This window comes from Pseudomonas sp. HAR-UPW-AIA-41, assembly GCF_002304225.1.
GTDB lineage: Bacteria > Pseudomonadota > Gammaproteobacteria > Pseudomonadales > Pseudomonadaceae > Aquipseudomonas.
Map to the genome: position 1 here is coordinate 1 of NZ_NSLB01000001.1, position 115,343 is coordinate 115,343.

Consider the following 115,343-nt stretch of genomic DNA (forward strand, 5'->3'; position numbering starts at 1 on the left):
CGGCCGGTGCGGCATTGGCGGGTGTGGTGTGGATCAGCGGGGCCGGCGCGCTGCCGGCCACCCGCAGGCGGATAATAGGGTCGCCGGTGCCGACTTCGGCATCCAGCTGCACCAGCACGGCCTCCACGGTGCCGGCGAGCGGCGCGGGGATTTCCATGCTGGCCTTGTCCGACTCCAGGGTGATCAGCGACTGGTCGACGGCAATCACGTCGCCCGGCTTGACCAGCACTTCGATGACCTTGACCTTGCTGCTGGTGCCGATGTCCGGCACCTGAATGTCCTGCACGCTTTCGGTGGCGCTGGTCGCAGCGGGCGCCTGTGCAGCGGCAACCGGCTCGGGCTCGGCTGCTGCCGGCGGTGTGGCCGCCACGGGTGCTGGCGCTGCGGCGGCAGCGCCTTCGCTTTCCAGTTCCAGCAGCTCATCACCGGTCTTCAGGCGATCGCCCAGCTTGACCTTCAGGCTCTTGATCACCCCGGCCTTGGGCGCGGGAATTTCCATGCTGGCCTTGTCCGACTCCAGCGTCAGCAGGCTCTGATCGGCTTCGATACGGTCGCCGACCTTGACCAGCAGTTCGATCACTTCACCCTCGCCACCGCCGATGTCGGGCACGCGAATCAATTCACTCATCGCCTGTCTCCTCAGCAATCCAGCGGGTTGGTTTTGTTTGCATCAAGGCCGAATTTGACGATGGCCTCGGCCACCACCTTGGCGTCGATGTCGCCACGGTCGGCCAGCGCCTCCAGGGCAGTCAGCGCCACCCAGTAGCGGTCCACCTCGAAGAAGTGGCGCAGTTTCTGCCGCGAGTCGCTGCGGCCGAAACCGTCGGTGCCGAGCACCTTGTATTCCTTCACCGGTACCCATTGGCGGATCTGCTCGGCAAACAGCTTCATGTAGTCGGTGCTGGCCACCACAGGGCCCTTGCGGCCGGACAGGCATTGCTCGACATAGCTCTGCTGCGGCTTCTGTCCCGGGTGCAGGCGGTTCCAGCGCTCGACGGCCAGGCCGTCGCGGCGCAGCTCGTTGAAGCTCGGTACGCTCCACACGTCGGCACCGATGCCGAATTCGTCACGCAGAATCTTCGCCGCTTCGCGCACTTCGCGCAGGATGGTGCCGCTGCCCAGCAGCTGTACGTGATGCGCCGCGTCGCGCTTGTCTTCCTCCAGCAGGTACATGCCGCGGATGATGCCGTCTTCCACGCCGTCGGGCATGGCCGGCTGGACGTACGCCTCGTTCATCACGGTGATGTAGTAGAAGACGTTCTGCTGCTCCTCGATCATCGCCTTGATGCCGTGGCGGATGATCACGGCCAGCTCGTAGGCATAGCTCGGATCGTAGGTGCGGCAGTTGGGGATGGTGCTGGCGAGGATATGGCTGTGGCCGTCCTCGTGCTGCAGGCCTTCGCCGTTGAGCGTGGTGCGTCCGGCGGTGCCGCCGATGAGGAAGCCACGCGCGCGGCTGTCGCCGGCCGCCCACGCCAGGTCGCCGATGCGCTGGAAGCCGAACATCGAGTAGAAGATGTAGAACGGCAGCATCGGCTGGTTGTGGGTGGAGTACGAGGTGCCGGCGGCGATCCAGCTGGACATGGCGCCGGCCTCGTTGATGCCTTCCTCGAGAATCTGGCCCTTCTTGTCCTCGCGGTAGAACATCACCTGATCTTTATCCACCGGTTCGTACAGCTGGCCGACCGACGAGTAGATGCCGAGCTGGCGGAACATGCCCTCCATGCCGAAGGTGCGCGCCTCGTCCGGAACGATGGGTACGATGCGTGCGCCCAGGTCCTTGTCCTTGACCAGCTGGGCGAGGATGCGCACGAAAGCCATGGTTGTGGAAATGTCACGGTCGCCGCTGCCGTCGAGGATGGCCTTGAGGGTTTCCAGCGGCGGCGTGGGAATGCTGAAGCTCTGCGCACGGCGCTGCGGCACATAGCCGCCGAGCTTGGCGCGGCGCTCCTGCAGATAGCGCGCCTCGGCGCTGCCTTCCTCGGGGCGGACGAAGGGCAGGTTTTCCAGGTCTTCGTCGCGGACCGGGATGTCAAAGCGGTCGCGGAATTTCTTCAGGCTGTCGACATCCACCTTCTTGGTGTTGTGCGCGGTGTTCTTCGCCTCGCCGGCACCGGTGCCGTAGCCCTTGATGGTCTTGGCCAGCACCACGGTCGGCTGGCCCTTGTGGTTCACCGCCTGGTGGTAGGCCGCGTACATCTTGTAGGGGTCGTGGCCGCCGCGGTTGAGGTTCCAGATTTCCTGGTCGGAGAGGTCCTTGACCATCTCCTTCAGCTCGGGGCTGTTGAAGAAGTGTTCACGGACGAAGGCGCCGTCTTTGGCCTTGTAGTTCTGGTAGTCGCCGTCGACCACCTCGTCCATGCGGCGTTGCAGGATGCCGTCCTTGTCCTTGGCCAGGAGCGGGTCCCAGAAGCGCCCCCAGATGACCTTGTTGACGTTCCACTCGGCGCCGCGGAACACGCCTTCGAGTTCCTGAATGATCTTGCCGTTGCCGCGCACCGGACCGTCCAGACGCTGCAGGTTGCAGTTGATCACGAAGATCAGGTTATCCAGTTTTTCGCGGCCGGCCAGGGAGATGGCTCCGAGGGATTCCGGCTCGTCGCACTCGCCGTCGCCCATGAAACACCAGACCTTCTGCTTGCCGGCTGGGATAAAACCGCGGCTTTCCAGGTACTTCATGAAGCGCGCCTGGTAGATCGCCTGAATCGGGCCCAGACCCATGGACACGGTGGGGAACTGCCAGAAGTCCGGCATCAGCCAGGGGTGGGGGTAGGAGGACAGGCCGTTGCCGTCCACTTCCTGGCGGAAGTTGTTCATCTGTTCTTCGCTGATGCGGCCTTCCATAAAGGCGCGGGCATAGATGCCGGGCGAGGCATGGCCCTGGAAGAAGATCAGGTCGCCACCGTGTTCTTCGGTCGGTGCCTGGAAAAAGTAGTTGAAGCCGATGTCGTAGAGCGTGGCGCTGGAGGCGAAGCTGGAAATGTGGCCGCCCAGATCCGGGTCTTTCAGGTTGGTGCGCATCACCATGGCCAGGGCATTCCAGCGTACCAGCGAGCGGATCCGCCGCTCCATGAACAGGTCGCCGGGCATGCGTGCCTCATGGCCGACCGGGATGGTGTTGCGATAGGGCGTGGTGATCGCATAGGGCAACTGCGTACCGCTGCGGCTGGCCAGCTCGCCCATGCGGGTCAGCAGGTAGTGGGCACGGTCTTCGCCCTCTTGGTCGAGGACGGACTCGAGGGCGTCCAGCCATTCCTGGGTTTCGACGGGATCGAGGTCTTGCATGGCTTGCTCCAGGCCGGAAAGGCTTCCAGAATCGGTTGCCAGGGGCCGCCCGCACCTTGTGGGCAGGGCGGCATGAAAAGAGTGCTTGCCGGGGTGGGTCGGCAGCTCTGTAGTTTTACTACATTTAGAGCGTTGAAACAGCCTTTCGGTCACAGTCTTTAGTAGAAAAACTACAAAAGGGCCGTCTTGCGACCGCCCTGTCGCCATCAGGATAGACCATGAGCCTGCCTTCCCTGGCCTCGCTGCCAGCTGCACTGTCCCCCCTGGCCGAACGGCCCTGAACGATATCGAACACGCCCTGAGCGAGCTGGGCGAAAGCCTTGCCGGCTGGCCCGAGCTGCGGCGTGATCAACTGACGCGGGTGCTGGCGCAGAGTGATTTCGCGGTCGAGCAGATCAAGCGCGATCCGGCCATGTTCGCGGCGCTGCTGGCCAGTGGCGAGCTGGAGCGCGCGCTGGCGCCGGGCGAGTTGCGCACTCAACTGGCCGCTCTGGTCGCCGAGTGTGCGGATGAGGACGCACTGAGCAAGTGCCTGCGGCGTTACCGCAACCGCCAGCAACTGCGCATCATCTGGCGTGACTTCACCCGCCAGACCGATCTGTGGGGCACCTGCCGTGACCTCTCCGATCTGGCCGACGCCAGCATCGATCTGGCGCTGGGCTGGCTGTATCCGCGTCTGTGCGAACAGTTCGGAACGCCGACCGGGCGCCGCAGCGGCCTGCCACAGCAGTTGGTGGTGCTGGGCATGGGCAAGCTGGGGGCCTTCGAGCTTAACCTGTCCTCGGATATCGATCTGATCTTTGCCTATCCCGAGGGTGGCGAAACCGAGGGGGTCAAGCGCTCGCTGGACAATCAGGAGTTCTTCACCCGTCTGGGGCAGAAGCTGATCAAGGCGCTGGACGCCATCACCGTCGACGGCTTCGTGTTCCGTACCGATATGCGCCTGCGCCCTTATGGCGCGGGTGGCCCGCTGGTGTACAGCTTCAATGCGATGGAGCAGTACTACCAGGATCAGGGGCGCGACTGGGAGCGCTACGCCATGATCAAGGCCCGTGTGGTCGCGGGCGACCAGCAGGCCGGCAAGCAGTTGCAGGAAATGCTGCGGCCTTTCGTCTACCGGCGTTACCTCGATTTCTCCGCCATCGAGGCTATGCGCTCGATGAAGCAGCTGATTCAGCAGGAAGTGCGGCGCAAGGGCATGAGCGAAAACATCAAGCTCGGTTCCGGCGGCATCCGCGAGGTGGAGTTCATTGCTCAGGTGTTCCAGCTGATCCACGGCGGCCGTGACCTGGCGCTGCAGGAACGCTCACTGATGCGCGTGCTCGGCACCCTGCGCGATCAGGGCTACATGCCGGCCAAGGCGGTCGATGAGCTGGTCGAGAGCTATCACTTCCTGCGCTACACCGAGCACGCCCTGCAGGGCATCGATGACCGCCAGACCCAGATGTTGCCGGACGGCGAGCAGGACCGTCTGCGCGTGGCGGCCATCATGGGTTTTGCCGACTGGGAGGCGTTCTATCATGCCCTCGGCGAGCGCCGGCGGCGGGTCGAGTACCACTTCCGTCAGGTGATTGCCGACCCGGACGAGGAGGAGGGCGCTGATGCGGTCTGTATCGGCGGGGAGTGGCTGCCGCTCTGGGAAGAGGCGCTGGAACCCGAGGCAGCACACCGGCAACTGAGCGAGGCCGGCTTTGCCGATGCCGAGGTGGCGCTGCGGCGCATTCTCGATCTCAAGCACGGGCCGCAGGTGCGGGCCATGCAGCGCATGGGGCGCGAGCGTCTGGATGCCTTTATGCCGCGCTTTCTGGCTCAGGCGGTGGAACACGACGATCCGGACCGGGTGCTGGAACGGGTGTTGCCGCTGGTCGAGAAGGTGGTGCGTCGCTCCGCCTACCTGGTGCTGCTGACGGAGAATCCCAGCGCCCTGCAGCGTCTGCTCGAGCTGTGTGCCGCCAGTCCTTGGATCGCCGAGCAGATTGCCCGCTTCCCCTTGCTGCTGGATGAGCTGCTCAATGAGGGGCGGCTGTTCAAGCCGCCGCTGGCGCCGGAGCTGGCGGCCGAGCTGCGCGAGCGGCTGACGCGCATCCCCGAGGACGATCTGGAGCAGCAGATGGAGGCCCTGCGCCACTTCAAGCTGGCCCACCGTCTGCGCGTGGCGGCCTCTGAAATTGCCGGCACTCTGCCGCTGATGAAGGTGTCCGACTATCTCACCTGGCTGGCCGAGGCCATTCTGGAGCAGGTGCTGGCGCTGGCCTGGCGCCAGACCGTGGCCAAGTACGGCACGCCGCGCCGTGCCGATGGCAGTCTGTGCGATCCGGACTTCATCATCGTCGGCTACGGCAAGGTCGGCGGGATCGAGCTGGGCCACGGTTCCGATCTTGATCTGGTGTTTATCCATGACGGTGACTCCCAGGCCGACACCGACGGCGCCAAGCCCATCGACGGCGCGCAGTTCTTCGCCCGTCTGGGCCAGCGCATCATTCACCTGCTGACCACCCAGACCACTTCCGGGCAGCTCTACGAAGTGGATATGCGCTTGAGGCCTTCGGGGGCTTCGGGGCTGCTGGTCAGTTCGCTGGGCGCCTTCGAGCGCTACCAGCAGAACGAGGCCTGGACCTGGGAGCATCAGGCGCTGGTGCGTGCCCGCGTGCTGGTCGGTTGCCCGCGTGTGGGGGCCGCCTTCGAGGCGATCCGCGCCCAGGTGCTCGGCCGTGAGCGTGATCTGCAGGCGCTGCGTCAGGAGGTCAGCGACATGCGCGCGAAGATGCGCGACAACCTCGGCAGCAAGGAAAGCGCGGCCGGCACTGCCGCCAATGCCTTCGAGGCTGAGCAACCGTTCAACCTCAAGCAGGATGCCGGCGGTATCGTCGATATCGAATTTATGGTGCAATACGCGGCCCTGGCCTGGTCGCACCAGTACCCGGAATTGCTGCGTTACACCGACAACATCCGCATCCTCGACGGGCTGCGCGATCACGGCCTGCTGACCGCCGCCGACGTCGGACTGTTGCAGGAGGCCTACAAGGCCTTCCGCGCCGCGGCGCACCGCCAGGCCCTGCAGAAACAGGCCGGCACGGTGCCTGGAGATCAATTGGCCGATGAACGGCGCAACGTGTTGCGCATCTGGCACGAATTGGGTTTGGCGTAGGTCGCCCCGAGCAGACGGGCGGCTGCAACCGTAACGAATCGAAGACTTGAGGAGCTGGCAACTATGTCGAAGGCAATGGCGTCGATGGCTGATCGTGATGGCGTGATCTGGTATGACGGCAAGCTGGTGCCGTGGCGCGACGCCACCACCCACGTGCTGACCCACACCCTGCACTACGGCATGGGCGTGTTCGAGGGCGTGCGTGCCTACAACACCCCGGACGGCACCGCCATCTTCCGTCTGCAGGCGCACACTGACCGTCTGTTCGACTCGGCGCATATCTTCAACATGCAGATCCCCTTCTCCAAGGAAGAGATCAACGAGGCGCAGCGCGCCGCCGTGCGTGAAAACGGCCTGGAAAGCGCCTACCTGCGTCCCATGGTGTTTTTCGGTTCCGAGGCCATGGGCCTGCGTGCCGCCGGCCTCAAGGTGCACGTCATCGTTGCGGCCTGGCACTGGGGCGCCTACATGGGCGAAGAAGCCCTGCAGAACGGCATCAAGGTGCGCACCAGCTCCTACACCCGTCACCACGTCAACATCTCGATGACCCGCGCCAAGGCCAACGGCAACTACATCAACTCCATGCTGGCCCTGCAGGAAGCCATCTCCGGCGGCGCCGACGAGGCCATGCTACTGGACCCGGAAGGCTATGTGGCCGAGGGTTCGGGCGAGAACATCTTCCTGGTCAAGAACGGCGTGGTGTACACCCCTGAGGTGACTTCCTGCCTGAACGGCATCACCCGCAACACCATCCTGACCCTGGCCGACGAGCTGGGCATCAAGGTGGTGGAGAAGCGCATTACCCGCGACGAGGTGTACATCGCCGACGAGGCCTTCTTCACCGGCACCGCCGCCGAAGTGACGCCGATCCGCGAAGTGGATGGCCGGCAGATCGGCATCGGCCGCCGCGGCCCGGTGACCGAGAAGCTGCAGAAGGCCTACTTCGATCTGGTCACTGGCAAGACCAGCGGCCACGCCGAATGGCGCACTCTGGTTAAATAAGCGGTCATTAGGTCGAGACAGGGAGGCATCGCGCCTCCCTGCGCATTTCTGGAATTGGCATGAATATTCTGATCATCGGCCCCAGCTGGGTAGGCGACATGGTGATGGCGCAGACGCTGTTCACCTGCCTCAAGCAGCGTCATCCCGACTGCCAGATCGACGTGCTGGCCCCCGACTGGAGCCGGCCGATTCTCGAGCGCATGCCCGAGGTACGCGCGGCCCTGAGCTTCCCGCTCGGTCATGGTGTGCTGGAGCTGGCCACCCGCCGCAAGATCGGTCAGTCACTGGCTGGCCAGTATGATCAGGCGATTCTGCTGCCCAACTCGCTCAAATCCGCGCTGGTGCCGTTCTTCGCCAAGGTGCCCAAGCGCACCGGCTGGAAGGGCGAGATGCGCTACGGCCTGCTCAACGACATCCGCACCCTGGATAAAGAGCGCCTGCCGCTGATGATCGAGCGCTTTATGGCGCTGGCTTACGAGCCCGATGCAGAGCTGCCCAAGCCCTATCCGCAACCGCGCCTGGCCATCGATGATGCCAGTCGCGAGGCTGCCCTGGCCAAGTTCGGCCTGGGCCTGGATCGCCCGGTGCTGGCGCTGTGCCCGGGCGCCGAGTTCGGCGAGGCGAAGCGCTGGCCGGCCGAGTACTACGCCAAGGTGGCCGAGCTGAAGATCCGCGCCGGCTGGCAGGTGTGGCTGTTCGGCTCGAAGAACGACCATCCCGGCTGCGAGGATATCCGCGCCCGGCTGATTCCCGGTCTGCGCGAGGAGTCGGTGAATCTGGCCGGCGAGACTTCGCTGGCCGAGGCCATCGACCTGCTGTCCTGCGCCGGCGCCGTAGTGTCCAACGACTCGGGCCTCATGCACGTGGCTGCCGCGCTCAACCGCCCGCTGGTGGCGGTGTACGGCTCCACCTCGCCGCAGTTCACCCCGCCGCTGGCCGATCAGGTCGAGATCGTCCGCCTGGGGCTGGAGTGCAGTCCCTGCTTCGAGCGCACCTGCCGCTTCGGCCACTACAACTGCCTGCGCGAGCTCAAGCCGCGTCCGGTGATCGAGGCGCTGGATCGCCTGGTTGCCGATCCGGTCGAGGTGGAATAACCCGCCGATGCGTGTGCTGCTGATCAAGACCTCGTCGCTGGGCGATGTCATTCATACCCTGCCGGCGCTCACCGATGCGGCGGCGGCCATTCCCGGCATCCAGTTCGACTGGGTGGTGGAGGAAGGCTTCGCCGAGATTCCGGCCTGGCACCCGGCGGTGGCCGAGGTGATTCCGGTGGCCATCCGCCGTTGGCGCAAGAACCTGCTCGCCACCTGGAAAGGCGGCGAGTGGGCGGGTTTCAAGCGCCGCCTGCGCGAGGGCCGCTACGATCTGGTGATCGATGCTCAGGGCCTGCTGAAAAGCGCCTGGCTGACCCGCTACTGCGCGGCTCCCGTGGCCGGTCTGGACCGTGCCTCGGCGCGCGAGCCGCTGGCCAGCCGCTTCTACGATCGCCGTTATGCTGTGGCCTGGGGCCAGCACGCCGTCGAGCGCACCCGCCAACTGCTGGCGCAGGCGCTGGGCTACAAGGTGCCGGCGTCGGTGGGTGATTACGGACTGGATCGCGCGGCCATGGCTGGCGTGCCGGGTGCCGATCCCTATGTGCTGTTCCTGCATGGCACCACCTGGGCCAGCAAGCACTGGCCGGAAGCCGACTGGCGCGCTTTGGCCGAGCATCTGGATGCCCGCGGCATGGCCGTGCGCCTGCCCTGGGGCAATGAGGCCGAGAAGGCCCGCGCCGAACGTCTGGTCGAAGGTCTTGCCCATGCACAGGTGCTGCCCAAGCTGAACCTGCGCGGCGTGGCCGCCGTGATCGCCGGCGCGCGCGCCTGCGTGGCGGTGGACACCGGCCTCGGCCATCTGGCCGCGGCGCTGGATGTGCCGAGCATTTCCCTCTACGGCCCGACCCTGCCGGTCAAGGTTGGCGCCTATGGTCGCGGACAGATTCACCTGTGCGCCACGGGGCCGCTGGCCGGTGGCGGCGATCGCGACAAACCCTGTTTCGACGGCCTTGATGCGGCGCGCGTGGCGCCCGAGCTGGACCGTCTGCTGGCCAGTCTGGAGACTCGCTGATGCAACTGGCCTTCGTGCTCTACAAGTATTTCCCCTTCGGTGGGCTGCAGCGCGACTTCATGCGCATCGCCCTGGAGTGTCAGGCGCGCGGCCACGCCATCCGCGTCTACACGCCGATCTGGGAGGGCGAGGTGCCCGCCGGCTTCGATGTGCGCGTGGCGCCGATCAAGGCGTTCTTCAACCATCACCGCAACGAGAAGTTCAGCGCCTGGTTGGCGGCGGACCTGGCCCATGATCCGGTGGACCGGGTGGTGGGCTTCAACAAGATGCCGGGCCTCGACGTCTACTACGCCGCCGACGGCTGCTACGAGGACAAGGCGCAGACCCTGCGCGCGCCCATCTACAAGCGCTGGGGCCGCTACAAACACTTTGCCGACTACGAGCGGGCGGTGTTTGCCCCGGAGTCGAAGACCGAGATCCTGATGATCTCCGAGGTGCAGCAGCCGCTGTTCATCAAGCACTACCAGACGCCGCGCCAGCGCTTCCATCTGCTGCCGCCGGGCATTGCCCAGGATCGCCGCGCACCGGCCAACGCGGCTGAGATCCGCGCCGAGTTCCGCCGCGAGTTCAAACTGGCAGACGACGACCTGCTGCTGGTGCAGATCGGCTCCGGCTTCAAGACCAAGGGCCTGGACCGCAGCCTCAAGGCCCTGGCCGCGTTGCCGCACGAGCTTAAAAAACGTACCCGCCTGATCGCCATTGGTCAGGACGATCCGCGCTCTTTCCAGTTGCAGGCCAAGACGCTGGGCGTATCCGATCAGGTGCAGATCCTCAAAGGGCGCAGCGACATTCCGCGTTTCCTGCTCGGCGCCGACCTGCTGATTCACCCGGCCTACAACGAGAACACCGGCACCGTCCTGCTGGAGGCGCTGGTCTCCGGCCTGCCGGTGCTGGTCACTGATGTCTGCGGCTATGCCCACTACATCGCCGAGGCCGATGCCGGCCGGGTGCTGGCCAGTCCCTTCGACCAGGCGCAGCTCAACCGCACCCTGGCCGACATGCTCGCCGACGATGAGCGCCGTGCCTTCTGGGGACGCAACGGCCTGGCCTTTGCCGACTGCGCAGACCTCTACTCGATGCCGCAGAAGGCCGCCGACGTGATCCTCGCGGAGAAACGCCCGTGAAGCTGATGCTCGCCGAACCGTTCAAAAGCCTGTGGGCCGGCCAGGACGCCTTCACCGCCGTGGAGGCGCTGCAGGGACAGGTCTACCGCGAGCTGGAAGGCCGCCGCACCTTACGCACTGAGGTGGAAGGTTGCGGCTACTTCGTCAAGATTCACCGCGGCATCGGCTGGGGTGAGATCGTCAAGAACCTGCTCACCGCCAAGCTGCCGGTGCTCGGCGCCGCTCAGGAATGGCAGGCCATCGCCCGCCTGCAGCAGGCCGGCGTGCCGACCATGACCGCCGTGGCCTATGGCGAGCGCGGAAGCAACCCGGCCAAACAGCATTCTTTCATCATCACCGAGGAACTGGCTCCGACCACCGATCTGGAACAGTTCAGCCTGAACTGGCGCCAGCAGCCGCCCGAGCCGCGCCTCAAGCGCGCGCTGATCGATGAGGTGGCGAAGATGGTCGGCGGCATGCACCGCGCCGGGGTCAACCACCGCGACTGCTACATCTGCCATTTCCTGCTGCACACTGACCGGCCGGTGACGGCGGACGACTTCCGCCTATCGGTGATCGACCTGCACCGCGCCCAGACCCGCGCCGCCACCCCGCGCCGCTGGCGCGACAAGGACCTGGCCGCGCTGTACTTCTCCGCGCTGGACATCGGCCTGACCCGCCGCGACAAGCTGCGCTTTTTGCAGGGTTACTTTCTGCGGTCGCTGCGCGACATCCTGCGCGACGAAGCCCGGCTGCTGGCCTGGCTAGAGCGCAAGGCGGCGAAGCTCTATGACCGCAAACAGCGCTATGGAGATGCGTTGTGATGGCCGGCTGGATGCTTGAGGCTGGCTATGGCCAGCTAAAACAAGAGTTCGGCAGCCTTGATGCGGTGTTTGCCCTTCAGGGCGAGAGCATTACCCAAGATGCCTGTTCTGAAGTCATTCGCGTTGCGATTGGCGGAGTACGTTATTACGTCAAGCGTTACCACAGTGCGGGTGTTGGTCTCCGGCGCTATCTGCCCAGGCCCAGGGTCAGAGCTGAGTGGCAGAATCTTCGGCATTTTTCGCACTGGGGAGTGCCTGTCCCGGCGCTGGTTGCTTATGGCCTTGAGCGTCGTCGCGGAGCTTTTGTGCGTGGGGCGATGATCACGCAAGAGTTGGTTGGGGCCGAGAACCTCTGGATGCTCGATCATCTAGGAGATCCTCGTCTGCAGGATAGGCATTGGGTCGACCGGGTCAGTCGCCAATTGGCAGTGGCGACTATGGCCATGCATTTGCACCACTTCGCTCACAACGATCTCAAGTGGCGCAACCTGCTGGTCAATGCTGCGGGAGATCTGTTCTTCATCGATTGTCCGACCGGCAGCTTTTGGTGGGGCCCTTCCTGAGCTACCGCATCGTTAAGGATCTGGCCTGTCTGGACAAGGTGGCACGCAGGGTGCTGTCGCGCAGCCAGCGTCTGCGTTTCTATCTGCAGTACCTGGGGCGCGAACGTCTGAGAGCTACCGACAAGCGCCAGATCCGGCGAATTGTGAAGTTTTTTGAGGGTCGCGAATGAGCGATTTCATCGCTGAAGAGGATCGTACTATCCTCGAGCACCATGGTCTGGCCAGTTTCGAATCGCTCTGGGCGCTGCAGTTGGAAGCTGTGGATGAGCCCAATACCGAGCGTGGTGGCTGGAGCAGCGTTTATCGCTTAGATCTTGGTGAGCGGGCCTATTACCTCAAGCGGCAGAGTAATCACCTGACCCGCAGCTTGCTGCATCCACTGGGGGAGCCGACTTTCGCTCGTGAGTTCCGCAATATCCGCCGATATACCCGCTTGGACATTCCAGCCTTGCAGGCCGCTTTCTTTGGCCGAAGGCTTATCCAGGGGGCAAAATGCGCAATATTGCTGACTCGGGCGCTGGATGGCTGGACCGATCTCTATACGCTTTACCAGCGATGGTCTGAGCTGGATGGTGAGCAGCAGCGAGCATTGGTGAGGGCTAGTGCAGAGTTGGCGCGTCGGCTTCATTCCGCGGGGCAACTGCACGGCTGCTTCTACCCCAAGCACATCTTCCTGCGTGGCAGTGGCAGTGATTGCGAGGGCTGCCTGATCGATCTGGAAAAGACTCGCCCGCTATTGCTGGGGCGCCGCGACCGGATTCGCGATCTGGAAACCCTGATCCGCCGAGCCGACCCCTGGTCGAGCGAAGATGTTCGCTATTTTATTTCCGTCTACCTGGCCGCTCCTTATGAGAGTGATGAGGTTGCCGTCTGGTCGATGCGCCTTGAGCGGCGGCGCCGGCACAAGGAGTCACGCTGATGCGCCTCGACCAGCTGCAACTGACTGGCCGTGCGCCGGCTTTGCCACTCCAGTTGGAGCTGGGTGGCGAGCCGCTGGTGCTCGAGCGCCTGCTGCGCGTCTTGCCAGGGCAGCGCTATGTCGGCCTTGCGCGTTGGCGCGGTCGCTTGGTGCTGGTCAAGCTGCTGGTCGGCGGCAAGGCTGGGCGGCACTTCCAGCGTGAGTTGAGCGGTGCGCGCCTGCTGGCCGAGCAGGGGCTTTGCACGCCCGAGCTGCTGGCCGAGGGCTTCGTGGCCGGGCAGGGTGGCTGGCTGCTGTTTGACTACCTGGAAGGCGCCGAGAGCCTGTGGGACGCTTGGCGCGTCGTAGAGCGCGAAGTCCTGCTGTCCGACGCCCAGCAGGCGGTGCTGGGCGAGGCGCTGGCGGTCATTGGCCAACTGCATGCCAAGGGGCTTTGGCAGGCCGATCTGCACCTGGACAACCTGCTGCGACAGGCCGGTCGGCTGTTCGTGATCGACGGCGGTGGCGTGCAGGTCGAGAAAGCCGGCCAGCCGCTGTCGCGCCAGCGCGTGCTGGAAAACCTCGGGGTGTTCTTCGCCCAACTGCCGGCCGAGCTGGAAACCTTCACCGAGGAGCTGCTGGTGCACTACTTGCTGGCTAATGCCGAGCATGCCCTGCCACTGGAGGCTCTGCTCAGGGAAGTGGACAAGGTGCGCCGGTGGCGTCTGCGTGACTATCTGAAGAAGGTCGGTCGCGACTGCAGTTTGTTTGCCGCGAAGATAGGCGCCTTTGGTCTGCGTATCGTGCGCCGGGAGCAGGAAACCGAGCTGTCGGCGTTGCTGGCCGATCCGGATGCTGCCGTTGAGACGGGGCATATTTATAAGACCGGCGGCGCGGCGACGGTGGTGCGCATCGAGCTGAACGGCCGGCCGCTGGTGCTCAAGCGCTACAACATCAAGAGCTGGCTGCACGGCCTCAAGCGTTTCTGGCGCCCCAGTCGTGCCTGGCACAGCTGGGTCGAGGGTCATCGGCTGGAGCTGCTGGGCATCGCCACGCCGCGTCCATTGGCGGTGATTGAGCGGCGCTGGTGCTGGCTGCGTGGGCGTGCCTATCTGCTGACTGAGTACTGTGGCGGTCCGGATCTGATCGCCCGCTTTACTCCCTACGTCGAGAGTGCGCCGCCTGAAGCCGAGTTGGTGGCGCTGGACCGGCTGTTTGCCGCACTGATACGCGAACGCATCAGCCATGGCGATTTAAAGGGACATAATCTGTTCTGGGATGAGGGCCGCTGGAGTCTGATTGATCTGGATGCCATGCGTCAGCATCGCCGTCAGGCCAGCTTTGCCCGCGCCTACGCCCGCGACCGCGCCCGCTTTCTGCGCAACTGGCCGGTCGACTCGCCCCTGCATCGCGTGCTTGATCAGCGCCTGCCGCGGCTCTGAGTCGACTGGGCGGTCAGTGTCGGGTAATACCCTCGGCTCGGCTCTGTGGCTATAATCCTGCGCTTTGCTTGGGCGAGCCTTGGCTCGCCTTCCATTTCCCGTGGTGGCATGTCCACCCGTAGCTGCAAGAGGCTTTTCCGTGGCATTGACCATTCTCGGCCTGTCCGGCGCACTCAGTCACGATCCGTCCGCCGCCCTGTACATCGACGGCAAGCTGATCGCGGCAGTAGAAGAAGAGCGCTTCGTGCGCGACAAGCATGCGAAAAACCGCATGCCCTACGAGTCGGCCAAGTTCTGCCTGGAGCAGGCCGGTATCAAGCCGTCGGACGTCGACGTGGTGGCCATCCCTTTCGCGCCGATCAGCATCTTCGAGAAGGCCCGCTGGCAGTACGCCAAGCGTTACTGGTACGCGCCGGACCGCGCCCTCGACGCCATCCTGATGGGCAACCGCCGCTACAAGCGCTATCACAAGAAGATTCAGTGGTGCCTGGAACAGCTGGGTTTTGATCTGAAAAAGGTCAAGATCGAGCCGGTTGAGCACCACCTGGCGCACGCTGCCAGCGCCTATCACTGCTCGGGTTTCAAAGAGAAGACCGCGATTCTCGGCATCGACGGCAAGGGCGAGTACGCCACCACCTTCTTCGGCTGGGGCGAGAACGGCAAGATCCACAAGATCAAGGAGTTCTACGACCCGGATTCGCTCGGCGGTCTGTACGGCGCAATCACCGAGTTCCTCGGCTTCGAGATGCTCGATGGCGAGTTCAAGGTCATGGGCATGGCGCCCTACGGTGATGCTGCCAAGTACGATTTTTCGCGCCTGGCCAAGTTCGAGAACGGCGAGCTGATCATCAACACCGACTACGCCAACGTCATCGGTTTCCGCCGCTACAAGGAAAACGGCAAGGGCTACTACTTCTCGCCCAAGCTGATCGAGTGGCTGGGGCCGAAGCGCCAGGGCGACATCGCCGATGACCCGTACATCCACTACGCCGCCAGCATGCAGGCGCTGTTCGAGAAGCTGGCGCTGGAGATGATGGAGTACTACCTCGGCGACATTCTCAAGGAAACCGGCAAGATCGCTTTCGCCGGTGGCTGCGCGCTGAACGTCAAACTGAACCAGAAGATCATCGCCCGCGACGACGTCAAGGAGCTGTTCGTGCAGCCGGCTTCCGGCGATGCCGGCACCGCAGTCGGCGCCGCGGCTTATGTCTCGCATCAGCGCGGCGTGCCGGTCGAGAAGATGGAGCACGTCTATCTCGGCCCGGCCTACTCCAACGAGGATGTGGTCGCCGCCTGTGCTCGCCACCCGAGCAAGCCGGTGTTCAAGCGCATCGACAATACCCCCGAGCGCATCGCCAAGATCATGGTCGACGGCAACCCGGTGGCCTGGTTCCAGGGCCGCATGGAGTTCGGCCCGCGAGCCCTCGGCGGGCGCTCGATCATCGGCTGCCCGAGCGTGCCAGGTGTGGCTGACCGTATCAACGAGCAGATCAAGTTCCGCGAGCGCTGGAGGCCCTTCTGCCCGTCGATGCTCGACACAGTCGCACCGAAGATGCTCAAGGTCGACCACCCGAGTCCGTTCATGACCTTCACCTTCGAAGTCAACGAAGAATGGAAGGAACGCGTCGGTGAAGTGGTGCACGAGGACGGCACCTCGCGCGCCCAGGTGCTGGAGCGTCGTTTCAACCCGCGCTGGTACGACCTGATGCTGGAGCTGGAGAAGCTGACTGGCAACGGTGTGTCGCTGAACACCTCGCTCAACCGCCGCGGCGAGCCGATGATCTGCTCGCCGACCGACGCGCTGAACATGTTCTACGGCTCCGACCTGCAGTACCTGATCATGGAAGACATCCTCGTGGTCAAGGACGGCAAGGACTGGTATGACAATGCCTGAGCCGATCCTCAGTTTTGTCATTCCAGCCTACAACTACGCGGTTACATTGCCGCGCGCGGTCGCGTCGGTTATTGATCAGTTGGATGATCGTTCTGAGTTGCTGGTGATAGATGATGGCTCGACCGATGCTACGCCAGAGGTACTGGCTGATCTGCATCAGCAGTATCCAGAGCGCTTTCGCTCCATTCGCCAGTCCAATGCCGGGCTGGCTGCGGTTCGTAATCGTGGAATCGACGAGGCCCATGGGCAGTATCTGGTTTTTCTCGATGCCGATGATGAACTTGTGCCTGGCGTAGTTCCAAAGTTGCTGGAACATATCGAGGCGAACCCTCGCAGTCGTCTTGTACTGGCAGGGCATCAGTCCGTTCGTGAGGGGGGGCGTGAAAGTCTGCACATGCCCGCAGATATCCCGGCCGATGCACTTGCGCGCGTTCGTGGTTATCTGCTCGATAAAACTCTCACAGTCTCCAATGGTGCCTGCGCCATGCATCGCGAGGTGTTTGATTACGGTCGATACCCTGAGGCTTTTCGCAATGCCGAAGACATTCCAGTTTTTGCTCAGGTGTTCGCGCGTTATATCTGTACGGCGCTCAAGGCGCCTATGGCCAGGATTTACAAGCATGGTGATAGCCTGCGCCATAACGTGCAGTATGATCTGCAGATCGGTGAGCGTCTTGTGGGTGAGGTGTTCGATACGGGGCGGCTTCCCGACACCATGCAGGTGCTTAAGCGCGCCTTTACTGCACAACGGTATCTTTCGCTGTTCCGCAATTTCCTATTGGCGGGGGATCGGCAGAAGGCCAAGCAATTCTACCGGCAGGCTCTGGCGTCTGATTGGCGAGCCGCAATGCGTTGGTCCTATACACGTAAGGCCTTACGGCTTTGGCTGAGTTGAAGTTATGACTTGGTCAGAGTTGAAAGTCTTCTGGTTGCATGAAGTGCTGGATGGCCCGGAACAAGGCTTTTCGTGGTGGAAGCTGTGGCGCCGGACGCGGCGGAATGCGCCAGCTCACTACCTGTTCTGGTTTCGCCTCGCCGAGTTCTTTGCTGGTAGTCGCTCAAGGACTCTCAAGTCCATGTCCAAGGGCATCAATAACCGTCTGATCAGTCGACATGGCATCGAGATCATGCTGGGCGCCCGTATTGGTGTTGGGCTTCGTCTGAGTCATATGCAGGGCATCGTGATTTTCAAGAACGTAGTCATCGGTCGTAATTTCACCATTCGGCAAAACACTACCATCGGCACTGACTTCAAGAGCGATGCCCTGATCCATATTGGAGACAACGTGGATATAGGAGCCAACTCCTGCGTCATCGGCAGTGGTATGTGGATTGGTGACAACGTGAATATTGGAGCGATGAGCTTCGTTAACAAGGATGTGCCCAGCGGACATAACTATGTCACGCGCAAAGAGGCGCGTATTTATGCCAGAGAGTGATTTGGCTGATCTTCGGTTGCCTTATGGAAAGCGCAGTATGCTCATGATGTTGAAGAACCTGCCCCTATCTCTGACGCCTCGGCGGGTGGCATTTGTTGGAAGCCTTCTGCTGTCGCTGATTGCTTATCTGGGTGTGGTTACGATCGGTAAGGATGGGGCTTTTTATGTCGACATCGCCCGCACAATTGTCGACCAGGGCGTAGCTGCAGGTGCTGCGCGCTTTAATTGGCTGGGTTTTCCGCTCTTGCTTGCCGGTTTGCATCAGATCAGTGGCCTGTCCATCGAAGGGCTAGCCTATAGCGTCTGCGCACTTTTCATGGCGGGCAGCTGTTTGCTTCTGGTTGATCTGGTTGCCCGGCACAGGCCGCAGGCTGCTTGGTGGGCGGTGCTGGTGGTGCTTGCTGTTCCGGCATTCAATGCCTTTCGTGGCGATATCATCCGCGAACATGGTTTCTGGTTCTTCAGTGTGCTGGCATTTTGGCTGGCCGCACTGTGGCATGTCCGTGGAGGCTTATTGCTAGCGGCTGGAGTGCATGTTGCTGTCGTTATAGCGGTAATCTTTCGCCTGGAGGCTATGGTGCTTGAGGTGGCACTGGTGCTCTGGCTACTGCCGAATGTGCTGAGTCGTGCAGGATGGCAGCAACTCCTGCAGTTTTTCTGGCTGCCGCTAGTTGCAGTTTTGGCCTTGCTGTTGTTGCTTGGGGGTAGCGATATCCTTTCTCAAGGGCGCGTGCAGTACTTCATCAAGATGCTCGACCCCTTACAGATTCAGCAGGATTTCCAGGTGTTGTCACAAGGGTTTGCTGACAGCCTGAAGTACGACTTTGCGCGTGATGATGCCGGCAAGATTGTATTAATGGGTGTGATCGGCTTGATTTTGCTCAGTTTCGCCAAGCTGCTTGGACCCTTCGTGTTGCCTTTGCTAGCACGGTCCGGGCGCGAGGAGTGCACACAAAGTCTACGGTTCTTCAGGCCGCTGGTGTATGCCGGTTTGCTGTACTGCATGGTCCTGTTGCTGTTCTTCTTTCATCAGCAGTTCCTCAATTCACGTTATACCAGCTTTCTCCATCTGCTCGCCGTGCCGCTTTTGGCTGTCGCGACATATAGTTTTGCAAACCATTATCCCAAGTGGTCAAAGGCTCTGGCTGTGGCGGCCATGCTGGTGATGTTGGACAACGTAGTGTCACTCGGGGCTAAGAAAACGCATTACATTGAAGCGGGGCGCTGGTTGTCGGAGCATTATCAGAAGACCGAGGCGGTCTTTTATGATGACCCCCGCATCGGCTATTACGCTGGGTGGGGTTACCCCGCGGGGCAGCGGCTAACGGTGCTTGATTTGCAGCCCGAGCAGATCAAGCAATACCAGATTTTTATTGTTGAGGCGGACTCCGATGAGGTCTGGCTGAATGACTGGATGGCACGCAATGGCCTGCGGCAGTCTGCTCAGTTTGCCAATCGCAAGGGTGATGCTGTGCACGTGATTGTGCATGTGCAGCAATAAAGAATTGATTGCTGGTTACTGGAAGAAAATGAAATGAAGAACAACGCAGTAGAGCGTTTCAGAGAGCGAAAGGCTCTGATCGGTATCGTGGGCTTGGGCTACGTTGGTCTGCCGTTGATGCTGCGTTACAACGCCATTGGTTTTCGTGTGCTGGGCATCGACATTGATGCCGCTAAGGTCGGCAAATTGAATTCCGGCCATAGTTATATTGAGCATATCGCCAGTGAGCATATTGCGCAGGCGCGTGCTACCGGATTCGAGGCTACCTGCGATTTTGCTCGCGCCAGCGAATGCGATGCGCTGATTCTCTGCGTGCCTACGCCGCTGAACAAGTATCGCGAGCCGGACATGAGCTTTGTGATCAATACCACCGATGCGATCAAGCCATATCTGCGGGCAGGCCAGGTGGTATCGCTGGAAAGCACCACTTACCCCGGCACTACCGAGGAAGAGTTGCTGCCGCGTGTTCAGGAAGGCGGCCTCAAGGTTGGTGAAGATATCTTCCTGGTGTATTCCCCAGAGCGCGAAGATCCTGGTAATCCGAATTTCGAGACTCGCACCATCCCCAAGGTGATTGGCGGTCATACCCCCAACTGCCTCCAGGTTGGTATTGCCCTTTATGAGCAGGCCATTGATCGTGTGGTACCGGTGAGCTCGACCAAGGCTGCCGAGTTAACCAAACTGCTGGAAAACATTCACCGCGCGGTCAACATCGGTCTGGTGAACGAAATGAAGATCGTTGCCGACCGTATGGGTATTGATATCTTTGAGGTCGTGGATGCCGCCGCGACCAAGCCGTTTGGTTTTACCGCTTACTACCCGGGCCCTGGCTTGGGTGGTCACTGCATTCCGATCGACCCCTTCTACCTGACCTGGAAAGCCCGCGAGTATGGCCTGCACACGCGCTTCATCGAGCTCTCTGGCGAGGTCAACAAGGCCATGCCCGAGTACGTAGTGGGCAAGTTGATGGATGGCCTCAACGACCGTGGTCGTGCGCTCAAGGGCAGTCGGGTGTTGGTGCTCGGTATCGCCTACAAGAAGAATGTCGATGACATGCGTGAGTCGCCATCGGTCGAGATCATGGAGCTGATTGAGGCGAAGGGCGGCGTGGTCGCTTATAGCGATCCGCATGTGCCGGTTTTTCCGAAGATGCGTGAACATCACTTCGAGCTTTCCAGCGAGCCGCTGACCGCCGAGAGTCTTGCAGGCTTTGATGCGGTGGTGTTGGCTACCGATCATGATCGCTTTGATTACGAGCTGATTTTGCAGCACGCGCCGCTGATCATCGATAGCCGTGGCAAGTACCGCGCTCCGGCCGCTCACGTGATTAAGGCCTGATTGGCTTGGGGCGGTGACCGGCCCATGGCTCGAATCGATTTGGAAGGACATCCGCATGAAACGTTTTGCTCTGATTGGTGCGGCCGGCTATATCGCCCCGCGCCATATGCGCGCCATCAAGGATACCGGCAATGAGCTGGCCTGCGCCTACGACATCAATGACTCGGTCGGCATTATCGACAGCCTCTCGCCGCAGAGTGCGTTCTTCACCGAATTTGAGCGTTTTTACGACTACGCCTGGCGCTTGAAACGTGATTCTGCAACTGCGCTGGATATCGTCTCGGTCTGCTCGCCCAACTACCTGCATCACCCGCATATCACTGCCGGGCTGCGTCTGGGCTGTGACGTGATTTGCGAGAAGCCCTTGGTGCCGAATAGTGCGCTTCTGGACGATTTGGCCCTGGTTGAACGTGAGACCGGCAAGCGCTTGTACAACATCCTGCAGTTACGCCATCACCAGGCCATTATCGATCTGAAGGAGCGGGTCGAGGCAGGGCGACAAGAGCATAAGCACGAGGTCGAGCTGACTTACATCACCAGTCGCGGCAAGTGGTACATGGAGAGCTGGAAGGGCGATCCGCGTAAATCCTTTGGGGTCGCTACCAATATCGGAGTCCACTTCTTCGATATGTTGCACTTCATCTTCGGCAAGTTGCAGCGCAATGTCGTGCACTTCGCCAATGAGCAGAAGGCTGCTGGCTATCTGGAGTATGAAAAGGCCCGGGTACGCTGGTTTCTTTCTATCGATGCCAACGATCTGCCGGACTCGGTCAAAGGCAAGAAACCGACCTATCGCTCGATCACCTGCGACGGTAGCGAAATCGAATTCTCCGAAGGTTTCACCGACTTACATACCGTCAGCTACCAGGCAATCTTGGATGGCAAGGGCTACGGTATCGATGATGCTCGTCATTGCGTGGAAACCGTAGAGTGCATCCGTAACCTGACGGCCAGCCGCTCTCAGGATGGTGAAGGCCATCCGTTCCTCGCCCGCCTGCTGGGGTGAGCCATGAGCCATTACCAACACTCCAGCGCCATTGTCGATGATGGGGCGCAGATTGGCGAAGGTTCGCGTATCTGGCATTTCGTGCATGTCTGCGGCGGCGCGCGCATCGGTAAGGGTGTATCGCTCGGGCAGAACGTCTTCGTCGGTAACCAGGTGGTCATAGGCGATAACTGCAAGATCCAGAACAACGTTTCGGTCTATGACGGCGTGACTCTCGAAGAGGGTGTGTTCTGTGGTCCAAGCATGGTCTTCACCAATGTCTACAATCCGCGCTCGCTGATCGAACGCAAGAGCGAGTACCGCCCGACGCTTGTGCGCCGCGGTGCCACTCTTGGCGCCAATTGCACCATTGTCTGCGGTGTGACGGTTGGCGAGTTCGCGTTTATCGGTGCCGGCGCAGTGGTCAACAAGGATGTACCAGCCTATGCGCTGATGGTTGGCGTGCCCGCACGCCAAATCGGCTGGATGAGCGAATTCGGTGAGCAGCTGGAGCTGCCGCTGCAAGGCGAAGGCAGTGCGCCTTGCATCCATACCGGCGCCACCTACGTACTGCGTGACGGTGAGCTACGCAAGGAGAGCCAGGCATGATTGAATTCATCGACCTCAAGGCGCAGCAGGCGCTGATCAAGGAGCAGATCGACGCTGGCATCCAGCGTGTACTTGCGCATGGCCAGTACATCCTCGGCCCGGAAGTAAACGAGCTGGAAGAAAAGCTGGCAGCCTTTGTCGGCGCAAAGTACTGCATCAGCGTGGCTAATGGCACGGATGCTTTGCAGATCGCCCAGATGGCGCTGGGCATCGGCCCGGGCGACGAGGTCATCACTCCGGGCTTTACCTACATCGCCACGGCCGAGACCGTTGCCCTGCTGGGCGCCAAGCCGGTGTACGTGGATGTGTGTCCGCGCACCTACAACCTCGATCCGGCGAAGCTCGAAGCAGCCATCACGCCGCGTACCAAGGCGATCATCCCGGTGTCCCTGTATGGCCAGTGCGCCGACTTCGATGCTATCAACGCCATCGCCGCACGGCATGGAATCCCAGTGATCGAGGATGCCGCGCAGAGCTTCGGCGCGACCTATAAAGGCAAGCGCTCCTGCAATCTGACGACCATCGCCTGCACCAGCTTCTTCCCCAGTAAGCCGCTGGGCTGCTACGGCGACGGCGGGGCGATCTTCACCAACGATGACGAATTGGCCAAGGTAATGCGCCAGATCGCCCGTCATGGTCAGGATCGTCGCTATCATCACATCCGTGTGGGCGTTAATAGCCGTCTGGATACTCTACAAGCTGCAATTCTGCTACCCAAGCTCGACGTGTTCGAGGCCGAGTTGACGCAACGCCAGCGTGTAGCGGGCATGTATGCCGAAGCGTTGCAGGCGGCCAGCATCGCTGCCCCTTTCGTCGAGGCGCATAACAGCAGTGCATGGGCGCAATACACTGTTCAGGTCGCAGAGCGCGACCGGGTGCAGGAAACGTTGAAAATCTTGGGCGTGCCGACCGCCGTGCATTACCCTATACCGCTCAATCGCCAGCCGGCCGTAAGCGATGATCTGGCCTGCTTGCCCGTTGGTGACCTTGTCGCCAGCCGGGTCATGAGTTTGCCGATGCATCCTTATCTGACCGCTGACCAAGTCAACACGGTCGTTTCGCATCTGGCCGCCAGTCGGTAACGATCGTTCCGATCCATTGCCGCCGCCTTTACAGCGCGAGCGGATCGATTTTTATAATTTATGGAAGTTTGAGGTGCTGTATGCGGGTTATCGCAAAGCTGGACGTCAAGCCGCCTCAGGTGGTTAAACCCGTTCATTTCGAAGGATTGCGCAAGATCGGTCTGCCTGAAGAATTGGCTCGCACGTATTACGAGCAAGGGGCTGACGAAGTTTTCTACGTGGATATCGTGGCCAGCCTTTACCGTCGCGAGATTCTGCTGGAGCAAATTGCCGCAACCGCTCGCAACCTGCTGGTACCCTTTGCCGTTGGTGGCGGTGTGCGCACGGTCGAGGACTTTACCCGACTGTTCCATCACGGCGCCGACAAGGTTGTCATCAATACCGGTGCCCTCGGTGAGCCTACGATCATCGACGCCGCCGCGCGTGTCTTCGGTGGTCAGTCGGTCGTGCTGAACGTGGAGGCTAAGCGGTTGTCCCAGGGCGGCTGGACTTGCTACAGCGACTGCGGGCGCATCCCGTCGGGGCGTGACCTGCTGGAATGGGTAAAGGAAGCGCAAGAGCGAGGTGTTGGTGAGATTCTGCTGCAGTCGGTCGATACCGATGGTCGTCGACGTGGCTTCGATGTCGAGTTGATCAGTGCAGTGGTCGATGCCGTGCGCATCCCGGTCGTCGCGGCGAGCGGTGCAGGCAGCCTGGACCACATCCTGGATGTCGCCAAACAGGCCAGACCCAGCGGGATCGCAGTGGCATCGGTGCTGCACTATGGTCAGGCCGATATCGGTCAGATCAAGCGTCATCTGAAACAGAACGGTGTGGAGGTGGCCCTGTGAGCCAGCGTGTAGGCGTCGTCGATTACGGATCGGCAGGTAATACCTTCAGCATTGTTCGTGCTCTGGAGTTGGCAGGTGCGCAGCCTCGGGTGATCAAAACCCCGAATGAGCTGCTCAATGTCGACAAGCTAGTCTTGCCGGGCGTGGGCAGCTTTACCGACGGCATGGCCGAACTGAACGCGTCCGGCATGGCCGGTGCGGTACGTGAATGGGCAGCAGGCGGTCGTCCGCTGCTGGGTATCTGCCTGGGCATGCAGATTCTCTGCGATGTCGGGTTCGAATATGGCGAAACCGAGGGTTTGGGCCTTGTTCGAGGCGAAGTGCGCGAGATGCAATGCAAGGGGGTCGTGCCCCATATGGGATTCAACCGCGTCGCGGTGCAAGGTGATTCCCCTCTGCTCAAAGGCCTCGGCGGCGACGAGTCCCTGTATTTCATGCACACCTTTGAAGTACAGAACTACACCAACATCATCGCGCTGACCGAATATGCCGGGCATCAATTTGTCTCGGCGGTACAGCGCGATAACGTGTTCGGTGTGCAATTTCATCCGGAGAAGAGCCGCGAGGCGGGCATCCGGATCTTCCAAAATTATCTGTCGCTGTGAGCCCGGTATGACTGATCAAGCACTCTACGGCCGTTACGGCTTGCCATTGGATATCCAGTTCTGCAAGAAGTGCGCGATGAACAACCAGCGCCCTTCTTCCACGGTCGAGTTCAAGAACAAGCCGGGTGAAATCAAAAAAGCCATTTTCTTCGATGAGCATGGCGTCTGCGATGCCTGCAATTTTGCCGAAAAAAAGAAGAGCATCGATTGGTCGGATCGCGAGCGCGAACTGAAGGAACTGTGCGATCGTCATCGTCGCTCCGACGGTCGCTACGATGTGGTGGTGCCGGGCAGTGGCGGCAAGGACAGCGTCATGGCCGCGCACGTCCTCAAGTACAAGTACGGCATGAACCCTATCCTGGTGACCTGGCCGCCTGCCATCTACACCGATATCGGTCGGCGCAATTTCGATGCCTGGATCAACGCGGGCTTCGCCAACTACACCTATCACCAGAACAAGAAGGTCCATCGGACCCTCACGCGCCTGGCCTTCGAGAAGCTCTGTCACCCGTTCCAACCGTTCATTCTCGGCCAGAAGAACCTGGCACCCAAGATGTCCGCGCTGCTGGATATCCCGCTGGTCATCTTCGGTGAGAACGAAGCCGAGTACGGCAATGCCATTCAGGATAATGACAAGCCTACCCGGGATCCGAAGTACTACACCGCAGAAAACCAGATGGCGGACCTATACCTGGGCGGAGTGAGTGCTCAGCAACTGATGGACGAGTACAAGTTCACCCTGGCAGACCTCGAGGCCTACCTGCCGGTCGACCCCTACCGGATCGAGAAGGTGGGTACCGAGGTGCACTACCTGGGCTATTACCTCAAGTGGCACCCACAGGAAACCTATTATTTCTCGGTGGAAAATACGGACTTCATGCCCAATGACTTCCGTACCGAGGGCAGTTTCAGCAAATACAGCTCCCTCGACGACATGATCGACTGGCTGCATTACTACACCACCTATACCAAGTTCGGTATCGGTCGTGCCACGTATGACGCTGCCCAGGAAATCCGCAACGGCGACATTACCCGTGACGAGGCGATCGCCCTGATCAAGCGCTTCGACGGCGAGTTCCCGGAGATCTACCAGCAGCAGTGCCTGGATTACATGGGGATCACCCAGGATCGCTTCCTCGAAGTGATCGAGGAGTTCCGCACACCCCATCTGTGGGAGCAGACCTCCAGCGGTTGGGCGCTCAAGAAGCCTATCTGGAAAGCTTGAATCAGCGAAATAGGAACGCCATGAAAGCATTAGTTACTGGCGCCGATGGTTTTATCGGCTCCCACCTCACAGAACTTCTGGTGCGTGAGGGCTACTCGGTCCGCGCCTTGTCACAATACAACTCCTTCAATAACTGGGGTTGGCTGGAAGACGTCGACTGCCGTTCTGCGATCGAAGTCGTCAGCGGCGATGTGCGCGATCCGCACTTCTGCAAGCACATCACCCGAGATGTCGATGTGGTCTTCCACCTCGCTGCGTTGATCGCCATTCCTTATTCCTATGTTGCGCCCGACAGTTATGTCGATACCAACGTCAAAGGCACCCTGAACATCTGCCAGGCCGCCAAGGAAAACGGGGTCAAGCGTGTCATCCATACCTCCACCAGCGAGGTCTATGGCACCGCTCAGTACGTGCCGATCGATGAGAAGCACCCGCTGCAGGCGCAATCGCCCTACAGTGCCTCGAAAATCGGGGCTGACGCGATGGCCATCAGCTTCTTCAATGCCTTCGACTTGCCGGTCACCATTGCCCGACCGTTCAATACCTACGGCCCACGGCAGTCGGCGCGCGCGGTGATTCCGACCATCATCACGCAAATCGCCAGTGGCACGACGCAGATCAAGCTCGGCGATGTGTCGCCGACCCGCGACTTCAACTACGTCGCCGATACTTGCCGTGGGTTTCTCGAGCTGGCCAGATGCGACCAAGCCATTGGCGAAACCGTCAACATCGGCTCCAACTTCGAGATATCGGTTGGCGACACCCTGAACCTGATCAAAGACATCATGGGCAGCGACGTCGAGTTCCTGATCGACGACCAGCGCCTGCGCCCGGGCAAGTCGGAAGTGTTCCGTCTGTGGTGCGACAACAGCAAGATCAACGGCATGACCGGTTTCAAACCGGCCTACAGTATTCGCGAAGGTCTGGAGAAAACCATCGAGTGGATGGTGCGCCCGGACAACCTGAGCAAATACAAAGCCGATATCTACAACGTCTGAGTGATCACCATGTTTGACGCCCTCGTCCGCTTCGTTCGCGAACAGTACCGAACCGAGGATTTCATCCCACTGCATGCGCCGGTTTTCAAGGGACAGGAGTTGGGTTATGTCCAGGAGACAATCGCGTCGACTTTCGTTTCCAGCGTGGGTGCTTTCGTCGACCGTTTTGAAAAGGACGCTGCGGCGTATACGGGGGCTGCCCGTGCGGTGGCCACCGTCAACGGGACGGCGGCCTTGCACGCGGCGCTACTGCTGGCGGGCGTGCAGCGCGATGAGTTGGTGATCACCCAGGCGCTGACGTTCGTCGCCACCTGCAATGCCATCGCCTACTGTGGTGCGCAGCCGGTGTTCGTCGATGTCGATCGGCACACCCTGGGGATGTCGCCAGCGTCCCTGGAGGCCTGGCTGCAAGCGCATGCCCGGCTCGATGCCGATGGCAACTGTCGAAGCAAGGACGGTGATCGCCGCATCGCCGCGTGCCTGCCCATGCACACATTTGGCCACCCGGCTGATCTGGACGGTCTGGTTAGCGTCTGCGAGCGATGGAATCTGCCACTGGTCGAAGATGCGGCAGAGAGCCTGGGCAGCCTTTATCGCGGCAAGCACACCGGTTCATTCGGCCTGTTGGGTACCCTTAGCTTCAACGGCAATAAGATCATCACCACCGGCGGGGGGGGAATGATCCTGACCAACGAAGCGCTGGGCGCACGTGCCAAGCACCTGACGACCACGGCCAAGCGCCCACATCCGTTCGAGTACGTGCATGACGAGATCGGATTCAACTACCGTCTGCCTAACCTCAATGCCGCATTGGGGTGCGCCCAGTTCGAGCAACTGGAGCACTTCATCGCCTCCAAGCGTGAGCTGGCCTCACGCTATGCCGCGCATCTGGAGGGCAGTGAGCTGATCTTCGTACAGGAGCCTGAACATTGCCGCTCGAACTATTGGCTCAACGCGGTTATCTGTCCAAGCCGTGAGATGCGTGATTTCCTGCTGCAGGCGAGTAATGCCGCCAATGTGATGACCCGGCCAATCTGGCAACTGATGTGCGACCTGCCCACGTATGCCCATTGCTCGCAAGATGGGCTTGAGCAGTCGCGCTGGCTGGCCGATCGTATCGTCAATCTGCCGAGTAGTGTGTTGCCGGAGCATCTTTCATGAAACGAAAGATAGCGGTCTTCACCGCTACGCGGGCGGAATACGGACTGCTGTATTGGCTGATGAAGGATATTCAGGCCAGCCCAGTCCTAGAGCTGCAGGTGTTGGTTAGCGGTATGCACCTTTCCCCCGAGTTCGGTGAAACCTGGAAGGACATCGTCGAGGATGGTTTTGTCATCGGAGCCAAGGTGGAAATGCTGTTGTCCTCCGACTCCTCCGTCGGGGTTGCAAAATCCATGGGCCTGGGCGCCATCGGCTTTGCCGATGCGCTGACGCGGTTGGCGCCGGACGTGCTGGTAGTACTGGGTGACCGTTTCGAAGCGCTGGCGATGGTTCAGACTGCTACGGTAATGCGCATCCCTGTGGCGCACCTTCATGGAGGAGAAATCACAGAAGGTGCATATGACGACGCGTTTCGCCACGCCATCAGTAAGCTCTCCTACCTGCATTTCGTGGCTGCCGAGCCCTATCGCCAGCGTGTGGTCCAGATGGGAGAGACCCCTGAAAGGGTGTTTAATGTTGGGGCATTTGGCCTGGATCACATGCTGCGTACTTCGCGTATGAGTCGACAGGAGCTGAGCGAGAGTCTCAACTTCGCCCTCGACAAGCCATTCTTCGTGGTGACCTATCACCCGGAAACTGCCTTTCAGAGCGACTCCGCCCTTGAGTTCCAGGAGCTGCTGGCGGCGCTTGATTCATTTCCTGAACACCAGGTCATTCTCACTTATCCCAACGCGGACAATGGCGGCAGAGCGATCATTCCCCTCCTTGAAGCCTATGCCGCAGCTAATCCAAAGCGCGTGCTTGCGATCCCTTCGCTGGGCTTCAAGCGCTACCTCAGTGCCGTGGCGTTGTCATCGGCAGTTATCGGTAACTCATCCAGCGGGATCATCGAAGTCCCTGCTTTCGGTATTCCGAGCGTGAACATCGGTGCCAGGCAGCAGGGGCGTCTGGCGGCTGACTCTGTATTGCATTGCAAGGCACAAGTTAACTCGATCCGTGACTCAATAATGATGGCTCTTGACGATGTTTTCGCCGAACGCTGCCGTCATGTATCCAACCCCTATGGGCAAGGGAGCGCATCTGCCCGTACCGTGGCTGTTCTGGAGCAGTTTGGCGGTGCTACTCCCAAAATCTTTCATGACCTGGTTTGAGCAATGAATTATTTCGAGCGTGGCCGCGTGTACATCATTGCCGAAGCCGGCGTGAATCATAACGGCGATTATGAGACGGCCATGGCCCTAGTGGAAGCTGCGGCTGAGGCGGGTGCCGATGCGGTCAAGTTCCAGACCTTCAATGCACGTATGCTGGCTGCTGCAAATGCGCCCAAGGCGGCTTACCAGGCGCGCAATACCGGCGAGCAGGATAACCAGCTGGAAATGCTGCTCCAGCTCGAGCTTCCGCAAACCTGGCATGGACCGCTTCAGGCCCGTGCCAGCGAGCTTGGCATTGCTTTTCTCTCCACTGCGTTCGACAGCAAGAGTCTGGAGTTTCTGAATACTCTGGACCTGCCTCTTTACAAGATTGCTTCCGGGGAAATCACTAATGGCCCCATGCTCTGGAAAGTGGCCCGGGCCGGTCGGCCGATGATTTTGTCCACCGGCATGGCCACCTTGGGTGAGATCGATCAGGCACTGGCAGTACTGGCCCACGGTTTGGAGTTCGCTGATGCGCCTGACAGCCTTGAGCAGGTTCTAAGCAACTGGGCTCGCGACGAGGCGCGCCAGCAGGTGGCCGAAAATGTTGCTCTGCTGCACTGTACTTCGCAGTACCCTGCGCGGCTGGAAGAGGTAAACCTGCGTGCCTTGAACCTGTTGGCTGATACCTTCGGAGTCCCTGTGGGCTATTCCGACCATACAGAGGGATTACTGGTATCTCTGGCTGCAGTGGCTCGAGGCGCGCGGATTATCGAGAAGCATTTCACGCTGAATCGCAGCATGCCTGGTCCCGATCATGCCGCATCGCTGGAGCCGGGAGAGCTGAAAGCGATGGTCGCGCAAATCCGTCAGGTCGAACTGGCGCTGGGCGAGCGTCGCAAGACGCCGCAGGCCAGTGAATGGGATACCCGCCGGGCAGCGCGCCAAAGCCTGACCTTTGTGCGTGATCTGGCCAAGGGCCAAACGATCACGGCTGAGGATCTAGGAACCGCGCGTCAGGGCGGTGGCACTTCGCCGATGCTCGCTTGGGATTTAATCGGGACCTTGGCTGGGCATGAATGCAAAGCCGGAGATCCGGTGTGAGCAGTGAGCGACCGGTGGTGCTGCTGGGTGCTGGTGGCCATGCGCGTGTAGTGCTCGACCTGTTACGACTGCGCGGTTATCAGGTCGTCGGTGTGTGTGCCCCGGAATTGCCCGCTGGTAGTCAGTGGCAGAGGCTTTCGGCGCTGGGCGAAGATGTCGTGCTTGAGGCTCTTGACCCTGCTGAAGTCTGGCTTGTGAACGGTATAGGCCCCATGTCTGGAAACATGGTGCGCCGGCGGGTTCATGAGGAGGGCTCGGTCCGAGGCTACACATGGTTGACGCTGGATCATCCTTCCTGCGTGCGTGCGGAGGACGTCAGTCTGGCAGAGGGCGTCCAGTTGATGGCCGGTGTGGTGGTGCAGCCCGGATGCCGTCTGGAGGCCGGGGTAGTAGTGAATACCCGAGCCACGATTGACCACGATTGCCAACTGGATGAGCATGTTTTCGTCGGGCCCGGGGCCGTACTTTGTGGCGCTGTTAAAGCAGGTCGTGGTGTTTTCATTGGCGCAGGTGCGATTGTTTTGCCGGGCATCCATCTGGGTGAGGGTGCAATAATTGGGGCTGGTGCAGTTGTCACGCGCTCAGTCGAAGCAGGACGCACGGCCGTGGGAAGCCCGGCCAGAAGCATTAAGTAGATTATGAAGAACTGGAAAGATATCGTCGTTTCGCCGGACATCAGCCTTCGCGAAGCGATCAAGCGCATTGATGCCTCCGGTATCCAGATGGCTCTGGTGGCCGATGCCGATTTCCGCCTTCGAGGTGTGCTCAGCGATGGCGATGTGCGTCGAGCCATTCTCAACGGGCTTGATCTCGACGGTCCTGTGTCTAAGGCCATGAACGGGCATCCAAAAACCGGATCCACTCATACACCGCGGACTGAAGTACTCGCCATGATGCGGCGTTTCACCTTCCACCATTTACCCTTGATAGACGACAGCGGCCGCTTGGGTGGCCTCGCTATGCTCGATGATTTCATGGGCGTGGTGGACCGGGAAAACTGGGTGGTACTGATGGTTGGGGGGCTGGGCTCTCGGCTGCGACCACTGACCGATGCCTGTCCCAAGCCGATGCTGCGCATCGGCGGTAAACCCATTCTTGAAAGCATCCTTGAGAGCTTCCTGGAACAGGGCTTTCGACGCTTTTTCCTGTCGGTTAACTATATGGCCGATGTGATCAGGGATTACTTCGGTGACGGCTCCCAGTGGGGAGCACGCATTGAGTACTTGCAGGAAAGTGAGCGCTTGGGCACTGCGGGCGCTTTGTCGCTGCTGCCGGAAAAGCCATCGGCACCTCTTCTGGTGATGAACGGGGACCTTATCACCAAGGCAAATTTCGTAGCGATGCTGGACTTTCATCAAGAGCACCAGGCGGCTGCCACTATGGCGGTGCGGGAATATGACCTGCAGGTCCCCTATGGAGTAGTCAAGGTGGATGGCGTTCGTATCACTGCGATTGAGGAAAAGCCGGTACATCGGTTCTTCGTCAATGGCGGCATCTATGTGCTGGAGAGTAATGCTCTGGATTTCATTCCTGCCAACACCTTCTTTGACATGCCTAGCCTGTTTCAAGACCTTGAAGCGCACGGCCGCAAGGCCGCCGCCTATCCCTTGCGTGAGTATTGGCTGGATATTGGCCGGCTGGAGGAGTACGAGCGGGCTCAAAGGGAGTGGAGTTAAAACGTGTACCAAGGCAAGCGCATCCTCGGACTTATAACCGCCCGTGGCGGCTCCAAAGGCATTCCACGCAAAAACCTCGTTGAAGTTGGAGGCAAGCCGCTGATTGGTTGGACCATCGATGCGGCTCGGAACTCGAAGTTGTTGGATCGTTTGGTGCTCTCTAGCGATGACGAGGAAATCGTTGCGGTAGCTCATGCCCTTGGATGCGAAATTCCTTTCATGCGTCCACCGGAGTTGGCGGCTGACGAATCCGGCAGTGCGGAAGTGGTACTGGACTGCCTGCATCGTTTACCAGGGTACGACTACCTAGTGCTGTTGCAACCGACTTCTCCCATGCGCACTGTCGATGACATCGATGGTGCCATTCGTGCCTGCCTAGATAGCCAGGCGCCAGCCTGTGTCTCCGTATGCGACGTTGAGGAAAGTCCGTTCTGGATGTACACGCTGGAAGCAAATGGCGGTCTTAAGCCGATCTTGGCTAACCGCTATGCGCGGAGGCAGGAACTGCCTCCGGTATATGTGCTCAATGGCGCAGTTTATGTAGCAGATACGCGATGGTTCGCAACCAACCGAGGGTTCCTGGGGGAGGGGACGGTAGCTTACGTCATGCCTCGGGGCCGTTCGCTAGACATAGATACACCGGCCGATTTGCAAGCATTTCGTCAGCATCTGGATGCTAACGGGTGAAAAAACTGCAAGGTCTGGGAGCGAGCGCTGCAATCTATTTCGCCAGCAATATCGCCAGTGCCATGGTGCCCTTCGCCCTGCTTCCGATACTCACACGAGTTTTGGGGCCGCAGGAGTATGGCTATGTCACGCTCTTCACGATTTTCTGCGCATGCGCTACGGCGATCATAGGTCTTGGCATTGGCGGTGCCTTTACTCGGCAGTACTACCACCTCGACAAGCAGCAGTTCCGTGTGTTTTCCGGTACCAGCGTCTTGCTGATCATGGGAATTACGCTGGCCGCCGTTACATTGTTCCAGCCGATTGCCCTGCTCTATGGTGATCGGTTGGCGCTGCCGGTGCTCTGGATCAACCATGCAATCCTTTCCGCGGGAGCGCTGGCAGTTTGCAACGCTTGGCTAGCCTGCACGCAGGTCCGCTCGCGGCCCTGGCATTACGGGCTGTTTCAGGTATCCATGACCCTAGTAAATGTGGGTGTTTCGGTGCTGCTGGTCGTCTCGCTTGACATGCGGGGTATGGGGCGGGTCCTAGGGCAAACGGCTGCTTTCTTCGTCTTTGCCTTGATCGCCATATACAGTCTGTGGCGCAGCGGCTGGCTGGTGTTCAGCCTGGATCGTGGTTACCTGCGCTGGTTGCTACTGTTCGGCTTGCCGATCATTCCCCATTCAATTAGCGGCGTGATTATTTCCATGTCGGATCGAATGGTCTTGGCGCATCTTGAGAGCGCCTCCACTCTGGGTATCTACGCGGTTGCTGCTCAAGTATCGATGATTATGGCCATGGCGGTGGACTCCTTGAACAAGGCATACGTACCATGGCTGTACTCACGTTTGGCGCTGGATCAGGCATCGGTGCGGTCGAGCTTGGTCGGTTTCTCCTACCTTTACTTTGCGCTGGTGCTGGTGGCAGCAGGCGTCTTGTCTGTTCTATTACCCCCTTTCATCGTGCATCTTGCGGGGCCGGAGTATGCCGCGGCAAAAAATTATGTGCCCTGGCTACTATTCGCAGGGGCCTTCACTGGCATGTATTACATGGTCGGGCTGTATATCAACTACGCAGCTAGGAATAAATTCCTCTCGTATGCATCCGGCGCGACGGCCATCTTCATGCCGGCCTGCTGCTATGTCCTGATCCAGATAAACGGGTCTCTGGGGGCAGCACAAGGTGCATTCTTAGGGCAGGTCACGCTCTTTATTCTTACTTGGTTTTTCTCTGCTCGGGCTTACCCAATGCCATGGTTCGGTAAATGAAACGTAAGATTGTAATTCTGTCGGACAGCTTGGCGCTGGCTCGGGTGATCCCGGAGTCCTTGCTGCTGGAGGAGTCGTGGGCATATCGCCTGCGTGAGCTTGCAGACGCTGAATGGGTTCAGTTCTCCATGGGGGGAGCGACCTCCAGTGATCTGCTGGCGCAGGCGGAATATTGGCTGCACTCGGCGCGCAGTGCAGACTGGCTGATCATCCAGGCGGGGATCGTTGACTGGGCACCTCGGGCCTTCAGTCGCAAAGAAGTCATACCGCAAAAGGCGCTGGCGTTGTTCACGCGCCTGTTTCCCCGGTTAGGGCGAGAGGTATTCGAACGTCTGCGGCGCTGGCGCGGGATTTCCTATGTGGACTCGCATCGATTTCGTGAAAATGTGCAGGCTTTTAGGCGACTAGCTAAGAACCAGGGCACGTGCTTGCTGTGGATTCCCGTACTGGGGGCAAGCTCTTACGAAAACACTTTGCCCGGCATTACCGAAAAGATAGCTCAGGCCAACGGCATCCTTCGCGAAGAGCTGGGTAGCGCCCTAATGCAGGTCAACTTCGACGATGCGCTGTTTATGAGCGACGGTCACCATTTGCGCGCGCCCGGGCATGAGCACCTTGCACAACAGATTTTTAAGCATATTAACGAGGAGCGATAACAATGAAATTCGCGATTATCGGGCTCGGTCGCATGGGCCGTCGACATGTGCAGGTTGCTCTGAACCTAGGTTTTGAAGTCGTTGGAGTCTACGATCTGTTCCAAGGGGCTATCGATGAGACGCTGAAGGAGTTTCCAGCTTTGGCCGGCAAGGTTTTCAGTAGCGCAGAGGAGCTTCTGGAGCACTCGGGCGCGCAGTTGCTGACGGTTTCCACCACCGCGCCGAGCCATGCCGAGTTCGTTTGCAAAGCCGCTGAAACTGGTTTTCGCTACATTCTCTGCGAAAAACCCCTGGCAGTTTCCTTGGTCGAAGCCGATGCCATGGTCGCTGCTTGTGCCAAGCACGGGGTGCAGTTGGCTGTGAACCACCAGATGCAGTTTATGGAACAGTACACAAAGATTCGAGAGATGATCGGCAGCGGTAAGTTCGGGCCGCTGCGTAGCATCACCGTGCATGCATCCAACTTCGGGTTGGCGATGAACGCCGTGCATTATTTCGAAATGTTCCGCTACGTCACTGGTGAGAGCCTGGCAAGCGTCCAGTGCTGGGTTGATAACGAGAAGGTTCCTAACCCGAGAGGCCCGCAATATTCCGACTATTCTGGCCAGTTGCGAGGGCTCAGCGCCAGCGGTGTGCGTTTCAACCTAGAAGCTGGGGGCGATCTTGGGCACGGTATCCAGGTGATCTATGGCTGCCGAAATGGGCAGATCATCGTTGACGAGCTGGCTGGTAGCGTCAGGACAATACGTCGCAAGACAGAGTTTTCCGAACTGCCGACCACTCGTTATGGTATGCCGGCAGAAGAGGCGATTTTTTCCATCGCACCTGCCGATGTTCTGGAGCCAACTGCCAGTGTCTGGCGGGCGATGCTGGCGGGCGAGAATTTCCCGGATGGCAATATCGGTCGGCACGCCTTGTCGGTTCTTGTGGCAGCTTACGTGTCCGGGGAAACCAATGCGGCGTTTACGCCCGTTGATGATTCCTTGCCGAAACAGAAAACCTTCAGCTGGGCTTGAACATGAGCAAGATATTGAAAGTAGCCATTGTTGGTGCCGGCTATATGGCATCCGAGCATCTCAAGGCGTTTACCGCGACTGGAGAAGCCAAGGTCGTAGGCATCACCTCACGTACTCGCCCGCGCGCCGAGCAACTGGTTGCTGACTTCCCAGGCGTGGTTGTCTACGACAGTCTGGAGGAGATGTACCGCGAAACCCTCGCAGACATCGTGGTGGTTACCGTAACCGAATTGCACATGGCGGATGTAGCCAAGCGTTGCTTTCAGTTTCCCTGGCTGGTGCTTCTGGAAAAGCCGGCAGGCTATAATCTGGCTGACGCAGAAGATATCCACGCAGCTGCCTTGGCAAAGCAGGCACGGGTTTACGTGGCGCTGAACCGTCGTGCTTATTCCAGTACCCGTCAGGCGGTACAGCGTCTTGCTGACAATGACGGTCCACGTTTCATCAAAGTGCTTGACCAGCAGGATCAGCACGCTGCGCTGACCATCTATAAGAATCCGCCGTTGATGGTGGAAAACTACATGTTTGCCAACTCGATCCACCTGATCGATTATTTCCGCGTGTTAGGTCGTGGAGAGGTGGCTTCGGTAGAGAACATCTGTCGCTGGGACCCTGAAAATCCTGGTGTGGTGCTTGCTCTGGTGACTTTTTCCAGCGGTGATAAGGGGCTGTACGAGGGCATATGGAATGGCCCAGGTCCCTGGGTGGTAACGGTGAATACGCCAAGTGAGCGCCTGGAAATGCGGCCATTGGAACAGGTGTTGGTACAGCGTTATGGCGAGCGTCGCAATGAGCCGCTGGAAATAGACCCGATGGATAGCCAGTACAAGCCGGGTCTGCTGTTTCAGGCTCGGCAGACTTTGCATGCCGCCCGGGGTGAGCCAGCCGAGCTCGCCAGTCTTGAAGACGCGTTGAAGTCCATGGAGTTGGTCGCGCATATTTTCAACATGGGAGCGTGACGTAGCCGTGCTGACGGAAAAGCAAGTGGCGCAAAAGCTGGCCCAGGCTGAGGCGTCGCTGGGGCTGTTCTCCTATTCGCTGGGCGGAGTGTCTCTATGGCGGCTGCTACGAGCCCCCGTAGGACATTCGCTGCAGGGTCTAGGTCTGAAGACTCAGTCGCAGGCGAAGCCCCAGGCGTTGTTGTTACGCTGCATGCGTTCGCTATTGGGCATCATTCGCGCGTTGCTCGGCATGCGTTGTCGTTATGTCGTCAAGACCTATAGTTCAGCGCTACGTGAGGAAAAGGGCGACGGCTACGCCGATGTCTATTTCGACGCGTTGCTCGAACGAGTCCCCGGCGGCCATAAATGGTCTTTCTGCAATAGTGCAGCGTTTGCTGTCAGGGAGTCTCGTGCAGCCATTCGGATCGATCTGGATACCACATTTATCCAGATTGCTTCCGCGGTGCTGGCGATTGTCTGCCCCTTTCACAGATCTGCGAGCGAGTATGCGCAACTTGCTGAATTGGCAAGCCGGGCTTTTGGGCTTGGCACTTTAGACGCTAGGCAAGTGCGAAAGACATATGCCAAGTTTCGCTGGCAGGTGTGCTTCTATTCTTTGCTTTTGAAGCGTCTGCGGCCCAAGGCAGTATTGGTAGCTGATACCGGTGAGTATGCGCTGATGCGTGCGGCGCAGAAGAGTGGGATACGGTTCATTGAGGTGCAACATGGAATCTTTTCGCCGGACCATCCTGACGCTCTGCCCGCTGAGGCGTTGTCCCAGACGCAAGGTGACTTGCTGCTTCCTGATCTACTGGTGGTCTATGGAGATTACTGGCGCGACTGCTTGGCTTGCAGTGCCCTAGCGAGTCTTGATCGGATTGTAGCCTGCGGTTGTAGTGCTATCGACGAATATCGGGGCCTTCGCGCTGTGGCCCAGCGCAATAGATCGCCCTTGGATCCGATGCGAATGCTATTGACTGCTCAGGGCTTCTCGGTTGCGGAACTGGTGTGTTTTATCCGGGAGTTCATGTGTCTGGTGGACAGACCAGTCGAGCTCAGTATCAAGTTGCACCCGATTTATGATGAAGAGGCGTCTTACAGGGTGCTGGCGTCTGACCCCAGAGTTCGAATTCTGGAGTCGGGACATGCTATCCCTACTCACCAGCTCATTGCTGAAAGTGACATTCATCTCAGCATTTCGTCTGCCTGCCATTACGACGCTTTGGCTCTCGGGGTCCCGACAGTGGTGCTCGGGCTGCCTGGCCACGAACTGATGAAGTCGTTGTTGGAACAGGGCGCGGCGTTGCTTGCGGATTCCCCAGCAGCGCTGGTCGGCCATATGCAGGCGTGGGAGCCCTATGCGGAGGCAAAGGCCTCCGAGCGTTTCTGTCGCCAAGACTTCGTTGAAAACCTGACTGGAGTGGCCGGTATCGGCAGTCTCGCCCCGATAATTGAAGGATCCTAATGCATGTCCAAGACAATATCGGTTATCGATTACGGCTGTGGAAACCTCGCGTCTGTCCTCAACATGGTTCGACACGTTGGCGGAACGGCTCGGTTGCTTTCCTCACCGAGACAGCTTTGCGAGGCGGAAAAGATCATCCTGCCCGGAGTAGGGGCCTTTGATCATGGCATTGAGGTACTACGCGAGGGAGGCTGGGTTCAGGCGCTGGAGGCAGCGGTGCTGGAGCGTAATGTGCCGATCATGGGTATTTGCTTGGGCATGCAGTTGCTGACTCGCGGCAGTGAAGAGGGCCAGGAGCCGGGACTTGGCTGGGTTGACGCGCAGGCACGACGCTTTCGTCCCAGCGACCCGCGGCTGAAGGTACCGCATATGGGTTGGAACGAGGTGCGGCAGGTGCGCGCGGACGAGCTGTTGCCGGCATCGGCCAGTCCGCGGCGTTTCTACTTCGTTCATGCCTACCGGGTCGAATGCGCCGACCCTGCGGACGTGCTGCTGGAATGCGAGTACGGGGAAACCTTCGTGGCCGCCTTTCGCCATGCCAACATCTGGGGCTTCCAGTTTCACCCGGAGAAGAGCCATCGCTTCGGCATGGAGCTCTTCCACCGCTTCCTGGAGGTATGAGGTGCTCAAGCATCGTGTGATACCGGCCCTGCTGTTGCGCGAGGGAGGGCTGGTCAAGACCCAGAAGTTCGGCAAGCACAAGTACATCGGCGACCCGATCAATGCAATTCGCATCTTCAATGAGAAGGAAGTGGACGAATTGGTGCTGCTCGATATCGACGCCAGCCGGCAGGGGCGAGAGCCGGACTACGCGCTGATCGAGAGCATCGCTGCCGAGTGTTTCATGCCGCTGGGCTACGGAGGCGGAATATCCACCATAGAGCAGGCCCGGAGGATCTTCTCTTCTGGCGTGGAAAAGGTCGTTCTACAATCCTCTGCGCTGCAGAACCCGGCGCTGGTCACAGAGATCGCCCAGCGCTTCGGCAGCCAGAGCGTGGTTGTTTCCATCGATATCAAGCGTGACTGGCTGGGACGTTACCGTCTGTGGTCTTCGTCTTCCAGTCGGGCCCTGTCCGCAGACTGGCTGCAAGCGCTCCGTTCGATCGTATCCGCCGGCGCTGGCGAGGTTTTGCTCAACTCCGTGGATCGTGACGGAATGCAGCAGGGATATGATCTGCGCCTGATCAAGGCCGCTGCCGATGCAGTCGATGTGCCGCTGATAGCCCTAGGTGGCGCTGCCGAGCTGGGGCACTTCGTGGAAGCAATCGAGGCGGGTGCTTCTGCGGTCGCTGCCGGCAGCCTGTTCGTGCTGCAGGGGCCGCATCGTGCGGTGCTGATCAGCTATCCCAATTATTCAGAGCTCGAGTCGATTTTCAGAGGTAAGGATGTTTCCTAAAGAACACAGGATCTGTTCGCGGTGTGTGATGGACGATAGCGCACCCGAAATAACTTTCGACGACTCAGGCGTTTGCAACTACTGCACTTACTTCCAGCAGCGCGTCAACGGTGTGGTCTTCGCCCCTGAGCACGAGCGCGCGGAGCAGCGCAGGGCTTTCGTGGAGAAAGTGAAGAAGGCTGGGAAGGGCAAGAAATATGACTGCATCATCGGTCTCTCCGGGGGAGTGGACAGCTCCTATGTGTTGCATCTGGCCCTGAACGAAGGCTTGCGGCCGCTGGCCGTGCACATGGACAACAACTGGAACTCGGAGCTTGCGGTCAACAACATCAAGAATCTGGTCACTCGTCTCGGCGTCGATCTGTACACCCACGTTATCGACTGGCCTGAGTACAAGGGCCTGATGCAGGCATTTTTCGACGCCGATGTCATCGATGTGGAACTGCTTTACGACAACGCGATGCTGGCTGTGAACTACGAACAGGCGCGGCGCTACGGCATCAAGTACATCCTGTCGGGAAGCAACTCCGCGACCGAAGGCATGCCCATGCCGGAGGGCTGGAACTGGCGCAAGTGGGACAAGCGCAACATCAAGGCGATCGCTCGGCGTAATTCAGTGCGGATCCGTACCTTCCCGATCATGGGAACGCTTGGCTACGTTTATAACCGTGTCGTACGTGGAATTCAGTGGGCGTCATTTCTCGACCTCTACGACTACCAGAAGGAAGCAGCGCTGGAGCTGCTCGAGCAGAAGTACGCCTACAAGCGTTATCCCTACAAGCACTACGAATCGGTCTTCACACGTTTCTATCAGGGCTACATCCTCCCCGAAAAGTTCGATGTGGATAAACGCAAGTTGCATCTCTCGACGCTGGTTATGAGTGGTCAGATGCCACGTGATCAGGCGCTTGCCCATCTCCAGGCTTCTCCCTACGCCTCGCCAGAGGAGCTCGACAGGGACCGCAAGTATTTCCTCAAGAAGATGGGCTGGTCTGAAGGCCAGTTGGAGGAGTATCTGCGTCGACCAGGCAAACCGCACGATGCCTACCCCAGTGAGCGCTTCGCCTGGGATCTCATCCGCAAGATCTATCAGATGCGGCGTGCTTCCTGAGTCTGTTTGCCGGGGCCTGCAAGCTCGTTTCCGTTAAGGGTTTCTCACTTGAACGTTCTGTTTCTGCATCCTGCTGCGGCTTTCGGTGGCGCATCCAAAAGCCTGATCGAGCTCTACAGGCTGCTACAAGACGCAGGGGTCCGAGGGACTGTTCTCACTCCTGCCGGAGGCGTTTGCCAATCCTTCGAAAGAGCCGGCATGCGGGTTCATCCGGTGAAGGGGCTTAGTCAGTTCGACAACACGCGTTATGGCTACTACCGCAAGGTTCGTTGGTTGATCCTGTTACGGGAGCTCCTCCTGCTTCCGTTTGCGCTGGCTGGGCTGTGGCGGCTGCGGTGCGAACCCTTCGACCTGATCCATATCAACGAGATAACCCTGCTGCCGTTGGGTGTCGTCGCCAAATGGCTGCTGCGTGTTCCGATGGTGGTGCACGTTCGCTCGCTGCAGCGTAAGCCGGGCTCCGGCCTGCGAACCCGATGGCTTAACGGGCTGCTGCGTCGATACGCCGATGCGGTGGTGGCGATAGATCACACCGTCGCTGCCACGCTGGAGCCGGGGCTTCCGTTGAGCATCGTCCACAATGGCCTGGAGGTGGCCAGGCAGCCAGTCGAGCGGCTCTCTGCTGACGGGATTGGACCGGTCAAGGTCGGCTTCCTCGGCGTGCTGATTCCGCTCAAGGGCATCTTCGAGCTGGTCGAGGCGATGCGTATCCTGAAGTCCCGTGGCGTTTCCATACAGTGCCTCGTGGCGGGTGAGAACGCGCGCGAGATATCCGGACTCAAGGCCTGGATTTTGCGCAAGTTTGGCTTTGCGCGAGATGTCCGAAGTGAGCTGGAGGAACTGATCTGCCGCGAGGGTCTGCAAGACCGGGTCAAGCTGCTCGGCTTCGTGAGAGATGTCCGCGAACTTTATCCGCAACTGGATATTCTCTGCTTCCCTTCGCATCTGGATGCAGCGGGGCGCCCGGTCTTCGAGGCGGCGTTCTACTCGGTGCCCAGTGTCGTGGCCGTGAGCGATCCATTGCCGGACGCTCTATTACACGAGGTGACAGGACTGGCGGTGCCGACACCAGACCCGCTGTTGATCGCCGATGCGTTGCAGCGGCTTGCGGAAAATCCCGATCTTCGTCGTCAGCTTGGATGTCAGGCGAAGCGTTGGGCTGAGGAAACCTTCGTGATCGACGTCAATGCAGCGCGCATGCTTGACCTTTATCACCGCGTACTTTCATCAAATGCGAGTCGCTGAACCATGCGTATCCTCGTGCTCTCCCAGTACTTCTGGCCGGAAAGCTTCATCATCAATGACATCGTGCGCACGCTCGACGCGCAGGGCCACGAGGTGGTGGTCGCCACGGGCAAGCCCAACTATCCCGATGGCAAGGTCTTCGAGGGCTACCGCGCTGCGGGTACCCAGCGCGAACGTTACCTGGGACGCGTCGAAGTGCTGCGGGTACCGTTGTGGCCGCGCGGGCAGGGTGGTGCGAAGAGTCTGATCCTCAATTACCTGTCCTTTGTATTCAGCGGACTGCTGTGCCTGCCGTGGATGCTGCGGGGGCGCCAGTTCGACGCGATTCTGGTGTTCGCGCCATCGCCGATCACCCAGGCGATTCCGGCGATCCTGCTCAAGTGGCTGAAGAAGGCCAGGCTCGCCCTGTGGGTGCAGGACCTGTGGCCGGAGAGCCTCTCGGCAACCGGTTTCGTGCGCAATCCGTACCTGTTGCGTGCGGTGGGCTGGATGGTGCGGGCCATCTACCGCCCGTGCGACACCCTTCTGGTGCAGTCGCGGGCGTTCGTCGAGCCGGTGGCGCAGTATGCCGACCGGGCGAAGATCCAGTACTACCCCAATTCCATGGATGTGAGTAGCAGCAGGGCCCTGGTGCCGGTGCCTGGCGAGCTGCTGGAACTGCTCGAGCAGCACTTCTGCGTGGTGTTCGCCGGCAACCTGGGTACCGCCCAGGCGCTCGATACCCTGGTGCAGGCGGCGGTTCACCTGCGCGATGAGCCACGTATCCGCCTGGTGCTGGTGGGCAGCGGCAGCCGCCTGGCCTGGCTCAAGGCCCAGCAGCAGGCGCTGGGGCTGGACAATCTGGTGCTGCCGGGGCGTTTCCCGATGGAGGCCATGCCGCAGATCTTCGAGCGCGCTTCGGCCCTGCTGGTGTCGCTGAACGACGAGCCGGCCTTTGCCCAGACCATTCCCAGCAAGATACAGGCGTACCTGGCCGCCGGCCGGCCGATCCTGGCCTGCATGAACGGCGAGGGTGCCCGGGTGGTCTGCGAGGCGCGCGCGGGCCTGGCTTCGCCGGCCGAGCAGGTGCTGCCGCTGGTGGCCAATATCCGCTGCATGCAGGCGCTCGGTGCCAGCGAGCGCGGCGCCATGGGCACCTCCGGGCGTGCCTATTTCGATGCCCACTTCGAGATGACCAGCCAGGTACGCCGGCTGGTCGAGCTGCTGCAGTGCTGAAGCGCGTGCATGCCGCTCGGGCCGTGATGGCCCGCGGGGAGGTCTGCTGATGCGCCTGCTGGTCTTCCCGCTGGCCTTCATGGCCAACACCTTCGCCATGATGCTGGTGATGATTGGCCTGAGCCTGTTCGGCAAGCCTGGGCTGGCGGCTGACTTCGGCCTGATCCATGGCGCGACCGTAGCGCTTTTCTACGCGTTCTCCGGCAATGCGCGCAGTCTGATCCTGGCCGAGTCCGGTGAGGTCGGCGCGGCCGGCATCCTCCGTCTGCGTCTGCTGATGCTGCTGCCGCTGGGCATACTGACCTTCATGCTGTGCATCGGCGTGGTCGACGGCGGTTGGCTGTTCGTGCTGCTGCTGGTGGTGCGACGGGCTTTGGAGTGGCTGGCGGAGATATTCCTCAGTGAGCAGGAGCTGCATCATCAGGGGCGCGCGGCACTGCGCTTTCTGCTGCTCCAGGGCTGCCTGAGCCTGGCGCTGCTGCTGGCGCTGCTCGATGGCGGCGTCCTGGCGTTGCCGATGACCCTGTTCTGGAGTCTGTCGCCACTGATCGGCTGCATAAGCCTGACCCTGCTCGGCCGTGCCTTGCGTCACCCCATGTCGCTGTTGCCGAGCATTCGCCAGCTGTTGCCGCACTTCGGTTCGACTGCGGCCATCGGCGTCTCGGTGTATGTGTTCCGCCTGTTCATCCTGCTGGTGGTTGGCAAGCAGGTGGCCGGTGACCTGTTCTCGGCCTTCGCCCTGGGCGGGATTCTCGGTGCGGTGTTCTCCCAGGCGCTGGGGCCGACCATGGTGCGTCATGAGCAGCGTTCGACTGGGCTTGGGCGCCTGGTGCGGTTGTTCAACCTGATGCTGGTGGCGCTGCTGCTTGCAGGTATGGGTCTGGTAGCATTGGCCTGGAGTCTGCCGCAGGTACTCGACTGGACGCACAAGGGGCAACTGTTCTGGCTGGCAGTAGGCTGCTCGCTGGCGGGTGGCGTGGTCATGGTGCTGGCGCAGCGCATTCGCCTGCGCATCATTCAAGACGATGTCGGTGGTGATGTCTTCGGCTCGGACATGCTGGCAAATATCCTACTGGTGGCTAGCATTCCGTTCGTTTACTACGGCCTGGGGGTGAATGCCCTGGCACTGCTATATCTGCTCGGTGCGCTGTTGTCATTGGTGTTCTACGCCAGCGAGCGGCACGGCCTGCTGCCGCAGCGAGACAGTCGCTGGTTCAGCCGGCGGCGCCTGCTGCTGCTGATTGCGGTAGCAATCTTCCTGCCGCTGTTCTTTCAGCTGCAGGGCGGTATTTTTCGCGACACTTCTAGCAGCTTCAGTAGTGGCGGGGTGCTGGCACTGCTGCCGATCCCACTGTCGGTGCTCGCCTGCTATCTGGGGATGGTGTTACTGGGGAGTTATTCGCAGGCGCGGCTGGCGCTGCTTAGCCTGTTCTTCCTATTCGCCTGCATGTTGCTGACCAGCCTGCTGCTGGGGCTTGGCAGCGCAGGTGAAGGGCGGCGTAAGCTGATTCTGTTGATCCAGTACATTCTGCCGATGTTTGCCTTGGTGCTGGGGCAGCAGTTCGGTGACCGCAAGGATGCTTTGGTGCTGTTGTCGCGTGGGGCTCTACTGGTCTTGCTGACGATTGTACCGCTGCAGCTGCTGGCCACGCTGCTGGCAGGTGATGTTTTGCTGTCTCCGACTGTTTTTATTTTCAGCATTTATCAGCACCTGCAGTACGCATCAATGCTACTCGTCGCGGCCTATGTGATAGCACTTTTTGTGCTTTGGGGGCGTGCAGGTGTTGACGGATGGTTGCTTGGGCTGGCGTTAGTGATGGGGGGCTACGTCATTCTTAGCTGGTCGGTGTTGTCGATGCTTTTGTTGTGGCTCGGACTGCTTTTGTTTTTACTGCAGCATTGGCTTGTTGAGCGTCGGTCAGTGATGGCTCTGCCGCTATTGGCTCTTTGCGGTGGCTTATTGGCACTGTGTTATGTGCAGGTATTGTTGTCGACAGATATGGCGGCGCAGCAGTTTGTTTCTACTTCTCTGATGACATGGTGGTTTGAGTGGCGGGTCAATTATCTGGAGCGTTGGACGTTTTATCTCGATGGTATTTCAACGGGCTGGCGCGGTGCCCTTTTAGGGCATACCGCGCCGCCTGGACGCGATCTGTACCCCAGTGCGCATAACTACTATCTCGACTTTGCTTACAACTTTGGTTTGCTTGGATTGTTGCCCTTACTGCTGCTGGTCATATATAGCCTGTTTTCGGTAGTTCGGCGCTCGAATGTGTTCTGGTTCTCCGCCCCATCTATGGGGTTGGCACTGGTGGTTATATTTATGCTTGTGCCTGATAGTCTCTTCAAGGTAGGCCTGCGGCAGCCGTATTCGGGCGTTATCATGTATTTCCTATGGGGGGTGCTGTTGGCTGAAATAGTCCGGCCGCTGCGAGGAAAGTTTTCTTAAATGGAAAAGGATGTCTGAGGGATTTATGCGCTGGGAAACTCTTATAAAGGTCGTTTGGCTAGTTATTTTCGTGCTGATAGCACTGCTCGCCGGGTGCGTGTTTTTTGAGTATAAGGGCAGTGCCTGGGTCTATTTGCTGTTCACTGGGCTTTCCACCGTTCTGTTGTTCTTGGGTTTTGGTCGAGGGGCAATTTTTTTTGACGCTTTTATTGGTGTTTTGCTGTGGATTGGTTTTTGGTTGAAGTTCAGCGTGCAAACGGCATTTTTTGAAGGGCGTTTCAATATTGCTGTAGGCGGTTTCGATGGTGGTCCAGAGTCTTTGGACAAGGCGCTGCTTGTTGTGTGCTGTGCTCTGGCAGCTGTATTGCTGGTGCGGCTAGTACGTGAACGTTGTGGTTTTTGTTATCCCCCGGTGTTGCCGCAGATTGGCTATGTAGGCCTGTTTGTCTTTTATCGTCGCTTCAGGGGGTGGGTGTTGTGGGTTTTTATTGTTGGTGTTTTGCTTGTTTGTGCTGCTAATGCTTGGTTCGGATTTTACCAGAGAGGCCAGATCGCACGTTTGACATTGCCGATGGGGCTAAATGGCATTTTTACTTGGCTCCTTACATTCGGGATGGCGTCGGTTTCAGCGGTGCTGTTGCGTTTCGAGTTCGAGATAAATCGAGGGCGTTACTGGGTTGTGATAACTTTAGCGCTGTTGGAGGCGGCGTTTTCGAGTATTTCGTTGTGGAGCCGAGGTATGATTCTCAATGGCTCGGCGCTGCTCTATGGCTCGGTGGCACAGTTCAGGCGTTCTGGGTCTATGGTGCCACTTAAAGTTTCTATATATGCTGCTATATTATTTTGCGGGCTATTTGCTTTCTCGGTATATACTGTGAATTACCTGCGGGCGCTCGATTTTCATCGGCTGTCTGAGCAGCAACAGCAACAGCAACAGCAACAGCAGGTTAATCGACTTCTTGTTGAACAGACATCAACTCTATTTCTGGATCGCTGGGTGGGTATCGAAGGGGTGATGTCTGTCGTCGGGGCTGAAAGTCTGGGGTTTGAGTTATTCAAGGAGGCGTTAACTGAAAAGTTTAGTGCTGATGAGAACTCCTTTTACGATAGGAGCTTTGTCGCATCCCCTTATGATAACTCCCGTGATGACGGATTGCACTTTGTGTCACTGCCCGGCTATATTGCTTTTCTGTTTTATCCTGGCTCCTATCTTTTTCTGTTCTGTGCGGTGCTGCTGTTCTCAATACTGGCTGCCTTGGTTGAGTTTCTGGTCTACAGATTGGGCGGGCGGAATCTGGTTTTCTGCGCGCTCATTGCTCAGGTAATCGCTTTTCGGTATACCAGCTTTGGCTATGTGCCGGCACAGAGCTATCTGCTGTTTGGTTCAATCCTGCTGAATGTTCTGATTTTGTTCTTTTCTGATAGGCTCATGCGCTTTTTCCACAGGCATTGAGATCGTAAGAAGGTTTGGATTGATGGCTCGGGTTCTTGTTCTAGGTGTCACCGGCATGCTTGGCAATGCCGTCTTTCGAGTGTTTGGTGCAGATGCTGCGCACCAGACCTGGGGCACGCTGCGCAGCGCCGCGGCACTGCAGCATTTTGCTGCGGATAGCCATGCCCGCCTGTTGTGTGGGATCGATGTGCTCGACCATGATGCGCTGACTGCGGTCATGGCCAAAGTACGGCCTGATGTGGTGATCAACTGTGTCGGCCTGATCAAGCAGCTGGCCGATGCCAAGGATCCGCTTACTGCGCTGCCGATCAACGCCATGTTGCCGCACCGGCTGGCGCGGCTGTGTGAGTTGGGGGGCGCCCGGCTGATCCATGTCAGCACCGACTGCGTGTTTTCCGGGCGTAAGGGCATGTATCTGGAGAGCGACCCGTCGGATGCGGAAGACCTCTACGGCAAGTCCAAGTACATCGGCGAACTGCACGATCTGCCGCATGTTATTACCCTGCGTACCTCAATCATCGGCCACGAGCTGGGTACGAGCCACGCGCTGGTGGACTGGTTCCTGGCGCAGCAGGGTAGCGTTAGGGGGTTCACCAAGGCGATCTTCTCCGGCCTGCCGACGGTGGAGCTTGCGCGGGTGATGAAGGACTTCGTGATTGCGCACCCGCAGCTCAAGGGGCTGTATCATGTCGCCGCCGAGCCGATCGACAAGTGTCGCCTGCTCGGTCTGGTGGCCGCACAGTACGCCAAGTCGATCGAGATTCGTCCGGATGATGCGCTGGTGATCGACCGCTCACTGGATGGTTCGCGCTTCCGCGCAGCCACCGGCTATGTTGCACCGGATTGGGTCGAGTTGGTGCGGCGGATGTACCAGCAGCGCGGGTAGCTTCGCTCCCTAGTCGATTGCAGACGTTTTCATGCTCTTCCGGCCCTTTCCCCTTGGGGAGAGGGCCGGCTTGTTCAGCCCTCGGGCGGCGTTCACGTTCAGGATGGTTTTATGTTCGACAACAAGGTATTGATGATCACCGGGGGCACCGGCTCCTTCGGTCACACGGTGCTAAGGCGTTTCCTCGATACCGACGTGCGCGAGATCCGTATCTTCTCCCGCGACGAGAAGAAGCAGGAAGACATGCGCATCGCCCTGGCCAACGACAAGGTCAAGTTCTACATCGGCGACGTGCGCGACTACGACAGCCTCAAACAGGCCATGGTCGGCGTTGACTACATCTTCCATGCTGCGGCGCTCAAGCAGGTGCCGTCCTGCGAGTTCTACCCGATGGAGGCGGTGCGCACCAACGTCAACGGCACCGAGAACGTCCTCAATGCGGCCATCGCCAGCGGTGTGAAGCGCGTGGTAGTGCTGTCCACCGATAAGGCGGTGTACCCGATCAACGCTATGGGTATCTCCAAGGCAATGGCTGAGAAACTGATGGTGGCCAAGTCGCGGATGATTCCCGAGGGGGGCACCGTGGTCTGCGCCACGCGCTACGGCAACGTGATGGCCTCGCGCGGTTCGGTGATCCCGCTGTTCATCGATCAGCTGCGGGCCGGCGAGCCGCTGACTGTCACTGACCCTCAGATGACGCGCTTTCTGATGTCGCTGGAGGATTCAGTCGACCTGGTCCTGCATGCTTTTGAATATGGGCAGCAGGGCGATCTGTTCGTGCAGAAGGCGCCGGCCTCCACCGTCGGAGAGCTGGCCCAGGCACTCAAGGAGCTGTTCGGCTGCGACAACCCGGTGCGCGTCATTGGCACCCGCCATGGCGAGAAGCTCTACGAGTCGCTGGTATCGCGTGAGGAGATGGCCAAGGCCGAGGACATGGGGCGCTACTACCGCATCCCGGCCGATAACCGTGACCTGAACTACAAGAAGTACTTCGTCGAGGGCGAGGAAAAGATCTCCGAGCTGGACGATTACACCTCGCACAATACCGAGCGCCTGGACGTGGCGGGCATCAAGCAGCTGCTGCTCAAACTCGACTACATCAAGGAACAGCTCGATGCGTAAGGTCATGACCCTGGTCGGCACCCGTCCCGAGCTGATTAAGATGAGCCGGGTGATCGCCGAGCTCGACCGCCAGGTCAACCACGTGCTGGTGCACTCCGGGCAGAACTACGACTACGAGCTGAACCAGGTGTTCTTCGACGACCTGGAGATCCGCAAGCCCGATCACTTCCTCGGCGCCGTCGGCGACACCGCCGCGCAGACCATCGCCGAGGTGATCGCCAAGGCCGATGCGGTGTTCGAACTGGAAAAGCCCGATGCGCTGCTGCTCTACGGTGATACCAACACCTGCCTAGCAGTCATCGCCGCCAAGCGCCGCAAGATTCCGGTGTTCCACATGGAAGCGGGCAACCGCTGCTTCGACCAGCGCGTGCCAGAGGAACTCAATCGCAAGGTGCTCGATCACCTCTCCGACATCAACATGGTGCTCACCGAGCATGCCCGCCGCTACCTGATCGCCGAGGGCATCCGTCCCGAGACCATCATTAAGACCGGTTCGCACATGTATGAGGTGCTCGACTACTACCGGCCGAAGATCGAGGCCTCTGACGTGCTGACCCGGGAGGGGCTGGAGGCGGGCAGGTTCTTCATCGTCAGCACCCATCGCGAAGAGAACGTCGACACCCCGGACAATCTGCGCGACCTGCTCGTCACCCTGCGCGCGCTGGCCGACGAGTACGGCTTCCCGTTGATCGTCTCGACCCATCCGCGCACCCGCAAGCGCTTGGAGGCGCTGGGCGAGTCGCTGGAGCATCCGCTGATCCGCTTCTCCAAACCGTTCGGCCTGCTCGACTACATCAAGCTGCAGATGAACGCCTTCTGCGTACTCTCTGACAGCGGCACCATCACCGAGGAAGCCTCACTGCTCAACCTGCCGGCGGTGACCTTGCGCAACGCCCATGAGCGTCCTGAGGGGATGGATCAGGGCACGTTGATCATGAGCGGGCTGAAGAAGGATTCGGTGCTGGCCGCGGTCAAGGTCATCACCAGCCAGCACCAGGTCGGTGCGCGGGTGATCCCGTTGGTGCCCGACTACGAGGGCGGCCCGGTGTCGCTGCAGGTGGTGCGGGTGGTGCTCAGCTACACCGACTACGTGAACCGTACAGTCTGGCGTAAGGACTGAGCATGCGTGTCCTGCTCACCGGCGCCAGCGGTTTCGTTGGCCGTGCCGTGCAGGCGCGGCTGCTGGCAGATGGCGTGCATGAGTTGCGCTGTGCGCAGCGTCAGGCGCCGACTGCGCCGCAGGCCGCAGTGGAGTACTGTCTGGCACCGGAGCTGGGGGCGCAGGCCGACTGGTCGCAGGCGCTGGCCGGTGTCGATGCGGTGATCCACTGTGCGGCCCGCGTGCACGTGATGCAGGAGCAGGCTGCCAATCCGCTGGCCGAGTTTCGCCGGGTCAACGTCGAGGGCACCCTGCGCCTAGCGTGCCAGGCGGTGGCGGCGGGTGTGCGGCGTTTGGTGTTCGTCAGCTCGATCAAGGTCAACGGCGAGCAGACCCCTCCCGGCCAGCCCTTCCGCGCCGACGATGCGCCACAGGCCTGCGATCCCTACGGCATTTCCAAGCGCGAGGCCGAAGATGCCCTGCTGGCGCTGGGTGCAGAGAGCGGGCTGGAGGTGGTCATCGTCCGCCCGCCGCTGATCTACGGGCCGGGGGTCAAGGCCAATTTCCTCAGCATGCTGCGCTGGCTGAACCGGGGCCTGCCGCTGCCCCTTGGGGCGATCGACAACCGCCGCAGCCTGGTGGCGCTAGACAACCTGGTCGATCTGCTGGTGCTCTGTCTGAGCCACCCGGCGGCCAGCGGTCAGCGCTTTCTGGTCAGCGATGGCGAAGACCTCTCCACCACCGAGCTGCTGCGCCGTTTGGGCCAGGCGCTCGGGCGTCCGGCGCTGCTGCTGCCGCTGCCCCAGGCCTGGATCGAAGCGGGCGCGCGCCTGCTCGGCCGGCAGAGCCTGAGCCAGCGCCTGTGCGGCTCGCTGCAGGTGAACATCGATAAGACCCGCGATCTGCTGGGCTGGACGCCGCCACATACGGTGGATCAGACGCTGGCCCGTACGGCCGCGCATTTTCTGGAAAGCCAACGCTCATGACTGTGCTGCTGATCGTTTCGCTGGCCGTAATGGCCTGGTTCCTCACGGCGCTGCTGCGCCGCTATGCGTTGGCGCGCAGCCTGCTCGACGTGCCCAATGCGCGCAGCTCGCACAGTCTGCCGACGCCGCGGGGTGGCGGGGTGGCCATCGTCGTCGCCTTCCTGGCCGGGCTGTGCCTGGCCTTCTTCGCTGGCCTTGGGATTGCCGCCGAGCTGTTCTACGCGCTTCTGGGCGCCGGGCTCGGTATCGCACTGCTGGGCTTTCTCGACGACCACGGGCACATTGCCGCACGCTGGCGCCTGCTCGGCCATTTCCTGGCCGCGGCCTGGGCGCTTTACTGGCTCGGCGGGTTACCGCCGCTGGCGGTGTTCGGCGGGCTGCTGCAGCTGAGCTGGATCGGCGATGTACTGGCGGCCTTCTATCTGGTCTGGATACTCAACCTGTACAACTTCATGGACGGCATAGACGGCATTGCCAGCGTTGAGGCCCTCTGTGTCTGTCTGGGGGGCGCGCTTTTATACGCGCTGGTGGAAGCGCCGGCGGCGACCGATGTGCCGTTGCTGATATTGGCGGCTGCTGTGCTGGGTTTTCTGATCTGGAACTTCCCTCCTGCTCGCATTTTCATGGGCGATGCCGGTAGCGGTTTTCTCGGTATCGTGATGGGCATCTTCTCGCTACAGGCGGGATGGATCGAGCCAGTGTTGTTCTGGGCCTGGTTGATTCTGCTAGGTGTATTCATCGTCGATGCGACCCTGACTTTGTTCCGGCGCTTGCTGCGTGGGGAGCTAGTGTATGAGGCGCATCGTAGTCATGCTTATCAGTACGCCTCACGGCGCATGAGGAGTCATCTCCCCGTGACGGTCGGCGTTGTTATCATCAATCTTGCTTGGCTGCTTCCTCTGGCGGTAATCGTGGCTCTTGGCTGGTTGGATGGTTTGGTCGGAGTGGCGGTCGCTTATGCACCGTTGCTGGTGTTGGCCTGGTTGCTGGGTGCGGGAACGGCTGAGGTGACTGCGGATGCTTGAGTGGTTGCGGCTGCGCCTTTTACAGGTGGGGCGTGGACAGAAGCGCTTGATGCAGGTCGTAGCTGATGTATTGCTGATATGGCTCTCTTTGCTGATGGCTTTCATGTTGCGCCTTGGCTGGGATGATCTGCCGCGCTGGGATAGTGGTTTCCTATGGCTGTTTTTCTTCGCACCACTTACGGCGTTGCCCTTTCTGGTGCGGATGGGATTGTACCGGGCGGTGCTGCGCTATATCGGCAATGAGGCCTTGCTGACAATCTTCAAGGCGGTCAGTCTGGGGGTGCTGCTTTTCGCGGTAGTCCTGTTTGCCTTCAACAGCGAATTCCTCATTCCTCGCTCGGTTATTTTCAGTTATTGGTGGTTGTGCCTTGTTTTCTTGGGTGGGCTTCGCTTGGTTCTGCGTCAGTTCTTCTTGGGGGACTGGTTTTTCTCTGATCTGCATGCACGTGCGCGTGTCGACATACCTCGTGTTGCAATTTACGGTACCGGCGCCGCTGGTAATCAGTTGTTGGCAGCATTGCGTCAGCAGCACTCAGTGCTGCCGGTGGCCTTTATCGATGATGACCCGGCCTTGCACAAGCGTGTAATTGCCGGCTTGCGGGTCTATGGGCCTGCGAGCGTTGAGTCGATGGTCGGCGAGTTGAGGGTTAGCGAGATTTTGCTGGCGCTCCCCTCAGTTTCCAGGGGCAGGCGTCGGGAGATTCTGGAGCGACTTGAGTCATTGCCGGTGCATGTGCGCTCCATACCGGGCATCGTGGACATTGCTGCCGGCCGAGTTAGCGTTGCGGATTTGCAGGAGGTCGATATTGCCGATCTTCTTGGCCGTGATGCGGTTGAACCACGAGCAGAGCTGCTTAATCGCTGCATCGAACAACAGGTGGTGATGGTCACGGGCGCCGGTGGCTCCATCGGCTCGGAGCTGTGTCGGCAGATACTTCAGAGCCGTCCTCAGGTGTTGCTGTTGTTCGAGCACAGCGAGTTCAATCTCTATGCGATTCATACTGAATTGCAGCAGCAGATTCAGCGCCAGGCGTTATCTGTGGAGTTGGTCCCTATCCTTGGGTCTGTAAGGGATTTTTCCCATCTGCTCAAGGTGATGCAGCTGTGGCAAGTCGATACGGTTTATCACGCCGCCGCTTACAAGCATGTGCCAATGGTCGAACACAATGTGGTTGAAGGCATTCAGAACAATGTCGTGGGCACGCTGAATACTGCTCGGGCGGCCGTCGAAGCGGCTGTCACCAATTTCGTGCTCATCAGCACTGACAAAGCGGTGCGACCTACGAATGTAATGGGAGCTACCAAGCGTCTCGCGGAGATGGTGCTGCAGGCATTCTCTCAGGAGGCCGAACTCAATGGGCCTAACGGGGATTCAGTACCAGTTCGTACACGCTTCACCATGGTGCGTTTCGGTAACGTTCTCGGCTCATCCGGCTCGGTGATTCCTCTGTTTCGCCAGCAGATTGCACGTGGCGGGCCAGTGACTGTGACCCATCCGAACATTACCCGCTACTTCATGACCATTCCTGAGGCGGCTCAACTGGTGATCCAGGCCGGCAGTTTGGGGCTGGGCGGTGATGTTTTCGTGCTCGACATGGGCGAGTCGGTTCAGATCGTCGACCTGGCCCGTCGGATGATTCAGCTCAGCGGGCTGACCGTGCGTGATGAAAACACTCCGGACGGTGACATTTCCATCGAGTTCAGCGGTCTCCGTCCTGGCGAGAAACTCTACGAGGAGTTGCTGATCGGCGATAACGTCAGCAGCACCGAGCATCCCAAAATCATGCGAGCAAGCGAGGAGTTGCTGTCATGGCCCTTGCTTCAGACCCTGCTGATGCGCCTGAATAGGGCTTGCGATGAGGGCGACTGTGAGCAGATACGTGCCCTGTTGCGCGAAGGCGTAAAGGGCTATATCCCTGAAAACGAGTTGGTCGACTTGCAGTATCGCCGTCGTTATTCCTGACGGTTGGTCAGTTTCCCTTAAGGTAAAGGCTTTGCAGTTCTGCCCAGGGAAAATCCTCAATTCCGCTGCGCTTGAGATAGCTGCGCAGGTGTTGCAGGTTGCGGCGTACCAGCGAGCGTGAAAGAGGGTGGTTTTTAATGCGCAGGTCGAGAAAGTCGATCAGGCCAAAGTCCCCCTCGGGCAGCAACAGGATGTTGCCCAAGTGAAGCGAGCGAAAATAGATGCCCTTGGTGTGCAGTTCGTGAATGAACTGGGCCAGTTTGGGAAGCCTTTTAAGGAACTGCTGTCGCTCCTGCAGAAAAAGCTTGTCCAGTGACTGTCCTGCCAGTGGGCTGTACATACAGAAACTGGTGGCTGTCGCGCGCTCCAGCCAGCCAGTCTCGGTGATTCTGGGAGTCCTGATGCCAAGTGCATTGAGCTTTTGGGCGTTATCGGCAAAGCGCTTAGCCTGAGGCCGCAGGCGAGCTAACCAGAAGCGCCGCCGTGGGCGGAAAACCTTGAGCAACTGTCCGTCAGTTAGGGCTACAACCTTGGGGCCACGGCCATCCTGCTCAATCACCCGGCCTTGGGTGAGCCACTGCTGCAATTCGTTCGCTGATACAATCCGCATTTCGTTTAATCACCGCTTCTTGGGGCTTGCCGAATGGCCAATTCTACCCAGCAATCCAGTGTCAGGGTTTATCTGCGGTTGCTGAAATACGTGATGCCTTATTGGGGGCTTTTTGCAATCAGCATCCTGGGCTTTGTGATTTTTGCGTCTACCCAGCCCATGCTGGGCTACATCTTGAAGTACTTTGTCGATGGCCTGAGTAACCCGGACGCCAATTTTTTTTCTGGAGTTCCCTGGCTCGGCGAGCAGCCGCTACTGGCCAATATCAAGCTATTGCAGGCGGTTCCATTGCTGATTGTGCTGATTGCTCTATGGCAGGGGATTGGCTCTTATCTCGGCAACTTCTTCTTGGCTCGGGTATCGCTGGGATTGGTGCATGATCTGCGCGTGGCGTTGTTCGGTAGTTTGCTGGCGCTGCCCAACCGCTACTTCGATAACAACAATTCCGGCCATCTTATTTCGCGAATTACCTTCAATGTAACCATGGTGACCGGTGCGGCAACGGACGCCATCAAGGTCGTGGTCCGCGAAGGTATGACGGTGATCTTCTTGTTCGCATCCCTATTGTGGATGAACTGGAAGCTGACACTGGTCATGCTCGCTATCCTGCCGGTTATTGGCGTTATGGTTGGTAATGCCAGTCGTAAGTTTCGCAAGCAGAGCAAGAAAATTCAGGTAAGCATGGGCGATGTTACCCATGTCGCCTCTGAGACTATTCAGGGGTATCGGGTCGTGCGCAGCTTTGGTGGTGAGCGCTACGAGGAGCAGCGCTTTCTGGAAGCCAGTATTGACAACACGGCCAAGCAGTTGCGAATGGTCAGGACAGGAGCGATCTATACGCCTAGCCTGCAGTTGGTGATCTACAGTGCTATGGCTGTTGTTCTATTCTTGGTTCTGTTGCTGCGAGGAGACTCCTCGGCTGGCGATTTGGTGGCCTACATTACTCTGGCGGGCCTGTTGCCAAAGCCTATCCGTCAGCTCTCGGAGGTCAGCTCTACCATCCAGAAAGGCGTGGCTGGTGCTGAAAGTATTTTCGAGCAGTTGGACGAGGTGCCGGAGGTCGATCATGGAACCCAAGAGCGCGAGCGGGTCAGTGGGCGCCTTGAGGTACGCAATCTGAGTTTCCAGTATCCGGGCAGTGAAAAGCCCGTTCTCAACAATATTTCGTTTGTTGCCGAGCCGGGTCAAATGATTGCTCTCGTTGGGCGCTCAGGCAGCGGCAAATCGACTTTAGCGAGTCTTATTCCGCGCTTCTACCATCATGAGAGCGGACAGATACTGCTTGATGGTGTGGATGTCGAGGACTATCGCCTGCGTAACTTGCGCCGGCACATTGCCTTGGTGACCCAGCACGTCACCCTGTTCAACGACTCGGTAACCAACAACATTGCTTATGGCGACCTAGCCGGTGCGCCGTTAGAGGACGTCAAGCGTGCTGCCGAGGCTGCCTTCGCCGCCGAGTTTATCGAGAAGATGCCGCAGGGTTATGACACGCTGGTCGGAGAAAACGGCGTACTGCTCTCAGGTGGACAGCGTCAGCGCTTGGCCATTGCTCGTGCATTGCTCAAGGATGCTCCGCTGCTGATTCTGGATGAGGCTACCTCAGCACTGGATACCGAGTCCGAGCGACATATCCAGGCAGCACTGGATGAAGTCATGAAAGGCCGTACCACGCTGGTGATTGCGCATCGTCTGAGCACCATTGAAAAGGCTGACCTGATTCTGGTGATGGATCAGGGGGCAATCGTTGAGCGTGGTAATCACGCCGAGTTGCTATCTGCGGGGGGGAGCTATGCGCGGCTGCATGCCCAGCAGTTCAGTGATACCTTGGCAGCAGATAAGTCTGAATAACCTAGTGTCCGGGAGTCTTGCCGAATGAATAATAAAAAGATCGAGCTGGAGTTCTCCAAGAAATATGACCGAGAGCATGCGGAGCGTTATCTTCGCAAGCATCGTCAGGGGCTGGCGAGACAGTTGTCGACGTGGAGGGATGTTCAGTTAGCTCGAAAAGCCTTGCGCATTGCTGGGAACCCTGCGCAGGTTTTGGATCTGCCGTGTGGAGCCGGGCGGTTCTGGCCGATGTTGGGCGAGCATCCTGAGCGGCGAATTATCGGCGCGGACAATTCCGCCGATATGATTGCGGTGGCTTGTGCCGGACAGCCGGCCGAGGTGGTCAAACGCGTGACACCGCTGCAAACTTCTGCGTTTGCGATCGACCTTCCCGATGCCTGCGTGGACAGCGTTTTTTGCATGCGCCTGATCCACCATGTCGGAAAGGCCGAGGATCGGCTCACGCTGCTGCGGGAATTTCACCGAGTCAGCCGAGATACCCTGATCATTTCTCTGTGGGTGGATGGAAACTACAAAGCGTGGAAGCGTAACCGAGCTGAGCAGCGCCGGCTAGCCAAAGGAACTGCTCCTGAGTTCCAGAACCGCTTTGTGATTCCGGTGAAGACTATCGAGTCGGAGTTTGCGCAGGCTGGATTCCAGGTTGTCGATCACTTGGACTTCATTCCTCACTACGCCATGTGGCGAGTTTATGTCCTGCGTAAGGCCTGACAATGAGCGCGGATCTGGTTGAGCTTGCCCGTTTAAGTGGTGATGCTGCGATAGATGCATGGCTGGCAGTGCCAGGCGAATGGGTAGAGGAGCCGAATGAGCGCCGAGGAGGGCAGAGCGGTGTTAAGCGTATTCTGACCAGCGATGGCCGGCAGCTCTATCGTAAGCAGCAACATGGCCATATTTATCGCAGCTGGATGCACCCGTTCGGCTATCCCACGGCAATGCGTGAGCGCGACGCACTGCTTCACAGTCATGCTCTTGGCGTGCCTGTTCCCAAGCTGCTTTTTGCTGCGTGCCGTAAGCAGCGGGGGAATTGGCAAGCTGTGTTGGTTACCGAGGCGCTAGAGGGATTTTGCAGCCTGGAACAGTGCTATCTGGATCGGCAAGAGCTGCTGTGGGGCGAGGTCTTGCACCGTCGAGTGCTCAAAGAGATTGGGCGCGTGTTAGGTCGGCTCAACAGGGGCAAGCGGCAGCATGGTTGCCTCTATTTGAAGCATGTCTTCGTTCGCGTGCGAGGCGATGAGGTGGATGTTGCCCTCATTGATATGGAAAAGAGCCGCAAACGGCTGACCCGCTGGCGTGCTGCTCGTCATGACTTACGCCAGATGGCCCGGCGCTCGCCTTGGGACGCTCCACAATGGCAGGCGTTTCTTGAGGGGTACCGCGAGAGTTATGGTATCGCAGCGCCTGTTCCGCTGCGCTGATGGTTGTCTAGTGGGGATGGCGTGATGTTGTCTTATGTGCGCTTTTGGCGCGAGCAGGGCTGGACGCCGATTGGCGCGGCCGACTATGCCGCCACGTGGCAGCGCCACGGCGGCAGCGTGGTGACCCATCCCCAGGTGGTCGAGCGGCTGGCCGGTTTGGCCGGCATTCCGGTGCGCTACCTCGGCTGGTTTCAGGGCGGCGAGTTGCAGGCGGCCATCCCGACCTGGGGGCGGCACCTGGCCTTGGCCAAGGACGTGCTAAAGCAGCAGGGTAAGCGCGGTCTGTTCGATCTGGGTAATGCCGAGATCATCCTGCCGGTGGCCGAAGGCGCGTGCGTGCCGCTGCGCCACCGCGCGCGCTATGTGTCCCAGCTCAACGCCGAGCGCCTGAGCACTCTGCGCGAGCAGCCCGAGGGGTTGGCCCTGGCCCGTGAGCCTGAGGAGTACAGCAAGAAATTTCGCTACAACCAGCGCCGCGAGCAGCGCCTGCTGGAAGATGCCGGGGGAGTGATCCGGCCCATGCTGGAGCTGGAGCCGGCCGAGCAGGCCGCTATCTACGCCGAACTGTTCCAGCTCCGCTGGGGCTTCGAGGCGACTGGCAAGGCGCATTTGGCCGAGGTGTTCGGCTTGCTGCGTGAGTTCATGACCGGCTCGCTGATCTATCTGAATGACGCTCCGGTGGCCATCCAGGTGCTCTACCGGGTCGAGTCCCCGGGTTGGGTCAGCATCGAGTACATCAACGGCGGGGTCGATCCGCAGCAGCGCGAGTTCAGTCCCGGTAGTGTGCTCAGCTTCGTCAACACGCAGAACGCCTGGAGTGAGGCCCGTTCGCTGGGCAAGCCGCTGCGCTACTCCTTCGGCCGGGCCGACCGCGAATACAAGGACCGCTGGTGCCACCGGGTGCCGGCGTTCCAGGTGTGAGGCCATGAGCGCGCGCAAGCAGCAGCTGCTCAGGCGCCACCGGCGCAACAAGCGCCTGACGCTGCTGGTCGGTCTGGCGTTGCTGATGCTGGCTGGCGTGCTGCTGGCCTGGTGGCTGCCGCCGCTGCTCCTGTTGCTGGGCTGGATTGCTCACGAGGCCTGGTTCGCCGACCACCTGTTCTACTCGCCGCGTGACGACTACCGCTATGACTTTCCCGAGGGCACGCCTTGTCTGCCGGTACGCCTTGATGGCGGGCGGCTGCGTGTCGAGGGTGAGCCGGGTGACGCCGAGACCCTGATCCTTGAATGGCGCCTGAGCGCAGGCTGGCTTGGCCGCTTCCTCGATCCGCAGGTCTGGATCGGTGAGGATCGCCAGGATTTCGAGCGGGGGCTTGATGGCCTGCGCTACCTCAACCTGTCGGGGCAGGGCAATGCACTGGTGCGGGGCGATCTGAGCCTGCGCGGGCGCTTCTGCCGACTGGCCGGTAGCGGTCGACTGTTTGCCCTGCGTAATCCTGATTACGCCGAGCGCCGGGTTATGATCATTGCGCCGCATGCCGATGACGCCGAGCTGGCCGCCTTCGGCCTCTACAGCCGTTGTGCCGAGGCCAGCATTGTCACCCTGACCCAAGGCGAGATCGAGGCCGAGCACTACCGGCGACTGGGGCTGTCGCTGCCTGAGGCGGCGCGGCTCAAGGGTCGCCTGCGCACCTGGGACAGCCTGGCAGTGCCGCTCTGGGGCGGCGTGCCGCAATCGCGCTGCGTGCAACTGGGCTACTACTGCCTGCAGCTGCCAGCCATGGCTGAGGCGCCCGGGCAGGGCTTCGGTTCTCGCGAGTCGGGCGAAAGCGATATCCGCAGCGTGCGTCGGCACAATCCGCTAGCGCTGCCGGCCGATGCCGATGGCGTACCGAGCTGGAACAATCTGCTGGCCGATCTGGCCGCGCTGCTCGAGTATTTCCGCCCCGAGGTGCTGGTGACCCCGCATCCCAAGCTGGATCCGCACAGCGACCATGTCGCCGCCACCCGCGCGTTGTTGGAGGCGGTGAAGCTCAGCGCCTGGCAGCCTCAGACCTTGCTGCTTTACGCCAACCACCTGCACGACAACGACCGCTGGCCCATGGGCCCGGCCGGCGCAGGGGTCGCCCTGCCTCCGGCGCTGGTGGCGTTGCCGGCCGACGGCCTGTGGAGCCCGTCGCTGTCGGCTGAGGCACGGTTGGACAAGGCCATGGCCCTGGCCATGCAGCACGATCTGCAGGCGCCGCTACCGGTCAAAAAGCGTCTGCGCCGGTTGATTCAGCGCCTGCTCGCTGGCCGTCACTGGCCGGCCACCGGCGAGGACGAGTTCTTCCGCAAGGCAGTGCGTCGCCACGAGCTGTTCTGGGTGCGTCCGCTGGGCGAGTGAGTCAGCAGTTGGCGCCTCCCGTGCTATGATCCGCCCCGATTTTGCCCTTCCGGAGTCCCCATGAAGCTGTCCATGCCCCGTTACGATCAGGCCGCCGTTCTGGTGGTTGGTGATGTCATGCTCGACCGTTACTGGCATGGGCCGACCTCGCGGATCTCCCCCGAGGCGCCGGTGCCGGTGGTCAAGGTCGAGCATCTTGAGGACCGCCCCGGCGGCGCGGCCAACGTGGCGCTGAATATTGCCGCGCTGGGCGCGCCGGCACGCTTGGTCGGCGTAACCGGAGTGGACGAGGCTGCCGAGAGCTTGCGTAACAGCCTGCAGGGGGCTGGCGTACAGACGCATTTCCAGCAGATCGCCTCGCAGCCGACCATCCTCAAGTTGCGGGTGATGAGTCGTCACCAGCAGTTGCTGCGCCTGGACTTCGAGGAGCCTTTTGCCACGGATGCACAGGCCATGGCCGAGCAGGTCGACGCGTTGCTGGACGGGGTCAAGGTGCTGGTGCTGTCGGATTACGGCAAGGGCGCGCTGAAGAATCACCAGGTGCTGATCCAGCAGGCCCGCGTTCGCGGCATTCCGGTGCTGGCCGATCCCAAGGGTAAGGATTTCTCCATTTATCGCGGCGCTAGCCTGATCACCCCGAACCTCGGCGAGTTCGAGACCATCGTCGGTCATTGCAGCGACGAGGCCGAGTTGGTGGCGAAGGGTGACGCACTGATGCGCGAGCTGGAACTCGGCGCATTGCTAGTGACCCGTGGCGAGCACGGCATGACCCTGCTGCGCCCAGATCACGCGCCGCTGCACCTGCCGGCACGCGCCCGCGAAGTCTTCGATGTCACCGGTGCCGGCGACACTGTGATCTCCACCTTGGCCGCTTCGCTGGCTGCGGGCGAGGAACTGCCCAATGCCGTGGCACTGGCCAACCTGGCCGCCGGCATCGTGGTGGCCAAGTTGGGCACTGCGGCCATCAGTGCGCCAGAGCTACGCCGTGCGGTGCAGCGCGAGGCGGGTTCAGAGCGGGGCGTGGTCAGCGTCGATCAATTGCTGCTGGCCCTTGAGGATGCCCGCGCTCATGGCGAGAAAATCGTCTTTACCAATGGCTGCTTCGACATCTTGCACGCTGGTCACGTGACCTATCTGGAGCAGGCCAGAGCCCAGGGCGACCGTCTGGTGCTGGCCGTCAACGACGACGCCTCGGTATCGCGCCTCAAGGGGGCGGGCCGACCGATCAACTCGGTGGATCGGCGCATGGCGGTGCTGGCGGGGTTGGGGGCCGTCGATTGGGTAGTCAGTTTCAGCGAAGACACCCCCGAAAACCTGCTGCGCCAGGTCAAACCCGATGTGCTGGTCAAAGGCGGCGACTATGGCATCGAGGGGGTGGTCGGTGCCGACATCGTGCGCGCCTATGGTGGCGAGGTGAGAGTGCTTGGTCTGGTAGAGAACAGCTCGACCACCGCGATAGTCGAAAAGATCAAGGGGCAGGGCGATTGATGCTGGGTCGCTTCTATCTGTGGACGTGGAATCTGATTTACAAGAATCGCTTCATCCGTAAACCCGGTAATGAGCTTACTCTGCCTGTGGATGTCGCGCGAAAGATGAAGCGAGTGACCATCAAGCTTGGCGGGCACAGTAACCGGCTGGTATTGGGCGAAGGCGCCGAGATCAACGATTGCGAGATTCGTCTGGATGGAGATAGCAATCTGATCGAGATCGGCCCTCGGGTTCGGATCAAGTCCGGCAAGATTTACCTGCGACATACCCATGGTCAGCATATCCGGATCGGTGCTGACACCACCGTCGAAGGGGCCTACATGCTGAGCGATGAGGCGGCCAGCATCGATATTGGCCAGGATTGCATGTTTTCCACGGGCATTCTGATCCGCACGGGGGACAAACATTCGATCCTGGATGCGACAACTGGACTGCGAATCAATCCTGCACGAAGTGTTCGTATTGGGAATCGCGTGTGGCTTGGGCGTGAGGTCCAGGTGCTTAAGGGGACTGTCCTGCTTCCTGAAACGGTGGTCGGGGCTGGTTCGTTGGTGTCTGGTGTCTTCGATGAAGGTGGCTGCGTGGTGGCCGGGGTGCCAGCTAGGGTGATCAAACGGGGCATTCGCTGGGATCGCGAATTGGTCTGAGGTGAAGGGGGGGGAACCCCCTAGTCAAAAGGGGTGAGTTGTGGCAGTAGGTATGGAAGTGGGGCGCGAGTTTCGGTCTGATATCAATGGGATGCGTGCATGGGCCGTTATGGCCGTTGTGCTCTATCACTTCGGTGTGCCGGGTATCAGTGGGGGCTTTGCCGGAGTTGACGTATTTTTCGTGATTTCCGGTTATCTGATGTGCGGCATCATTTCCAGTGGCCTGGAAAGAGGTGACTTCAGCATCTGGCGTTTCTATCTCGCCCGTGCCCGCCGTATTTTTCCAGCGCTGATTGCGCTCTGCCTTGCTGTGTTGGCTGTCGGTTGGTTCTTGCTGATGCCGGAGGAATACAAGGATCTTGGCAAGCATGCCCGTGAGAGCCTGACCTTCAGCTCCAATCTTCGCTACTTCGAAGAGGCAGGTTACTTCGACGCGGCCTCGCGCGAGAAGTGGCTACTGCATACATGGTCGCTATCGGTCGAGTGGCAGTTCTATCTGCTGCTACCACTGCTGATGCTGACGCTCTCCAGGTTTCTGCCGGGGCGTAGAGCCCTTGCCTGGGTGCTTGCACTATTCTTCGCGGGGTCGCTTGCGCTTTGCTTCTGGCGCACTGCGGTGGCGCCAACCGAGGCTTTCTACATGATCCAGACCCGCGCCTGGGAGATGCTCGCCGGGGCGCTGGTTTTCCTCGTTGGTCGTCGAGGCTGGTCCGAGGGATGGCGGCGAGCCCTCGAGGGCGTCGGCTTTGCGCTCATTCTTGCCTGTCTGCTGCTGATCGATCAGCAGAATGCCTGGCCCGGGGCGTGGGCGATTCTTCCGGTGCTCGGGGCTTCGCTGATTCTCCTCGCAGCCCGCGAGCGCTCTGCATGGACGGGCAGTTCCCTTGCCCAGTGGTTGGGCGCGCGCTCGTATTCCATCTACCTGTGGCACTGGCCTCTGGTAGTCGTGCTGGCGTATGTGGAACGATCCAGTGATCCGTTTTGGGTGGTTGCTGCGATTTCGCTTTCGCTGCTTCTTGGGCAGCTGTCTTATGGTCTTGTGGAAACGCCATCCCGCCGCGTGCTGAGCCGTATGAGTCCGAAAATGGCCGGCATTGTACTGGTGCTGATTCTGGCGCTCGTCGCAGCGCTCGCTCAGCAGGTTCGTCGCAGTGGTTTTCCCGAGCGGCTTCCCGAGACCGTAGCCCGGGTTGAGGCTGAGCGTGAGAACTTCAACCCGCGTCTTGAGGAGTGCCTTGACCCGAGCAAGTCCTGTATCTACGGGGAGGAACCGATCCGCGCTGTGCTCATCGGCGATAGCCATGCGGATGCAGTGGTTACGGCTCTGCAAGCGGCTTTGCCGGATGGTAAGGGCGGGGTTCTGTTCCGAGGGGGAAGCGGCTGTCTGATTGCTTTTGATTCGAAGGCTGAAGTTAAAAGACGTTACTGCGACCAACTCAATGCGGATATTCGCAAGGAGCATGCTGGTTATCCGTCCGGAGTCCCGATTGTGATGATGGGGCGCACCTCCGAGTACGTGAATGGTGGAGTCGCAGAGAGCAAGCAGGTGGACTTTGCTTTCTCCTCTGGAGAGGATGAGTACGGCCCGGAATACTTGGCAGCCTTTGGCGAGCATTACACGCGGACCATGTGTGAGCTGGCGAGCAGGCACCCGCTTTATATCGTCCGGCCCACGCCTGAAATGGGTGTAGATGTTCCTACGCTGATAGGTCGCTCCATGCTGTTTGGTAGGGATCGTCAGGTGAGCCTCTCCCTTGCTGATTATCGCAAGCGCCATGCATTCGTATGGGCATTGCAGGATGAGGTGGCCCAGAAGTGTGGTGCGAAGTTGCTGGATCCCCTGCCTTATCTTTGCTCGGGCGATGAGTGCGGCACCCTTCATAACGGGCTGCCGATTTATCGGGATACAGATCACTTCACTGAGGCAGGTAATCGGCTGCTGCTGCCAATGTTCAGGCAGGTGTTTGCGACGCCCTGATAGCGGCCGCACTTCAGCAGTGTTTGTTGGCCATGAATGAGCACTGACTGGCGCGCCAGTCGCGCCTGTCAGGTCGGTCATGGCGGGTAGCCTTGTGCGCGGGGATGATCACGGGGTCTATCTCGTGGAGCCTCGCCCATGCGTACTGATGTTCAGGGTCATGCCCTTGCCGTGCTGAGCAAGGTGGCCCAGGCCGATTGGCCGGACCGCTTCAAGTTGCGCCAACCTTTCGAGAAGCTGCTGTACACCGGCAGCCGCAGCAGCTTCCGCTATGCGGCGGCACGCGGTGGCAAGAGCAAGGCACCGCGCGCCACGAGCGGTGATGGCTTGTTCGACCTGTCCCTCTCTGACGAACAGCAGATGCTGGTGGAGATGCTGGACAGCTTCGCCAGTGAAGTCTTGCGCCCCGCCGCCCATGATGCCGATGCGCAGGCGGCCGTACCGGCCGAATTGCTGATTCAGGCCCGTGAGCTGGGACTGGCCTTTTACGGCGTTTCCGAAGCACATGGCGGCATGGCCGGTGAGCGCACTCTGGTAACCAATGCACTGATCGCCGAGGCGCTTGGCAAGGGTGACCTGACCCTGGCCGCCAGCTTGCTGGTGCCGCTCTCGGCGGCCAACTGCATTCGTCGCTGGGCGTCGCCGGAGCAGCAGGCACAGTGGTTGCCGGCCTTTGCCAGCGAGCAGGGCGCTGAGCCTTATGCCTTGGCTGTCAACGAGCCCGCTGTGCTGGCGGACCCGCAGAGGCTGCAAACCACGGCCCGCAAGCGCGGCGGGCATTACCTGCTCAATGGCGAGAAGTGCCTGGTTCTGCAGGGGCTCAATGCCAGTCGTTTGCTGGTCGCCGCGCAGTGCAGCGACGGGCCGGCGCTGTTCTGGGTCGATGCCGCGAGCAAAGGCATCAGTCGTCAGGCCGAGCCGGCTATGGGACTCAAGGCGGGCGCGCTGGCACGTGTGCGGTTCAAGTCGGTCAAGGTGCCGGCCGAGCACCGCCTGGCCGCTGCCGATTTCGATTACTCAGCCTTTCTGGCCTGCTCCTCTCTGGCCTGGTGTGCCCTGGCGGTCGGCACCAGTCAGGCGGCGCTGGACTATGTGATCGGCTATTGCAATGAGCGGGTCGCCTTTGGCGAGCCAATCAGCCACCGTCAGGGTGTGGCGTTCATGGTGGCCGACCTGGCCATCGAGATCGACGCCATGCGCCTGATGGTCTGGCGGGCCTGTGCCCGCGCCGAGCGTGGCGAAGACTTCCTGCGCGAGGCCTATCTGGCCCGCGTACTTTGTACCGAGAAGGCGATGAAGGTCGGTACCGATGCCGTGCAACTGCTCGGCGGCCATGGCTTTACCAAGGAGCACCCGGTCGAGCGCTGGTACCGCGATCTGCGCGCCGTTGCCATCCAGGCCGGCGGCCTGCACCTCTGAGGAGCGCACACATGTATCTGGAAACCCCCAAGAAATTCCGTGCGCTGGAGAACCAAGCGCATCAGGTGGCCGCGCAGTTCTTCCGGCCGATTTCACGCAAGTACGACAAGGCCGAGCATGCCTATCCCAAGGAGCTTGACCTGCTGGCCGCCCTGCTCGATGGCATGAACGAAGGCTCGCCCAATGCCGTGGGCGCAACCTCTGCCAGCAAGCGCGGCGCCGCGCGGGAAGTGGAGGAGGGCATCAAGAACGGTGGCAACCTGTCGGCCCTGCTCGGCGTGATGGAGCTGTGCTGGGGCGATGTCGGCCTGCTGCTGGCCATGCCGCGTCAGGGGCTGGGCAACGCGGCCATCGCCGCGGTGGCCAATGACGAGCAGCTCGGGCGCTTCGGCAAGACCTGGGCAGCTATGGCCATCACCGAGCCCGGTTGCGGCTCCGACTCGGCGGCGATCCGCACCACGGCGGTGAAGGACGGCGATCACTACATCCTCAATGGCGAGAAAATCTTCGTCACCTCGGGCGAACGGGCCAAGGCAGTGGTGGTCTGGGCCACCCTGGACAAGGGGCTGGGGCGCGCGGCGATCAAGTCGTTTGTGGTTGAGCACGGCACGCCGGGCATGACCGTCACCCGTCTGGAGAAGAAGCTCGGCATCAAGGCCTCGGATACGGCGGCGATCAGCTTTGTCGACTGCCGGGTGCCGGCGGCCAACCTGCTTGGCAATCCGGAAATCGATGTGCAGAAGGGGTTTGCCGGGGTCATGGAAACCTTCGACAACACCCGGCCACTGGTCGCCGGCATGGCCATCGGTGTGGCCAAGGCGTCGCTGGACCGTACCCGTGAGCTGCTCTCCAGGGCGGGTTGCCGTTTCGACTACCGCAAGCCGCTACTCAGCGTCAGTCATGCCGAGGCCACGCTGTACCGCCTTGAGGCCGAATGGGAGGCGGCGCGCCTGCTGACGCTCAAGGCTGCCTGGATGGCCGACAACAAGCTGCCCAACTCCAAGGAGGCGTCGATCGCCAAGGCCAAGGCCGGGCGGGTGGCCAATGAGATCACCCTGAAGTGCGTCGAACTGGCCGGTGCTGCCGGCTATGGCGAGGACGAGCTGCTGGAGAAGTGGGCGCGGGACTCGAAGATTCTCGACATCTTCGAAGGCACCCAGCAGATCCAGTTGCTGATCATTGCGCGGCGCTTGCTAGGCAAGACGTCCAGCGAATTGAAGTAAGACCGCTTTGCCCACTTCGCCCCGGTTTGCCGGGGCTTTTTTATCTGGGGGTCAGGCGGCGCGCAGGCGCTGGATCCAGTCCTGCCAGGCGATGCGCTCATCGTGCACCAGCCAGCCATCGCGTTCGGCGAAGGCTTCCGACAGCCACAGCGGCTGGCGGGTATCGACCGGGTCGAGCATGCCCTGCTGCAGGGTGTACAGCTCGCTGGTGGGATGACCGCGGTGCAGGGGAATCAGATAGAGGTCAGGTTCGTCCGGTTGCAGCTCGGCCACCAGATGGTCGCCGACCAGTCGCTCGTCGGCGTGGAACAGGCTGAGCTCACGGGCCAGGCTGGGTAGCTCCAGGCGCATGTTGTAGACCAGTTGCAACGACGCCGTGGGCAGGTGCACATAGGCGAACGGCCGCTCCAGCAGCGGCATCTGCCCGCGCAGGACCGGATGGGTCGAGCCCGCCTGAGCCTGCAGGCTGAAATGCTGCTCGTCGTGGTAGTCGAGGGTGTCGGCATAGGGCGTGGGCAGCCAGGTCTGGGCAAAACGCCCGCACAGCCAGCCGGCCTCGCTCTGCACCAGGCATTCTTCGGCCACTTCGTGCAGGGCAGTGAGCAGTGGCAGGTTGAGTTCGTGGGCCGGAACATAGCCGGAGATCAGCTTGAGCACACAGTCGCCGCGGTCGGCGCGTTGCTGGCGCACCACCACCCAGTAGTCGCGACCATCCAGGTGCAGGGTCAGACGCACGGAAACGCCGAGGTTGGCCAGCTCCACACTGAAGTGCTGGCTGTTGCCAATCTGCACCGGGCGTCGGCGCGCCTGCATCTGGGCAAAGTTCAGGGGCAATCCGATGCCCTGGTAGTGCAGCTGGTGACCGTCGGCCTCCACGTGTAGGGCGAGGGTCTTGAAGCTGCCGGGGTCCTTGCGGGCGAGGGTCAGCGGCATGGTGACTCCTGTATCGCAGTCGACAAACGGAAGCTTGAGGCTAGCAGCTTAATTCCTGCTTGCCTGCGGGATGCGACGACCTGTCGCGCCTCTCTGTGCCGGGCTTCTGGCACCGAATTTCCGCTTTTCAGCCGAGCCCTTTCAGTACCCCGGCGGCGCAGGCCACGTTGTGGGCCAGATGTTCGGGGTTGATGGTGCCGACGATGGCGCTGGTGACGCCCGGGTGGCCGAACACCAGTTCGAAACTGGCCTGTACCGGGTCGACACCGGGTTGCAGGCAGGCATGGCCGCTGGCCAGCGCCTTTTTGACCAGAATGGCTTTGCCGTGACTGGCGGCGTAATCCAGCACCGGCTTTTCGCCCTGCTCGTTGAGGTTGTAGGTGACCATGGCGCAGTCGCCGTCTTGCAGGGCGAGCAGGCCGCCCTCGACAGTCTTGCCGGAGAGGCCGAAGGCGCCGATCTTGCCCTCGCGCTTGAGCTCGGCGAGGGTTTCGTAGATGCCGGATTCGCGCAGAATCGCCACATCATTGCCATCGGAGTGCACCAGCAGCAGCTCGATGTGCTCGCACTCCAGGCGCTTGAGGCTGCGCTCGACCGAGAGGCGGGCATGAGCCGGGCTGAAATCGAACAGCGACTGGCCGCCGATGAACTCCTCGCCGACCTTGCTGACGATCACCCACTCGTGGCGCTGGCCGCGCAGCAGCGGGCCGAGGCGCTCCTCGCTGGTGCCGTAGGCCGGCGCGGTGTCGATCAGGTTGATGCCCAGCTCGCGGGCCTGCTGCAGCAGTGCCCGCGCGGCGGCGTCATCGGGAATGGTGAAGCCGCTGGGGTATTTCACGCCCTGGTCGCGGCCCAGCTTGACCGTGCCCAGCCCCAGTGGCGATACGTGCAGGCCGGTGGAGCCCAGCGGCCGGTGCCAGTCATGCAGGGTGGTGGGATTCATGGCAGCAAGGTCTCCCAGGCTGGCTGGGCAACAGCCGGGCGTGGCAGCGGCGGCAGCTCCGGGTGATCGCCGGGCTGGATGTTGTCGCGCTGCAGTGCCGCGACAACCCGGTCGGCAAAGTCGGGCGACAGCGCGAGCTTGGTCGGCCAGCCAACCAGCAACGGGCCGTCTTCGGCGAGGAAGGCATTGTCCGGGCGTACCAGACCGGACTGCGCCGGCTCGGCGCGGTCGACCCGCAGGGTGGCCCAGCGGGTCGCGCTCTGGTCGACCCAGGGCAGCAGTTCAGCCAGCTCCTGCTGCGCCGCCTTGATCTGACTGGCTTCGTCGCGGGCCACGCCGTCGGCCTCGGCGAGATCGCCTCCGAGGTACCAGACCCACTGGCCATCGGCCGCCGGGTGGGTGGTGACGGTCACCCGTGGCTTCGGTCCGCCGCCCAGGCAATGGGCATACAACGGTTTGAGCGCGGGTCCCTTGGCCAGCACCATGTGCAGCGGACGCAGCTGCTGCTTGGGTTGCTCGATACCAAGGGTCGCCAGCAGTTGGGCATTGCCGGCGCCGGCGCTGAGCACCACGCGCTGGGCGCGTATCTCGCGTCCGTCGATCCGCAGGCCGCTGAGCTGCGTGCTATCACGCAGCGGCTGGATGTCCCGGGCGGCCAGCAGACCGTCACCTGCCAGCTCGGCCAGGCGGGTAATCAGGCTGGGCACGTCCAGCACCAGTTCGGCCAGGCGATAGACCTTGCCCTTGAACTTGCGGTCCTGCAGCGCCGGCGGCAGCTGCTCGCCCTTGACCTGGTCGACGCGGCCGCGCACGGCCTTGCTAGCGAAGAAACTGGTGAGGTTGCCGGCCAGGGTGCCGGGCGACCACAGGTAATGGGCTTCGGAGAGCAGACGCACACCGGAGAGGTCCAGCTCGCCGCTGCCGCTGAGGGCCTCACGCCAGCGCCTGGGCATATCGGCAATGGCTTCCGAGGCGCCGGTCAGGGCGCCGTGCAGCGCGTATTTGGCGCCGCCGTGGATGATGCCCTGGGACTTCACGCTCTGTTCGCCGCCGAGGCTGCCGTGCTCGACCAGCAGGGTGCTGTAGCCCAGGCGGCGCAGGCGTGCGTTCAGCCACAGACCGGCGATACCGCCGCCGACGATCAGGACATCAGTGCTCAGGGGGTGTGACATGCTGGCGCTCACGACAGAAACAGGCGCGCAGTATAACGGTGATCAGTGTCCGGCGGTTTTCGAGAACAGCTGGATGAAGACCACGCCGGCGACGATCAGGCCCATGCCGATGATGGCCGGCAGATCGAGCTTCTGCTGGTAGATCACCAGCGCGACGATGCTCACCAGCACAATGCCGAGGCCCGACCAGATGGCGTAGGCCACGCCAACCGGCACGGTCTTGACCACCAGACTGAGCAGGAACAGCGAGACCGAATAGCCCACCACCACCAGAATGAGCGGCAGCGGTTTGTTGAAACCATCCAGCGCCTTCATCGAACTGGTGGCGATGACTTCCATGACGATGGCGATGGCCAGGTAGAGGTAGCCGGGCATGGCGGGTACTCCGTGAATGATGCGCTGATTCTATAAGTTGAGCGCTGGGGGTAAAGTCATCACCTATCTGAATGGGAGATAGGTATGGGGCCGAACCTGGAGCAGCTGCAGGTCTTTGTCAGGGTCGCGGACGGCGGGTCGTTCTCGGCGGTGGCGCGTGAGCTGGGGCGCGCTCAGTCGGCGGTGAGTAACGCGGTGGCTCTGCTGGAGGTGGATCTGGGCTGCCAGCTGTTCGAGCGCCGCAGCGGCTGCGCGCCGCGGCTGACCCGGGCCGGCGAGGCGTTGCTCAGCGAGGCGCGTGAATTGCTGCAGCAACAGCAGCGCCTGCAGGGGCGGGCGCGTAGCCTGGCCGGGGGCGAGGAAGCTTGTCTGCGCCTGATTCTCGACGAGGCCATGTCCTACCTGCCGCTGCTGGACAGTCTGGAGGCGCTGGGGGAGCGGCATGCCGAGCTGGAACTGCAGCTCTACAGCGGCACTCAGGGCGATATTGCCCGCTGGGTGGAGGGGCGGCGGGCCGATCTGGGGCTGCTGTTCCGGCAGGAGCAGATGCCAGCCAGTCTGGAGCGGCGCTGGCTGGGCAATGTGCCGCTGGTGCTGGTGGTCGGTCAGCAACATCCTCTGGCTCAGGCCGGGCGCGTGAGCCAGCGCGAGCTGGCCTGTCACCGGCAGTTGCTGATTGCCCCGCGCGAAAGTACCTACCCGGATCGCGAGCGCATCAGTGCGCGAATCTGGCGTGCCGACAGTCTGTATGCCATGGCCGAGCTGGCCGCGCGCAACCTGGGCTGGGCGCTGTTGCCGCTGCATGTGGTGCAGTACCCGGTCTACCGCGAGCAACTGGTGACGCTGCAGGCCGACTGGGCACCGCCCGCCTGGGGAGTAGAGCTGGTCTGGCGCCGTGATCAGGCCCTGGGGCCGGTGGCCAGTTGGTTGGCTGAGCGATTTGCCGGGCACTTGCAGCAAGGCTGAGCGGCGGGGATTTGGTAAGCTGCGCGGCATGAACCGAACTCTCTATTCCGTGCTGTTTCACCTGGCCCTTCCCCTGATAGCCCTGCGCCTGGCCTGGCGCGCCTGGCAGGCGCCGGCCTATGCACGGCGCATCGCCGAGCGTTTTGCCCTGGCGCTGCCGCCGCTCAAACCCGGCGGTATCTGGCTGCATGCCGTGTCGGTGGGGGAGAGCATCGCTGCGGCGCCGCTGGTGCGCGAGCTGCTGGCGCGCTACCCGGAGCTGCCTGTCACCATCACCTGCATGACACCGACCGGCTCCGAGCGCATTCAGGCCATGTTCGGCGGCCCCGAGTATGCCGGCCGCGTGCAGCACTGCTATCTGCCCTATGACTTGCCCTGGGCGGCGGCGCGTTTTCTCCGGCGGGTGCGGCCGTGTCTGGCGGTGATCATGGAGACCGAGCTGTGGCCCAACCATATTCACCAGTGTGCGCGACTGGGTATTCCGGTGGCCCTGGCCAATGCCCGGCTGTCGGAGCGTTCGGCCCGTGGCTATGCCCGCTTTGCCCGGCTCACCGCGCCGATGCTGGCCGAGCTCTCGCTGATTGCCGTGCAGACGGAGGCCGAGGCGGAGCGTTTCCGCCAACTGGGCGCACGTCCCGAGGCCGTGCAGGTGACGGGGTCGATCAAGTTCGACCTGACCATTGATCCTGCCCTGCGTCAGCGCGCCGATGAACTGCGCGCCAGCTGGCAGCCGGCTGGGCGGCCGGTGTGGATTGCTGCCAGCACCCATGCCGGAGAGGACGAGATCATCCTCGCGGCGCACCGCGAACTGCTCAGGCAGAATCCGGATGCCCTGCTGATGCTGGTGCCGCGTCATCCCGAGCGCTTCAACAGCGTGTTCGAGCTGTGCCAGCGTGAAGGCTTTTCCACCCTGCGCCGTTCGGCGGGTGAGCCGGTTGGTGCCGCGCATCAGGTGCTGGTCGGCGACAGCATGGGCGAGCTGCTGTTCCTCTACGCTCTGGCCGATCTGGCTTTTGTCGGCGGCAGCCTGGTGGCCAATGGCGGACACAACCTGCTGGAGCCGGCGGCGCTGGGTAAGCCGGTGCTGTCCGGTCCGCACCTGTTCAACTTTCTGGAAATCGCCGCAATGCTGCGTGAGTCGCAGGCCTTGAGCGAAGTGGCCGATGCCGGTCAGTTGGCGGCGGCCCTGCAGCAACTGTGGCAGCAGCCCGAGCAGCAGGCGGCCATGCGGGCCGGCGGGCTGGCGGTCATGCAGGCCAATCAGGGGGCGCTGGCGCGCCTGCTGGGTGGTTTGCAGGCGTTACTGGATCGGTGATTCGCAGGCATTAAAAAGCCCGGCATTGCCGGGCTTTTTTGTCGCTGCCGATTAGAACTCCGGGTTGCCCTTGAGCTGGGCTTCGGCGGCCTTGGCCAGATCTGGCGGCAGGAAGTCCTTGTCCGGGTTGTAGTCGGGCTTGAGGTAGGCCGAGAGGGCCTCCAGGTCCGACGGTGCCAGAGTGCCGGCGACCTGCTTCAGACGCAGGTTGTCGATGATGTAGCTGTAGCGGGCGTTGTTGTAGTCGCGTACCGAGCTGTACAGCTGGCGCTGAGCGTCCAGCACGTCGACGATGTTGCGGGTACCGACCTGATAGCCGATTTCGGTGGCTTCCAGGGCGCTCTGGTTTGAGATGATCGACTGCTTGCGCGCACCGACCTGCTCGACGTCGGTATTCACCGCGCGGTGCAGGTTGCGGGTGTTCTGTACCACCTGACGGCGCAGGCTTTCGCGGCTCTGCTCGGTCTGGTTCAGACGCTGGTACGACTCGCGGACCTGCGAGCTGGTCAGGCCGCCGCTGTAGATCGGCACCGACAGCTGCAGGCCGATGGACTGCTGCTCGGCATCACCGTTGTACAGGCTGGCATTCGGGGTGTTGGTAAAGCCCAGGCTGTCGTTGTCGCCCTTCTGGTAGCTGGCCACGGCATCCAGGGTCGGTGCGTGACCGGCCTTGCTCTGGCGCAGGGTTTCTTCGGCGGCATCGACGGCGTAGTTGCTGGCCTGCAGGTTGAGGTTCTGCTGAGCGGCAGTATCCACCCAGGCTTTGGCGTCGTTCGGCGTCGGCACCACGACCGGCAGGGTGTGGCGCACGCCTTCCAGCGAGCTGTACTGGCGGTTGGTCAGGGTGATCAGGGCCTGGAAGGCATCATCCACCTGCTGTTCGGCGATCATCCGGTTGGCGCGGGCGGTGTCGTAGCCGGCCTGGGCTTCCAGCACGTCGGTCTTGTCCGACAGGCCGACGTCGAAACGTTCGCGTGCCTGATCGAGCTGGCGCTTGAATGCGGCTTCTTCGGCCTTGGTGGTCGCCAGGTTGTCCTGGGCACGCAGTACGCTGAAGTAGGTTTCTGCCGTTTGCAGGATCAGGTTCTGCTCGGTCGCCGAGAATTCCAGAGCAGCCTGCTCGCTGACGGCCTTGGCCGCTTGCAGCTGATACCAGCGGTCGGCACGGAACACCGGCTGGGTCAGGTTGGCCTGATAGAGCAGGCCGCTGCGGGTGGAGTCAGTGCTGCCCAGGCGCGTATCCACTTCGGTATCGGTATTGCTGTAGCCGGCGCCGCCGGTGATGAAGGGCAGCAGTCCGGCACGGGCCTGCGGTACCACTTCCTGACGGGCCGCGAAGTCTGCACGGGCAGCCGCCAGATCGGCGTTGTTCTCTACTGCGTCCTTGTATACCGAAACCAGGTCGCGCTTGAGCGATTGTGGGGGCTCTTCGGCCCAGGCCAGTCCTGATGCGGCGGCCACAGCCATGGCCAGAGTGAGTCTGCGCAGCATGATGAATCCTGCTTTTTGTCGGAAATGATCGGCAAGGCTAAGGGGGGGCGGGGGGGCGGTCAAGGCCGCAGGCGCCACAGCTAGTCTAGTTTGCAACAAGCTATGTTGCCTGCGCGCAACAATCCTCTGCCGACCAAGGGTGGTCCGGGACGTTGGAGTTCTGCGCCGCGCTTGATTAGACTGCCGGCAGTTCTTGTCGGGGTGCCCAGAGTCGTGGGCTGAGATCGGACAGTTCCGGATCCCGTTGAACCTGATCAGGTTAAGGCCTGCGTAGGGAACAAGATGTGCTCGCCTGCGTGGCGACCCCCTCTGGCACCGCTCCCGGTGCGCCCGTCGCCTTCAGGTTCGCTCCGACAGTCAGCCCGGAGAAGCCGATGAGCGTGCAACAACAGAAGAACCTGAGCGAAAGCGCACAGGTCGACCAGCAGTCCGTACAACCTTTCCCCCGTTCGCAGAAGGTCTACGTGCAGGGTTCGCGTCCGGACATCCGCGTGCCGATGCGCGAGATCAGCCTGGACGTGACCCCCACCGCCTTCGGCGGCGAGATCAACGCCCCGGTCACCGTTTACGACACCTCCGGCCCCTACACCGACCCGGCTGTGCAGATCGACGTACGCAAGGGCCTGCCGGACGTGCGCAGTGCCTGGATCGAGGATCGTGGCGACACCGAGAAGCTGCCGGGCCTGTCCTCCGAGTTCGGCCAGCGCCGCCTGAACGATGCCGAGCTGGCCAAGATGCGCTTTGCCCACGTGCGCAACCCGCGCCGCGCCAAGGCCGGGCAGAACGTCAGCCAGATGCACTACGCGAAGAAGGGCATCATCACGCCCGAGATGGAATACGTTGCCATCCGCGAGAACATGAAGCTGGCCGAGGCGCGCGAGGCCGGTCTGCTGAAAGAACAGCATGCCGGGCAGAGCTTCGGCGCCTCGATCCCGAAAGAGATCACCCCCGAGTTCGTGCGCAGCGAGATCGCCCGCGGCCGTGCCATCATCCCGGCCAACATCAACCACGTGGAGCTGGAGCCGATGATCATCGGCCGCAACTTCCTGGTGAAGATCAACGGCAATATCGGCAACTCGGCGCTGGGCTCCTCCATTGAAGAGGAAGTGGCCAAGCTGACCTGGGGCATCCGCTGGGGCTCCGATACCGTCATGGACCTCTCGACCGGCAAGCACATCCACGAGACCCGCGAGTGGATCATCCGCAACTCTCCGGTGCCGATCGGCACCGTGCCGGTCTACCAGGCGCTGGAGAAGGTCGGCGGCATCGCCGAGGACCTGACCTGGGAGCTGTTCCGCGACACCCTGATCGAGCAGGCCGAGCAGGGCGTGGACTACTTCACCATCCACGCCGGCGTACTGCTGCGCTATGTGCCGCTGACCGCCAAGCGCGTCACTGGCATCGTCAGCCGCGGCGGCTCGATCATGGCCAAGTGGTGCCTGGCGCACCACAAGGAGAACTTCCTCTATACGCACTTCGAGGAAATCTGCGAAATCATGAAGGCCTACGACGTCAGCTTCTCGCTGGGCGACGGCCTGCGTCCGGGTTCGATTGCTGACGCCAACGACGCCGCGCAGTTCGGCGAGTTGGAGACCCTCGGCGAGCTGACCAAGATCGCCTGGAAGCACGATGTGCAGACCATGATCGAAGGCCCCGGCCATGTGCCGATGCAGCTGATCAAGGAGAACATGGACAAGCAGCTCGAATGCTGCGACGAGGCGCCGTTCTATACCCTCGGCCCGCTGACCACCGATATTGCCCCCGGCTACGACCACATCACCTCTGGCATCGGCGCCGCGATGATCGGCTGGTTCGGCTGCGCCATGCTTTGCTACGTGACTCCCAAGGAGCACCTGGGCCTGCCGAACAAGGATGACGTGAAGACCGGCATCATCACCTACAAGATCGCCGCGCACGCCGCCGATCTTGCCAAGGGCCATCCGGGCGCGCAGATCCGCGATAACGCCCTGTCCAAGGCGCGCTTCGAGTTCCGCTGGGAAGACCAGTTCAACCTCGGCCTCGACCCGGACACCGCGCGCAGCTACCACGACGAGACCCTGCCCAAGGACTCGGCCAAGGTGGCGCACTTCTGCTCCATGTGCGGGCCGAAGTTCTGTTCGATGAAGATCACTCAGGAGGTGCGCGAATACGCCGCCGAGAACGGCCTGACCGACGAGCAGAAGGCCATCGAGGCGGGCTTCGCCGAGCAGGCCGAGCGCTTCAAGGACGAAGGTTCGGTGATCTACAAACAGGTCTGAACGGCCGGTTGGCCTGCTGAATAAAAAACCGGAGCTCGCGTCAGCGGCTCCGGTTCTTTTATGTCGGCGTGCCGCCTGTCAGCGGCGGCCGGGGAAGTAGTATGGCTGGAGGATGCCGTTGAGGCGCGGGTAGGGCACGCGCAGGTCCGGGTGGCCGCTGGTATAGGGCGCAATGCGGGCGATGTCGTACTTGAGCATCACGTTGCCCGACAGCAGGGCGATATTGTCGGTGCGCTCGAGCGGCCAGGTGTCGAGAAACTCGGCATCCTGATCGTGACCGTTGGCCTTGAGCCAGGCCTGGTGGGCCAGATGGACCTGATCCCAGAAGGCTTCTTCCTGACCTGGCAGGAGCATGTCGCGCAGGGTGATGACCTGGTTCAGGGTACGGTCGTAATTGAGGTAGGAGCGCCCGGGAGTGCCACGGGCACCGCCTGTAAAGCGGTAGCTGGACAGTTCGATGACCACCACGCGGTCATGCTGCTGCAGCACCTTGGCCTGCAGGTAGCTGGTCCAGCCCGGCTTGGCCGTGGCGAGAAAATCCCGTTCATAGCCTTGCAGTGACGCTGGTGGTGGATCGCTGGGCAGCTCGGTAGTCAGCTGCAGCAGTTCACGCTCGATGCGTGCATTGAGTTTGGGCAGGCCCTTGGGTAGCTGCAGGTCGATGTTCACCAGCGGGCAGTCCGCGCCTGTGCAGCCGGCGGGGCGGTGTTCCCAGCGCTGCGTGCTGGTCGGTAGTGGTTGCTGGGCGGGTGTCAGCAGGCTCTGGCAGCCGGCGAGCAGCAGGCCGGCGGTCGCCAGTGCAAGGCAGTGAAGTGCGCGCATGAAGAGTCCTTGGCAGCGGCAGCGAAGGCGGCATTGTCCCTGTTGCCGGGCCGGCATCCAAGTGCTGCCGTGCATGGCCGTCGGGGGCATGCTGTATTAGGCTGTGCGCCCAATCCATCATTGGAACAATCCCACATTGGAAACAGAGGCGGTCATGAGCGATACCTTCAGTCAGGCGGATGTCGAGGTGGTGGAGCGCGAAGAGTGCTTTCGAGGCTTCTACAAGCTGGATCGCCTGCATCTGCGCCACCGTCTGTTTGCCGGCGGCATGGGCAAGCTGATCAACCGCGAGCTGTTCGTGCGCCATGATGCGGTCTGTGTGCTGCCCTACGACCCGCGGCGTGACGAGGTGGTGCTGATCGAGCAGTTCCGCGTCGGTGCTCTGGACAAGAGCGCCAACCCCTGGCTGCTGGAGCTGGTCGCCGGCTTGATCGACAAGGATGAGCAGCCCGAAGAGGTGGCGCGGCGTGAGGCGGTGGAGGAGGCTGGACTGACGCTGGGCGCGCTGTGGCCGGTCTGTGCTTACTACCCGTCGCCGGGCGGCTCCGACGAACGGGTGCATCTGTTTGTCGGCCGTTGTGACAGTGTCGGTGCTGGTGGTATTCATGGTCTGGAAGAGGAAGGCGAGGACATCCGCGTGCATGTCCTGCCTTTCGAGGATGCCCTGGCGCGCGTGCGCGACGGGCGTATCGACAATGCGGCAAGCATCATGGCCCTGCAGTGGTTAGCGCTGAACCGCGACGAAGTACGAGGTCTGTGGACGTGAATCTGTTGCGTGAGCGCTACCGGGTCGACCTCGCGGGGCTGCAAGCCACCTGCGAGGCCAACTACGCCCGGCTGATGCGTTTACTGCCGCAGATGCGTGAGAACTTCCAGGCCCGTCGGGTGGCCATGAGTCATGGCGAACACCTGCTCGGTGTCCTGGCACTGGAGGTCACCGAAGCCGGCCCCTACACCACGACTCTGCAGGTACGTCAGGAACACAGCCTGCCTTGGCTGCCCGTGCCGCATCTGGAAGTGCGGGTCTATCACGATGCGCGCATGGCTGAAGTCGTCGGTGCCGCTCATGCCCGCCGTTTGCGCCCCAGCTATCCCTACCCCAACGCGGCCATGCACCAGCCGGACGAGAAGAATCAGCTCAATCTGTTTCTCGGCGAATGGCTGAGTCACTGCATGGCGACTGGTCATGAACTGGCCGAGGTGCGTCGCTGAGCGACAAGAACACGCGACTTCACCTACAGTTGAAACCAAAGTTGCCGATTTATTGGCGCCTGCTAACTGTGAAGTGTTTCCGTTTGTCGGGTTTACCTTCGTACATTGGCACCACCATAATCTTGCCACCCCAGTCAAAGGAGACCGCCCTTGGTGCGCGCGTCCACTCCCGCTTCCGCTGATGCCGTGCTGCTCGTGCAGCTGTCGGACAGCCATTTGTTCGCGGGTGCGCACGACCGGCTGCTGGGCATGGATACCGAGGACAGCCTGGCGCGGGTAATCGAGCTGGTGCGTCAGGAACAGCAGGGTATCGATCTGATGCTAGCCAGTGGCGATCTGTCTCAGGATGGTTCGCTGGCTTCCTACCAGCGCTTCCGCGAGATGACTGATGGTCTGGCTCTGCACAGCCGCTGGTTCGCCGGCAACCATGATCTGTTGCCGAGCATGCGTGAAGCCACCGCGGGCAGTGACCTGCTCGACCCGGTGATTGATCTGGGCAACTGGCGCATCATCCTGCTCGACTCCAGCATCGAAGGCGCTGTGCCCGGTCAGTTCTCGGCTGAGCAGCTGCAGTTGCTGGAGCAGGCGCTGCAAAGCGCCGGCCGCCGCCATGTACTGGTCAGTTTTCATCATCACCCGGTTTCCATTGGCTGCCGCTGGATGGAGCCGATCGGCATTCGCAATCCGGATGCTCTGTTTGCCCTGCTGGCGCGCTTTCCGCAGGTGAAGGCTGTGCTCTGGGGGCATATCCATCAGGAGTTCGACCAGATGCGCGAGGGGGTGCGTCTGCTGGCTTCGCCATCGACCTGTGTGCAGTTCGCGCCGGGCAGTGAGGAATTTCAGGTCGACCACGAAGCCCCTGGCTACCGCTGGCTGCGTCTGCATGCCGACGGCGAGCTGGAGACCGGGGTGTCGCGTGTTACCGGTATCGATTTCGAGATCGATTACAGCGTCAAAGGCTACTGACCTTGCTGGCGGGCGCCCTAAGCTTGTAGCCTCGCGCCCATGACCACGCTTCTCTATATTCATGGCTTGAACAGCTCGCCGGATTCGCACAAGGCGCGTCAGCTGACGGCGGCGCTGCGCCGTATCGGCCTGGCCGAACAGCTGGCCGTACCGGCCCTGCACCATGATCCGCGCCAGGCCATCGCCCAGCTGCACCGCGAGATTGCCCGCCTGGGTCGGCCTTTGCTGGTCGGCAGCTCCCTGGGTGGCTACTATGCGACCCACCTGGCGCAGCAGCATGGCCTGGCACAGCTGCTGATCAATCCGGCGGTGCGGCCGCACCAGCGTTTTAGTGGTTACCTCGGTCCGCAAACCAACTACTACAGCGGCGAAACCTGGGAGCTGACCACTGACCATGTGGCGGCCCTGGCTGAGCTGGAGGTGGCGGCGCCAACTGATCCGGCGCGCTGTCAGGTGTGGCTGCAGACTGCCGACGAGACACTGGATTACCGCGATGCCGCGATCTACTACCGGGCCTGCGCGCTGCGCATCCAGGCTGGTGGCGATCACGGCTTCCAGGGTTTTGCCGAACGTATTCCGGCGCTGCTGGCCTTTGCCGGCTTCGATCCCGCGCTGTGGCGCGATCACGACTTTTCCGATCTTTGAGAGACCCCATGGCTCAACAGAACGCCTACAACGCCGATGCCATTGAAGTACTGTCCGGCCTCGACCCGGTGCGCAAGCGCCCGGGCATGTATACCGACACCGCGCGGCCTAACCACCTCGCTCAGGAAGTCATCGACAACAGTGTCGACGAGGCCCTGGCCGGCCACGCCAGCTCGATTCAGGTGATCCTCCATGAGGACAACTCGCTGGAGGTGATCGATGACGGCCGTGGTATGCCGGTGGATATCCATCCGGAAGAGGGCATCCCCGGTGTCGAGCTGATCCTCACCAAGCTGCACGCCGGCGGCAAGTTCTCCAACAAGAACTACCAGTTCTCCGGCGGTCTGCATGGCGTGGGTATCTCGGTGGTCAACGCCCTGTCCAATCAGGTCGAAGTGCGGGTCAAGCGCGAGGGCAGCGAATACCGCATGACCTTCGCTGACGGCTTCAAGGCCAGCGATCTGGAAGTCATCGGCACCGTAGGCAAGCGCAATACCGGCACCAGCGTGCGCTTCTGGCCGGACCCCAAATATTTCGATTCGCCGAAGTTCTCCATCAGCCGCCTCAAGCATGTGCTCAAGGCCAAGGCCGTGCTCTGCCCGGGTCTGGAAGTCACCTTCAGCGACAAGAACAACGGTGAGACCACCCGCTGGTTCTACGAGGATGGCCTGCGCTCCTATCTGGTGGATGCGGTCAGCGAGTTCGCGCGCCTGCCCGAGGAGCCTTTCTGCGGCAGTCTGGCGGGCAGCAAGGAGGCGGTGGACTGGGCCCTGCTGTGGTTGCCCGAAGGTGGCGAGTCGCTGCAGGAAAGCTACGTCAACCTGATTCCCACCGCGCAGGGCGGTACTCACGTCAACGGCCTGCGCCAGGGCCTCCTGGATGCCATGCGCGAGTTCTGCGAGTTCCGCAACTTGCTGCCGCGCGGGGTGAAGCTGGCGCCCGAGGATATCTGGGAGCGCATCGCCTTCGTCCTGTCGATGAAGATGCAGGAGGCGCAGTTCTCCGGGCAGACCAAGGAGCGCCTGTCGTCCCGCGAGGCGGCGGCCTTCGTCTCTGGCGTGGTCAAGGACGCCTTCAGCCTGTGGCTCAACGCTCACCCGGAAGTCGGCCAGCAGCTGGCCGAGCTGGCCATCAGCAATGCCAACCGCCGCCTCAAGGCCGGCAAGAAGGTCGAGCGCAAGAAGATCACCCAGGGTCCGGCATTGCCCGGCAAGTTGGCCGACTGCGCCGGGCAGGACCCGATGCGTTCGGAGCTGTTCCTGGTTGAAGGTGACTCCGCCGGCGGTTCGGCCAAACAGGCGCGCGACAAAGAGTTCCAGGCCATCATGCCGCTGCGCGGCAAGATCCTGAACACCTGGGAAGTAGACGGCGGCGAGGTACTGGCCAGCCAGGAGGTCCACGACATCGCCGTGGCCATCGGCCTCGATCCGGGCTCGGCCGACCTCACCCAACTGCGCTACGGCAAAATCTGCATCCTCGCCGACGCCGACTCCGATGGTCTGCACATCGCCACCCTGCTTTGCGCCCTGTTCGTGCGCCACTTCCGCCCGCTGGTGGATGCCGGTCATGTTTATGTGGCCATGCCGCCGCTGTACCGCATCGATCTGGGCAAGGACATCTTCTATGCTCTGGACGACGCCGAGCGCGACGGCATCCTCGACCGGCTGCTGGCCGAGAAGCGCCGCGGCAAGCCGCAAGTCACCCGCTTCAAGGGCCTCGGCGAGATGAACCCGCCGCAGCTGCGCGAAACCACCATGGACCCCAACACCCGCCGTCTGGTGCAGCTGACCCTGGATGACTTCGATGGCACCCAGGAAGTGATGGACATGCTGCTGGCGAAGAAACGCGCCGGCGACCGCAAGAGCTGGCTGGAGTCCAAGGGCAATCTGGCCGAGGTGCTGGCGTGACATTTCCCCGGCTGGCAGCCTGGCTGCTGGCGGCCGTAGCGTCTTTCCAGGCGCATGCGGCAGAGGAGTTGCGCCTGCAAGGTGAGCATCCGCTTGAGGGCATGGCCGGCGGCAACCTGTCGGGCTTGGCGCGTTGTGACGGTCAGCTCTGGGCCATCTCGGATCGTGACGATCAGTGGCTCTACCGGCTGCAGCCCGAGGCCGGCGCCTGGCAGGCCGAGGCGCAGCCTCTGCAGGCACCGCCACCTCCGGCAACGGCCCTGACCTGGGGCCTGGCCTGGCGCAACCGCCTCTCGGGCCTGGTGCGTGGCGGTGTTCTGGATTTCGAAGGGCTGAGCTGCGATGCCGCCGGCAATCGTTATGTGCTCAGCGAGACCTACAGCGCGGTGCTGCGAGTAACACCGCAGGGGCAGGGCGAGTGGCTGGATATTGCCCCGTCTGTTTTTCGCCTGGCTCGTGCCAGTGGCCTGCTGCTGGACTACAACGCCCTGGCTGAAGGCCTGGCTGTGTCTGCAGACGGCCAGCGTCTGTGGCTGGCTGCCGAACAGCGACGCCGGGGGCTGCTGGGGTTGCAGTCGAGTCGCACTGGCTGGAGTTGCAGTGACGCTTGTGTGCTGTTGGCCGAAGGCGGCGAGCAGCAGGTACCGATAGAGCTCGGGGGGGAGCCTGAGGCCATCGATTTCAGCGATATCGTTCTGCGTGGCGACAAGCTGTTTACCCTGGAGCGACAGGCACACCAGTTCTGTCGGCGCGACGCACACAGCGCTCAGGTCGAGCGTTGCTGGTCCTATGCGGCAACGGCCCTGGCTGCGCCGCGGCTGTATCCCGGAGTGGACTACGGCACGGCCGAGGCGCTCTGGCTGGATGATGATGCCGCCTGGATCGGCATCGACAACAACGAGGTTGTGCGCGCTGACGGCGAGGCCCGCCCGGTGCTCTGGCAGTTCGCCGCACCTGCTGGTGGCTGGGAGGCGTCATGAGTGCTAACCGCGCCGGTCAGCGTGCCGGCAAGATCATGCTGATGCTCGCCTGGATCGCTGCGCTGGCGCTGGCCACGCATTTCTTTGGCGTGTGGGAGCAGCGCCAGGTCAATCCCAACCCGCAGCCGGAGTCGGTACACGGGCAGGGCTATATCGAGGTACAGCTGGCCAGCGCCCGTGGTGGCCATTACCGCCTCAACGGGCAGATCAACGGCCAGGCGGTGACCTTTCTGATCGACACCGGCGCCACTGCCGTGTCGATTCCGCGTGAACTGGGGGAGCGTCTTGGTTTGAAGCCCGGAGCGCCGGTGGCGCTGAGCACTGCCAATGGCATCGCCGAGGGGCGCCGTACGCGCCTGGCCAGCCTGCAGCTGGCCGATATCCGCCTGCAGGATGTGGCGGCGATCCTCGCCCCCAATATGCCGGGCAACGAGGTGCTGCTCGGCATGAGCGCCCTCAAACAACTCGAATTTACCCAGCGCGACGGCACCCTGGTGCTGCGCCAATCAACACGATAATGAGGCACGCATGAGCGACTCCCTCGATTTGAGCCTGGAAGGCGTGGAACGCCGTTCCCTCGCGGACTTCACCGAGCAGGCTTATCTCAACTACTCCATGTACGTGATCATGGACCGCGCCCTGCCGCATATCGGCGATGGCCTGAAACCCGTGCAGCGGCGCATCGTCTATGCCATGAGCGAGTTGGGCCTGGACGCCGACGCCAAGCACAAGAAGTCGGCGCGTACCGTCGGTGACGTGCTCGGCAAGTTCCACCCGCACGGCGACATCGCCTGCTACGAGGCCATGGTGCTGATGGCGCAGCCGTTCAGCTACCGCTACACCCTGGTCGACGGCCAGGGCAACTGGGGGGCACCGGACGATCCCAAGTCCTTCGCCGCCATGCGTTACACCGAGGCACGCCTGTCACGCTACTCCGAGGTGCTGCTGTCCGAGCTGGGCCAGGGCACTGTGGACTGGGTGCCGAACTTCGACGGCACCCTGGACGAGCCGGCGACCCTGCCGGCACGGCTGCCCAACCTGTTGTTGAATGGCACCACCGGCATCGCCGTGGGCATGGCCACCGACGTGCCGCCACACAACCTGCGCGAAGTGGCGAGCGCCTGCGTGCGCCTGCTGGACGAGCCGAGCGCCACGGTCGAGCAGCTGTGCGAACACATCCTGGGGCCGGACTTCCCGACTGAAGCGGAAGTCATCACGCCCAAGGCCGACCTGCTGAAGATCTACGAAACCGGCCGTGGCTCGGTGCGCATGCGCGCCGTATACCGTGTCGAGGACGGCGATATCGTGGTCACCGCCCTGCCGCATCAGGTCTCCGGGGCCAAGGTGCTGGAGCAGATCGCCGCGCAGATGCAGGCCAAGAAGCTGCCAATGGTTGCCGACCTGCGCGACGAGTCGGACCACGAAAACCCCTGCCGCATCGTCATCATCCCGCGCTCCAACCGCGTGGATGCCGACGAGCTGATGACCCACCTGTTCGCCACCACCGACCTGGAGTCCAGCTACCGGGTCAACACCAACGTCATCGGCCTCGATGGCAAGCCGTCGGTGAAAGACCTGCGCACCCTGCTCACCGAGTGGCTGCAGTACCGCGTCGGCACCGTGCGCCGCCGCCTGCAGTTCCGTCTGGACAAGGTGGAGAAGCGCCTGCACCTGTTGGAGGGCTTGCTGGTTGCCTTCCTCAATCTGGACGAAGTGATCCATATCATCCGCACCGAGGACCAGCCCAAGCCGGTGCTGATGGCGCGCTTCGGTCTGACCGACGTACAGACCGACTACATCCTCGACACCCGCCTGCGTCAGCTGGCGCGCCTGGAAGAGATGAAGATCCGTGGCGAGCAGGACGAGCTGGCCAAGGAGCGCGACAAGCTGCTGGCCCTGCTCGGCAGCGAAGCCAAGCTGAAAAAACTGGTGCGCCAGGAAATCCTCGACGACGCCGAGAAATACGGCGACAACCGCCGCTCGCCGATCGTCGCCCGCGCCGAAGCCCGTGCCCTGTCGGAAACCGAGCTGATGCCGACCGAGCCGGTCACTGTGGTGCTCTCGGAAAAAGGCTGGGTACGTTGCGCCAAGGGCCACGATATCGACGCCACCGGCCTGTCCTACAAGGCCGGCGACGGCTTCAAGGCCGCCGCGCCGGGCCGCTCGAACCAGTACGCGGTGTTTATCGACTCCACCGGGCGCAGCTACTCGCTGGCCGCCCACAGCCTGCCGTCGGCGCGCGGTCAGGGCGAGCCGCTGACCGGCCGCCTGCAGCCACCGCCGGGTGCCACCTTCGAGTGCCTGCTGCTGCCCGATGACAATGCCCTGTATGTGATTGCTTCGGATGCGGGCTACGGCTTCGTGGTCAAGGGCGAGGACCTGCAGGCCAAGAACAAGGCGGGCAAGGCGCTGCTGACCCTGCCGGCCGGAGCTCTGGTGGTGCCGCCCAAGCCGCTGGGCAACCGCGAGGAAGACTGGCTGGCTGCAGTGACCACCGAGGGACGTCTGCTGGTGTTCAAGGTGGCCGACCTGCCGCAGCTGGGCAAAGGCAAGGGCAACAAGATCATCGGTATTCCCGGTGAGCGCGTGGCCAGCCGCGAGGAGTACCTCACCGATCTCGCCGTGCTGCCGAACGGCGCCGCGCTGGTGCTGCAGGCCGGCAAGCGCACCCTGACGCTCAAGGCCGATGATCTGGAACACTACAAGGGTGAGCGTGGCCGTCGTGGCAACAAGCTGCCGCGTGGCTTCCAGCGGGTCGATGCGCTGCTGGTCGAGTTGCCGGGTTAAGCCATGAACGAGCCGGCCGCGCTGCAGTGGCAGAGCCTGGCGGGCACCGAGGCCGGCCTGCTGGTCTCTGGTGCCTGGACACTGCAGCAGGCCAAGCCGGAGCTGGAAATGCTGTGGCGCAGCCGGCCGGCGGCTCTGCAGGTTCTGCGTGTGCAGGTGGCGGTCAGCGCCTGGGACAGCAGCCTGCTGGCCCTGCTGCGGCGCCTGCAGCGTCTGGCCAGCGGCGATGGGGTTGAGCTGCTCCTGCAGGGCCTGCCCGAGGGTGTCGAGCGCCTGTTGCAGATGGCCGCCACGCCCTCGGTGCAGGCTCAGGCCGCCGCACCGCCACGCTACGATCCGGTTTCCCGGCTGGGCCTGCTGGGACTGGCGGTGCTGGCCAGTGTGCGTCAGGCCTGCGAGTTCGTCGGTGAGGTGGTGCTGGCTCTCGGACGTCAGCTGACCGGTCGCGGGCGCATGCGCCGCAGTGATTTCTGGCTGGCGCTGCAGCAGTGTGGTCCCGGAGCCCTGCCCATCGTGGCGCTGATCGCCACCCTCGTGGGTCTGATTCTGGCCTTTGTCGGCGCCGCCCAGCTGGAGGCATTCGGCGCCCAGCTGTACATCGCCAACATGGTGGCCATCGGTATGACCCGCGAGATGGGCGCGCTGATGACGGCGGTGATCATGGCCGGCCGTACCGGTGCGGCCTACGCCGCCGAACTGGGCAGCATGCAGGCCAACGAGGAGGTGGATGCGCTGAAAACCTTCGGCTTTCCGCCGCTGGAATTTCTCGTCCTGCCACGCCTGCTGGCGCTGCTGGTGGCCATGCCGCTGCTCTGTGTGTTCGCTGATGTGCTGGGTATTCTCGGTGGTTTCATCATCGGCGCCGGGCTGTTCGATATCTCCGCGCCGCTCTACCTGCAGCAGAGCCTGGTGATGCTGCAGCTGCCGGACCTTTTGATCGGCGTGTTCAAGAGTCTGGTGTTTGCCGTGCTGATCGGTCTGATCGGTTGCCATTACGGTCTGTCCAGCGGGCGCAATGCTCAGGCCGTGGGGCAGGCCACCACCCGGGCGGTGGTCAGCATCATCGTGGCTCTGGTGGTCAGCGATGCGCTGATAACGCTGATCTGCACACGGCTGGGTATCTGATGGGCGAGATCGTGCTCTCTGCGGAAAACCTCAGCGCCGGCTACGGCAGCCTGGTGATTCAGCACGACCTGAATTTCGCCATCCGTCAGGGTGAGGTGTTCGTCATCATGGGCGGCAGCGGGTGCGGCAAGAGCACCCTGTTGCGCCATCTGATCGGTCTGCAGGCGCCGCTGGCCGGCAGGGTACTGCTGCACGGCGAAGACTTCTGGGCCCATGCCGATGAGCAGCGGGCCGAGTTGCAGCAGCAGTTTGGCGTGCTGTATCAGAACGGCGCCCTGTGGGGGGCGATGACCCTGCACGAAAATATCGTGCTGCCCCTGACCACCTACCGCCCGCAGCTCTCGGCGGCCGAGTGCCGCGAACTGGCGGAGATCAAGCTGGCGCTGGTCGGTCTGGCTGGTTGTGCCGATCTGTACCCGGCCGAGCTGTCCGGCGGCATGCGCAAGCGCGCCGCGCTGGCACGGGCGCTGGCACTGGACCCGCAGGTGCTGTTCTTCGATGAGCCTTCGGCGGGGCTCGACCCGCTCAGCTCGCTGGCGCTGGATGAACTGATCCTGCAATTGCGCGACAGTCTGGGCGCGAGCATCGTGCTGGTGACTCACGAACTGCCGAGCATCTACCGGGTGGCCGACACCTGCCTGTTTCTCGATAACCAGACACGTACCCAGATTGCCTATGGCCCGCTGCAGCAGTTGCTGGAGCAGGGGCCGCCGGTGGTCCGGCGTTTTCTGCAGCGTGGCGAAGGCCCTGCTGCCGCGGAGGAATCATGAGCCAAGCCCGCCAACCCTTTCTGATCGGCGCTTTTCTGCTCGGAGGCCTGTTTCTGCTGGTCGCGGGCGTGCTCCTGCTGGCGCGCGACAGCTGGTTCAGCGAGCCCAACGAGTATGTGGTGTATTTCACCGGCGCCCTCGATGGCCTGGATATCGGCGCTGCCGTGACCTACCGCGGGGTCAAGGTCGGCACCGTGAAGGAAATCCGCCTGTCCTATGACGAGGAACTGCAGGATGTGGTGATGCCGGTGATCCTGCAGATCCAGAAGCCGGGCAGCGCAGACGAGGTCAACAATGAGCAGATCGGGGCGTTGGTCGAAGAGCTGGTTGAGCGTGGTTTACGCGCACAGCTGCAGACGCCGAGTCTGCTGACCGGCAAGGCCATCGTTGCTTTGGACATGTTTCCGGAACAGGCCGGTTTTGTGCACTCCGGAAAAGGCATCCCGCTGCCGGCGATTCCCAGCGTGCCGTCGCGTATCGATCAGGCTGCCGATGTGCTGCGCGAGCTGGTCGCCAGTTTGCGCGAGCTGCCGCTCAGGGAAATGACCGAGTCGGCGACGCGTACTCTGCAAGGTCTGGAAAAACTGAGCAACTCCAAGGATTTGCAAGAGAGTGTGGCGCACATGAACCAGCTGCTGGGTAAGCTGGATCGCCTGAGCGGCAAGGTCGAGCAGCAGTTGCCGGGCTTGCTGGAAGATGCCCGTGGCAGCAGTGGCGATCTGCGTGCCGCGGTTGGCGAGATTCGCCGTGCAGCGCAAAATGCCGCCGACGCGCTGGCTGAGGTCAATCAACTGGTCGTCAGCAGTCGCCGTGATCTCGGCCCCGAGTCGGCGGTTCAGTACGAAATGCTGCGTGCCCTGCAAGAGCTCAGTCAGGCCAGCAAGGCACTGCAACGGACAGTGGAAGGCCTGGATCAGCAGCCGCAATCGCTGATCTTTGGCAAACAACGGTAGGGATGTGATGAAGTTCTTTCCTTTGGCGCCCATGCTGGCGTTGCTCGGCAGTCTCCTGATCACCGGTTGCGCGCTGCAGCCATCGCCGCAGTTTTATCAGCTGGATGCCGGCCAGCCGGCGCTGCCAACCCGCGACAAGGGCCCGGCGGTGCTGCTCGGGCCGCTGAAACTGGCGGATTACCTGCAGCGCGAGAATCTGCTGCAGCGTGAGAGCGACGGCCGTCTGCAACTGAGTCAGGAGGCCCGCTGGGCGGGCAGTCTGGAGGACGATGTCGGTCAGTTGCTGGTCCGCCAGTTGGCCGGACGTCTGGATAGCAGTCGCGTGGCCCTGTATCCGGATCGTGTTGGCTTCGTCGGGCAGTGGCAGGTGGTTCTGACCATCGGCCGTCTGGATTCCGGTGTCAGTCAGCCGGCCGTGCTGGAAGCTCAGTGGCGCGTTCTGGACGCTGCCGGCAGCCTGCGCGACAGCCGCCTGGTGCGGCTGCAGGCCGAGCACGATGGTGCGGTGGCGTCTCAGGTGAAGGCGCAGAGTCAGTTGCTGCAGGAACTGGCGGGAGAACTGGCGACGACGTTGGGCAAATTGCCCGTCAGCAGCCCGCCTGCCCGCGCCACCGGCAAGTCGGCCGGTCAGCGTCCGGCTAGCGTGCCGAAGGTGGCTCCGCCTCTGCCGGTGCCGCAGGCTGAGGTTTACCGCTTCTGAGCCTCTGCACGCACAGGCGCAGTAACCCAATAGCCGCGCTGGCTATGAGGCAGGGCTGCCATACCCATAGCCATTCCGAGGCCAGCACCGCTAGCCCGCGCGGGGTAAAGAAACCGTGCAGAAATGGTGATACTTCGATAGGGCGCCAGGGTAGGAAATAGCGCTGGGCGTCCCAGGGCCACAGCCAGGCCACGCCCAGGCCGCCGTTGGTCATTGCATCCAGCAGGCTGTGCGATCCAGCTGCGGCACTAACCCAAAACAGGGCTGTTATCGGCCGACAGCGTAAGCCGCGACAGGCCAGCATGGCCAAGATCCCGCATAGCCCGGCAAATAGCAGCGAATGACTGAAGCCGCGATGGCCAAATACATCCTGATAGGCAATACCGAGGCGAAAAGCGAGCATGTCGGCGTCCGGCAGGCAGGCGGCAATCACTCCCAGCCAGAGCAGGCGTGGCGGTATTACACGACTGCCCAGCGCCAGGCCAAGGGCCAGCGCGGGCAGCGGGTGGGTGATCAGGGTGGTCATAGGGCCGTTCCTTGGCCGAGGTCTGTCAGCGGCCGCGTGCGTCGTGCATGCGCGTCAGCTGGCGCTCCAGCAGGGCCGGATAGGGGTCGAGCAGGCGCTCGACGCAGCAGGCGCCCTCGGGACTGGCAATCGGGCGGATGCGGCTGCGCTGGCGCAGCAGGCTGTCGTCGCCGATCTGGCGTTCGATCAGCAGCAGGTTGCGACTGTGCTGCGACAGCGCCAGAGCACGCTGTACCGTGTCGCTGAGCAGTAGCTCGCCGTGGGCCAGGCCGCTGAGGTTGTCGCCCAGGCTCAGGCCCAGCTGCAGTTGCAGGGTGATGCCGCTGTCGGCCACCTCGATTTGCAGGGCGTGGCCAAGGGCGCGCATCAGCTCGCCGCAGCAGATGGCGTGGGTCAGGTAGTCCTCGGCGGCATTCTGCGCATGGAACAGAATCAGGCTGCTGCCGTCGCTGAGGGTGTGCAGCTCGCCCTGATACAGGGCCGCGCTCTGCGCCATGCAGTCGCGGTAGCGCTCGAGCAGATCAACCAGACGTGCACGTGGCAGGTGGCGTAGCTGGTCCTGGGCGCCGAGCTGGATGGCCAGGACAGCGCTGTTGTAGGTCGGCGCTGCCATCGGTGCGGCCGCGTGGGCGGGCTGCTCGTCCAGGGTGGGCTCCAGATCATCGAGATCAAGCAGCTCGTCGTCTTCGAAGTCCTGATTGGACGGCTTTGACGGCGCCGGCCGCTGGGTGTCAGCGAAGTCGGGCTCGTCGTCGAAGTCGGCGGGAAAGTGTTCGTATTCGTCCTGTGCCGCCGGCGCTTCAAGGTCCGGGTAGTCATCTTCGGATTCGACGCCGGCCGGCTCTGCCACCGGTTCGGGGCGTGGCGGTACCAGGCGTGCCTGCAGCTGGCGGGCAAGATCGCCGATCTCGTCCTGACGGCCGGCTCCCGGCGCCGGATCATCCGGGTCGCGTAGCCAGACGCGCAGCTGCAGTAGGGGCAGTGACAGGTGCCGGCCCAGGCGCAGGCTGAGCGACAGGCTCAGGGCCAGCAGGATCAGGCTGAGAATGCCCATGCTCTGCAGGCTGATGGTCATCGGTTGCTGGAACTGCTGCATGTCCAGGCTGATGCGCAGGTGACCGGCGATCACTTCCTGGAAGGTGATGGGGGTGGAGTACAGGCCTTCGGTCTCGCCGATCAGGGCCTGGCTGGGGCGGGTGCCGGCTTCGGCCAGCACGCGGTTGTCCACGCTGTAGATGGCTGCGTGGGCCACCAACGGGTTGCGCACCAGGTTGCTGAGCAGCACGTTGAGGCTGAGGATGTCGTTGGACACCAGCAGCTCGGTGGCCGAGGCGGCGGTCTGTACGGTCAGGCTCTGGCCCAGAGCGTCGGCCTGTTGCTGCATGGCCTGGCGGAACTGCATGCCCATGACCCATGTGTAAATCAGCAGGGCCATCACCACCAGCAGCAGGCTGTGGCTGGCAATCCGCAGGGCGAGCGGAATGCGCCGCTGACGCAGGGCATTGAACAGCAGCAGGAAGAAATTGTCGGGTTTGACGCTGTTGGGCCGGTTCACAGGGCGCGGCTCTTCTCGAATAAGTTGGCGCGCAGTATAACCAGCACCCCATAGGCGGCAAAGCGCCGCGGCTCACGGTTGCGTGCGCTTTGCGGGTAGAATGGCCTCCTTTTTTCCTGGTTTTCTTGGTTTCCCTGGAGAGGTGCGCCTTGCGCGAAATCGTCCTGATCAACATTACCGGTGAAGACCGTCCCGGTCTGACTTCGGCCATTACCGGCGTACTGGCACAGGGCGGGGTGAATATCCTCGACATCGGCCAGGCGGTGATTCACGACACCCTGTCCTTCGGCATCCTGGTCGAGATCCCGCATACCGAGGAGGCGTCTTCGGTGCTCAAGGATGTGCTGTTCACGGCCTACAAGCTGGACCAGCAGGTGCGCTTTACCCCGGTATCCGAGGCGGATTACCAGCAGTGGGTCAATGGTCAGGGCAAGCCGCGGCATATCGTGACCCTGCTGACGCGCAAGGTCACCGCCGAACAGCTCAACCGGGTCAGCTCGATCACCGCCAAGTACGGCCTGAATATCGATCACATCGATCGCCTGTCCGGACGTATGCCGCTGGATATGCCGGAAGATCAGGGCAAGGGCTGCATCGAGTTCTCCGTACGCGGCGAGCCGGCCGATCCGGTGGCGCTGCGCGAGGAGTTCCTGCGCGAGGCGCAGGCGCTCAACGTCGATATCGCGTTCCAGCAGGACTCGCTGTTTCGCCGCAACCGGCGCCTGGCGGTGTTCGACATGGATTCGACCCTGATCGAGGCCGAGGTGATCGACGAGCTGGCCAAGGCCGCCGGCGTGGGTGAGCAGGTGGCGGAAATCACCGAGCGGGCCATGCGCGGTGAGCTGGATTTCCGCGCCAGCTTCAAGGAGCGCCTGGCGCTGCTCAAGGGGTTGTCCGAGGACGTGCTGGAAGAAATCGGTGCTTCCCTGCGCCTGACCGAGGGAGCCGAGACGCTGTTCGCTGAACTCAAGCGTCTGGGCTACAAGACCGCGATTCTTTCTGGCGGCTTTACCTATTTCGCCAAGCAGCTGCAGGCCAAGCTGGGTATCGACTACGTGTATGCCAACGAGCTGGAAATCGTGGATGGCAAGTTGACCGGCGTGGCCATCGAGCCGATTGTCGATGCTCAGCGCAAGGCCGATCTGCTGCGCGAGCTGGCGCACAAGGAAGGCCTGCAGCTGGAGCAGACCATCGCCGTGGGTGATGGTGCCAATGACCTGCCCATGCTCGGGCTGGCCGGTCTGGGCGTGGCTTTCCGGGCCAAGCCGCTGGTCAAACAGTCGGCCAAACAGGCGATCTCGACCCTGGGTCTGGACGGTGTTCTGTACCTGCTCGGTCTGCGTGACCGCGACGGACACAACTGAGTCCGACCTGAAACAAAAAAGCCGCCCTGAGGCGGCTTTTTTGTGGGCGGCTTACTCGTCGCCGGACGAGAAATCGTAGTCCATGCTCTGGCTGGGGCCCTGCAGGTAGTAGCCCTGGATATAGTTGACGCCGGCCTGCCAGAGTGTGGCCAGGGCGCTGGCCGACTCGACGAAGGGCACGATGGTCAGCTTGGCCTGGGCGTGCAGGCTGGCCAGGAGGGTCTTGAGGGCTTCCTGGTTTTCCGCCTTGGTTAGATCTTGGCTGTAGGAACCGTCAATTTTGACGAAGTCCACGGCCAGGTGCTTGAGCGTGTTGAAAGGGTTCAGCGAGCAGCCAAATTGGCAAAGAGCAACTTTGCAGTGCAGTTGCGCCAGGCCTTCGGTAAGAACCTTCGCTTGTTTGAGGTAGGCAATGGCATCCGGCTCGTTGAACTGGAACACCAGCGTATCAGAGGGCAGGCGCGCCGCCTTGAGTGCCACGCTGAGCCATGGCAGCAGACTTGGATCCTGCAGGCTGTTGCTCGACAGATGTACGAAGAGGCGTGTTTCATGGCCTTTGGAGCGGTGTTCGGCGAGCAGCTTGATGGCGTTGAGAATGACCCAGCGATCAAGCTTTTCGGCCAGGCCCGCATCTCTTGCGGCACTCAGGAACTCACCAGGGGCTACTTCTTTGCCTTCAGGGTCAAGTAAGCGGAGCAGTACTTCGTAGTGCTCGAAGCTGTCACCGCGCAGGCTTATCACCGGCTGGAACAACAGGCGGAAGCTGTTCTGCTCCAGTGCCTGTTGAACCATGGCGACCACGTTGCCTTGGCTGGCTGCCTTGCGCAGGTCGTCTGCCGGGTCGTAAATCTTCAGGCCGTTGCCGGGCAGCTCATCGGCACAGCGATGTGCTCGGTCAACCACTTCCTGAGCTTGAGCTGTTTTCTCGTTAACGCCGGCCACGCCGATCGACAGGGTGGTCTGCAGGGTGCGACCGGAGACCTCGAACAGATGGCCTTCGACTTTTTTCAGCAGGTTCTGCAGGCTCTCCCGGCATTGTTCAGGCGTTTGCTCGGCCAGCAGGGCGCAGAAAACATCATCGCCAAAGCGGGCCAGTTCTGCCTGCTGGCCGAAGTGGCCGCGCAGCATGTTGGCCAGATCAGTGAGCAGCAGGTCGACGCCGGCCATGCCGGCTTCGGCGAGCAGGGTCGAGTACTTGTTGACCTCGATATAGGCCAGAGTGGCGCTGCGACCACTGCTGACGGACTGATTCACTGCACCGTCCATGAGCGAGAGGAAATAGGCGCGGTTGTACAGGCCGGTGACCAGATCCTGACTGCTGATTTCGCGTAGCTTCTCTTCCAGCTCCGCATTGTTTGCTTCGGCGCGGATCACCACCTGAATGCACGGCTCGGCATCGTAGGTTGCCGGGGAGAAGCTCATGGTGGCGCGGAAGGTTTTGCCGTCGATGGTCACGCCGCCACAGTTGAGCTCGGCGCTGCCCTCGGCATAGTTCTTCAGGAAGTCCTTGAAGGTCGCCTGATCGGCCGGATCGATCAGGTCGATCATCGGCATGCCTTCCAGCTCCTCGGCATCTTCGTAGCCGAATAGCTGAAGGTAGGCGCGGTTGGCGTAGATGTGCATGCCGTCGTGGACGTAGGTGATGGCATCCACCGAGCTGTTGAGCAGCAATTGGCAGCGTTTTTCTGCTTCACGCAGCGCCACTTCGGCGACGCGCCGGGCGCGTCGTTCGTTTAGGTTGGCCAGTTCTCGCTTAGCAATCAGGATCAGGCGCTCGTCTTCACCCTGCGGCAGAGCATCCTGAGCACCCAGCGCCAGTGCCTCGGTAATGGCATCGGCATCGTTGCCTTCGATCATCTGGATGAACGGAATGTCCTTGGCTTGCTTACGGATCGCATTGAGCGCTTCCAAGGGGTCCAGATTTTTGCTGTGCGGGGCGGCAACGAGCAGGTCCCAGCTTTGTTGCAGGGCTTCAGCCATGTCATCGCTGGAGGTCAGGCGATGAACGCGGGTAGCGTTGCCCGCGTTACGGAACAAGCTGACGAGGCGTTCGGCTTCGTTTTGCGAATCCTCTAGGATCAGCAGCCGTATTGTTTTCTTTTCTATGGCCATGAAAAAGCTCTAAATCGCGGGTAAACAGCGACTCTTGGGCGGCTACAGGAGGGTTCGCCGCAATCTACAGTGACTTCCAGAGGGAGTCAAAATCTTCCGGGGCACCAGGCTGCGAGCTTGACGAGCCTGTGAGCGAAGTTGTGTTCTCACTGATTGGCTGATCAAGCAGGCGATATTCAAACTGATTGAAGCTGCCTGTGCTTGCCTTGCGTCTGGTCAACAAGGCACGTCGCTCGTCGCCATTCCGATTAAGGTGCACTTTGTTGCCCTCTTGGAATGGCAGACGGGCAGTGATCAGACTGGCGGGTTGCGATATCACTGCGATTTCCGGCAACAGCAGGGCGCGGAGGTATTGGCTTGGCTGTTCGGCTTTGCGAAGCAGTTGGACAGCGCAAGGCTGTGCCTGCGGTGCGATCAGTTCGATGCCCATCTGCGTGCCGCCGCCTTTGACCTGACGAATCCAGCGCACCACTGCAACGCTCCAGCTGCTGTGCGGCTCATCCTGTAGTCCGAGGATCTCACCTGCTTGCAATTGACTAGGTACTTCGCGTGGCCAGCTCAGGCAGTATCCACCGGGGCTGAGGTTGACGATGGGAAGCTGGAACGTCTGTGGGCGTTCTGCACTGCTGTCGGCGGAGTTACGTTCAGATTGGCTGTTCTGCTGTTGAGGCAGTTTGAACTGGATTTCCTCGCTCTCAATACCTTGTTCCCAGTGGCTGATGCGTTCCGCGTCGAAGGCATTGGCCCAGACATCGCGCGTTGACGTTGTTGTCACTGTCGGTTTTGCAGGCGTGTCGCTGCTCAGTTTCAGCGTGTCGTTGAAGGACTTCTCCCCTGAGAGGAAGAAGTGCAGTGGGCTCATGCCAATGCACAGGGTGAGCGTGCCTGAGGCTGGGTTGCGCTGGAATGTGCGTTCAGCGATATCGCCCCAGGCTGACTGCAGGTGCTGAAGCAAGTCTACATGCAGTCCCTCGGGTACCGGCAGGGAATGGTTTTCGCGCTCCTGCGGAGTTGCTGCCAGATACTTGGCGATGCCATCAATCAGGCGTCGAGGATCGAGTCCCACTAGACTGGAAAGGCTCGCACTGGGAAACAGGGTCTTGTAGCGCGGAGGTCCATCCACTTCGCTGGAGAAGGCGAACAGACTGCTATCCAGCTCAGCGCTCTGTAGGGTTACCAGATCACTCCACTGCTCTAACGCTTCGGCAACCCTTGCAATGCCCGACTGACGCATCTGATTGCTGCGGGCGCAACCGAGCATAAGTGTCTGGATGTAAGTCTGTTCGGGGCTGAGAGTGTCGCAATGACGAGCCTGGGGCTCTCGAACCTGTTGTTGGTGCAGCCCCACCTGCTTGGCCAGTCGATACAGCTGGTGCAGCTCCAGCCAGAGTCCTTCTGGCATCGGGCAGTACAACTGTGAAGCACGTACCAGTGGACCGAACATGCTGTGCATGGCGCGCTGGATAGCCAGGGCCATGATCTGCCCGCGTTCGCGAATGAACGGTTGAGCTTCCTGAGTGACGATCAGCTTGTAGCCTATAGCCAGATGGTTCTGTAGAGCCTGGCAAAGATTGGCTACCTTGCGCGGACGCTCGTCGAGAACAATGGCCTGATTGAGAAAATGCTTCTCCAGATGCTTGCAGACGAAATAGACCTCCGGGCGCAACAGCTCAAGCAGTTGCAGGCGGTTTTCCGTAGAGGTGATCAGTTGGTTGAGCTCAACCAGGCAGTGATAGAGCTGGCGCGCCATTTCGCCCAGATTGGCCTTGGGTAGATTACCCAGCCAGCGTTTCAGGTCGCGCGGTGATGCCTCACTGAATGTCAGACTGTGCTGAGTGGGCGTGGGAACGCGCAACTGCTGATGTGGACTGGTTCTTTCCATGTCGATCGAGTGCTCCGCGGCGCTGGCTAAACGCCTGTCTTTTCAGGCAACTCTAGCAGTATCCGGGGCCGCTGGCAGCCCGAACACTTGATCTGTTTGAGGCGGCCCTGCCTTGAAAAAGATGGCAGGGCACAGGGCGTCAGAGGGGCAATGCCAGTTGTTGACCCATGCGTACCGGGCTGGTTTCGCCAAGGTTGGCAGCCCATTGCACCTGTTCCGGGCCAAATAGCACGATGGCGGTCGATCCTAGTTTGAAGCGGCCGATTTCGGCGCCCTTGTCGAGCTGGGTGGGGCCTTGCGGCTGGTCATAACGCACGCTTTTCAGTTCGCGGCGTGGCGGGGTAACCAAGCCGGCCCAGACGGTTTCGATACTGGCAACGATCATGGCGCCCACCAGCACCACGGCCATCGGCCCGCGCTCGGTATCGAACAGGCAGACCACGCGCTCGTTACGAGCGAACAGCTCTGGGACGTTTTCGGCCGTGGTCTGGTTGACCGAGAACAGGCGGCCCGGCACGTAGACCATTTCCTTCAGTGTGCCGGCCAGCGGCATGTGCACGCGGTGGTAGTCCTTGGGCGACAGGTACACGGTGGCAAAATCGCCGCCCATGAAGGGTGCGGCGCGTTCGGCATCGCCACCCAGTAGCTCCAGCACGCTGTAGCTGTGACCTTTGGCCTGGAAGATACGGCCATGCTCAATCTTGCCCAGCTGGCTGATGGCGCCGTCGGCCGGGCAGAGAATGGCACCTGGAGTGGTGTCCAGCGGCCGGGCTCCCTCTTTCAGCGCGCGGGTGAAAAAGGCGTTGAAGTGCTCGTAGGCGTTCAGGTCTTCGACGGCGGCTTCGCGCATGTCGACCTGATAACGGCGGGCGAACCAGGCAATCAGGCGGCTCTTGAACCAGGGCGCGCGGCATTCGGCGGCGCAGCCGATCAGGCGCGACAGCAGGTGATGGGGCAGCAGGTACTGGCTGAGGATGAACAGGCGCTGTTTCATGATGCTTCCTTGAAGAGAAAATTAGGTCGTTGTGCGGCTCAGGACTCGATCGGTGTGTCCGTCAGGTTGCCCCATTCCGACCATGAGCCGGCATAGGCCTTGATCCGCGGGTAGCCCAGCGCCTTGGCCACCACGTAGGTGAAGCCGGAGCGGCGGTGGGTCTGGCAGTGGGTGATGATTTCCTTGTCCGGTGTGATGCCCAGATCCCGCAGCACTTGTGCCATATCGCTGCGGATACGCAGCCCGCGCTGAGGGGCCATACCGGCTGTCCATTCGAAGTTGATGGCGCCGGGGATGTGGCCGCCGCGTGCGGCAAGGACTTTCTCGCCGCTGAATTCGGCAGGGCTGCGGGCATCCCAGACGGCCAGATCGGCGGCGCCGAGACGGCTCTGCAGGTAGTCGCGCGTGGCGCTGGGGGCATCCTGAATTGTCAGCTTCAGCGGCTGCTTGGCGACGGCTGGCGGAATGCTCTGTGTTACCGGAAGGCCGTCAGCCAGCCAGGCCTGCAAACCGCCGTTGAGGAAGTGGTAGCGCTGGTGGCCGATCACGTCGAGCAGCCAGATGAAGCGTCCGGCCCAGCCACCACCTTCGTCGTCATAGACCACGTAGACAGCCTCCGGGTGATGACCCAGTTCGGCAAACAGATCTTCCAGCTGCTCCACGGGCGGCAGCAGGCCGGGTGCAGGAGGCTGGCCAAGCTGGGTGCGCTTGCTGTCAACCCAACGGGCCCCGGCGATATGCCCCTCGGCATAGCGAGCAGCGCTGCTCAGATCGACCAGAATCAGCTCATTGGCCTCCAAGCGGCTAGCCAGTTCGGCGGGCTCGATCAGCAGAGGCAAAGTGGCGAACGCGGACATGATGGCATTCCGGGGCTGCAAAAGAGGCGATTGTAGCGGAAAGCTCAGCGGCCGCGGCGGGCGAAGCTGCCCAGAGCGCGCTCGATGCATTGCACCGTTTTACCAAACGCTAACAGCTGGGTTTCGCTGAAAGGAGCGCCTTGTGCATCGACAATCACAAGCATGGCGACATGGCCCTGATTGGCGATCGAACGCATTATCAAGTGCTGACCATTGAATAGGCTCTTCAAGCTTCCCGGCAGTAGTGCGGAGAATTGCGCCATGTTTTCGGGGGATAAACGCAATTGCCCGGCCTGACTGAGCAGTCGGCGCAGTACCTGACTTTGCTGCGGATCAAGTGCCAGTTTGCTGGCTTCGACTGGCAGTCCGTGGCTCTGTTGGGTTTGCAGGCGAGTGTGCTGACGGTCTGTGAGCATCAACAGGACACGTTGCATCCCGCAGTGCTGCAGGGCGTCACGGGCGCATTGGGTTAGTTGCAGCACATTGGCGAATGGCGTTTGCTCTTTGAGCAGCTCGCTGCAGGCCTGTCGCCAGGCCTGCACGCCGGCCGGTGCTGGAGTAGGAGCAGCAGCGGCTGCTTTGCGCAGCGGTTTCCAGCGCCGCTCCGTCCAGGGCCAGAGCAATGCCTCGGCAGGGTGCCAGAGGCCCGCATGGGCGTGGTGGCGTGCACTATTTATGGCTTGCTGGTGGATCTGTCCCTGCAGTTCACCCAGCGCGGTATTCAGATAAAGCCCGCTCAGGCGCTGCCAGCGCAGGCTGTGCTGGCCTTCCCAGGCAATGTGTGCTGACAGTGCTAGCCCGTTGGCAAGCAAAATGCTGTTTTCCGGGCGTGTCAGCCAGCGCCGCAATTGTTCATCTGCATCCAGAACCTGTTGCTGATGCAGCGGATGCTCGTTGTCGCGGGCGATATGCAAGGCTTTGACCAGTAGGCGTCGATCATTCAGCAGCAACTGGTAGCAGTGGATGATCCAGCTGGGTAAATGCCACTGCTCTGCCAGTTGCAGGCAGATTTTCAGCAGCGGCACGCCCAGCAGTTCGCGTTCCACGGCGAGGCCCGGCTCGCCTTCACAGAGCACGCGCCGCGTCCATTCCTGCAGCAACACCGGGTGGCTCGCCGCCAGCGGCCAGAGCGGGGCAAGCAGCAGCAAGGCGCCGCTGTTGATTTCTTGCCACAGTCGCGCCAATTGTGCGCCGAACAGGCCGCTGGCCTGCTGTGCAGCATGCTGACTGATCAGTTGTACCTGACGTAGAGGCTGGGGAATGGCGCTTTCTTCAAGCACAGGAAAGCGTCGCAGAAGTTCTTCAGTATTTTTCAGGCCGATTCTATTCAGCGCGGTCTCAAGGGTGGTGGCTGGCTCGCTCAGTGTGCTGCCGCTGCGGTTGGCCTCGCGCATGACAGCTAGCGCTGCTGAAGGGCAATCCTGCAGGCGCTCGGCGATATCGCGCAGCGAGCGCCGGCTGTCCATTACGGTATGCAAGATCTGATCACGGCTGCGTGCCGTAATGGGCAGGCGGACACGTTCCAGTTGCTTTATCCACTGATCGAGGGTGCGCGGAGCTGAGGTATTGGCGGTCATGCGGATTGAGCCTGACTGGCTTTTCGCCCTAAGTGGCTATAGTCTGGCTCATATCTTCCGATAAATAGAAGGGCTGTGTTTCCTGGCCCTTCCGTCAGCCTCGAAAAGCTTTATTCCTATGGCAAAAATCATCGGCATCATTGTGGTGTTCGGCAGCGTTCTGGGTGGGTTTATCCTCTCGGGCGGCAAGTTCATGGCCCTGATTCACCCGTTCGAGGTGATGATCATCGGTGGCGCTGCGCTGGGTGCATTTCTCCAGGCCAACCCTGGAAGCACCTTCATGCACGTGTTCAAGAAGTCGCTGAAGATGTTTGGCACGCGCTTTACCCACAGCTTCTACCTCGATGTGTTGAAGATGCTTTACGAGATTCTCAACAAGAGCCGCCGCGAGGGCATGATGGCCATCGAGGCCGACGTCGAGGATCCGAACGCCAGCCCGATTTTCAGCAAGTACCCGACCGTACTCGCCGATGCGCATATGACCTCCTTCATCTGCGACTACCTGCGCATCATGTCCTCCGGCAACATGGCGCCCCACGAGCTGGAAGGTCTGTTCGATCAGGAGCTGGAAAGCCTCAAGGAAGAACTCGAGCACCCGGCCCATGCCGTGGCCAAGGTGGCCGATGGCATGCCGGCGATGGGTATCGTGGCGGCGGTGCTGGGTATCGTGATCACCATGTCGATTCTCGCCTCGGCCAGCAACGCCCAGATCGGTGAAAAGGTGGGTACCGCGCTAGTGGGTACTTTCCTCGGGATTCTCGCCTCCTATGGCTTCTTTGCGCCGCTGTCGGCTGCGCTGGAGCACGATGCCAAGGAAGAAATGAACCTGTATGCCGCGATCAAGGCCACGCTGGTGGCTTCTGCATCGGGCATGCCGCCCACGCTGGCCGTGGAGTTCGGGCGCAAGGTGCTGCTGCCTGCTCACCGCCCGAGCTTCAGTGAGCTCGAACAGGCGATGCGCGGCGGCTAAGGCTGACTCATGGAAAATAATCAGCCCATTATCGTTAAGCGGGTCAAGAAGAGCGCTGCCGGTCACCACGGTGGCGCCTGGAAGATCGCTTTCGCCGACTTTGCTACCGCGATGATGGCCTTTTTTCTGGTGATGTGGCTGATGTCATCGGCCACGCCCGAGCAGAAAAAGGCCATTTCCGGCTACTTCCAGGACCCTATCGGCTTTACCGAAAGTGCCAGTCCCTATGTCATTGACCTGGGGGGGACGCCGACGCCGGCGCCAGATCGCACACTCAATCCGGAAATTCAGGGGCAGCCCAGCTCGGACGAGATTCATATCAATCCTCAGTCGGATGAGGGGCAGAAGGGCGAAGGCAAGATCGATGAGGAGCTGGCTGAGAGCGTGGCCGAGAAGGTCGAGCGCGAGCGCTTGGAAATGCTCCTGCAGGAGCTGCAGAACAAGGTCGAAGAGAATCAGGAGCTGAAGAAGTTCAAGGATCAGATTCTCTTCGAGATCACCCAGGACGGGCTGCGTATCCAGATCATGGATGCCGAGAACCGCCCCATGTTCCGTCTGGGCAGTGCGCAGCTTGAGCCCTACTTCGAGGACATCCTGTTGGCCATGTCCGAAGTGATCAAGGCCGTACCGAACAATGTCAGCGTCAGTGGACATACCGACGCCAAGCCGTTTGCCGAGGGCGCGGAGTTCACCAACTGGGAACTGTCAGCCAACCGGGCCAACGCGGCGCGGCGTGCGCTGGTGTTCGGCGGCCTGCCGGATACCCAGATCGCCCGGGTGGTTGGTTATGCCTCCTCGGCGCTGTTTGACCGCGAGGACCCCTTCAATCCGGTCAACCGGCGCATCGATATCATCGTGCTGACCAAAAAGGCGCAGAGACGCCTGGAAGGGCAGGATGGTCAGAATACGGATACGGCTGAGCCACCCGCTCCGACCACTGATGCCCCGCCGGGTGCCGCCACTCCGGGCAGCACTCCGTCGCCCGCTGAGCCCCTGGGTGCCGGCGAGGTGCGGGAAAAGCTCAATGTATTCGAGGACGGCGCTCTGCAGTTCGATCAGCCGAGCGAGTAGCAGGCGTTACCTTTCTTGCGGGGCAGTCCTGCTGCGGCAGTCCTGTTATTCCGCGTCTCAGTATTCCGTTTCCGGCAGGCTCGCCAGAATGTGCCGGTAGCTGGCCATGCGCTGTGGCTGGATGCGTCCGTCTTCCAGCGCCTGCAACAGGGCGCAGCCGGGTTCGCGGTCGTGCTTGCAGTCGCGGAAGCGGCAGTGGCCGAACAGCTCGCGAAACTCGATAAAGCCATCTTCCACATCGCTGCGGCTGACATGGCCGAGGCCGAATTCGCGGATGCCGGGCGAGTCGATCAGGTCGCCGCCGCGCGGGAAGTGGAAAAGGCGCGCCGTGGTGGTGGTGTGGGTGCCTTTGCCGGTTACCTCGGACAGCGCGCCGACACGGGTATCGATGCCCGGCAGCAGGCTGTTGATCAAAGATGACTTGCCCACCCCGGACTGGCCTACGAATACGCTGATGCGTCCGTCCAGACGGTCGGCCAACTGATCCATGGCGGTGCCGTCATGGGCCGAAACCTCCAGCAGCGAGTAGTCCAGCTGGCGGTAGGTGTTCAGCAGGTTGTCGAGAAAGACGCTGTTCTGCTCATCGATCAGGTCGGCCTTGTTCAGCAGCAACAGCGGGCGGATGCCGGCGTGCTCGGCGGCGATCAGGTAGCGGTCGATGAGATTGGCATGTGGCTCGGGCAACGGCGCGAAGACGATGACGATCTGGTCGACGTTAGCGGCCACCGGCTTGAGCTGGCCGCGGCTGTCCGGGCGGCACAGTTCGGAGTGGCGTGGCAGCTGGGCGACGATGACGCCGTGGCCCTGATTGCCCGAGCGCCAGACCACCCGGTCGCCGGTGACCAGCGGGGGCAGGTTGGCACGCAGGTGGCAGCGGTAGACGCCACCGCTCTGCTCGCCATCCAGTGCCTCGACCTCGACCTGTACGCCGAAGTGGGCGATCACCAGGCCGGTCTGCTCTGGGCCGAGATCGCCGCCCTCCAGTTCGTCCAGCATGCGCGACTCGCGTTTGGCGGCACGGGCGGCGCGTTCTTCCTGGATTTTCTCGATGCGCCAGTTTTGCCGACGGCTGAGGTGACGTTTGGCCATGATGGTCCCGGGTATGAAGTCGCCGCGAGTTTAGCATGGGCGCGCCAGCCTCAGGCTTTCAGCCGCCTCCGGCTTGGTTACACTGCAGCGATCTGAAACGGGGGCGGTGATGGCCGAGTCTTTTGTACAACGTATGGGGCGGCGTCCGGCTCTGCTGGCACTGCTGTTGCAACTGCTGGCGCTGTGTGCGGTGTTGTTGCTGCACCGGGGCCTGCTGCTGGCTGGTTGGGTGCTGCCTCTGATTGTGCTGGTCGGCATGCAGGGTGCTCTGGCGGCGCTGCTCAGCTGGCGCTGCGGGCAGGCGAGCTGGTGGTGGCTGATTCATCTGCTGTTCGTGCCCGGTTTGTGGCTGGCGGCGCACTGGCAGGTGGCGCCCGGCTGGCTGCTGGTGGCACTCTTGCTGGTGCTGCTGCTCAACTGGAACAGTCTGGGCGAGCGGGTGCCGTTGTACCTCACCGGGCGGCGCACCGAGCGCGAGTTGCAGGGGCTGCTGGCTGATCTGCCGCCGACCTTGCGTCTGGTCGACCTGGGATGTGGTCTGGCCGGCACGCTCTGCCGTCTTTCCAAACGCTATCCGCAGGGGCAGTTCGTCGGGGTCGAAACCGCGCCGCTGGTATTTGTGCTCGCCTGGCTGCGGTGTCTGGGGCGGCCCAATTGTCGGGTGTATTACCGCAGCCTGTGGGATGAGCCGCTCGGCGGCTACGATGTGGCGTATTGCTTCCTATCGCCGGCGCCGATGCCGCGTTTGTGGCAGAAGGTGCAGGCGGAAATGCGCCCCGGCAGTCGCCTGATCAGCAACACCTTCGCCATTCCCGAGGTGCCGGCGCTGCGGGTGATTGAGCTGCATGACTGGCGCCGTTCGCGTTTGCTGCTCTGGCAGCGCTGAGCGGCTGTTAAACTGAGCGCCTGATACAAGGGGCTATTGGTGTTTCGGCGCAAGCCGCGTTGCTGCGTAAATGGTGCCAGGCTAGGCGCGTGACGCCGGCAATGGTCATTCCCTTGCCAAGTCACGCAACGACGGCTGGCACCATTTACCGCGCAACCCGAAGGGACGGGCCGTTTTTGCGCACGGCGGTGTTGCTCGATGACTCATTTAGCCCGCTAAACTTCGCATCTCGCGCCTTGCCGTGCGCAAAAAACGGCTCCGTCGCGGCTGTGCCGAAACGCCAACAGACCCTTAGAGTGAGCCCCATGCAGAATGCCCAGAACCTGATCTGGATCGACCTGGAAATGACCGGTCTGGATCCGGACAACGACGTGATCATCGAGATCGCCACCATTGTCACCGACAGCGACCTGAACGTACTGGCCGAAGGGCCGGTGATGGCCGTGCATCATGGCGATGCCGTGCTGGCTGGCATGGATGAGTGGAACACCCGCACCCATGGTGAGAGTGGTCTGACCCAGCGTGTGCGTGAGAGCACCATCAGCACTGCTCAGGCCGAGGCGATGACCATCGCCTTTCTGGAGCAGTGGGTGCCGGCCGGCAAGTCGCCGATCTGCGGCAACAGCATCGGTCAGGATCGTCGCTTCCTCTACCGGCATATGCCGCAGCTGGAGGCCTTCTTCCACTACCGCTATCTGGATGTCTCGACCCTGAAGATTCTCGCCGAGCGCTGGGCGCCGCAGGTCAAGGAGAGCTTCCAGAAGAAGGGCACGCACCAGGCACTGGACGATATCCGCGAATCGATCGCCGAGCTTCGTCACTACAGGCAGCATCTGCTGAAAGTGTGATGTTTTGACTGAAAGCCCGCCTGTTGCGGGCTTTTGTCATTTTGGCTCAGCGGCCGTGCCGGCTCAGGGCCCAGTGCACATGCTCGCGGACCAGCTCGGACGGGTGCTCGCGGCGCAATTCCAGAGCTTCGATGACCGTAATGCTGCCAGGCGCGTTGCCCAGACCGACTGCCAGGTTGCGCAGCCAGCGTTCATAGCCGGCGCGACGCAGTGGTGAGCCTTCGGTGCGGCTGAGAAACTCCTCCTCGGTCCAGCGGAACAGGCTGGCCAGCTCGGCGCTCTCCAGTTGGTGGCGGGGCTGGAAGTCGCCTTGCTCGCTGGGGCGGGCAAAGCGGTTCCACGGGCAGACGATCTGGCAGTCGTCGCAGCCGAACACGCGGTTGCCAATCAGCGGGCGCAGGTCCTCGGGGATCGTGCCCTTGAGTTCGATGGTCAGGTAGGAAATGCAGCGCCGGGCGTCCAGTACGTAGGGCGCGACGAAGGCTTGGGTGGGGCAGATGTCCAGGCAGGCGCTGCAGCGTCCGCAGTGCTCGCTGGCATGTGGTGAGTCGACCGGCAGCGGCAGGTCGACGAACAGCTCGCCGAGAAAGAACCAGCTGCCGGCCTTGCGGTTGATCACCAGGGTGTTCTTGCCGATCCAGCCGAGACCTGCCTGCTCGGCCACTGCCTTTTCCAGCACCGGCGCGCTGTCGACGAAGGCGCGGTAGCCGAACGGGCCGATGGCCTGTTGCACTCGCTCGGCCAGCTGTTGCAGACGCTTGCGGATCAGCTTGTGGTAGTCACGGCCCAGCGCATAGCGCGAGACATAGGCCTTTTCCGGGCTGGCCAGTTGCTCGGCCATGCGCGTGTCCCCGGGCAGGTAGTCCATGCGCAGGGATATCACCCGCAGAGTGCCGGGCACCAGTTCGTCCGGGTGTGAGCGCTTGCTGCCGTGGCTGGCCATGTAGTCCATCTCGCCCTGGTAGCCGGCGTCGAGCCAGCGCTGCAGGTGCGCTTCGTGTTCGCCCAGATCGACGCTGGCGATGCCGACTTGCTGGAAGCCGAGCTCGCGCCCCCAGAGCTTGATGCTGGCGGCGAGCTGATCGAGATCGGGCGAGTGGCTGGACATGGCTGGCGGTGCTGCTGGCTGGACTGGGTATAATTCTGCCAGACCTTGATGCGAGGCACGCATGTCCGCTTGTGACGATCTTCCCCTGAATCTCTACAGCGCCGCCCAAGTGCGCGATCTGGATGCGCGCCTGATCGCCGCCGGAACGCCCGGTTTCGAGCTGATGCAGCGCGCCGCCCATGCGGCCTGGCGTGCCCTGCGCCAGCGCTGGGGCGATTCGGGTGTGCTCACCGTGCTGGCCGGCCGTGGCAACAACGCCGGTGATGGCTACTTGATCGCCGCTCTGGCGCAGCGTGCCGGCTGGCAGGTACGCGTGCTGGCTGTGGCGGAACCGGCGCTGCTCAGTGGTGATGCTGCTGCGGCCTTCGCCGAGGCGCAGGCAGGAGGTGTGCTGATCGAACCCTGGACGGAGCAGTCGGCACTGTCGGGCGTGCTGGTCGACGCCCTGCTTGGTACGGGGCTTAAGGGGGAGGTGCGGGCGCCCTTTCGTCAGGTCATCGAGCAGATCAACGCCAGCGGCCTGCCTGTGCTGGCGGTGGATATCCCCTCCGGACTCTGTGCCGATACCGGTCAGGTGCTGGGTGTGGCGGTGCGTGCTGAGCTGACGGTGACCTTTATCGGCCTCAAGCTGGGGCTGTTCACCGGCGCGGCGGCGGACTGGGTCGGTACGTTGCGCTTCGCCGATCTGCAGGCTGATGCGCAGATCGTCGAGCAGGTCCCGGTCAGTGCCGTGCGCCTGGCTGCTGACAGCGTGGCGCGCCTGGCGCCGCGTGCTCGGACGGTGCACAAGGGACGGCTGGGGCATGTGCTGCTGGTGGGAGGCGACCGTGGCTATGGCGGCGCCGTGCTGCTGGCCGCGCAGATGGCCTTGCGCGCCGGTGCCGGTCTGGTGTCGCTGGCCACCCGTGAGGAGCATGTGGTCGGGGCGTTGGCGCGTTTGCCGGAAGTCATGACGCGCGGCGTGCGTTCGGCCAATCAGTTGGGCGACCTGCTCGCGGCATCCTCGGTGCTGGTGCTGGGGCCCGGATTGGGCCAGCAGGCTTGGGGTCGCAGTCTTTATTCGGCGGCGTTGCAGCAGGCTGGTGCCTGGGTGCTGGATGCCGATGCGCTCAATCTGCTGGCACTGGAAGCGCAGGCATTGCCCGAGCAGTGCATCCTGACTCCGCATCCCGGTGAGGCCGCCCGCTTGCTGGGTTGCATGGTCAGTGAGGTGCAGAATGATCGGCCAGCCGCTGCGCGTGAGCTGGCTCGACATTACGGCGCTGTGGTGGTGCTCAAGGGCGCCGGCAGCCTGGTAGCCGCCGCGGATGGTCGCCTGGCGCTGTGTGAGCGGGGGCATCCGGCCATGGCAGGGGCAGGTTTTGGCGATGTGCTCAGCGGTTTGCTGGGTGCGCTGCTGGCTCAGGGGATGAGTGCTTACGAGGCAGCCTGCCTCGGTGTCTGGCTGCATGCCTGTGCCGGTGAGCAGCTGGGCCTGGGTGGCCGGGGCCTGTCGGCCAGCGATTTGTGTATGACCATTCGTCAGTTGCTTGAGGAGCATGCGCCGTGTCTGAACTGAAACTGCCGGCTCTGGATGAAGAGGGCATGCTGGCCGTGGCCGCGCGCCTCGGGGTAATCAGCGGCGGGCTGGGGGTGATTTACCTGCACGGTGATCTGGGGGCCGGCAAGACCACCTTTTCCCGCGGCCTGCTGCGCGGTCTGGGCCATGCCGGGGCAGTGAAGAGTCCAACCTTCACTCTGGTCGAGCCTTATGATCTGGGCTCAGGCATGGTCTATCACTTCGACCTTTATCGTCTGTCCGATCCCGAGGAGTTGGAGTTCATGGGGATTCGCGACTACTTCGATGAGCGCTGTCTGTGCCTGGTCGAGTGGCCGGAGCGTGGCGCGGGCGTTTTGCCAAAGGCCGACCTTGACATTACCATTGCCCCGCATAAGAACGGACGCCTGCTGACGCTGAGCGCGCATGGTGCGCGTGGTGAGGCCTGGTGTGCCGCCTTGAGCGGGGAATCATGATAAGAACGTCGGGGTGGGGTGTGCGCTTGCGAGGGATGAGGCTGTTCAGTGGTGTGTTGCTGGCGCTGCTGACGGTCGAGGCCTGGGCTGCTGCCGAAGTACGCAGTGTGCGGTTGTGGCGCGCCCCGGATAACACTCGCCTGGTGTTCGACCTGTCGGGCCCGGTTCAGCACAGCCTTTTTACCCTGTCGGCGCCCAATCGCATCGTGATCGATGTGTCCGGTGCCGATCTGAAAACGGCGTTGGAACAACTGTCCCTGAGCAATACACCCATCACCTCGGTGCGTTCGGCACAGCGGGCGCCCGGCGAGTTGCGCATGGTTTTCGACCTGTCTGCGCCCGTTACCCCGAAGAGTTTCACTCTGGCGCCGAATCAGCAGTACGGCCACCGTCTGGTGGTCGATCTCTTTGATCAGGAAGCGGGTGATAGTCAGGCGCGCTCTCCTGGCGGATCTCCCGTTAGCGTGCCGCCGGCCAATACGCCGGGTGCTGCGCCTGCCGTTTCACCGCCGCCGCAGCCGGTTGCCAGTATCACCCCTCCACCGGCCAATCTGCCGCCCGTACCAGCCGGCAAGCGCCTGATCGTGGTGGCCATCGATGCCGGTCATGGTGGCGAGGATCCGGGAGCCCTGGGGCCGAAGGGGCAGCACGAGAAAAATGTGACTCTGGCCATCGCCAAGGAACTGCAGCGGCAGATCAGCCGCGAGAAAGGCTTCCGTGGCGAGCTGGTGCGTACCGGCGACTATTTCATTCCACTGCGCAAACGTACCGAGATTGCGCGCAAGAAGGGCGCCGATCTGTTCGTGTCGATTCATGCCGACGCCGCGCCGAGCCGCAGTGCTTTCGGTGCCTCGGTGTTTGCCTTGTCCGACCGTGGCGCCACTTCGGAAACCGCGCGCTGGCTGGCCAACAGTGAGAATCAGTCGGACCTCATTGGTGGCGCCGGCAACGTCAGTCTGGATGACAAGGACCGCATGCTCGCCGGCGTGCTGCTGGACCTGTCGATGACCGCTTCGCTGTCTTCCAGTCTGAATGTCGGGCAGAAGGTGCTTTCCAACATGGGGCGGGTCACGCCGCTGCACAAGCGCCGTGTCGAGCAGGCCGGCTTCATGGTGCTGAAGTCACCGGATATTCCGTCGATTCTGGTGGAAACCGGGTTCATCTCCAACGTCAACGAGTCGCAGAAGCTGCACAGCACGGCGCATCAGCAGGCGCTGGCCCGTTCCATCACGACCGGGGTCAAGCAGTTTTTCCAGCAGAATCCGCCTCCGGGTACCTATATCGCCATGCTGCGTGATCAGGGCAAGGTACCGATGGGGCCGCGCGAGCACGTGGTGACCTCCGGGGAAAGCCTGGCGCTGATTGCCCAGCGCTATCAGGTCAGTCTGTCCTCCCTGCGCTCGGTCAACAGCCTGCGCAGCGACAACATCCGCGCCGGTCAGGTGCTGCAGATTCCGACCACTGCTCTGGCCGTACAGCCATGACCGAACTGCGTCGTATCCAGCTGCTCAGCCCGCGGCTGGCCAACCAGATTGCCGCCGGCGAAGTGGTCGAGCGACCCGCCTCGGTGGCCAAGGAACTGCTGGAGAACTGTCTGGATGCCGGCGCTAGCCGCATCGACGTGGATGTCGAGCAGGGTGGCATCAAGTTGCTGCGGGTGCGCGACGATGGCGGTGGTATTCCCGCCGATGACCTGCCGTTGGCGCTCGCTCGTCACGCCACCAGCAAGATTCGTGATCTGCAGGATCTGGAAGCCGTTAACAGTCTGGGGTTTCGTGGTGAGGCGCTGGCCTCCATCAGTTCGGTGTCGCGCCTGACGCTGACTTCGCGCACGCCGCAGGCCAGCGAAGCCTGGCAGGTGGAAACCGAAGGCCGTGACATGGAGGCCCGCGTGCAGCCAGCGGCGCATCCGGTCGGTACCACGGTGGAAGTGCGTGACCTGTTCTTCAATACGCCGGCGCGGCGCAAGTTCCTGCGCGCCGAGAAGACCGAGTTCGATCACCTGCAGGATGTGATCAAGAAGCTGGCGCTGGCGCGTTTCGATGTGGCGTTTCATCTGCGTCACAACGGCAAAACGGTGCTGGCGCTGCATGAGGCGCATGACGCCCAGGCGCGGGCGCGCCGGGTGGGGGCGGTTTGCGGCACGGCGTTCCTTGAACAGGCGCTGCCCATCGAGATCGAGCGCAACGGCCTGTACCTGTGGGGCTGGGTCGGTTTGCCCACCTTCTCCCGCAGTCAGGCAGACCTGCAGTATTTCTACGTCAATGGCCGCATGGTCCGCGACAAGCTGGTTGCCCATGCGGTTCGCCAGGCGTACCGCGATGTGCTGTACAACGGTCGCCATCCGACCTTCGTGCTGTTCCTTGAGATCGATCCGGCGGTGGTGGATGTGAATGTGCATCCGACCAAGCATGAGGTGCGCTTCCGCGACAGCCGCATGGTGCATGATTTCCTCTACGGTACCTTGCATCGCGCCTTGGGCGAGGTGCGCCCGGAGGATCAGTTGGCGGCTCCGGCGGCAGTGACGCAGGTGGTTCGCGCCACTGGTCTTGAGGCCGGCGAATTCGGCCCGCAGGGGGAGATGAGTCTGGCGGCCAATCTGCTTGAGTCACCGGCCGCTGAGCCGAGTTGGCGCCCTGTAGGTGGTTATCAGGTGCCGCAGGCGCAGCCTGTATTGCCTGTTGCCGAGGCTAAGGGTGCCTATCGCGAGTACTTTGCGCCGCTCGGCTCGCCCGCTGCGGCGCCGGCCTTGCCCGCCGAGCAGGGCGATATTCCGCCGCTCGGCTATGCCCTAGCGCAGCTCAAAGGCATCTACATACTGGCCGAGAATGCTGCGGGTCTGGTACTGGTGGATATGCATGCGGCCCATGAACGCATCACTTACGAGCGCCTGAAAACCGCCATGGCTTGCGAAGGGCTCAAGGGCCAGCCGCTGCTGGTACCCGAGTCGCTCGCGCTCAGCGAGCGCGAAGCGGATTGCGCCGAGGAGCATGCAGCCTGGTTTACCCGGCTGGGCTTTGAGCTGCAGCGTCTGGGGCAGGAAACCCTGGCCATCCGGCAGATTCCGGCCTTGCTCAAGCAGGCTGAAGCCAATCAGTTGGTGCGCGATGTGCTTGCGGATCTGCTGGAGTACGGCACCAGTGATCGTATTCAGGCTCATCTGAATGAACTGCTGGCGACCATGGCCTGTCATGGCGCCGTACGCGCCAATCGTCGCCTGACCTTGCCTGAAATGAACGGCCTGCTGCGCGATATGGAGCAGACCGAGCGCAGCGGTCAGTGCAACCATGGCCGTCCGACCTGGACCCAGCTGGGCATGGATGATCTGGACAAGCTGTTCCTGCGCGGTCGTTGAGGCGTACGCGCCGGGAGTTCTGCATGCCTGCCTTGCCACCCGCCATCTTTCTCATGGGGCCGACTGCGGCCGGGAAAACCGATCTGGCCCTGGAGCTGGCGCGCAGCCTGCCCTGTGAGCTGATCAGTGTCGACTCGGCGCTGATCTACCGGGGCATGGACATCGGCACGGCCAAGCCGGAAAAGAGCGTCCTGGCTGAGTTCCCACATCGTCTGATCGATATCCGCGACCCGCTGGAGGCGTATTCCGCGGCTGAGTTTCGCGCCGATGCCCTCGCGGCGATGGCGGAGATCACCTCGCGCGGCAAGATTCCGCTGTTGGTGGGCGGCACCATGCTCTACTACAAGGCGCTGCTGGAAGGCCTTGCGGATATGCCCTCTGCCGACGAGAGCGTGCGGCGTGAGATTGAGGCTCAGGCGGCGGCCCAGGGGTGGGCGGCGGTGCATGCCGAGCTGGCACGGGTTGATCCGCAGTCAGCGGCGCGCATTCATCCCAATGATCCGCAGCGTCTGACCCGCGCACTGGAGGTCTGGCGGGTGAGCGGGTTGAGCATGAGCGAGCACCGCTTGCGTCAGCAGCAAAATGCCGGCCTAGACACGCCCGGGGGCGGGCAATTCCCTTATACTGTTGCTCAGCTGGCCATCGCGCCGCTCGAACGGCAGGTATTGCACGAGCGTATTGCACGGCGTTTTCAGCTGATGCTGGAACAAGGTTTCATCGAAGAAGTCGAAACATTGCGACGGCGAGGTGACTTGCACGCCGCGCTGCCGTCTATCAGGGCAGTTGGCTATCGCCAGGCGTGGGATTACCTGGACGGGCGGCTGACGCATGACGAGATGGTTGAGCGGGGCATTATCGCCACACGGCAGCTGGCCAAACGTCAGTTCACCTGGTTGCGCGGCTGGTCTGATGTGCACTGGCTGGACAGTCTGGCCGGCGACAATTTGTCTCGCGCCTTGAAATACCTGGAGTCGGTCGCCATATTGGCCTGAAGACCTCGCCAGTTACCGTCTATCCTTGGGGGTAAGGCGGTTTTTGCTGTTTTCTAAAATTAATAATGATGTTTTTCCTTTAAGGAGTGCGGCACATGTCAAAAGGGCATTCGCTACAAGACCCTTACCTGAACACCCTGCGTAAGGAGCGCGTTCCGGTTTCCATCTATCTGGTCAACGGCATCAAGCTGCAGGGCCAGATCGAGTCTTTCGACCAGTTTGTCATTCTGCTGAAGAACACTGTCAGCCAAATGGTCTACAAGCACGCTATTTCCACCGTTGTGCCGAGCCGCCCGGTTCGTCTGCCGACTGCCTCCGAGCAGGAGCAGGCTGCTGAGCCCGGCAATATCTGACGGGAGGCTGAGTTGTTCTTCGAACGCCCGGGTGGTGGTGAACGGGCCATTCTGGTCCATCTGGATGGCCAGAATCCCGAGGTGAGCGAAGATCCTCAGGAGTTTCAGGAGTTGGCGCGCTCGGCGGGGGCGGAAATCGCATCGTTCGTCAGCGTCGCGCGCCAGCAGCACACGGCCAGGTATCTGATTGGCAGCGGCAAGGTCGATGAACTGAGCCAACTGGTCAAGGAAGCCGGCGTCGAGCTGGTCATCTTCAATCACACCTTGAGCCCCAGCCAGGAACGTAACCTGGAGCGGGCGTTCGAGTGCCGTGTCCTCGACCGTACAGGTCTGATCCTCGATATCTTCGCCCAGCGCGCACGCACCCATGAGGGTAAGTTGCAGGTTGAACTGGCCCAGCTGGAGCACATGAGCACCCGTCTTGTGCGTGGCTGGACCCACCTGGAGCGGCAGAAGGGTGGTATCGGCTTGCGCGGTCCGGGTGAAACCCAGCTGGAAACCGACCGCCGCCTGTTGCGTGTGCGGGTGCGCCAGATCAAGCAGCGTCTGGAAAAGGTGCGTAGCCAGCGCGAGCAGGCTCGCCGTGGTCGTCGGCGGGCCGAGATTCCTGCGGTTTCCCTGGTGGGCTACACCAACGCCGGCAAGTCGACGCTCTTTAATGCTTTGACCACCTCCGAGGTCTATGCGGCTGATCAGTTGTTCGCCACGCTCGATCCAACCCTGCGGCGTCTGCAGCTGGATGATCTGGGGCCGATTGTGCTGGCCGATACCGTGGGCTTTATCCGTCATCTGCCGCACAAGCTGGTGGAGGCCTTCCGCGCTACTCTGGAAGAGTCGAGCAACTCTGATCTGCTGCTGCACGTGATCGATGCTCACGAGCCGGAGCGTGATCAGCAGATCGAGCAGGTGCATGCGGTGCTGACTGAAATCGGCGCCCACGAACTGCCGATGCTAGAGGTGTACAACAAGCTCGATCTGCTCGACGGGATTGAACCGCATATTCAGCGCGATGAGCAGGGCAAGCCACTGCGAGTCTGGCTCTCGGCACGCGAAGGGCGTGGGCTGGAACTGCTCAAGCAGGCTGTGGCCGAGTTGCTCGGCGAGGATCTCTTTGTCGGCACCCTGCGTTTGCCGCAGAGCATGGGGCGCTTGCGGGCGCAGTGCTTTGCTCTGGGGGCCGTGCAGAGCGAGGAACATGATGAGCAGGGCAATATCCTGCTGGCGTTGCGTTTGCCGCGTAGCGAGATCAATCGTCTGGTCAGTCGCGAGGGCTGGCAGCCGGATGAGTTTCTCGCGCAACACACTTTGCAATGAAAGCGGTCCGTTAGGTTTTGGCTTAACAGCGGGCATTCGATAGCATGTCCGGCATTGCGACAGATGTCGGTTGAACAGGATGGAGAGCGCTATGGCTTGGAATGAGCCGGGTGGCAACTCAAACAATCAGGACCCATGGGGCGGCCGCAAGGGCGGTGGGCGTCAGGGGCCTCCGGATCTCGATGAGGCGTTCCGCAAATTGCAGGAAAGCCTCGGCGGTATTTTTGGCGGTGGCAAGCGAGGCGCCAGCGACAGCTCGGGCGGCGGTCTGGGTATGCTCGGCATTGGCCTCTTGCTGCTGTTGGCGCTGTGGCTGTGGAATGCCGTTTACATCGTTGACGAGCAGGAGCAGGCCGTGGTGCTGCGCTTTGGCAAGTACTACGAAACGGTCGCCCGGGCCTGAACATCTACTTCCCGCCGATTGATCGCAAGTTCCAGGAAAACGTTACCCGCGAGCGTTCCTACTCGATGACCGGGCAGATGTTGACCGAGGACGAGAACATCGTCGAAGTGCCGTTCACCATTCAGTACAAGGTCAGCAAGCTGCAGGACTTCGTGCTCAATGTCGATCAGCCCGAGGTGAGCCTCAAGCATGCCACTGAGAGTGCACTGCGTCATGTGGCCGGCTCGACCACCATGGATCAGGTGATCACCGAGGGTCGTGAGCGCATGTCCACCGAGGTGCGTGAGCGTCTGCAGAGCTTCCTCAATACCTACGGTACCGGTATCTCCGTGACCCAGGTGAACATTCAGCGAGCCACGGCTCCGGCCGAGGTCAAGGATGCCTTCGATGACGTGATTCGTGCCCGTGAGGATGAACAGCGCGAGCGCAACCAGGCGGAAACCTATGCCAACGGCATCGTGCCGGAAGCGCGCGGCCAGGCCCAGCGCATCCTTGAGGAAGCCAGTGGCTACCGTGATGAGGTGGTGGCTCGCGCCGAGGGTGAGGCCGATCGCTTCAGCAAGCTGGTCGCCGAGTACCGCAAGGCGCCGGAAGTCACCCGCGAGCGTCTGTATCTGGACACTCTCCAGGAGGTGTACAGCAATACCAGCAAGGTGCTGGTGACCGGTGACAAGGGACAGAACAACCTGCTGTACCTGCCGCTCGACAAGATGGTCAATGCGTCCTCTGGTGCTGCATCCGCGACAGCGGGCAGCATGGCGGCGCCCGATATCGGCGCGCGCATCAGTCAGGAAGTACAGCAGCGTGAGCTGCGCGTGAGGGAGGCCCGCTGATGAGCAATAAGGCATTCGTGGCCCTGATCGCTGGCGTGCTGCTGGCGA

99 protein-coding genes, 3 pseudogenes and 1 riboswitch (1 of these 103 running past the window's edge) are annotated in these 115,343 nt (G+C 61.7%); of the genes and pseudogenes, 84 read left to right on the plus strand and 18 right to left on the minus strand.

The genetic code is table 11. The features are described 5' to 3' along the window. Both CK486_RS00005 and aceE read right to left on the minus strand, forming a co-directional pair. A partial coding sequence (locus tag CK486_RS00005) for a biotin/lipoyl-containing protein (protein ID WP_305885186.1) occupies positions 1–628 on the minus strand: 628 nt, incomplete at its 3' end. Between the two features lie 11 nt (positions 629–639). After that, entirely contained in the window at positions 640–3,285 is a 2,646-nt protein-coding gene (gene aceE, locus CK486_RS00010) for a pyruvate dehydrogenase (acetyl-transferring), homodimeric type (protein WP_095938262.1), read from the minus strand. Between the two features lie 358 nt (positions 3,286–3,643). On the opposite strand from aceE, the pseudogene glnE reads away from it, so the two are divergent. The 45 genes and pseudogenes from glnE to CK486_RS00235 form a co-directional block, all read left to right on the plus strand. Then, positions 3,644–6,433: pseudogene (gene glnE, locus CK486_RS00015) on the plus strand (bifunctional [glutamate--ammonia ligase]-adenylyl-L-tyrosine phosphorylase/[glutamate--ammonia-ligase] adenylyltransferase); the annotation flags it as partial. Between the two features lie 75 nt (positions 6,434–6,508). Then, a complete protein-coding gene (locus CK486_RS00020) occupies positions 6,509–7,435 on the plus strand; it encodes a branched-chain amino acid transaminase (protein ID WP_095939019.1) in 927 nt (308 codons plus the stop codon). A gap of 59 nt (positions 7,436–7,494) precedes the next feature. Beyond that, positions 7,495–8,529, plus strand: a complete 1,035-nt coding sequence (waaF, locus tag CK486_RS00025; protein ID WP_095938264.1) for a lipopolysaccharide heptosyltransferase II — start codon at positions 7,495–7,497, stop codon at positions 8,527–8,529. Positions 8,530–8,536: 7 nt separating this feature from the next. Then, the gene (waaC, locus tag CK486_RS00030; RefSeq protein ID WP_095938265.1) at positions 8,537–9,541 is read left to right on the plus strand and encodes a lipopolysaccharide heptosyltransferase I; all 1,005 of its coding nucleotides are present in this window, start codon (positions 8,537–8,539) and stop codon (positions 9,539–9,541) included. Beyond that, the gene (locus tag CK486_RS00035; protein WP_095938266.1) at positions 9,541–10,665 is read left to right on the plus strand and encodes a glycosyltransferase family 4 protein; all 1,125 of its coding nucleotides are present in this window, start codon (positions 9,541–9,543) and stop codon (positions 10,663–10,665) included. The genes waaC and CK486_RS00035 overlap by 1 nt, the downstream gene beginning before the upstream one ends. Continuing rightward, positions 10,662–11,468, plus strand: a complete 807-nt coding sequence (gene rfaP / locus CK486_RS00040; RefSeq protein ID WP_095938267.1) for a lipopolysaccharide core heptose(I) kinase RfaP — start codon at positions 10,662–10,664, stop codon at positions 11,466–11,468. The genes CK486_RS00035 and rfaP overlap by 4 nt, the downstream gene beginning before the upstream one ends. Continuing rightward, positions 11,468–12,201 (plus strand): annotated as a pseudogene (locus tag CK486_RS00045) (lipopolysaccharide kinase InaA family protein). The gene rfaP and the pseudogene CK486_RS00045 overlap by 1 nt, the downstream one beginning before the upstream one ends. After that, positions 12,198–12,950, plus strand: a complete 753-nt coding sequence (locus CK486_RS00050) for a lipopolysaccharide kinase InaA family protein (protein ID WP_095938268.1) — start codon at positions 12,198–12,200, stop codon at positions 12,948–12,950. The pseudogene CK486_RS00045 and the gene CK486_RS00050 overlap by 4 nt, the downstream one beginning before the upstream one ends. Further along, positions 12,950–14,371, plus strand: a complete 1,422-nt coding sequence (locus CK486_RS00055; RefSeq protein ID WP_095938269.1) for a lipopolysaccharide kinase InaA family protein — start codon at positions 12,950–12,952, stop codon at positions 14,369–14,371. Before CK486_RS00050 ends, CK486_RS00055 begins: the two co-directional genes overlap by 1 nt. 139 nt (positions 14,372–14,510) lie before the next feature. Then, entirely contained in the window at positions 14,511–16,265 is a 1,755-nt protein-coding gene (locus tag CK486_RS00060) for a carbamoyltransferase (protein ID WP_095938270.1), read from the plus strand. After that, complete coding sequence (locus CK486_RS00065) at positions 16,258–17,160, plus strand: glycosyltransferase family 2 protein (protein WP_095938271.1); 903 nt, start codon at positions 16,258–16,260, stop codon at positions 17,158–17,160. The genes CK486_RS00060 and CK486_RS00065 overlap by 8 nt, the downstream gene beginning before the upstream one ends. A gap of 4 nt (positions 17,161–17,164) precedes the next feature. After that, the gene (locus CK486_RS00070; RefSeq protein ID WP_141248855.1) at positions 17,165–17,704 is read left to right on the plus strand and encodes a serine acetyltransferase; all 540 of its coding nucleotides are present in this window, start codon (positions 17,165–17,167) and stop codon (positions 17,702–17,704) included. A 37-nt stretch (positions 17,705–17,741) separates the two neighbouring features. Continuing rightward, a complete protein-coding gene (locus CK486_RS00075; protein ID WP_095938273.1) occupies positions 17,742–19,205 on the plus strand; it encodes a hypothetical protein in 1,464 nt (487 codons plus the stop codon). 33 nt (positions 19,206–19,238) lie between these two features. Next, a complete protein-coding gene (gene wbpA / locus CK486_RS00080) occupies positions 19,239–20,543 on the plus strand; it encodes a UDP-N-acetyl-D-glucosamine 6-dehydrogenase (RefSeq protein ID WP_095938274.1) in 1,305 nt (434 codons plus the stop codon). A 55-nt stretch (positions 20,544–20,598) separates the two neighbouring features. Beyond that, positions 20,599–21,549, plus strand: a complete 951-nt coding sequence (locus CK486_RS00085) for a Gfo/Idh/MocA family protein (protein WP_095938275.1) — start codon at positions 20,599–20,601, stop codon at positions 21,547–21,549. A gap of 3 nt (positions 21,550–21,552) precedes the next feature. Beyond that, complete coding sequence (gene wbpD, locus CK486_RS00090) at positions 21,553–22,137, plus strand: UDP-2-acetamido-3-amino-2,3-dideoxy-D-glucuronate N-acetyltransferase (RefSeq protein ID WP_095938276.1); 585 nt, start codon at positions 21,553–21,555, stop codon at positions 22,135–22,137. Then, positions 22,134–23,219, plus strand: a complete 1,086-nt coding sequence (locus tag CK486_RS00095; RefSeq protein ID WP_095938277.1) for a DegT/DnrJ/EryC1/StrS aminotransferase family protein — start codon at positions 22,134–22,136, stop codon at positions 23,217–23,219. Before wbpD ends, CK486_RS00095 begins: the two co-directional genes overlap by 4 nt. 80 nt (positions 23,220–23,299) lie before the next feature. Beyond that, positions 23,300–24,049 carry an imidazole glycerol phosphate synthase subunit HisF gene (gene hisF / locus CK486_RS00100; protein ID WP_095938278.1) on the plus strand — a complete coding sequence of 250 codons (750 nt, stop codon included), beginning with the start codon at positions 23,300–23,302 and terminating at the stop codon, positions 24,047–24,049. After that, complete coding sequence (gene hisH / locus CK486_RS00105) at positions 24,046–24,654, plus strand: imidazole glycerol phosphate synthase subunit HisH (protein ID WP_095938279.1); 609 nt, start codon at positions 24,046–24,048, stop codon at positions 24,652–24,654. The genes hisF and hisH (CK486_RS00105) overlap by 4 nt, the downstream gene beginning before the upstream one ends. A 7-nt stretch (positions 24,655–24,661) precedes the next feature. Then, the gene (locus CK486_RS00110; RefSeq protein WP_095938280.1) at positions 24,662–25,879 is read left to right on the plus strand and encodes an N-acetyl sugar amidotransferase; all 1,218 of its coding nucleotides are present in this window, start codon (positions 24,662–24,664) and stop codon (positions 25,877–25,879) included. A 20-nt stretch (positions 25,880–25,899) separates the two neighbouring features. Then, complete coding sequence (locus CK486_RS00115) at positions 25,900–26,877, plus strand: NAD-dependent 4,6-dehydratase LegB (protein ID WP_095938281.1); 978 nt, start codon at positions 25,900–25,902, stop codon at positions 26,875–26,877. Positions 26,878–26,886: 9 nt separating this feature from the next. Next, the gene (locus tag CK486_RS00120) at positions 26,887–28,038 is read left to right on the plus strand and encodes a LegC family aminotransferase (protein ID WP_095939020.1); all 1,152 of its coding nucleotides are present in this window, start codon (positions 26,887–26,889) and stop codon (positions 28,036–28,038) included. Next, positions 28,035–29,189, plus strand: coding sequence for a UDP-N-acetylglucosamine 2-epimerase (gene neuC, locus CK486_RS00125; RefSeq protein ID WP_095938282.1), 1,155 nt, complete (start codon positions 28,035–28,037; stop codon positions 29,187–29,189). The genes CK486_RS00120 and neuC overlap by 4 nt, the downstream gene beginning before the upstream one ends. A 3-nt stretch (positions 29,190–29,192) precedes the next feature. Beyond that, the gene (gene neuB, locus CK486_RS00130) at positions 29,193–30,275 is read left to right on the plus strand and encodes an N-acetylneuraminate synthase (protein WP_095938283.1); all 1,083 of its coding nucleotides are present in this window, start codon (positions 29,193–29,195) and stop codon (positions 30,273–30,275) included. Beyond that, positions 30,272–30,910 carry an acetyltransferase gene (locus CK486_RS00135; RefSeq protein ID WP_176481624.1) on the plus strand — a complete coding sequence of 213 codons (639 nt, stop codon included), beginning with the start codon at positions 30,272–30,274 and terminating at the stop codon, positions 30,908–30,910. The genes neuB and CK486_RS00135 overlap by 4 nt, the downstream gene beginning before the upstream one ends. A gap of 3 nt (positions 30,911–30,913) precedes the next feature. Beyond that, the gene (locus CK486_RS00140) at positions 30,914–31,951 is read left to right on the plus strand and encodes a nucleotidyltransferase family protein (protein ID WP_095938285.1); all 1,038 of its coding nucleotides are present in this window, start codon (positions 30,914–30,916) and stop codon (positions 31,949–31,951) included. Positions 31,952–31,954: 3 nt separating this feature from the next. Then, positions 31,955–32,638, plus strand: a complete 684-nt coding sequence (locus CK486_RS00145; protein ID WP_095938286.1) for a cytidylyltransferase domain-containing protein — start codon at positions 31,955–31,957, stop codon at positions 32,636–32,638. Beyond that, positions 32,635–33,888, plus strand: a complete 1,254-nt coding sequence (locus tag CK486_RS00150; RefSeq protein ID WP_095938287.1) for a lipopolysaccharide biosynthesis protein — start codon at positions 32,635–32,637, stop codon at positions 33,886–33,888. Before CK486_RS00145 ends, CK486_RS00150 begins: the two co-directional genes overlap by 4 nt. Then, complete coding sequence (locus CK486_RS00155; protein ID WP_095938288.1) at positions 33,885–34,544, plus strand: hypothetical protein; 660 nt, start codon at positions 33,885–33,887, stop codon at positions 34,542–34,544. The genes CK486_RS00150 and CK486_RS00155 overlap by 4 nt, the downstream gene beginning before the upstream one ends. A 2-nt stretch (positions 34,545–34,546) precedes the next feature. Continuing rightward, positions 34,547–35,560: a Gfo/Idh/MocA family protein gene (locus CK486_RS00160; protein ID WP_095938289.1), complete on the plus strand. Its 1,014-nt coding sequence runs from the start codon at positions 34,547–34,549 to the stop codon at positions 35,558–35,560. 2 nt (positions 35,561–35,562) lie between these two features. After that, the gene (locus tag CK486_RS00165; protein WP_095938290.1) at positions 35,563–36,519 is read left to right on the plus strand and encodes a Gfo/Idh/MocA family protein; all 957 of its coding nucleotides are present in this window, start codon (positions 35,563–35,565) and stop codon (positions 36,517–36,519) included. Positions 36,520–36,526: 7 nt separating this feature from the next. Next, positions 36,527–37,966, plus strand: coding sequence for a hypothetical protein (locus tag CK486_RS00170; protein ID WP_141248856.1), 1,440 nt, complete (start codon positions 36,527–36,529; stop codon positions 37,964–37,966). A gap of 3 nt (positions 37,967–37,969) precedes the next feature. After that, the gene (gene hisH, locus CK486_RS00175; RefSeq protein ID WP_095938292.1) at positions 37,970–38,587 is read left to right on the plus strand and encodes an imidazole glycerol phosphate synthase subunit HisH; all 618 of its coding nucleotides are present in this window, start codon (positions 37,970–37,972) and stop codon (positions 38,585–38,587) included. Between the two features lies 1 nt (position 38,588). Beyond that, on the plus strand, positions 38,589–39,362 hold the full coding sequence (locus CK486_RS00180; protein WP_095938293.1) for an AglZ/HisF2 family acetamidino modification protein: 774 nt from the start codon (positions 38,589–38,591) through the stop codon (positions 39,360–39,362). Further along, positions 39,352–40,473: an N-acetyl sugar amidotransferase gene (locus CK486_RS00185; RefSeq protein WP_095938294.1), complete on the plus strand. Its 1,122-nt coding sequence runs from the start codon at positions 39,352–39,354 to the stop codon at positions 40,471–40,473. The genes CK486_RS00180 and CK486_RS00185 overlap by 11 nt, the downstream gene beginning before the upstream one ends. A 48-nt stretch (positions 40,474–40,521) precedes the next feature. Continuing rightward, positions 40,522–41,718, plus strand: a complete 1,197-nt coding sequence (locus CK486_RS00190; RefSeq protein WP_095938295.1) for a glycosyltransferase family 4 protein — start codon at positions 40,522–40,524, stop codon at positions 41,716–41,718. A gap of 3 nt (positions 41,719–41,721) precedes the next feature. Next, positions 41,722–42,933 (plus strand): glycosyltransferase family 4 protein, encoded by a 1,212-nt coding sequence (locus tag CK486_RS00195; protein ID WP_095938296.1) that lies wholly within the window; start codon positions 41,722–41,724, stop codon positions 42,931–42,933. 49 nt (positions 42,934–42,982) lie between these two features. After that, positions 42,983–45,382: a hypothetical protein gene (locus tag CK486_RS00200; RefSeq protein ID WP_095938297.1), complete on the plus strand. Its 2,400-nt coding sequence runs from the start codon at positions 42,983–42,985 to the stop codon at positions 45,380–45,382. Between the two features lie 25 nt (positions 45,383–45,407). After that, complete coding sequence (locus tag CK486_RS00205) at positions 45,408–46,835, plus strand: hypothetical protein (RefSeq protein WP_141248857.1); 1,428 nt, start codon at positions 45,408–45,410, stop codon at positions 46,833–46,835. Positions 46,836–46,857: 22 nt separating this feature from the next. Further along, positions 46,858–47,721: an SDR family oxidoreductase gene (locus CK486_RS00210; RefSeq protein WP_095938299.1), complete on the plus strand. Its 864-nt coding sequence runs from the start codon at positions 46,858–46,860 to the stop codon at positions 47,719–47,721. A gap of 111 nt (positions 47,722–47,832) precedes the next feature. After that, a complete protein-coding gene (locus CK486_RS00215) occupies positions 47,833–48,843 on the plus strand; it encodes a polysaccharide biosynthesis protein (RefSeq protein ID WP_095938300.1) in 1,011 nt (336 codons plus the stop codon). Next, positions 48,836–49,963 (plus strand): non-hydrolyzing UDP-N-acetylglucosamine 2-epimerase, encoded by a 1,128-nt coding sequence (gene wecB, locus CK486_RS00220; protein WP_095938301.1) that lies wholly within the window; start codon positions 48,836–48,838, stop codon positions 49,961–49,963. Before CK486_RS00215 ends, wecB begins: the two co-directional genes overlap by 8 nt. Before the next feature lie 2 nt (positions 49,964–49,965). Then, positions 49,966–50,928, plus strand: coding sequence for an SDR family oxidoreductase (locus CK486_RS00225; RefSeq protein WP_095938302.1), 963 nt, complete (start codon positions 49,966–49,968; stop codon positions 50,926–50,928). Continuing rightward, positions 50,925–51,953, plus strand: a complete 1,029-nt coding sequence (locus CK486_RS00230) for a glycosyltransferase family 4 protein (protein ID WP_095938303.1) — start codon at positions 50,925–50,927, stop codon at positions 51,951–51,953. The genes CK486_RS00225 and CK486_RS00230 overlap by 4 nt, the downstream gene beginning before the upstream one ends. Further along, a complete protein-coding gene (locus CK486_RS00235) occupies positions 51,946–53,916 on the plus strand; it encodes a nucleoside-diphosphate sugar epimerase/dehydratase (protein ID WP_095938304.1) in 1,971 nt (656 codons plus the stop codon). The genes CK486_RS00230 and CK486_RS00235 overlap by 8 nt, the downstream gene beginning before the upstream one ends. A gap of 7 nt (positions 53,917–53,923) precedes the next feature. Here CK486_RS00235 and CK486_RS00240 read toward each other — a convergent pair whose 3' ends face one another. Continuing rightward, a complete protein-coding gene (locus CK486_RS00240) occupies positions 53,924–54,526 on the minus strand; it encodes a lipopolysaccharide kinase InaA family protein (protein WP_095938305.1) in 603 nt (200 codons plus the stop codon). 33 nt (positions 54,527–54,559) lie between these two features. On the opposite strand from CK486_RS00240, the gene msbA reads away from it, so the two are divergent. The 10 genes from msbA to CK486_RS00290 all read left to right on the plus strand — a co-directional run bounded on the left by msbA (position 54,560) and on the right by CK486_RS00290 (position 66,873). After that, entirely contained in the window at positions 54,560–56,377 is a 1,818-nt protein-coding gene (msbA, locus tag CK486_RS00245) for a lipid A export permease/ATP-binding protein MsbA (RefSeq protein ID WP_095938306.1), read from the plus strand. A 24-nt stretch (positions 56,378–56,401) separates the two neighbouring features. Beyond that, complete coding sequence (locus CK486_RS00250; protein ID WP_095938307.1) at positions 56,402–57,085, plus strand: class I SAM-dependent methyltransferase; 684 nt, start codon at positions 56,402–56,404, stop codon at positions 57,083–57,085. A 2-nt stretch (positions 57,086–57,087) separates the two neighbouring features. Then, positions 57,088–57,792, plus strand: coding sequence for a lipopolysaccharide kinase InaA family protein (locus tag CK486_RS00255; RefSeq protein WP_095938308.1), 705 nt, complete (start codon positions 57,088–57,090; stop codon positions 57,790–57,792). Positions 57,793–57,816: 24 nt separating this feature from the next. Further along, positions 57,817–58,713 (plus strand): GNAT family N-acetyltransferase, encoded by an 897-nt coding sequence (locus CK486_RS00260; RefSeq protein ID WP_095938309.1) that lies wholly within the window; start codon positions 57,817–57,819, stop codon positions 58,711–58,713. Positions 58,714–58,717: 4 nt separating this feature from the next. Further along, positions 58,718–60,118 (plus strand): PIG-L deacetylase family protein, encoded by a 1,401-nt coding sequence (locus CK486_RS00265; protein ID WP_095938310.1) that lies wholly within the window; start codon positions 58,718–58,720, stop codon positions 60,116–60,118. A 60-nt stretch (positions 60,119–60,178) separates the two neighbouring features. After that, positions 60,179–61,606, plus strand: coding sequence for a bifunctional D-glycero-beta-D-manno-heptose-7-phosphate kinase/D-glycero-beta-D-manno-heptose 1-phosphate adenylyltransferase HldE (gene hldE / locus CK486_RS00270; RefSeq protein ID WP_095938311.1), 1,428 nt, complete (start codon positions 60,179–60,181; stop codon positions 61,604–61,606). Next, on the plus strand, positions 61,606–62,253 hold the full coding sequence (locus CK486_RS00275) for a transferase (protein WP_095938312.1): 648 nt from the start codon (positions 61,606–61,608) through the stop codon (positions 62,251–62,253). Before hldE ends, CK486_RS00275 begins: the two co-directional genes overlap by 1 nt. A 52-nt stretch (positions 62,254–62,305) precedes the next feature. Further along, positions 62,306–64,231 (plus strand): acyltransferase family protein, encoded by a 1,926-nt coding sequence (locus CK486_RS00280; RefSeq protein ID WP_095938313.1) that lies wholly within the window; start codon positions 62,306–62,308, stop codon positions 64,229–64,231. A gap of 138 nt (positions 64,232–64,369) precedes the next feature. Further along, complete coding sequence (locus CK486_RS00285) at positions 64,370–65,650, plus strand: acyl-CoA dehydrogenase family protein (RefSeq protein WP_095938314.1); 1,281 nt, start codon at positions 64,370–64,372, stop codon at positions 65,648–65,650. A gap of 11 nt (positions 65,651–65,661) precedes the next feature. After that, positions 65,662–66,873: an acyl-CoA dehydrogenase family protein gene (locus tag CK486_RS00290; protein WP_095938315.1), complete on the plus strand. Its 1,212-nt coding sequence runs from the start codon at positions 65,662–65,664 to the stop codon at positions 66,871–66,873. Between the two features lie 51 nt (positions 66,874–66,924). Here the strand turns inward: CK486_RS00290 and CK486_RS00295 are convergent, their stop codons facing one another. The 4 genes from CK486_RS00295 to CK486_RS00310 form a co-directional block, all read right to left on the minus strand. After that, positions 66,925–67,806, minus strand: coding sequence for a metal ABC transporter ATPase (locus CK486_RS00295; protein ID WP_095938316.1), 882 nt, complete (start codon positions 67,804–67,806; stop codon positions 66,925–66,927). Between the two features lie 127 nt (positions 67,807–67,933). Continuing rightward, positions 67,934–68,749 (minus strand): aldo/keto reductase, encoded by an 816-nt coding sequence (locus tag CK486_RS00300; protein ID WP_095938317.1) that lies wholly within the window; start codon positions 68,747–68,749, stop codon positions 67,934–67,936. Further along, positions 68,746–69,921, minus strand: a complete 1,176-nt coding sequence (locus CK486_RS00305) for an FAD-binding oxidoreductase (RefSeq protein WP_095938318.1) — start codon at positions 69,919–69,921, stop codon at positions 68,746–68,748. Before CK486_RS00305 ends, CK486_RS00300 begins: the two co-directional genes overlap by 4 nt. Positions 69,922–69,963: 42 nt before the next feature. Beyond that, positions 69,964–70,296 (minus strand): multidrug efflux SMR transporter, encoded by a 333-nt coding sequence (locus CK486_RS00310; RefSeq protein ID WP_095938319.1) that lies wholly within the window; start codon positions 70,294–70,296, stop codon positions 69,964–69,966. An 84-nt stretch (positions 70,297–70,380) separates the two neighbouring features. Here CK486_RS00310 and CK486_RS00315 point away from each other — a divergent pair, with 84 nt between their 5' ends. Continuing rightward, on the plus strand, positions 70,381–71,262 hold the full coding sequence (locus tag CK486_RS00315) for a LysR family transcriptional regulator (protein WP_095938320.1): 882 nt from the start codon (positions 70,381–70,383) through the stop codon (positions 71,260–71,262). Positions 71,263–71,290: 28 nt separating this feature from the next. Further along, entirely contained in the window at positions 71,291–72,577 is a 1,287-nt protein-coding gene (gene waaA, locus CK486_RS00320) for a lipid IV(A) 3-deoxy-D-manno-octulosonic acid transferase (protein ID WP_095938321.1), read from the plus strand. 51 nt (positions 72,578–72,628) lie between these two features. On the opposite strand, the gene CK486_RS00325 is transcribed toward waaA, so the two are convergent. After that, positions 72,629–74,068: a TolC family outer membrane protein gene (locus tag CK486_RS00325; protein WP_095938322.1), complete on the minus strand. Its 1,440-nt coding sequence runs from the start codon at positions 74,066–74,068 to the stop codon at positions 72,629–72,631. Positions 74,069–74,255: 187 nt separating this feature from the next. Then, a riboswitch (TPP riboswitch) is annotated at positions 74,256–74,362 on the plus strand. Positions 74,363–74,442: 80 nt separating this feature from the next. Between CK486_RS00325 and thiC the strand changes: the two genes are divergently transcribed. Then, positions 74,443–76,326: a phosphomethylpyrimidine synthase ThiC gene (gene thiC / locus CK486_RS00330; RefSeq protein WP_095938323.1), complete on the plus strand. Its 1,884-nt coding sequence runs from the start codon at positions 74,443–74,445 to the stop codon at positions 76,324–76,326. Between the two features lie 78 nt (positions 76,327–76,404). Here thiC and CK486_RS00335 read toward each other — a convergent pair whose 3' ends face one another. Next, the gene (locus CK486_RS00335) at positions 76,405–77,148 is read right to left on the minus strand and encodes a DUF3298 domain-containing protein (protein WP_095938324.1); all 744 of its coding nucleotides are present in this window, start codon (positions 77,146–77,148) and stop codon (positions 76,405–76,407) included. A 154-nt stretch (positions 77,149–77,302) separates the two neighbouring features. Here CK486_RS00335 and nudF point away from each other — a divergent pair, with 154 nt between their 5' ends. From nudF to CK486_RS00395, 12 genes are all read left to right on the plus strand, one after another. Continuing rightward, the gene (nudF, locus tag CK486_RS00340) at positions 77,303–77,914 is read left to right on the plus strand and encodes an ADP-ribose diphosphatase (protein WP_095938325.1); all 612 of its coding nucleotides are present in this window, start codon (positions 77,303–77,305) and stop codon (positions 77,912–77,914) included. Further along, positions 77,905–78,360, plus strand: a complete 456-nt coding sequence (locus CK486_RS00345) for a DUF1249 domain-containing protein (RefSeq protein WP_095938326.1) — start codon at positions 77,905–77,907, stop codon at positions 78,358–78,360. The genes nudF and CK486_RS00345 overlap by 10 nt, the downstream gene beginning before the upstream one ends. Positions 78,361–78,510: 150 nt before the next feature. Continuing rightward, positions 78,511–79,326, plus strand: coding sequence for a 3',5'-cyclic-AMP phosphodiesterase (gene cpdA, locus CK486_RS00350; protein ID WP_371915468.1), 816 nt, complete (start codon positions 78,511–78,513; stop codon positions 79,324–79,326). A 39-nt stretch (positions 79,327–79,365) separates the two neighbouring features. After that, positions 79,366–79,971, plus strand: a complete 606-nt coding sequence (locus CK486_RS00355; RefSeq protein ID WP_095938327.1) for a YqiA/YcfP family alpha/beta fold hydrolase — start codon at positions 79,366–79,368, stop codon at positions 79,969–79,971. Between the two features lie 8 nt (positions 79,972–79,979). Next, complete coding sequence (gene parE, locus CK486_RS00360) at positions 79,980–81,878, plus strand: DNA topoisomerase IV subunit B (protein ID WP_095938328.1); 1,899 nt, start codon at positions 79,980–79,982, stop codon at positions 81,876–81,878. Beyond that, a complete protein-coding gene (locus CK486_RS00365) occupies positions 81,875–82,858 on the plus strand; it encodes an esterase-like activity of phytase family protein (RefSeq protein ID WP_256574331.1) in 984 nt (327 codons plus the stop codon). Before parE ends, CK486_RS00365 begins: the two co-directional genes overlap by 4 nt. Beyond that, complete coding sequence (locus tag CK486_RS00370) at positions 82,855–83,376, plus strand: TIGR02281 family clan AA aspartic protease (protein WP_256574332.1); 522 nt, start codon at positions 82,855–82,857, stop codon at positions 83,374–83,376. Before CK486_RS00365 ends, CK486_RS00370 begins: the two co-directional genes overlap by 4 nt. 10 nt (positions 83,377–83,386) lie before the next feature. Continuing rightward, positions 83,387–85,645, plus strand: a complete 2,259-nt coding sequence (gene parC, locus CK486_RS00375; RefSeq protein WP_095938329.1) for a DNA topoisomerase IV subunit A — start codon at positions 83,387–83,389, stop codon at positions 85,643–85,645. Positions 85,646–85,648: 3 nt separating this feature from the next. After that, a complete protein-coding gene (locus tag CK486_RS00380; RefSeq protein ID WP_095938330.1) occupies positions 85,649–86,770 on the plus strand; it encodes an ABC transporter permease in 1,122 nt (373 codons plus the stop codon). Then, on the plus strand, positions 86,770–87,540 hold the full coding sequence (locus CK486_RS00385) for an ABC transporter ATP-binding protein (RefSeq protein WP_095938331.1): 771 nt from the start codon (positions 86,770–86,772) through the stop codon (positions 87,538–87,540). The genes CK486_RS00380 and CK486_RS00385 overlap by 1 nt, the downstream gene beginning before the upstream one ends. Beyond that, the gene (locus CK486_RS00390; RefSeq protein ID WP_095938332.1) at positions 87,537–88,493 is read left to right on the plus strand and encodes an MlaD family protein; all 957 of its coding nucleotides are present in this window, start codon (positions 87,537–87,539) and stop codon (positions 88,491–88,493) included. Before CK486_RS00385 ends, CK486_RS00390 begins: the two co-directional genes overlap by 4 nt. A 7-nt stretch (positions 88,494–88,500) precedes the next feature. Further along, positions 88,501–89,193 (plus strand): membrane integrity-associated transporter subunit PqiC, encoded by a 693-nt coding sequence (locus CK486_RS00395; RefSeq protein WP_095938333.1) that lies wholly within the window; start codon positions 88,501–88,503, stop codon positions 89,191–89,193. Here CK486_RS00395 and CK486_RS00400 read toward each other — a convergent pair. Together CK486_RS00400 and CK486_RS00405 are read right to left on the minus strand one after the other, a co-directional pair. Beyond that, positions 89,132–89,719, minus strand: coding sequence for a metal-dependent hydrolase (locus CK486_RS00400; RefSeq protein ID WP_095938334.1), 588 nt, complete (start codon positions 89,717–89,719; stop codon positions 89,132–89,134). The genes CK486_RS00395 and CK486_RS00400 overlap by 62 nt on opposite strands. A gap of 25 nt (positions 89,720–89,744) precedes the next feature. Next, positions 89,745–91,274, minus strand: a complete 1,530-nt coding sequence (locus CK486_RS00405) for an AhpA/YtjB family protein (protein ID WP_095938335.1) — start codon at positions 91,272–91,274, stop codon at positions 89,745–89,747. A gap of 149 nt (positions 91,275–91,423) precedes the next feature. Between CK486_RS00405 and serB the strand changes: the two genes are divergently transcribed. Next, the gene (gene serB, locus CK486_RS00410; protein WP_095938336.1) at positions 91,424–92,638 is read left to right on the plus strand and encodes a phosphoserine phosphatase SerB; all 1,215 of its coding nucleotides are present in this window, start codon (positions 91,424–91,426) and stop codon (positions 92,636–92,638) included. 51 nt (positions 92,639–92,689) lie between these two features. Here the strand turns inward: serB and CK486_RS00415 are convergent, their stop codons facing one another. The 5 genes from CK486_RS00415 to CK486_RS00435 form a co-directional block, all read right to left on the minus strand. After that, on the minus strand, positions 92,690–94,750 hold the full coding sequence (locus CK486_RS00415) for an EAL domain-containing protein (protein ID WP_095938337.1): 2,061 nt from the start codon (positions 94,748–94,750) through the stop codon (positions 92,690–92,692). Between the two features lie 64 nt (positions 94,751–94,814). Next, positions 94,815–96,632, minus strand: a complete 1,818-nt coding sequence (locus CK486_RS00420) for a molecular chaperone (RefSeq protein WP_095938338.1) — start codon at positions 96,630–96,632, stop codon at positions 94,815–94,817. Positions 96,633–96,771: 139 nt separating this feature from the next. Beyond that, on the minus strand, positions 96,772–97,626 hold the full coding sequence (asd, locus tag CK486_RS00425; RefSeq protein WP_095938339.1) for an archaetidylserine decarboxylase: 855 nt from the start codon (positions 97,624–97,626) through the stop codon (positions 96,772–96,774). Between the two features lie 38 nt (positions 97,627–97,664). After that, positions 97,665–98,483, minus strand: coding sequence for a rhodanese-like domain-containing protein (locus tag CK486_RS00430; RefSeq protein ID WP_095938340.1), 819 nt, complete (start codon positions 98,481–98,483; stop codon positions 97,665–97,667). Between the two features lie 44 nt (positions 98,484–98,527). After that, entirely contained in the window at positions 98,528–100,060 is a 1,533-nt protein-coding gene (locus CK486_RS00435; RefSeq protein ID WP_095938341.1) for an HDOD domain-containing protein, read from the minus strand. 118 nt (positions 100,061–100,178) lie between these two features. On the opposite strand from CK486_RS00435, the gene motA reads away from it, so the two are divergent. Next, positions 100,179–101,030 (plus strand): flagellar motor stator protein MotA, encoded by an 852-nt coding sequence (gene motA, locus CK486_RS00440; protein WP_095938342.1) that lies wholly within the window; start codon positions 100,179–100,181, stop codon positions 101,028–101,030. Positions 101,031–101,039: 9 nt separating this feature from the next. Then, on the plus strand, positions 101,040–102,101 hold the full coding sequence (motB, locus tag CK486_RS00445) for a flagellar motor protein MotB (RefSeq protein ID WP_095938343.1): 1,062 nt from the start codon (positions 101,040–101,042) through the stop codon (positions 102,099–102,101). A gap of 57 nt (positions 102,102–102,158) precedes the next feature. Here motB and rsgA read toward each other — a convergent pair whose 3' ends face one another. Continuing rightward, a complete protein-coding gene (gene rsgA / locus CK486_RS00450) occupies positions 102,159–103,190 on the minus strand; it encodes a small ribosomal subunit biogenesis GTPase RsgA (protein ID WP_095938344.1) in 1,032 nt (343 codons plus the stop codon). Positions 103,191–103,299: 109 nt separating this feature from the next. Between rsgA and CK486_RS00455 the strand changes: the two genes are divergently transcribed. Next, entirely contained in the window at positions 103,300–104,076 is a 777-nt protein-coding gene (locus tag CK486_RS00455; RefSeq protein WP_095938345.1) for a class I SAM-dependent methyltransferase, read from the plus strand. Between the two features lie 305 nt (positions 104,077–104,381). Beyond that, positions 104,382–104,924, plus strand: coding sequence for an oligoribonuclease (orn, locus tag CK486_RS00460; protein WP_095938346.1), 543 nt, complete (start codon positions 104,382–104,384; stop codon positions 104,922–104,924). 46 nt (positions 104,925–104,970) lie between these two features. Here the strand turns inward: orn and queG are convergent, their stop codons facing one another. Next, positions 104,971–106,032: a tRNA epoxyqueuosine(34) reductase QueG gene (gene queG, locus CK486_RS00465; protein ID WP_095938347.1), complete on the minus strand. Its 1,062-nt coding sequence runs from the start codon at positions 106,030–106,032 to the stop codon at positions 104,971–104,973. Between the two features lie 61 nt (positions 106,033–106,093). Between queG and CK486_RS00470 the strand changes: the two genes are divergently transcribed. The 9 genes and pseudogenes from CK486_RS00470 to hflC form a co-directional block, all read left to right on the plus strand. Further along, positions 106,094–107,590 (plus strand): NAD(P)H-hydrate dehydratase, encoded by a 1,497-nt coding sequence (locus CK486_RS00470; RefSeq protein WP_095938348.1) that lies wholly within the window; start codon positions 106,094–106,096, stop codon positions 107,588–107,590. After that, the gene (tsaE, locus tag CK486_RS00475) at positions 107,578–108,045 is read left to right on the plus strand and encodes a tRNA (adenosine(37)-N6)-threonylcarbamoyltransferase complex ATPase subunit type 1 TsaE (RefSeq protein WP_095938349.1); all 468 of its coding nucleotides are present in this window, start codon (positions 107,578–107,580) and stop codon (positions 108,043–108,045) included. The genes CK486_RS00470 and tsaE overlap by 13 nt, the downstream gene beginning before the upstream one ends. Further along, on the plus strand, positions 108,042–109,529 hold the full coding sequence (locus CK486_RS00480; protein ID WP_095938350.1) for an N-acetylmuramoyl-L-alanine amidase: 1,488 nt from the start codon (positions 108,042–108,044) through the stop codon (positions 109,527–109,529). Before tsaE ends, CK486_RS00480 begins: the two co-directional genes overlap by 4 nt. Continuing rightward, positions 109,526–111,400 (plus strand): DNA mismatch repair endonuclease MutL, encoded by a 1,875-nt coding sequence (gene mutL, locus CK486_RS00485; protein ID WP_095938351.1) that lies wholly within the window; start codon positions 109,526–109,528, stop codon positions 111,398–111,400. Before CK486_RS00480 ends, mutL begins: the two co-directional genes overlap by 4 nt. A 23-nt stretch (positions 111,401–111,423) precedes the next feature. After that, complete coding sequence (gene miaA / locus CK486_RS00490) at positions 111,424–112,392, plus strand: tRNA (adenosine(37)-N6)-dimethylallyltransferase MiaA (RefSeq protein WP_095938352.1); 969 nt, start codon at positions 111,424–111,426, stop codon at positions 112,390–112,392. A 95-nt stretch (positions 112,393–112,487) separates the two neighbouring features. After that, on the plus strand, positions 112,488–112,745 hold the full coding sequence (gene hfq / locus CK486_RS00495) for an RNA chaperone Hfq (RefSeq protein ID WP_095938353.1): 258 nt from the start codon (positions 112,488–112,490) through the stop codon (positions 112,743–112,745). Positions 112,746–112,757: 12 nt separating this feature from the next. After that, complete coding sequence (gene hflX, locus CK486_RS00500; protein WP_095938354.1) at positions 112,758–114,059, plus strand: ribosome rescue GTPase HflX; 1,302 nt, start codon at positions 112,758–112,760, stop codon at positions 114,057–114,059. Positions 114,060–114,150: 91 nt separating this feature from the next. After that, a pseudogene (gene hflK / locus CK486_RS00505) lies at positions 114,151–115,295 on the plus strand (FtsH protease activity modulator HflK). Next, positions 115,295–115,343, plus strand: the beginning of a protein-coding gene (gene hflC, locus CK486_RS00510) for a protease modulator HflC (protein ID WP_095938355.1). It continues 821 nt past the right edge of the window; the window shows 49 of its 870 coding nt (coding positions 1–49); the start codon lies at positions 115,295–115,297; the stop codon falls past the right edge of the window. The pseudogene hflK and the gene hflC overlap by 1 nt, the downstream one beginning before the upstream one ends.

Bases quoted from the DNA above. Each gene is read 5' to 3' on its own strand.
- CK486_RS00185 (WP_095938294.1), top strand. From the start codon at position 39,352: ATGTTTCCTAAAGAACACAGGATCTGTTCGCGGTGTGTGATGGACGAT.
- CK486_RS00225 (WP_095938302.1), top strand. From the start codon at position 49,966: ATGCGTGTCCTGCTCACCGGCGCCAGCGGTTTCGTTGGCCGTGCCGTG.
- CK486_RS00110 (WP_095938280.1), top strand. From the start codon at position 24,662: ATGACTGATCAAGCACTCTACGGCCGTTACGGCTTGCCATTGGATATC.
- CK486_RS00065 (WP_095938271.1), top strand. From the start codon at position 16,258: ATGCCTGAGCCGATCCTCAGTTTTGTCATTCCAGCCTACAACTACGCG.
- CK486_RS00215 (WP_095938300.1), top strand. From the start codon at position 47,833: ATGTTCGACAACAAGGTATTGATGATCACCGGGGGCACCGGCTCCTTC.
- CK486_RS00300 (WP_095938317.1), bottom strand. From the start codon at position 68,749: ATGAATCCCACCACCCTGCATGACTGGCACCGGCCGCTGGGCTCCACC.
- CK486_RS00020 (WP_095939019.1), top strand. From the start codon at position 6,509: ATGGCGTCGATGGCTGATCGTGATGGCGTGATCTGGTATGACGGCAAG.
- CK486_RS00305 (WP_095938318.1), bottom strand. From the start codon at position 69,921: ATGTCACACCCCCTGAGCACTGATGTCCTGATCGTCGGCGGCGGTATC.
- CK486_RS00315 (WP_095938320.1), top strand. From the start codon at position 70,381: ATGGGGCCGAACCTGGAGCAGCTGCAGGTCTTTGTCAGGGTCGCGGAC.
- CK486_RS00070 (WP_141248855.1), top strand. From the start codon at position 17,165: ATGACTTGGTCAGAGTTGAAAGTCTTCTGGTTGCATGAAGTGCTGGAT.
- aceE (WP_095938262.1), bottom strand. From the start codon at position 3,285: ATGCAAGACCTCGATCCCGTCGAAACCCAGGAATGGCTGGACGCCCTC.
- waaF (WP_095938264.1), top strand. From the start codon at position 7,495: ATGAATATTCTGATCATCGGCCCCAGCTGGGTAGGCGACATGGTGATG.
- CK486_RS00195 (WP_095938296.1), top strand. From the start codon at position 41,722: ATGCGTATCCTCGTGCTCTCCCAGTACTTCTGGCCGGAAAGCTTCATC.
- CK486_RS00480 (WP_095938350.1), top strand. From the start codon at position 108,042: ATGATAAGAACGTCGGGGTGGGGTGTGCGCTTGCGAGGGATGAGGCTG.
- CK486_RS00310 (WP_095938319.1), bottom strand. From the start codon at position 70,296: ATGCCCGGCTACCTCTACCTGGCCATCGCCATCGTCATGGAAGTCATC.
- CK486_RS00050 (WP_095938268.1), top strand. From the start codon at position 12,198: ATGAGCGATTTCATCGCTGAAGAGGATCGTACTATCCTCGAGCACCAT.
- CK486_RS00400 (WP_095938334.1), bottom strand. From the start codon at position 89,719: ATGACCACCCTGATCACCCACCCGCTGCCCGCGCTGGCCCTTGGCCTG.
- CK486_RS00335 (WP_095938324.1), bottom strand. From the start codon at position 77,148: ATGCGCGCACTTCACTGCCTTGCACTGGCGACCGCCGGCCTGCTGCTC.
- CK486_RS00205 (WP_141248857.1), top strand. From the start codon at position 45,408: ATGCGCTGGGAAACTCTTATAAAGGTCGTTTGGCTAGTTATTTTCGTG.
- CK486_RS00035 (WP_095938266.1), top strand. From the start codon at position 9,541: ATGCAACTGGCCTTCGTGCTCTACAAGTATTTCCCCTTCGGTGGGCTG.
- CK486_RS00155 (WP_095938288.1), top strand. From the start codon at position 33,885: ATGAAACGTAAGATTGTAATTCTGTCGGACAGCTTGGCGCTGGCTCGG.
- queG (WP_095938347.1), bottom strand. From the start codon at position 106,032: ATGTCCAGCCACTCGCCCGATCTCGATCAGCTCGCCGCCAGCATCAAG.
- CK486_RS00200 (WP_095938297.1), top strand. From the start codon at position 42,983: ATGCGCCTGCTGGTCTTCCCGCTGGCCTTCATGGCCAACACCTTCGCC.
- CK486_RS00470 (WP_095938348.1), top strand. From the start codon at position 106,094: ATGTCCGCTTGTGACGATCTTCCCCTGAATCTCTACAGCGCCGCCCAA.
- waaC (WP_095938265.1), top strand. From the start codon at position 8,537: ATGCGTGTGCTGCTGATCAAGACCTCGTCGCTGGGCGATGTCATTCAT.
- CK486_RS00260 (WP_095938309.1), top strand. From the start codon at position 57,817: ATGTTGTCTTATGTGCGCTTTTGGCGCGAGCAGGGCTGGACGCCGATT.
- hldE (WP_095938311.1), top strand. From the start codon at position 60,179: ATGAAGCTGTCCATGCCCCGTTACGATCAGGCCGCCGTTCTGGTGGTT.
- wbpA (WP_095938274.1), top strand. From the start codon at position 19,239: ATGAAGAACAACGCAGTAGAGCGTTTCAGAGAGCGAAAGGCTCTGATC.
- CK486_RS00160 (WP_095938289.1), top strand. From the start codon at position 34,547: ATGAAATTCGCGATTATCGGGCTCGGTCGCATGGGCCGTCGACATGTG.
- CK486_RS00240 (WP_095938305.1), bottom strand. From the start codon at position 54,526: ATGCGGATTGTATCAGCGAACGAATTGCAGCAGTGGCTCACCCAAGGC.
- neuC (WP_095938282.1), top strand. From the start codon at position 28,035: ATGAAACGAAAGATAGCGGTCTTCACCGCTACGCGGGCGGAATACGGA.
- CK486_RS00235 (WP_095938304.1), top strand. From the start codon at position 51,946: ATGCTTGAGTGGTTGCGGCTGCGCCTTTTACAGGTGGGGCGTGGACAG.
- CK486_RS00140 (WP_095938285.1), top strand. From the start codon at position 30,914: ATGAAGAACTGGAAAGATATCGTCGTTTCGCCGGACATCAGCCTTCGC.
- CK486_RS00055 (WP_095938269.1), top strand. From the start codon at position 12,950: ATGCGCCTCGACCAGCTGCAACTGACTGGCCGTGCGCCGGCTTTGCCA.
- CK486_RS00435 (WP_095938341.1), bottom strand. From the start codon at position 100,060: ATGACCGCCAATACCTCAGCTCCGCGCACCCTCGATCAGTGGATAAAG.
- motA (WP_095938342.1), top strand. From the start codon at position 100,179: ATGGCAAAAATCATCGGCATCATTGTGGTGTTCGGCAGCGTTCTGGGT.
- motB (WP_095938343.1), top strand. From the start codon at position 101,040: ATGGAAAATAATCAGCCCATTATCGTTAAGCGGGTCAAGAAGAGCGCT.
- miaA (WP_095938352.1), top strand. From the start codon at position 111,424: ATGCCTGCCTTGCCACCCGCCATCTTTCTCATGGGGCCGACTGCGGCC.
- CK486_RS00095 (WP_095938277.1), top strand. From the start codon at position 22,134: ATGATTGAATTCATCGACCTCAAGGCGCAGCAGGCGCTGATCAAGGAG.
- CK486_RS00085 (WP_095938275.1), top strand. From the start codon at position 20,599: ATGAAACGTTTTGCTCTGATTGGTGCGGCCGGCTATATCGCCCCGCGC.
- CK486_RS00165 (WP_095938290.1), top strand. From the start codon at position 35,563: ATGAGCAAGATATTGAAAGTAGCCATTGTTGGTGCCGGCTATATGGCA.
- CK486_RS00265 (WP_095938310.1), top strand. From the start codon at position 58,718: ATGAGCGCGCGCAAGCAGCAGCTGCTCAGGCGCCACCGGCGCAACAAG.
- waaA (WP_095938321.1), top strand. From the start codon at position 71,291: ATGAACCGAACTCTCTATTCCGTGCTGTTTCACCTGGCCCTTCCCCTG.
- hisF (WP_095938278.1), top strand. From the start codon at position 23,300: ATGCGGGTTATCGCAAAGCTGGACGTCAAGCCGCCTCAGGTGGTTAAA.
- CK486_RS00290 (WP_095938315.1), top strand. From the start codon at position 65,662: ATGTATCTGGAAACCCCCAAGAAATTCCGTGCGCTGGAGAACCAAGCG.
- mutL (WP_095938351.1), top strand. From the start codon at position 109,526: ATGACCGAACTGCGTCGTATCCAGCTGCTCAGCCCGCGGCTGGCCAAC.
- neuB (WP_095938283.1), top strand. From the start codon at position 29,193: ATGAATTATTTCGAGCGTGGCCGCGTGTACATCATTGCCGAAGCCGGC.
- CK486_RS00120 (WP_095939020.1), top strand. From the start codon at position 26,887: ATGTTTGACGCCCTCGTCCGCTTCGTTCGCGAACAGTACCGAACCGAG.
- CK486_RS00230 (WP_095938303.1), top strand. From the start codon at position 50,925: ATGACTGTGCTGCTGATCGTTTCGCTGGCCGTAATGGCCTGGTTCCTC.
- CK486_RS00210 (WP_095938299.1), top strand. From the start codon at position 46,858: ATGGCTCGGGTTCTTGTTCTAGGTGTCACCGGCATGCTTGGCAATGCC.
- CK486_RS00420 (WP_095938338.1), bottom strand. From the start codon at position 96,632: ATGGAAAGAACCAGTCCACATCAGCAGTTGCGCGTTCCCACGCCCACT.
- CK486_RS00115 (WP_095938281.1), top strand. From the start codon at position 25,900: ATGAAAGCATTAGTTACTGGCGCCGATGGTTTTATCGGCTCCCACCTC.
- parC (WP_095938329.1), top strand. From the start codon at position 83,387: ATGAGCGACTCCCTCGATTTGAGCCTGGAAGGCGTGGAACGCCGTTCC.
- CK486_RS00295 (WP_095938316.1), bottom strand. From the start codon at position 67,806: ATGCCGCTGACCCTCGCCCGCAAGGACCCCGGCAGCTTCAAGACCCTC.
- CK486_RS00395 (WP_095938333.1), top strand. From the start codon at position 88,501: ATGAAGTTCTTTCCTTTGGCGCCCATGCTGGCGTTGCTCGGCAGTCTC.
- msbA (WP_095938306.1), top strand. From the start codon at position 54,560: ATGGCCAATTCTACCCAGCAATCCAGTGTCAGGGTTTATCTGCGGTTG.
- CK486_RS00370 (WP_256574332.1), top strand. From the start codon at position 82,855: ATGAGTGCTAACCGCGCCGGTCAGCGTGCCGGCAAGATCATGCTGATG.
- parE (WP_095938328.1), top strand. From the start codon at position 79,980: ATGGCTCAACAGAACGCCTACAACGCCGATGCCATTGAAGTACTGTCC.
- CK486_RS00250 (WP_095938307.1), top strand. From the start codon at position 56,402: ATGAATAATAAAAAGATCGAGCTGGAGTTCTCCAAGAAATATGACCGA.
- CK486_RS00390 (WP_095938332.1), top strand. From the start codon at position 87,537: ATGAGCCAAGCCCGCCAACCCTTTCTGATCGGCGCTTTTCTGCTCGGA.
- hfq (WP_095938353.1), top strand. From the start codon at position 112,488: ATGTCAAAAGGGCATTCGCTACAAGACCCTTACCTGAACACCCTGCGT.
- CK486_RS00355 (WP_095938327.1), top strand. From the start codon at position 79,366: ATGACCACGCTTCTCTATATTCATGGCTTGAACAGCTCGCCGGATTCG.
- rsgA (WP_095938344.1), bottom strand. From the start codon at position 103,190: ATGGCCAAACGTCACCTCAGCCGTCGGCAAAACTGGCGCATCGAGAAA.
- CK486_RS00275 (WP_095938312.1), top strand. From the start codon at position 61,606: ATGCTGGGTCGCTTCTATCTGTGGACGTGGAATCTGATTTACAAGAAT.
- CK486_RS00455 (WP_095938345.1), top strand. From the start codon at position 103,300: ATGGCCGAGTCTTTTGTACAACGTATGGGGCGGCGTCCGGCTCTGCTG.
- CK486_RS00255 (WP_095938308.1), top strand. From the start codon at position 57,088: ATGAGCGCGGATCTGGTTGAGCTTGCCCGTTTAAGTGGTGATGCTGCG.
- asd (WP_095938339.1), bottom strand. From the start codon at position 97,626: ATGAAACAGCGCCTGTTCATCCTCAGCCAGTACCTGCTGCCCCATCAC.
- CK486_RS00325 (WP_095938322.1), bottom strand. From the start codon at position 74,068: ATGCTGCGCAGACTCACTCTGGCCATGGCTGTGGCCGCCGCATCAGGA.
- CK486_RS00280 (WP_095938313.1), top strand. From the start codon at position 62,306: ATGGAAGTGGGGCGCGAGTTTCGGTCTGATATCAATGGGATGCGTGCA.
- wbpD (WP_095938276.1), top strand. From the start codon at position 21,553: ATGAGCCATTACCAACACTCCAGCGCCATTGTCGATGATGGGGCGCAG.
- thiC (WP_095938323.1), top strand. From the start codon at position 74,443: ATGAGCGTGCAACAACAGAAGAACCTGAGCGAAAGCGCACAGGTCGAC.
- wecB (WP_095938301.1), top strand. From the start codon at position 48,836: ATGCGTAAGGTCATGACCCTGGTCGGCACCCGTCCCGAGCTGATTAAG.
- orn (WP_095938346.1), top strand. From the start codon at position 104,382: ATGCAGAATGCCCAGAACCTGATCTGGATCGACCTGGAAATGACCGGT.
- CK486_RS00285 (WP_095938314.1), top strand. From the start codon at position 64,370: ATGCGTACTGATGTTCAGGGTCATGCCCTTGCCGTGCTGAGCAAGGTG.
- CK486_RS00415 (WP_095938337.1), bottom strand. From the start codon at position 94,750: ATGGCCATAGAAAAGAAAACAATACGGCTGCTGATCCTAGAGGATTCG.
- nudF (WP_095938325.1), top strand. From the start codon at position 77,303: ATGAGCGATACCTTCAGTCAGGCGGATGTCGAGGTGGTGGAGCGCGAA.
- CK486_RS00380 (WP_095938330.1), top strand. From the start codon at position 85,649: ATGAACGAGCCGGCCGCGCTGCAGTGGCAGAGCCTGGCGGGCACCGAG.
- CK486_RS00075 (WP_095938273.1), top strand. From the start codon at position 17,742: ATGCTCATGATGTTGAAGAACCTGCCCCTATCTCTGACGCCTCGGCGG.
- CK486_RS00385 (WP_095938331.1), top strand. From the start codon at position 86,770: ATGGGCGAGATCGTGCTCTCTGCGGAAAACCTCAGCGCCGGCTACGGC.
- CK486_RS00430 (WP_095938340.1), bottom strand. From the start codon at position 98,483: ATGTCCGCGTTCGCCACTTTGCCTCTGCTGATCGAGCCCGCCGAACTG.
- hisH (WP_095938292.1), top strand. From the start codon at position 37,970: ATGTCCAAGACAATATCGGTTATCGATTACGGCTGTGGAAACCTCGCG.